The organism is Roseibium sp. HPY-6 (assembly GCF_040530035.1).
Classification (GTDB): domain Bacteria; phylum Pseudomonadota; class Alphaproteobacteria; order Rhizobiales; family Stappiaceae; genus Roseibium.
The window spans coordinates 625,059-712,500 of sequence record NZ_JBEWCD010000003.1 but is presented as its reverse complement, the minus strand read 5'-3'; the positions used below and the strand labels follow the sequence as shown (position 1 = coordinate 712,500).

Below are 87,442 nucleotides of genomic sequence, written 5' to 3'. Positions count from 1 at the left end.
CATGCGATGCAACAGCGAATTCAGCCTGACGCTCGCGTCCGACACCATTCTGACTTGCAAGACGGGCAGCTGCGTCCGTCAGATCCGGATCGGCAAATGGTGGCGGAGCAAAGGGTGGTCTGTCATACGGGACGGGTTCAGCGTTTTTGTCCATCGGACGCGTTAGCCGGATCGGAGCGCGGCTGAAACTTTCCGCCCCACCGGCGAGAATGCAGTCTGCCGCTCCGGCTTCGATCAACCGAGCTGCCAGAATAATGGCATCGAGGCCTGAACAGCATTGGGTATCGACCGTCATGGCCGGAACACCAAGGGGCAAACCCGCTCGTAAGGCTGCCAGACGCGCCGGATTTCCTCCCGCGTAAAGCGCGTTGCCGAGAAAGACCTGATCAACCGACGCAGGCGGCATATCTGCATCCTGCAAAAGAGTGCGAACGACAGGCGCTGCAAGTTGGTCCGCCTGCAGCGCGGCGAGCGCACCGCTGCGTGGTGCAATCTGAGTCCTTCTTGCGGCAATCATGTATGCCGGTGCGCTCACTCCGCTGCCTCCTTGCCCAGAAGTTCGCGTTTAACGCGCTGAATATCGGGTTTGCCGCCCGGCGTAGTCGGCAAAGTTTCATAGTGATGAAACCGGCGCGGCCATTTACCTGGCGCCAAATGCTGCCTGCAATGGCTCAACAGTGCCGCTTCAAGATCAGGCAGTGGTTCACGCATCTCGACCGCGGCCTCCAGCCGCTGTCCTCTGACCGGATCGGCAAGGCCGGTCACGACGGCGCGCGAAACCGCGGGATGTGCAAGCAGAACCTCTTCAATTTCTTCCGGATAGACGTTCAGGCCCGAGGTCACGATCATCCGACCTGTCCGTCCAACCAGAAACAGATAACCGTTTTGATCGAGGTATCCCTCGTCTCCGAAGCTCAGCCAGCCATTCTGCCACCGGGTCAACGGATCATCGCCGCATAAATAGCCGGTGAACAGGAGGGGGCTCCTCACCCAGATCGCACCCGCAGTCTCCGGTGGCACGGGACTGTCCGGATTGCCGATGGCAATGCCGACTTCAGGCGGCGCCCGGCCAACCGATCCGGTGGCCACATCTCCATCCGGTCCGGAAATGGTGATGAAACTCGTTTCGGAAGCGCCGTAGAACTCGAACAATCTCGCATTCGGGAAGACGGCGGTGAGCCGCTGCCGGTCCTTGTGTTGCCACTTTGCACCACTTGCAAGAACATGGCGCACCGCTTCGACCGGGCCCGAACGCTCCGCCGCTTCGGCAAGATAGTGGAGCTGCGTCGGCGTTGCATAAAGCGTGGTCCCGGTCTCTGCGCGTGCCAGCGAGGAGAGGAGTGTGCGCGGATCGAACCGCGGTGCGAGGACGACGCCGTGGCCACCGGCAAGACCGCATACCGCGCCATAAAGATGAAGCGAGTGGGTCAGTTGACCAGCCAGCACAATGCGCTCAGTATCGCGAATACCGAATTCTCTGTCAGAGATTTCGAAGCTCTTCAGCCAGGACCCATGGCTTCTGAGATACCCCTTCGGAGCGCCGGTCGAACCCGAGGTGAAGCCGCAATAGAACGGATCATCCTCACGCGGTGGCGCTTCCGAGCGGTCCGAACTCAGCGCAGTTGCATAAGGTTCTGAGGAAAGGAGTGCAAAGGCGGCACTGTCGACGACAAGGTCCGGCCCGGCAGCTTCACGAACGCTTTTCTTTTGGGCGTCCGGCCATCCCGGATCCAGAACCATCGCAATTCGTGCCGTGCGGGCACAGGCGAAAAAACAAATCAGAAGGGCGTCCTGGTCCTCGAGGAACAGACCGACCTTGCCACCCCGGGGCGTCCTTTCCCGAATGAAGGCTTCTGCTGCTCGCACCTTTTCCAGAAAGCGCCGCCAGGTCCAACTGGCGGCACCTGAAACAATCGCAATGTCATCGGGCCTTTTGACCGAAAAATCTTCCAGTCTGTCTCCGACAAAGGACATGACGCTGCGTTCCCGTTTCTCCGCTCAACCGCGTGACAGAACCGCGCCCGGCAATCCGCGTGCCACGGTCTGGACGACCAAAGCTGTGATGACGACCTTAACGAGATCGCCCGGAACATAAATGGCGCTACCGAGGGCTGCCTTTTCCAGGGACAGGTTCGCCATATAGGCAACGCCTGGAATACCGAAGAGATAAACGACACCGATTCCGCCAACAGCGGCGGACAGTCCGGCCGCGATGAGAATGTTCAAGCGGGATGTTGCCTGCATGATCCAGCCGGCAACGAAAGCACCAACCGGCCAGCCGATCAGAAAGCCGACAGACGGTGACGCAAATACACCCAGGCCGCCGCGGCCGCCTGCGAGGAATGGGGCTCCAAGCGCAACCAGGAACAGAAACAGAAGCACCGCGAGTGCACCGCGGACCGGACCAAGCATGACACCGGCCAGCATGACGCCGAGGGTCTGTGCGGTGATCGGCACGCCGCCCAGAAACGGGATGGCGACCGGCGGCACCAGACCCAGGGCGGCAATCAATGCCGCGTAAAATGCAATGTGAACCAGCGAACGATCTGCCATAGCGTTTTTCACGCCTCCTTGTTTTTGCTGTCCCGTCATTACCGCTTTGCGGCCTCACGGTGAACATGCATTGTTTTTTGCGAACGGATATCGCTCGCGTGTCTCAATCACCGCCGCGACAATCCTTCCGAGCCACCGCGTGCCCGCAAGGCATCGGCCACATTGTCCGACATGCGCAGACACTGAATGGCGAGTGGGGGAAGAAGCCTCCAGGAATTTCTCGAACCGGATCGCGATTGATAGGCTTCTCGAAGCCTTGAAAAGATCTGCATCATATAGGGCGCGAAGCGTAGCACCAGCGCGACCCCCAATGCCGGTTTTCTGGCCGAATAACCGAACCACTCCAGCGGCTTGAACAGGGGCGTCACGGCCTCCAGCATATCGTCCATGCGTGTGGTCACCGAAACAAGATTGGCGGCTAGGACCAAAACGATCAAACGCAGGATTACCGCGAGTCCTTCCCAGAGCGTTCCGGATATCCAATGAAGCAGGAGAAGAATGCCCAAGAAAACGGTCAAGCCGCGCAGCAGCTTCAACTGCGCCAAACCTTCCCTGCCAAGCGAGGCGTAAAGGCCAACGACCAGCGCAAGGCATAGCAGGAACACCCAAAGAGACGTGACCTGAAACAACAGCAGACTGGCCACAGCGACCAGCAGCAGTTTGAAACCCGCGGGGGTCCTGTGCAGCCAGCTGTTTCCTGTCAGATACATGGAGATCATAGCGCCGCAAGCTCCAGCTTGACGCCAGATCTTCTGTCGATATCCGCCTTGAACGCCGACAAAACCTCAAAAGGAGCGCCATCCATGCGAAGGCCGCCGTCTTCAAGCCAAAGCACGCGATCGAAGCTTTCAAGATGGTCCAGATCGTGACTGACCATCACGATCTTCTGCGGCAGGGAGCGGAGCTTGTCACCAATCCTGCGGGACGCCAGCGCATCAAGGCTGGTCATGGGTTCGTCGAGAACAAGCAGGCTCGGTTCCATGACAAGGACGGACAGAATACAGACAAGCTGTTTTTGACCCTCGGACAATTCGGCAATCGGCAAGGACGCAAGCGCATCGCAGCCGTGCTGCGCCAGAAAGTCCAAGGCACGCGTCCGGCTCTCGTCCTTGGAGATACCCAGTTGGGTCAGGCCAAACGCGATCTCTTCTTCAACCGTAGGAAAAATGGCCTGATGGTCGGGGTTTTGAAACACAAAGCCGACGTGGCGAGGCAACTCGGGTGCAGCCGCTGCGGCTGGTGCGCCAAAGAGCTTGAGCGCGCCACGATCCGGCTGCCGCAGGCCGTTCAGCAAACGCACAAAAGTGCTTTTGCCCGAGCCGTTCAGGCCAATCACGCCTATCCTGTCTTCCTGCAGAGACAGCGTCAGGCCGGTAAGAACTTGCCTGCTGCCGATCGAGAGGCCGACATCTTGAAACTCTGCATAGGGAAGGGCCGCCGGATCGCAGACCCGGATCTGGTCGTGATTTTTCTTTTTGGGCCAGAAAGCCATTCCACCTCGCCGAAGGTGCCCGCGCAGTTGTCGACAACAGGAAACCCTTTTCCAGGGCCCGTTCGGGGGCTGCTTATTGACTGGATCTTATCCGATGTCAAAGTCGGCTTATCCTACCGGACGGCTCAGATCGGGCAACTCGGCCAATTGGTCAATGGTGGCGCGCACTCTTTCCAGCGCTTTGCAAAACCGCTCCTCCGACGCTTCGGACCCGAATGTAAGCCGCAAATAGGGCGCTGAGGCGTGGTCTCTGGACTGGAAGTAACGCGAGGACAAAACCGAAATGCGTTGATGGCCAAGCGTCGCCTGAATTGCGTCGGGGTCGACGTGATCGGGCAAACGCAACCACCCAAAGACCTTATCGATGCCACCTTGCAGAAAATAGGGTGACAAAATTTCACGCGCTCTCTGAAACCGGACCCGGTTGGCTTTGCGTTTCAGACGCAGTGTTTTGAAAAGATGTCCTTCCCGCACCCAACCGGCAATCAGTTCCGCCGTAATAGGCGATGCCATCCACGTGCTTTCGCCGATCTTGTTACGTATGGAGTCGCCGAAGAGTTCCGGCACGTGCACGAAACCGATGCGGCTTCCCGGAGAGCAGACCTTGGAGATACTTGCGATGGAGGCCGTGCGCTCCGGAGCAAGTGCGCCGAACGCGGGCAGGGTCTCAGGCAGGAAAGGCGTGTAAGGGTCGTCCTCGACGATCTTCAGATCATGCTCACGCGCAACTTGAACCAGATTTTCCCGCTCCTCGACGGACATGGTATGCGTTGTCGGATTCTGCATGTTCGGCATCAGGAACACACCCTTGATGCCATGGACCCTGGCTGCCTGTGCAAGTGCTTGCGGATCCATAGCGCCAAAGCCCCCATCGGAGCGAATCAGCGCGGGCACGGGAACCAGCTTCAGACCGATGCTGGCGAGCGAGGGAAAGATGGACGGATAGGTGAACCTGTCGACGGCAATCGCATCGCCGCTGCGAAAGAGTGCCTGGCAGGTCACCTGAATGCCGTGCTGTGCGCCGCAAGTGACCGCGACCCGAGACGGATCAGCGTCCAGTCCATAGTCCTTGAACACCAGCACGCCGGTTTCACGGTGCGCCTTCAGGCCTTCTGAGGGCACAAATCCGTTCAACCGGTCGATGCCGGCCGTTCTCGCCATGCGGATCAGACCCTCGGAGAGGTTCGGGTTGAGATGCGGATAGGCAAAATTGCGAGCAAGGTCGCAAATCTCCTGCTCATCCTCTTTCGGGATCAATGGAGAGACCTTGTGGGTTTCGGGGGCGACATAGGTTCCGCGCCCTGTCTCCCCCTTGACCAGCCGGCGGCGTTCCGCTTCACCGTAAGCACGTGTGACCGTACCCAGCGTGACGCCAAGCTGATAGGCCAGCTCACGCTGTGGCGGCAGGCGGTCGCCCTGGCCCAGAATGCCTTCCTTGATGTCTGATTCAAGCGCGTCGGCGATCGCGATGTAAATCGGGCCCTCAGCGTCCTGAATTTCCGGAATCCACATTGTCATGAGAACAATGTTTACATTGACGAATACAATATCTCAAGACAATTAGTATCTCCGCCAATTTTGTATCGATTGTATCGATGCTGCCGCAGGAGACGATTTATGGATTTCGCCACGTTTCTGGCCTTCGCTGTTTTTGTGATCGTTATGACCGGAACGCCCGGTCCCGGAAATCTGACATTTCTCGCGATCGGTGCATCCGCCGGCTACAAAACGGCATTTCCCGTGATTGTCGCATCGCAGATAGGGTCACTGCCATTGAAACTCAGCGTCGCCTATGGGCTCGGCCACGTCATGGCCGGTGGCGGCCCGATTGTCACGGTCTTCAAGGTTCTGAGCATGGCCTACATGACGTATCTGGCCTGGCGCATCATATCTCTCACCGTTAAACCGAAAGGCGAAGTCGCCTTGCCGAGCTTCTGGGAAGGATTGCTCATCCACCCACTGAGCCCGAAAACCTGGGCCATGAACCTGGTCGCCTTTTCGACCTTCCTTGCCGGCAATGGCCTGAGCATTCACGAAAACGCCCTCATCCTGATTGCCGGGTTCACAGTTGGCGGGATGGTATTTCATTCACTCTGGGCGTTGGCGGGTGTCTCGATCCTTGCGCTGATCGGCGAAGGTCCGGTCATGCGGGCCGTCACGGTTTCCATGGCAATCGCCATGCTCGCCGCAACGGTCTGGGCGCTTGTTCTGTAACTCCTGAACACTTTCCGGAAGTGGTCGCAATATGCCCGTTCTCAATTTTTCATACGCCACGATCAAAGACATGGCTGCCTTCAAGATGTATGTTGAAAAAGCATCCGTTCTTATGCAGCGACACGACGTTGAAACTGTCGTTCGCGGAACGTATCGAACCGCATTCAACGGCACTTCGAAACCGCCCCACTTCACCGCGGTCTTTCGATATAAGGACATGGAGAGCGCCATGCGGTTTTATCGGTCCGATGCCTATCAGGACCTCGTTGAACTCCGCGATGCGGCCTGCGACATGGAAATCCAATTCTACGATGAATAGAGAAGCCTGAATCGGCAGGACCTGCTTCATGCGCTGCGCGTAGCAATTATCTTTTCAGGTGTTCAAGTTCAGATGCCCATTTCTGTTCGAGCGAGCTGCCCATCTGCGGTTCCTCGTCATGGCAAATGTCTTTCCTGAGGTCCGGCGGCAGATCGGACAGTCGGATCCGCCGGCGCTTCTTTGCCGCCAAGACGGCGAAAAAACTCCGGATAAGGCTGCCTAGGGGCAATCTCGCCGTATTCTTTTGATCGGCCTTTGTTTGCGGGAAAGGAAATTGCTTTGGCATCGTTGTAACCTCATGGCTCAATGGGCTACATATCGAAAATAGCAACGCGTCTGACCAACGAAAATTTTCCTTTAATGCATAAGGACAAATTATGCATGAGCACCAATCTGCCTCCTCTTTCATCGATACGCGCATTTGAAGCAGCGAGCCGACATCTGAGTTTTACGAAGGCCGGCGACGAACTCGGCATGACCCAGGCAGCGGTCAGTTATCAGATCAAGCTGCTGGAAGAGAGACTCGGCTTTATCGTTTTCGAGCGGAAACCGCGCAAGATCGATCTGACGCCAAAAGGCGCGCTGCTTGCCGAAGGCGTCGTTGATGCCTTTGGCCGATTGCGCCAGGTTTTTCAGGATGTCACGACAGCAGAAGCAACCGAGCTGGTGATTTCCAGCAACACAACCTTCGCAGTGAACTGGCTCGCCTCACGGATGTTGTCGTTCCAGATGCAGAACCCCGACATCGCCGTGCGCCTGGTGTCCTATGGGCCATGGGAAAAACCGCAGTTCGACCAGGCGGATGTTACGATTTCCGCCTGCTACCCGCCGCCAAGAGGCAATCTTTTCATTCCCATCGTGTCTGCAAAGTTCACACCAATGGTATCACCGCGGCTTGCAGAAACCATTGGGGGGATCAAAACGCCATCTGACCTCCTGAAACTGCCGATCGTCGACCCGGACGATCCGTGGTGGCGCATTTGGTTCAGTGCCGCAGGACTTCCGGATGCCGATCTGGCGAAATGGCCAACCTCGCGCATGGGGTCACAGGCCCTTGAGGCGAACAGGGCGATTGCGGGTCAGGGCGTCGCCATTCTGACACCCTATTTCTGCCGGCAAGCCCTTCGGGACGGTCAACTTATCCAGCCTTTTGATCTGATATGCGAAGCGGAAGACGAATTCTGGGCGCTGAGTTACCAGCCGTTGAACAAGAACAGCCGGAAAGTTCGTCTCTTCCGGGACTGGGTGGTTTCAGAATTGAAGAAAGACGGCCTTGAATGCCCGGAGGCAAAGCCGGTCGGTCCTTAGAAATGCAATTAAACTTCACACCTTTCACCGTGCTTCGACCAGGCACGTTGATCAGCAGACCCGGGTTACTTTAATCATTTTCGTGCATGTCCTGAACTTCGGGCAACCCGATAACCCGATGCTTGTACCTTCCTAAAGACAGACAACCACAGATACCCAGGTTGAAACTGGGGGGAAGTGCGACCACCTGTTTAACAACCGATAGGTATTAAACCGGCTTGTGTTATGAGTGAAGGCTTAGGTCACGCCGCGCCGCTACAGAAGCGGCGCTGGAAGCAGCACTGGATGAGCTGAATTGAATAGTCGATCGCATTACGGAGAGGGCAGTTACGGGACCAAGGCGCGCCCGGAAATGCTTCCGCATTTGCGGTTCGCAACGCATTCATTTGAAGAAAATGATCGTCTTGATGCATTGAACACGTTCAGCCGCGGGCTCTATACCTACACCCGCAGCGAAGACAATAAAACACCGTATTTGGCTTTGGACGCCTGGGCCCTGGATGATGTCGCGGCGGCGTCTTTTTCCTATGGTCCGACAGAACTGCAAACCCCGCAGACCATTGATGCCGACTTTAGAGACATGATGTTTCTGCGGTGGATCAAATCCGGTCATTTGCGCGTGGAAAGCGATGACGCACGGCGGGAGTTCGGCCCCGGGTCCCTGTTTTTGATGAATGCCCGGCACAAGTTGCATGCACTCGATGACGGAAATGCCTTGTCTCTTCGGTTGCCCATTGGCCGGGTTGGCTATGATCCGTTAAGTCAGGAGCCCCTCGTCGCGCTGAACAATCAGTCATGGCAAGTGAAAGTTCTCAAATACGCGCTCACCAGCCTCTTTGAAACACTTTCCAACACAGCGTCTCCAGATGCACCAGGGATTGCAAAGCAGCTTTCGGAGCTGGTGCAGGCGGCCGCGCCGCGCGGAAAAAACGAAGAAGACGGCGTTGCGTTGCTAAAATCAAATCGAGCGCTCGCAATGCGCCGGTTCCTGCTCGCGAACTTGGCCCGTTCAGACTTGAGCGTGAGTACTTTGCAGCGCGAATTCAACGCGTCCCGCGCGACGGTTTACCGGGCTTTCGATGAAGTCGGCGGCGTCGCGAATTTCGTGCGCGAACATCGATTGTCCGCAATCCATCGAGATCTGCGTTCGACTGCCCCGGCTCGCGGTGCAATTCGCCGCATTGCGGAACAACATGGCATTTACGATCAAACCACATTTCTGCGGATGTTCCGTTCTCAATACGGTATGCGCCCCAGCGACGTCCTTGGTTCGGCAGTGCAAGAGAATTGCCCAAAATGCGGCCTGAAACACGATTTTGAGGCAAGCCTGCCTAGCCTTGCGGCCTTCTGGCGCCCAAAGTCCTGAAGCGCGGCTTCAAATGTCGAGACGAAAAGCAACGGCTGAAACCGCGGACCATTCCGCACATTCTTCAAAAGATCTCTGGCCCTGCGTGACCTTTTCTCGCTGATGCGAGCCTTGCGCCGTAAACCGACAAAATACGCTCCGGTGAGACACGACACACAGAACATTGCGACGGCTCGCCGATTTTCGGCTGCTCACGGTTTCGTTATTGAAACGTTATCCGGCTCACAAAAGGTACAAGTTCAGCGCCCGGGCCACGAAACGGTGAGCTGAACCCAGATAAAAACGAAATTTGCTTTAGATACGGAAGATAATGATATGAAAAATTTTCTGATCGGCGCTCTGCTGGCTGTCCTGACCACCGGTACGGCGCAAGCAGCAGTCATCGCGACGCTTGAGGAAACAGAGACCGGCGGGGTCATGTTCAGTCTTGACGTCACAAATCCTGACAATTTCGACTATTCAGGATTTAGTGCCAAGCACCTAGAATACATCTTCTTTGATAACCTCGGCGACTACGTCAACGGTCCTCTTCTGGGCAACAATAACAATCCGACGATCTTTCAACCTCAAAGCCACGGGCTGGTTGGTGAAAGTTCAGACGGGTTCACGATCGGTATTCAGGCCATTGCATTGGACAACGACGACCAGAACCCGAACGATGCAGATGACTTTGTCATCCGCTTTATCGGGCAAACGTCCGGACTGACGAACAATGTTACGCCTCTCAATTTTGAAACGTTTCTCGACTACGACCCTGTCCTGATCAGAAACCTGTCCTTCGATGTCTTGAATGAAGGGATCTTCACTTCGAACGATGCCCAAGCCCAGGCTCTCGGAGGGTTCTCTCTGGAAGTCAAATCTTATGCCCCGGTCCCGGTTCCGCTGCCTGCTTCAGCCTTCAGCCTGATTGCAGGGCTTGGAGCTCTCGGCGTCTTTGCACGAAAAAAAGCGAAAGCCAAAACCAAGGCAGAGTGCGCGCAAGCCACCTAAAAAGGCTTGGCGGTGAATAACCGTACCTGACCCATCCGGGTTGGTACCAACTTGCCGATTGAATTCTAGCAGCACAAGCCCACCAGGTGTTGTGATTAGGGTTCGATCGGCACCCTTATTTTACCGTCAGGAATGGCGGCATCTTTCAACAGAGCCGACATTCCAGGACAGAAACAAACCTGGGCTTTCGCGAAAAGCGGATAGGCGCCACAAGACTTCCGCCGCCACAGAACGCTTTAAGTGTCCGCTCAGGCCACCGTGCTGCAACGCGCGCGGAATTCAGTAGTACATATAGTGGAAATGTTCGGCGCCACGGTAACCTCTGGAGCCGTATCTTTCGTCCAGCTCCTGATCCCAATCGTCTTCAAGACCGGCATGGGCAGAGCGTTTTTTGAGTTTTTCCTCAATATCCGCCGTTTCATCTTCATGTATCTTCGGCAGCCGGGGCTTTGCCTGTTCGTACATGTTGTTCATGAGCGAAACAAAACCCGCCGCAAACCGGTTCAGGAAGCCGCTTTCCTTGTTAACAGGCGGTGTATCGACGTGATTATCTTCGGTAATGTAAGCCATCTTACTCTCCTAAGCTTTGTTGACTTAGAAGTGGAGACGATCAAAGAGCTTTCAATTTAAAGGTTTGTAATATTAACCGCGTTTAATATTTCGGTCATTTTACCGTAAATCAGGCAATGAACGGCAAATCAGAATACGGCCTTAAAGGCTCGATCCAGTTTTTCAACGATTTCACCGACATGCGCGTCTTCAAGGATAAACGGCGGGGCAAGCAGGACGTGGTCACCCTGAACGCCATCAACCGTTCCACCCATCGGATAGCAGATCAGGCCGGCTTCGAATGCGGCTTTCTTGATTAATTTGTTGACGGCTCTTGACGGATTGAAAGGTGCTTTGGTCGACCGGTCTTCAACAAGTTCAATGCCCCGGAAAAGACCGCGTCCGCGAAGGTCGCCCACGTGCGGGTGCTGTCCGAACGCTTCGCTCAGCGCATTTTCAAGTTTCTCACCCATCATGGATACGCGTTCGACAAGGCCACCGGTGAGTTTTCTGAAGACGGCGAGTGCCGCCGCGCAGGCAGCCGGATGTCCGATGTATGTGTGTCCATGCTGAAAGAAACCTGACCCGGATTCTATCGCCTCATAGATGTCGCTGGTGCACAGCATCGCACCGATCGGCTGGTAACCGGCACCGAGTCCTTTAGCGATGCACAAAATGTCGGGAGATACACCGTCCTGTTCGTGTGCATAAAGGCTTCCGGTGCGTCCCATGCCGCACATGACCTCGTCCAGGATCAGCAAGATGCCGTGGGTATCGCAGATTTCCCTTACACGCCGGAAATAACCCTCGACCGGCGGTACGGCACCCGCCGTTGCCCCAACGACCGGTTCGGCAACGAAGGCCATCACGCTCTCCGGCCCCAGTCTCAGGATTTCTTCTTCGAGCTCGCCGGCGACCCTCTGACCGTAGTCGTATGCCGTTTCTCCTTCACGGCGGCCACGATATTCGTAACAAGCTGAAATATGGGACGTTTCGATCATCAGCGGGGCAAAAGGCTCGCGCCGCCACTGATTTCCACCCGTCGCAAGAGCTCCAAGAGTGTTGCCGTGATAGCTCTGACGCCGTGCAATCACGCGGTGGCGAGACGGTTCTCCTTTTTCGAGAAAATACTGGCGCGCCAGCTTCAACGCTGCTTCGACGGCTTCAGATCCCCCGGACACGAAATAAACGCGGTCCAGTTGCCCCGGCGCATGCGAAACCAGAAGGTCGGCCAGTTCCTCGGCAGGCTCTGACGTGAAAAACCCGGTATGCGCGAAGGCAATCCTGTCCACTTGATCCTTGATTGCCCTGGTCACATCCGGATCACTGTGTCCGAGGCAGGACACAGCCGCGCCACCTGATCCGTCAAAGTACTTTTTCCCTTTATTGTCAATAATATAACATCCGTCTCCATGATCGGCGACAGGCGGGTTGGCTTTTGTGTGGCGGGGAAAGACGTGAGACATAACGTGTCCTGAAGATGACCAGATCCGGTTCCGATTGCGAGCTTGGAACATTTGTATCAGAGTTTTCGAGTCGCTGAAACAAATGTTTCTTATCAGTGTTAACCACGTTTTTCATCACAATTTTAATCAAATTGCAGGAACCATTGCGTGGGGGACATCGCAAAACAATCGACAAGGCCACCCGTCATGCGTCAGCGCCTCTTTGCCTGGATCTTCTTTATCGGACTTAGCCTGGTTCTCGCAGGTTGCGGAACCGTTGCGGGTATTACCGGCATGGGCTGGGCAACGGCGTCTCACAGCTCGATCGATTATGACGATTCATCCTGGTGCGTTCCGCGCAAGCTGAAAAAGGTTCTCAACCGCGTTGCGAGCCGTTACGGGTCGGTTACCGTGCACTCCACGAAGCGCTGGTGGCTGGAAAACTGGCGGAAAGGCGGTGCGCGGAATTCCTATCACCTGAACTGCCAGGCCGTAGACTTTTCCGTTCGCGGTGATCCTTCATCGGTTGTCGCCTTCCTGAAGGCGCAGCCGGAAGTCGGCGGCTACAAATACTATGCTTCGGGTCACTATCACATCGATACCGGACCGCGCAGGACCTGGTAACATCAAAACCAGGCCAGCCAGCGGGCAAAAAGCAGCGTATCGTGGTGTCCTCAGAGACCCCGGTTATTTCAACTCGCCGAGTTCCAGCGCCATTTCCCAGGAAACGGGATCAAATCCGACAAAGTTCTTTGTCTCTCCCTCCACGATCGGCCGCTTGATGGTCGAGGGGTTTTCGATCATCACGTCGAGTGCGCTTTCAGCGCCGGTGACGGCTTCCTTGGTTGCCTCATCGAGTTTGCGCCATGTCGTGCCGCGTTTGTTCAAGACGGTCTCCCAGCCGAATTCCTTCACAAAGGCTGCCAGTTTGTCACCGTTCACGCCGTCTTTCTTGTAGTCGTGAAAGTCGTAGGCAACGCCCGCCTCTTCCAAAAACTTCCGTGCTTTCTTGACCGTATCGCAGTTCTTGATTCCGTAGACTTTCATTTTCCATCCTCGATGCGCGGATTGCCATGCGAGACTTACGGTTTGGCAATCGGGTTTCAAGGGTGCGTTGCAGACTTTCCACGGTTCAGCTTGACCCGGCAGCAAACTCGCGTCACAGGTTTTTCGTGACAACCTGAAGGACAGGATCGTCAGAGTAGTTGAAGAATGCACGGAGACAGTGAATGACGGCGCCTGCATCACCCGTTGACCGGGTCGCAACAGCACCGTCCCGACGCAAACGCAAATCCGTGTCGTGGGGCAACTGGCGTCAACGCCTGCGTCTTTGGAGCGGGCTGATCCTGTTTGCCTATTGTCTCAGCCATTTTTCGAACCATGCGCTTGGGATTGTCTCCGTCGAAGCCATGGACAAGGCTTCTGTGTGGCATTACCTGATCTGGCGCAACGAAATCGGCGAGAGCGTTCTCTTTTTTGCCTTTCTGACGCATGTTCTCCTTGCACTCTGGCGCACGGCAAGACGGCGCACGTTGAAATTGCCCAGGTGGGAATTCGTTCAGCTTGTTCTTGGCTTCTATATCCCTTGGTCGCTGATCCCGCATGTCGGAACGACTATGGGACTGGCCAATGAATTCGGGTTTTCACCCACGTATGACCAGATGCTGACGATCCTCTGGCCGCAGCACGGTCTTACCCAGTCGCTGCTGCTCCTGGCCGTCTGGGCGCATGCCATGATCGGTCTGCACTTCTGGCTGCGGCTCTACCCCGTCTATCACCGGCTGCGTTATGCAGCGCTGACCTTTGCAGTGGCACTACCGGTTCTGTCCCTGTGGGGCTTCATAGAAGGCGCCCGCCGTCTCGAGCTTGCCAGGGACGTGAAACTCAAGGTGACCGAAGCGCAGTTCGAGTGGCTGACGGTTTTTGTCATCGAAGCCCGAGCCGTTGTCTTCGGGCTGATTGCTGTCAGCCTGCTGGTCATTCTGCTCCGCTATCTGATTGGTCTCAGCGCCCGGCGGCTGACGATCACCTACCCGGGCAGCCTGTCGGTAAAGGCAAAACCCGGCGCCACCTTGCTTGAAATCAGCCGGAGCAACGATGTTCCGATCGCTTCAGTCTGCGGGGGCCGGGCCAGATGCTCAACCTGCCGGGTCAAGGTTCTCGGCGGCGGCGGTACACTCACTGCGCCGGCGGCAGCAGAACAGGCCGTTCTTTCCCGGATTTCAGCCGCAGATGATGTTCGGCTCGCCTGCCAGATCCGGCCATTGCAAGACATCGAGGTGCAGCCGCTCGTACCCGTGAAGGCAAAAGTTGAAACCAGCGAGAACCTGAAGGATGCCTACTATTGGGGCGTCGAACAGGACATCGTCGTGATGTTTGTCGATCTTCGGAACTTCACGCGGATCACCGAGTCCCAGCTGGCCTATGACGTTGTGCACCTTCTGAACAACTACCTGGACCAGGCATCGGCGGCGATCAGAGCCGAAGGAGGCTTCATCGACAAATTTATCGGTGACGGCATCATGGCGATCTTCGGAATGGACACGAGCGTGGAAGCCGGGGCACGCCAGGCCCTTCGCGCCTCAAAACGGATCGAAGCCGTCATGGCCGAGTTGGAGAAGGAAAAGGGGCCACAGTTTCAAGACCCGATCCGTCTCGGGATCGGGCTTCATCTCGGATCTGCAATTCTCGGCAGGATCGGTGCCGCTGGAACCAACGGCGGTCTGACTGCACTTGGCGACGTGGTGAATACAGCGAGCCGGCTTGAAACCGAAAACAAGGCACATGGCAGCTTTCTTGCCGTGTCGAAAGACGTCATAGATGCCGCTCATGCCACCGTATCGGACGCCATTACCGCGGACATTAAGATCCGGGGCAAGGAAATCCCCTTGCAAATCTTCGCACTCAGCAGCTTAGATGCGCTCGATATCCCGGAAGACTGAGCAGCGCTCTTCACATGAATCAAGAATTGGAGTTTTTGTGAGCACCCGATTCACGCCGCGGGAAATGCTGGAAAAGCTGATCTCTTTCAACACCGTTTCGGACCGAAGCAATCTCGACCTGATCTCGTTCGTTGAAACCTATCTCGGCGAATTCGACATTTCCAGCCAGCGCGTCCCCGATGAAACGGGCTCCAAGGCTTCGCTTCATGCATGTATCGGACCCGCCGTGGACGGCGGCGTGGTTTTGTCCGCGCACACTGACGTCGTCCCGGTCGAGGGGCAGAGCTGGTCGCATGATCCCTTTCTCGCCTGGGAAGAGAACGGGCGGCTTTACGGACGGGGTTCCGCCGACATGAAGGGTTTTGCGGCAACCGTGCTTGCCAAGGTGCCCGATTTTGTCGCTGCCGACCTTGCACGTCCGATCCACATCGCACTGTCCTACGATGAGGAAGTCGGCTGTTTTGGCGCTGCACCGCTCGCAAGCGATCTGCTGGCAAGGGGACCGAGGCCGGGCTACGCAATCGTCGGCGAACCAACCAACATGCGGGTGGTCACAGGGCACAAGGGCATTGCGGTTTTCAAAACAAGAATTCAGGGGCACCCGGCCCATTCCAGCCAGCTGCACCGCGGTGTATCCGCCATATCCGCGGCTGCCAAGCTGATTTCCTGGCTGGATGCCCGCACCGCGGAAAACAAAGCCGAAGCAGATCCGGAGTGTCCCTTCGAGCCGCCTTACACAACGTTGCACAGTGGCGTCATCAAGGGCGGCGAGGCGCATAACATTACCGCCCGCCACTGTGAATTCGTGACCGACATACGTCTCTTGCCTGGCGACAGCAAAGAAGCATGGCTTAACGCCTATAAATCCTTCATTGAGGCTGAAGTGCTTCCGGACATGAAAGCCATATCGGCGGATTGCGCCATTGATGTTGAAGAACTGGCTTATGTACCTGGCCTATCGGAAGAAGCCGACGGTCTCGCGGAAACGGAGGTTCGCCGTCTGACGGGAGACAATGCACGGCATGTGGTCGTCTACGCTACCGAAGGAGGAATCTTTCAGGAACACGGGCTATCCACAGTCGTCTGCGGCCCCGGATCGATTGATCAGGCACACCAGGCAGATGAGTATATCGAACTTGCGGAACTGGACCGTTGTGCATCCTTTCTGGACAGGCTGGTCGCAGGAATGACGCAAAAACAATCCTAACCGGGTTTGAACACAGACACTTACAATGTCATAGTTCGGGAGAGACTAATGGTTGCGTCCTTGGACTGACCGCAGCCTGCGTCGCTTGATCCTTCCGGTAAACGGAACTAACGAGGGGAAAATGAACAAGAAAACGCTATTATTGACCGCGCTGCTGGCGGCGGGAACAGGAAGTGCTGCGCATGCAGAGACATTCAAATTCGCTTTCCAGGGCAGCCTGAACTTCCTTGATCCCTACAGCCTGAACGAGACTTTCACCTTGTCTTCGCTCGGGAATGCCTATGAAGGCCTGACACGTCGCGGATCCGACCTGTCGATCGAGCCCGCTCTTGCAGAACGCTGGGAAATCATCGAACCGAACCGTTGGCGCTTTTATTTGCGCAAAGATGTCAAGTTCCACAACGGCAACGATTTCACGGCCGAAGACGTGGCCTTTTCAGTGGAACGCGTGCGCTCGGAAGGCTCTGACCTGACTACGCGCGTGCCCGGAGATGCAAAGGTCGAAATCGTTGACGACCACACCGTCGACTTCGTTCTGACCGGTCCGAACCCGATCCTGCACTACGAGTGGGATACGTTCTATATCATGGACAAGGAGTGGACGACCGAGAACGACGCGGTCAAAGTCACCTCCGCATCCGACACAACTCCGAACTATGCGTCCCTCAACGCGAATGGCACCGGTCCGTTCAAAATCGTCAGCCATGAAGCCGGCGTGAAGACGGTCTATGAGAAACACGACGGCTGGTGGGACGAAACAAAGCACAATATCGACACCGTCGAATTCACACCGATCGCCTCCGACGCTACCCGTGTGGCCGCACTGCTCTCCGGCGAGCTCGACATGGTGTATCCGATCCCGGTTCAGGACATCAAACGCATCAATGACAATGCGGGCACAGTTGCGCTCACGGGTCCGGAGCTTCGCACCATCTTCCTCGGAATGGACCAGATGCGTGACGAGTTGCTCTATTCCGACGTGAAGGGCAAAAACCCGTTCAAGGACGAAAAGGTCCGCAAGGCGTTTTACCAGGCAATCGACGCCGAGGCGATCAAGCAGAAGGTCATGCGTGACCTGGCCACGCCGTCCGCCATCATGATCTCGCCTTTCCTGTTCTCCAAGGCCAGTGAATTCGAGCGGTATCCGTATGATCCGGATAACGCGAAGAAACTGCTTGAGGAAGCCGGCTATGCCGACGGATTTTCCGTTGGTATGGATTGCCCGAACGATCGTTATGTCAACGACGAAGCGATCTGTCAGGCCGTTGCCGCCATGCTGGCGCGTGTTGGCGTCAAAGTCGACCTGAACGCTCAGCCCAAGGCAAAATACTTCGCCAAGGTGCTTGCGTCCGGTGGCTTCGACACATCGTTCTATCTGCTTGGCTGGACCCCCGGCTCTCTCGACAGCTGGAACGTCATGTCCAACCTGATGAACTGCCGCAACGAAGCCGGCGAAGGCTCGCCGTTCAATCTCGGCGGCTTCTGCGACGAGAAGGTCGACGAACTCACCGGCCAGGTTCTGGTTGAAATCGATCCGGAAAAGCGTGACGGCCTGATCGCCGAAGCCTACAAGATCAGCCACGACAACGCCTATTACATCCCGCTGCATCAGCAGGGCCTCGCCTGGGGTGTTGCGGATGACATCGAGCTCGTTCAACGCGCCGACAACCAGTTCAAGTTCCGTTTCATCAACAAGAACTGAGTTCAGTCCACATTCTATGACGCTCCCGGCACTGCCGGGAGCGTATTTTAATGCCAGACCCTAAAGAGCCGAAATGATTGGTTTTGCGACGCGCCGCCTTATTCAGGCGATGATTGTCATGCTGGTGGTGGCCCTTCTCGCCTTCACCATGTTCCGTTTTGTGGGCGATCCCATCAACCAGATGGTTGGTATCGAAACTTCGATCGAAGAACGCGAGGCGCTGCGTGACCGGCTTGGCCTCAACGATCCGATCCCCATTCAGTTCCTGCGTTTCATAACAAACGCTGCCCAATTCGATTTCGGCACCTCGTACCAGTTCCGACAACCGGTCTCCGAGCTGTTCGCCAAACGTATTCCGGCGACGCTCGAGCTCAGTTTCACATCGGCCTTGTTCGCGCTTGTCGTCGGTATTCCCATGGGGATCTATGCGGGCCTCAACCGGGAATCTCCAATTTCCAAACTGTTCCTTTCCGTGTCACTCGTCGGCATTTCGCTGCCGACTTTCTTTATCGGTATTCTGCTGATCTTCCTGTTCTCGGTGACGCTGCAATGGCTGCCGAGCTTTGGACGCGGCGAGACGGTTCAGATCGGCTCCTGGTGGACCACCGGGTTCCTGACGGTGTCCGGCATCAAGGCGCTGATCCTGCCCTCCATCACGCTCGGTCTTTATCAGATGACGCTCATCATGCGGCTCATCCGCGCTGAAATGCTGGAAGTCATCCGGACCGATTACATCAAGTTCGCACGCGCGCGCGGACTGCCGGACAGGCTCGTGAATTTCCGGCATGCGCTGAAAAACACGCTCGTTCCGGTGATCACCATTACCGGCCTGCAACTCGGCGCGATCATCGCATTCGCCACGATTACGGAAACCGTTTTCCAGTGGCCGGGCATGGGACTGATGTTCCTGCAGGCGGTTCAGAACGTCGACATACCGATCATGTCGGCCTACCTGCTTCTGACCGCATTCCTGTTCGTTGCGATCAACTTCATCGTCGATATTCTCTACTTCTACATCGACCCGCGCCTGCGCGTCGGCCGGCCATAAGGAGACAGCCAGACCATGCCATACGTCTCCAACGAAGAAGCCAAAGCCGCGGTCCATGACCGGGGAGGCGCGCAACCGGTGCAGGGCCGCATGTCGAAAATCCTCGACAGCGACCTGTTCCATTCTTTCCTGCGGTCCAGGGTCACGGTTGTTGCCGCGATCGGCACTTTCATCCTGTTCCTGCTCGCCTTTCTGGCGCCCTGGGTCGCCCCGCACAATCCATTCGACCTTGCGTCCATTTCGATCCTGGATGCCCGGGTCCCGCCGGTTTGGATGGAGTATTCCGATCCGCGGTTCATCCTCGGCACGGACGACCAGGGGAGGGATCTCCTGTCCGCCATTTTCTTCGGCATGCGGATTTCGCTGATTGTCGGTTTCTGCTCCGTGATTGCGGCTGCGGTGCTCGGGATCACGCTCGGTCTGGTCGCCGGCTATATCGGCGGGCGTACCGACGCGATCATCATGCGCATCGCCGATGTGCAGCTGACGTTTCCGGCCATTCTGATTGCGCTTTTGATCGATGGCATCGCCGCCGGTATCTTCGGCGGCCTCGATCGGGAAGTCTTTGCCTTCTATATTCTCATCGTTTCGCTTGCACTTTCATTCTGGGTGCAATATGCGCGCACGGTGCGCGGCTCGACAATGGTGGAAAAGAACAAGGAGTACGTGCAGGCGGCGCGCGTGATCGGTATTCCGGCGTTCATCATCATGGCACGCCACATCCTGCCGAACGTAATGGGTCCCGTCATGGTGATCGCGACGATCAATCTCGCGCTGGCCATTGTGACGGAAGCAACCCTTTCCTTCCTGGGTGTCGGCATGCCGCCAACCCAGCCATCACTCGGAACCCTGATCGCCGTTGGAAACGACTTCCTCTATTCGGGTGAGTGGTGGATTGCCATCTTCCCGGGGCTTGCGCTTGCGCTTCTTGTTCTGAATGTCAACCTGCTGGGCGATTGGCTGCGCGACGCCCTCAATCCGAAACTGCGGTGAGGGCCCCATGAACGTTCTGGACATCAAGCACCTCACGGTCGAGTTTCCCGCCCGCAAGTCTGTTTTTGTTGCCGTGAACAACGTCAACATGCAGGTCGAGGCCGGCAAGATACTCGGCGTGGTTGGAGAATCGGGCGCGGGCAAATCGACGGTCGGAAACGCCGTCATTGGTCTGCTTCAGGAGCCCGGACATATTGCTGCCGGTGAAGTCTTTCTGCACGGCAATCGTATCGACGATCTTCCCTATAAGGAAAAACGCCTGCTGCGCGGACGCAAGATCGGCATGATCTTTCAGGATCCGCTTACTTCGCTCGATCCACTGCAGACGGTCGAATCGCAGCTGGTGGAGACTATCCGGACTCACTTGCCGCTATCTGCAAAGGACGCGCAACGCCGGGCCGTGGAATTGATCGACGCCGTCGGCATTCCGAACCCGGGTGAACGTATCAAGCAATACCCCCATCAGTTTTCGGGTGGGATGCGCCAGAGGGTCGTCATTGCGCTTGCGCTTTGCGCCGAGCCGGAACTCGTCATCGCCGACGAACCGACGACTGCGCTGGACGTTTCCATCCAGGCACAGATCCTGGAGCTGATGAAAAAGCTCTGCGAGGAACGCAATGTGGCGATGCTTGTGATCACCCACGACATGGGAGTGATTGCAGACATAACAGACCATGTGGCGGTCATGTATCAGGGCGATCTTGTCGAATACGGAGAAACCACGCAGGTGCTTGGCGCCCCGGAGCATCCCTATACGCAAAGCCTGATATCGGCCGTACCCCGGCCAGACGTCAAGGTCGAACGGTTTCCGGTGGTCAACTACATCGAGAAAGCCGGGACGCCTCAGAAACACATCGACATCTCGACCCACTGGCTCGGCAAATCCCGCGACTATGAACAGGTCACGGGTCCGCTGGTCCAGATCCGTGATCTCGACATGCGATTTGAAGTAAGGGGATCCATCTTCCCGTCACAGCGCAAATATTTTCAGGCGGTCAAGAAGGTCAGCTTCGACATCGAACAAGGCGAAACGTTCGGCCTCGTCGGTGAGAGCGGATCGGGCAAGTCAACAATCGCGAGACTGATTACCGGCTTGTACCATCCCACCGGCGGCTCAATCCTGTTCGGAAAGACGGAACTGACCTCGCTGACGAACCGCAAGGATGTCCTGGCGATGCGCCGCCAGATGCAGATGATCTTTCAAGATCCCTATTCATCGCTCAATGCCAGAATGCGCGTCCGCGATATCATTGCGGAACCCATCAAGTTCCACAAACTGGCCTCGAGCAACTCCGAGGTCAGGCAGATTGTCGACGACCTTCTCGATCATGTCGGCCTCGGAGCGCAGGCCGGTTTGAAGTTTCCGCATGAGTTTTCGGGCGGGCAAAGGCAGCGCATTTCCATCGCCCGGGCGCTGGCAACGCGCCCGCGCTTCCTGATCTGCGACGAGCCGACCTCCGCGCTGGATGTTTCCATCCAGGCTCAGATCCTCAATCTGCTGAAAGACCTGCAGGAAGAGCTCGGCCTGACCATGCTTTTCATCAGTCACGACCTGGCTGTCATCCGGCAGATGTGCAATCGGATTGGCGTGATGCGCAATGGTGAACTATGCGAGGTTTCGGAATGCGATCAGCTTTTCGAAAACCCGCAGCATCCCTACACGCGCGAACTCCTGGACCTGATGCCCTCCATGGAGCTTCTGTCGCGTGCAAATCTCGAAACAGTCTGATCCAGGATTCTGACCGGGTGATGCCCGCTGAAACGAATGTTGACCCTTCCGGCGACCTGGCTCGCCGGAGGACGCCTCACTACTCAACTTCTAACTGGTTGCCGATATTATTTTTGTGATCCGGCGAGTCGCCGTATTGACTCCAATTCCAGCACCGATTCCCGGCTGTCGGCGGGTCGATAACCACAGTCGAGTCCTGTCCGGGAAAAAATTGCCTACCAAATTTCAGCGCTTAGAATAACGAAAAAAGAATTCGGCATGTCTGTCACAGTGTGACGTTCATTCGAAGTCTTCAGATGTGTGTCTAGAGGTCTTGTCGGAAGTGTTCTTTGTTGATGTTAAACAGGGAGGACACAAAGGCCCTCCCCGCGATGCCATTAACGGGTAGAATAATGGCTATTGAAGTATATTTCCGTTTTGAGCTTCAAAAAACGAAATGCTCATTTAAAATATGCATCGAATATTGATCGAACCGTGGTGTAACCGCAAGCGCGCAGCCGCCCATATCATTGGCAAGAGTGACTATTAATTACACAAACTAGGCTTTGCGGCGCCTGCCCGCTGGTCACGCATCGTTGCCACAACCCATGCCGTTGCTCATGCTTTTCCCCGCTATTGGACGAAACCCGTTGCCGCTGGGTCAACGTGTTTTTCCATAGCGACGGATTGAGACCGATGCCGCGAGAGCAACCGATCATGCAAAAAACGCTTATTAATCAGATAACTTGGCTGCTCTTTTCTGCAGTGTCATGTGCATTTCTCGGACTTGCGCTAAGCACAGTCGGCAGTTTCGGTCTGCATAGGTCAGGATCGTTTGACGTCTTCGGATCTTCAAGCGCCCTTTTTTTCAGCATATTTTCTTCGATTTTCTCGTTTCTGGCGCTCTCTTATTCTCTCAATGACCGCACTGGCAGACCGCTCACACTTTTCACCATCGCTGTCAGTACGCTGGCAATGCTTGTCACCGTGTGCCTGCTTCTCGCAGACCTGCCCGTGGACAAGGCCAGCGGACCCGCCATCGCAGGAGCGCTTTTGATGCTGCTTCGATCATGCGCCGTCGTGATACTTCCGCCGCGGGGAGAACAAAGCGGCCTTCGGGAAGCGCTGTGTTCCTGCGGTCTCGCGATCATTTCAGGCCTTGGCTGGTACATTGTTGATCCTGTTGCATGGCCGGCTGTTTTTGCAACCGTGCTGGTGCTTTCGTGGCCACACCTTGCCGACGGCATCAACGCCTTTGCGGATCGGATCTTTTACAGAGCGGCGCTGGAAGCAGGGGCACACAGTCTTGCGCCTGGCGCGTTGACCGCAATTGGACGGGCCAAGGACATTGTCATCGACAAGACCGCTGTCATGTCGGGCCCGGATCTGATGGTCAGCAATGTCATGGCATTCGACAACGAACCCAAGACCCTGCTTGCCGTGGCAGCATCCGCGGAAGCCCATTCAACGGAGCCCGTCGCCATTGCTTTGCGTCAACTGGCTGCGCAGTGGCGCGTTACCATCAAGACACCGGATCGCTTCGAACCTGCGCCGGGTCTCGGTGTTATCGCGCTCTTGGGGGGGCAAACGGTGGTAATCGGGACAACCAGTCTGCTCAAACGGCTCAAGATCGACAGTTTTACGGCGGACGCGATTGCGCGTGCACTTGAGGCGGATGGAAAGACAGTGCTTCGCGTTGCCGTTGCGGGCCGCGTCGTTGGTGTTCTCGGGCTTGAGGGCACATTGCGGCAGGACGCAGGCGTTGCTGGACGGGCCCTCCGCAAGGAAGGTCTGACACCCTGGCTGTTCACCCATGACAGCCAGAACACACGTCAAACGCTTGCGGATATGCTGGGGCTTGAAAACCCGGGTGAGACCGAACCGGGTGAAACTGCACGCGACGCAGCTGCGCGTCGCTTCGGAGAAGCTGCTCCGCTCGTCCTGATGCTTTCGAAGGACCGGACCAGCCTCGAACTGCACGAGCGCTCGAAAACCGACACAATCGGATCCACCGAAGACCCACAACCGATCGCTGTCAGCGCGACCGACGACATTGGGGCGTTTCCGGCCCTGAAGGCACTTGCCACGCGCCGGGACCTGCTCACTGTGGGCGCCAGACGAGTGCTCACCGGCGTCTGGCTGGGTGCCGGGTTATGCGCAGCGGCACAGCTCACCCCGTTGATGGCGGCGCCACTGGTATTTGCCGGGTGTCTTGGCATTCTCCTTGCGTTTGCACGGTTTGCAGTCTCCGGCAATCTTGCAAGCCATTTCGGAAGGGAAGAGTCTCATATGCTGAAACCAGTTTGAGACATCACTGCCTTTACAGTTTCCGGCACGTGGTGTTTATCCTGCCCCCTGTCTTGAAAAGATTGAGGGATGAGGCGCCATGAGCGAGACAAGCAAGCCAAAGTTACGATCTGCGGCCTGGTTCGACAATCCGGACAATCCCGGCATGACGGCGCTTTACATCGAGCGCTATCTGAATTTCGGGATTACACGCGAGGAACTTCAATCCGGTAAACCCATTATCGGAATCGCACAGACCGGCTCGGATCTTTCCCCCTGCAATCGCCATCATCTTGAGCTTGCCAAAAGAGTTCGCGAAGGCATCCGGGATGCCGGCGGAATCGCCTTCGAGTTTCCGGTCCATCCGATCCAGGAAACCGGCAAGCGTCCTACGGCATCGCTCGACCGCAACCTTGCCTATCTCGGCCTTGTCGAACTCCTTTACGGCTATCCGATCGACGGTGTCGTGCTGACGATCGGTTGCGACAAGACCACTCCGGCCTGCCTGATGGCGGCTGCAACCGTGAACATTCCGGCGATTGCACTTTCCGTTGGTCCCATGCTGAACGGCTGGCACAAGGGCGAACGCACCGGTTCAGGCACGATCGTCTGGAAAGCACGTCAGATGCTGGCTGCCGGTGAAATCGATTATCCGGGCTTCATGGATCTTGTCGCCTCCGCAGCACCCTCGGTCGGCTACTGCAATACGATGGGTACGGCGACAACCATGAACTCCCTTGCGGAGGCTCTCGGCATGCAGCTTCCGGGCGCCGCCGCCATTCCGGCGCCTTACCGTGAGCGCGGCGCCATCTCCTTCGAGACCGGCAAGCGCATTGTCGAAATGGTTCACGAAGACCAGAAACCCTCCGATGTCATGACCCGCGAAGCGTTCGAGAACGCCATTGTCATCAACTCGGCGATCGGCGGGTCGACCAATGCCCCGATCCATCTGAACGGCGTGGCGCGTCACGTCGGTGTCGAGCTCGACAATGACGACTGGCAGGCGCTTGGTCACGACGTGCCGCTTTTGGTAAACCTTCAGCCTGCCGGCGAATATCTCGGCGAAGACTATTTCCATGCAGGCGGTGTCCCCGCCGTCGTTGCCGAGCTGCTGCGCCACGGCAAACTGCCGCATCCGAATGCCATCACCGCGAACGGCAAGTCAATTGCCGAAAACTGCGAGGGGATCGTCACCGACCTGCCGGACGTGATCAAATCATTCGATGCACCCATGATGGAGCGTGCCGGTTTCATAAACCTCAAGGGCAACCTCTTTGACAGCGCCATCATGAAGACCAGCGTGATCTCGGACGAGTTCCGTGACCGCTATCTTTCCAACCCGGACGATCCGGACGCATTCGAAGGACGGGCCATCGTATTCGAAGGCCCAGAAGACTATCATCACAGGCTTGACGATCCGGCGCTCAACATTGACGAACACTGCATGTTGTTCATTCGCGGGACCGGGCCGATCGGCTATCCCGGCGGCGCGGAAGTCGTCAACATGCAACCTCCTGCTGCCCTCATCAAACGCGGCGTTACGGCGCTTCCGTGTATCGGAGACGGCCGCCAGTCAGGCACGTCCGGCTCTCCGTCCATCCTGAACGCTTCTCCGGAGGCTGCCGCCATGGGTGGTCTGGCCCTCCTCAAGACAGACGACCGGGTCCGGATCGATCTGAAAAAAGGCACTGCAAACATCCTGATATCGGACGAGGAACTGGCGCAACGCCGCAAGGACCTCGAAGCGGCCGGTGGTTTCAAGATCGCCGAGAGCCAGACACCATGGCAGGAGATCCAGCGTGGCATGGTCGGTCAGTTCGACAAGGGCATGGTGCTGGAGCCGGCGGTGAAATATCAGGATGTCGCGCACAAAAGGGGAATGCCGCGCGACAATCACTAGGTCGGCCATCTTCTGCGATACTTGCGGGATAGGGGGCTGGCGGCTTGCCCTGAAGCTTGGAGCGCTGCGGCGTGCAGGATCCCGGCTCGTGCTGCGTTTGTTGGGGATGACGTCTCAGGTGATTTTGACACGTCGAGATGCGCCGTTCCAGCTGGACCAAATTGCCTCTTGACGATTACGTAAAGGTCATGCTTCAAAAAGGCAACACAAGGCGAAAGCCAAATCAGATGGGAGACAATTTATGTCCTTGGAAACACTCACGGAAGGTGTCCGCGAAAAAGTTGCCAGCGGCGGTATCGCTGAGAGCGTCAAGTTTGATCTCGGCGGTGACGGCGTGATCTTTCTGCAAGGGTCCGACGTCAGCAACGACGATAGCGAAGCCGATTGCACGATCAAGATTTCCGCAGACGATCTTGCCGACCTCCTGTCCGGCGAATTGAATCCGACAAGCGCCTTCATGGGCGGCAAGATGCAGGTTGAAGGTGACATGAGCGTTGCCATGAAACTTGGCAGCATCGTTTAAGTTCGGCCGACAAGGCACGTTCGAAAGCCGGTCCGGTTGGGCCGGCTTTTTCGTTCCAGGTATCTTGAGAATTCCTGGTCGAAGTTACCAGAGATCCAGTTCGCCCTTCTCCTTGAGATTTTCGAACCATTCGTCAGGGCTCATCGCGATCCTGGCATGTTTGACCATGGCTTCGTTCATGTCCGCCATCCCGTCAACGCCCGGCCACTTGTCGGGCTGCCAGACGCTTGAGCGAAAGACCCATTTCGGGCAGTGCATGAAGGCGCTGTGCACATGGACGACGAGCGCAAGCTTGGGTTTCTTTTCATGAACGGCCATTGCGGCCAGGAGGTCAGGGTCGCGGACAATCCTGGCTTCACCGCGAATGCGCAGTGTTTCACCTCTTCCAGGTACCAGGAACAAAAGGCCGATTCTCGGATCCGCCAAAATATTCCGGAACGTGTCGACACGCCGGTTTCCCGGCCTGTCGGGGATCGCAAGCATCGTCTCGCTCAGGACTCTTACAAATCCGGGAGGATCGCCTCTTGGAGACAAGTCGACGTGCCCCTCCGGGTTCGCGGTTGCCAGGAAACAGATCGGTGCATGCGCGATGAAATCGCGGCATATGGAATCAAGTACCGGTATTTCCTTTGCAACGATCTGCGGCAGCGGATCGCCGGCGATATCCGAGAGTTGATCCGAAGACGTCACGATGTTGGAGAATCCGGCAAATGGATCTTTGTCAGTCATCATCAATGGCTCGCTCTGGTCATTGAAAAACTAAAGAATGCCGTCTTTCAGGTGTCAACAAGATCACAGCCAGAACGGAAAAAGGCGGCCGGATGTCTCCGGCCGCCATGAGGGTGATCTTGAACGTCTTTCTTATTGGATGATGATCTCCGGGCCCATGAAGTAGTAGGGCAGGAAGGTCGAAAGCGCCGGCACGTAGGTCACCAGAACAAGGAACAGCAGCAGCACCAGGACGAACGGTGCGGCGGCTTTCACCACCTGGACGAGGCTCATACCGGTGATACCGGACGTCACGAAGAGGTTCAGACCGATCGGCGGTGTGATCATTCCGATTTCCATATTCACAACCATCAGAATGCCAAGGTGGATCGGATCGACGCCCAGTTCCAAGCCAATCGGAAACACCACGGGAGCCACAATCAGCAGCAGGCCTGACGGTTCCATGAACTGACCGCCAATCAGCAAGATGATGTTGACCGCGATCAGGAACGTGAACCAGTTGAACCCGGCCTCGACCATCCAATCGGTTATGAACTGCGGGATCTGTTCGGCCGTCAGCGTATGCGCGAAAAGCAGAGCATTGACGATGATGAACATCAGCATAATCGTCGTCTTCGATGAATCCGTCAGAACCTTCTTGGTGTCCTTGTGGAACAGTGCGGGCAGGAATTTCCAACCGATCATGCCAAGATTCCGGCCCCAGACCTTGCCGCCGACCGCATAGGTCGCCGGCAGTTCCGCAGGCGCAAGCCCGTGCCGCAGTATCGGATAGCCGATTAGCGCCGCAATCAGAACGATGGCGCTGTCGATGCCGAACAGGGCTTCCCGGGTCGTGAACGCATAGGCAAGACCCGACCAGACAAAGACGGCAACGACGGAATAGGTGATGGTCTTGAAGCCTTTCAGACCCAACGCACCGTCGCTGTCCTCGACCCAGCCAATGCCGGCCAGCGGTCCCATGTCACGGTAGACGAACAGCGCAATAAGGCAGGCGTAGACCGCTGCAACGGCCGCTGCTTCCGTCGGCGTGAAAATGCCGCCGTAGATACCACCCAGGATGATGACCATCAGAAACAGGCCAACGGCGGCCTGCGACACCGAACTCCACAATTCCTTCCATCCAGCCCATGGCTGTGCCGGCAGTTTTTTCACCCGCGCCATAATGTAGATTGCGGTCATCAGCATCAGGCCGGCGATGATACCGGGCACGACACCTGCAAAGAACATTCTGCCGACCGAAACGTTGGTTGCGGCCGCATAGACAACCATCACGATAGACGGCGGGATCAGGATGCCAAGCGTTCCCGCGTTTGCGATGACACCGGCTGCGAATTCCTTGGTGTATCCCGCCTGGCGCATGCCTGCGATCGCGATCGTGCCAATGGCCACAACCGTCGCCGGAGAAGATCCGGACAGGGCTGCGAACAACATGCAGGCAAAAACAGCGGCGATGGCGAGACCCCCGCGTATCCAGCCGACAGCGTCGATCGAAAAGCGGATAATGCGCCGGGCAACGCCGCCGGTCGACATGAAGCTGGAGGCCAGAATGAAGAACGGGATCGCCAAAAGCGTGAAGTTCTGGGACGCGTTGAACAATTGAACGGCCACCGAACTCATGGAGTCGTGGCTGAACAGCGCGATATAGAGAACGGCGGAGAGACCGAGCGACACGGCAATCGGAACACCCAGGAACAGAAAGCCGAAAACGAAAATAAACAGAAATGCGGTTTCCATCGGCCTAGTCCTTCAACACGTCTTTGTTTTCGGCCACCAGTTCTTCCGCCTCGTGTGCGGCGATGATGGCTTCTTTCTTTCCAAGAAGGATCAGGACAAAGGCCTGGGCCGCCCGATAGGCGAGCAAGGCCAGACCGATCGGCAGGATGATGTAAGGCATCCAGCGGGGGACACGTTCCTTGACCTCAAACCACTCGACGATAAAGACCGGCCACTTGAGATCTTCCATGCCGATGGGAAGCTTGTAAAATTTCGCGACATAGGCGTAGGCGCCTCCGCTGGAGCCCTTGTTTTCCAAGGCCAGCAGAGCGCCGAACCACGCCGCCTCGAACAGGAGCGCCGCGTAGAGGATGGTCAGAGCGGCTCCGAGAAGGGCTGCAACACGGAAAAGGCGTTGGGGCAGCAGATTGATCACGGCATCGACGCCAAGGTGGGCACCGATCTTGATACCGTAGCTCATGCCGAACAAAATCAGCCAGGCAAACAGGACGCGTGTGAATTCGAGCGCGCCGCCCCAGCCGGAATTGAACCCGTAGCGGGCGACGACCTGGGAGAAAGTCACCAGGGTCATCAGTGCCAGAATGACGGCAATGACTGTCTCATCCAATGAGTCGATGAATTTCGGCCACACATAGTCCAGAACGACATAAAGGCAGAAAAACACGACGATAAGCACGACCGGCCAGTATGTGGCCAACCAGGAGCCCATATTACCCTCCCCCGTTGAGAGTATCTGAATTTTTGAAGAAGTCTGGCAATGGACGAAGAAGGCCGGTCGGCCTTCTTCGAATTATCGCCTGGTCACAGCAACTTAGCTGGCCTGATTGGACGCAACAGCCGCGTCGATCACATCCTGGCCAATATCGTCACGGAACTTGTCCCAGACCGGCTTCATGATCTCGACCCACTGGTCGCGCTCTTCCGGGGTCAGCTGGCGCACAACACCCTTGTTTTCCATGATCTTCTGCTTGTTCTCTTCGTTGATCTGCGCTGCACGCGCATTGTACTCGTCAGAGACTTCGTTGAAGATCGTCAGGAACTGGTCCTTGACGTCCGCGTCCAGGCTGTCCAGCCATTCCTGGGAAGTCACGGCAAGGTAGGTCAGCAGCTGGTGGTTGGTTTCGGTCGTGCCGTCCTGCACTTCGAAGAACTTCTGTGTGTAGATGTTGGACCAGGTGTTTTCCTGGCCATCCACAACACCTGTCTGCAGTGCGCCGTAGACTTCCTTGAACGCCAGCTTCTGCGCGTTTGCACCAAGTGCTTCGATCATGGCAACCGCCACGTCAGATGTCTGCACGCGGAACTTCAGGCCCTTGGCATCGGTCGGCTGCACGAGAGGCTTGTCAGCGGAAAACTGCTTCAGGCCGTTGAAGACATAGCCAAGACCGACGAAACCGTAGTCGGACATCGCGCCGAGAAGTTCCTGACCCTTGTCACCCTTGGTGAACGTGGTCACGGCATCCATGTTGGAGAACAGGAACGGCAGATCGAAGACACGGTACTTCAGCGTGTAGGATTCGAATTTGGACAGAGACGGTGCCGCAAGCTGGACATCGCCGAGCAACAGGGCTTCCATCACCTTGTTGTCGTCGAAAAGCTGCGAAGACGGGAACACCTGCATGCAGGCCTTACCGTCCATCTCGGTGTTGATACGGTCGGCAAGCGCAGCTGCCATTTCGCCTTTCGGGTGACCTTGAGCGGCAACCACATGGCTGAACTTGATGACGACTTCGCCGTCGCCGCACTCATCGGCCGCATGGGCGGATGATGTCATGGCAAAGGAAGCTGCTGCCGCAGCGGCGATTACAAACTTTTTCATTGGATGTCCTCCCAGACATTTCAGTATGACGGCCGTTCAGGCCGGACAGCGCAGCGGCTGGTCGCTTAGTCGTTGGCAAAACATGTGCCAGTTCACGTCGACAGGCCAAAAATGCAGGTTTTTCAACCCAGCGCCTTTGGCGTCATCCGGTCACCGGGAAGAAATTACGCAGAAAATGGGTACTCATTGACACATCAATTTTGCACGATGTGTCGAAATCGACACATAATTCAGTTCCAGAGCGCACCGCTTTTGGCGTCATGATGCATGAGCTTCTCAAGGCGAGCGAGTTTTTCGGGATTGCGGATCATGAACACCTGGCCTACCCGTCCCGTTTCCGTGAACCCCAGTGTCATTGCGGTAACGATGGTTGTCCCTTCGTATTCCACCAGACCCCGCTGACCGTTGATTTCAATTTCGAAGGTCTGGCCCTTGTCCCACAAGCGCCCAAGGATTTTGGCAATGTACTTCGAAACGGCCTCTGATCCCTGAAGTGTGCGGGTGATCGCAGTTGCCTTGCCGCCACCGTCGGTGCGCAGCTCAACACTGTCCGCCAAAAGGCCGGCGAGCCTGTCTGTTGACCCTGTCGCAAGTGCGGACATGAACTCCTTGAGAAGGGCGCTTTGCTGAGCGGCGCTTGGGACCGACCTGATGGACTGCGACCGGACGAACCGGGCTGCGCGTGAAACGAGCTGGCGGCATCCGGCTTCGCTCAGCTGAAGCGTCTCGGCGACTTCCGCATAGGGCTTGCCGAAGACTTCGCGCAGCAGGTAGGCCGCCCGCTCTTTCGGGGTCAGCCTTTCAAGCAGCATGAGAAACGCGGTCGTCAGCGACTGAGCGCGGTCCAGATCGGTCTCAGGATCCGAACCGGCATCGGTCTGCAACGGTTCCGGGATCCACGGGCCGACATAGTCGACCCGTTTCCTGTGTGCGGCCTTGAGATAGTCCAGGCAACGGTTTGTGCAGATCGTGGTTAGCAGAGCGTCGGGATTTGAGACCTCGTCTCCTTCCACGCTTTGCCATTTGACAAAGGTATCCTGAACCGCGTCTTCCGCGTCGGCCATCGATCCGAGCATGCGGTACGCAAGGCCGAGCAGACGCGGCCTTGTCTTTTCAAAAAGATCGCTGCTGGACATTATTGCCACGTCAATGGTTTGACACCTGGATCCGGTTCCAGAGATTGATCATCGCCACACAAGACGTAATGGCACTGATTTCTGCGTCTGAAAAATGTACCCGAAGATCGGTTCTCAAAGCTGAATAGTCTGTCTTCTGATCAAGCGAGGTCAAGGCTTCGGTCCAGGCCAACGCGGCTTTTTCCGCTGGCGTAAAGTCGCCGACATGCCGCCAAACGGTGAGACGCTGCAGCCGTTCCTGACTTTCACCGTCATCCAATGCTTCCTTGGTGTGCATTTTCACACAAAAGGCGCATTGGTTGATCTGCGATGCACGCAGATCCAGGAGGTGATGCAGTTTCGGGTCAAGCTCGGTCTTGCTGATTTCGCCGTTGGCAGCCACGAACTGCTGCAAGACTGAGGGAATGAAGTCCTGATAGTTGATGGAATTTGAAGTCGTCATAAGTGTCTTCCGAATGAAGTTTGAGGGAGTGACACTCCTTTGACGAGCCAGCACTTCGCTTTGTGACGAAAAGTCCTGAATTATTTTGGTGCTGGATTTCTTGCGTAGCCGCCTGGAGACAGGATCGAGTTGCAACTGGTGCCCCCCGCTGAGATCAAACCGGCTCGGCCTCGTCTCTTCCCAGTCCGTATTTGCGCATTTTTTCGTAAAGGGCCTTTCTCGAAAGCCCCAGGTTTTCATATGTCGGTTTGATCACACCGTCGTTGCGCTTGAGCTCAGCCGCGATCAGCGTGCGCTCGTAGGAAGCAACCTGCTCGAAGAGGCTGGCGCCGTTTTGCGATTGCGGTTCAGGTTGCTGTTCAAGCCCAAGAACGAACCGGTCTGCGACGTTTCTGAGTTCGCGCACATTCCCCGGCCAGTCGCGCGCCATGAGTTCGGCAAGATAAGCTTCGCCGATATCGGGAATTTCGCGCCGGTAGCGCGCTCGTGCTTCAACGGCGAGGTGCTGAAACAAAAGCGGTATGTCTTCCAGCCGGTCCCGCAGGGGCGGAATGGCGACGTGCACAACGTTCAGGCGGTAGAAGAGATCGAGGCGGAAACGACCGTCCTTGCCGGCAGCCTCGAGATCCTCCTTGGTCGCCGCGATGAAACGGACATCGAGCTCGATCGGCCTGTTTGACCCGAGCCTTTCGATCGTGCGCGTCTCGATCACTCTCAGCAGCTTGACCTGCAACTCAAGCGGCATGGATTCGATTTCATCGAGAAAGACAGTGCCGCCATGGGCATGTTCCAGCTTGCCGATCCGTTGTCCGCTCGCCCCGGTAAACGCTCCCTTTTCATGGCCGAACAGCTCGGATTCGATAATCTCGGCGGGCAGCGCGCCGCAATTGAGCGCCACGAAGGGCTTTGCCTTGCGCGGGCCCTCATCGTGAAGCGCCCGGGCGACGACCTCCTTGCCGGATCCTGTTTCGCCGAGGATCAGAATATCGGCGTCGGTCGCAGCAAGCGCCGTCACGTTTTTTCGCAGCAGATCCATGGCAGCGGTCCGCCCCACCAGGCGGCTCTCCAGTCCGGTTCTGTCCGCCAGTTCCTCGCGCAGTTTCCGGTTTTCAAGCACCAGTCTGCGCTTTTCGAGCGCCCGTTCAACTACCGACGCCAGATAGGCAACGGTGAAGGGTTTTTCCAGAAAATCGTAGGCACCTGCACGCATCGCTTCAACAGCCAGCGGGACATCACCATGACCGGTGATCAGGACGACAGGCAGCGCCGGATCTATTTCGAACGCGTTTTTCATCACCTGGAAGCCATCTGTCCCAGGCATGCGAATGTCAGTGACGAGAACGCCGTAAAAGTCGCGCTTCACGCGTTCGAGGGCTTCTTCGGGTTTGCCTGTCGCAAAAACATCCTGGCCGGTCAGCTCAAGTCCCTGGCTCAACGAGCCCCGCAAAGCCTCTTCATCATCAACCAACAGGACTGTCGCCTGATCCATAGTCTTATTCCGCTGCCAAAATATGTTCGTCCGCCACCGGCAAGCGCATCGTAAAGACGGCTCCGCCACCGTCGCGATTCGACGCTTTCAGTGATCCGGAGAAGTCATGAACGATTTTATAGGCGATCGACAAGCCCAGACCGAGCCCGGCGCCAACGTCCTTTGTGGTGAAGAAAGGATCGAAAATCTGTGGCAGAACCTCTTCCTCAATGCCGGGGCCATTGTCCGCAACTTCAAGGACGGCCTCATTTCCCTCGCGCGTCAAAGACAGGCTGATAAAAGGTGCCGGCTGCGACTGGACCGCGTCGAGCGCGTTGGAAAGAAGATTGATAACTACCTGTTCCAGACGGATGCGCCCCCCCTTGACGATGATATCCTCCGGCGGCAGGTCCATGGACAGTGCGAAGCCCGATTGCTTGATCTGTGGCTGCAGCAAGAGCATCGCCTCGTCGATGACCTGGCGGAGTGAAACAGGCTTGATATCTGTCCCGGACTTTCTGGTGAAGCCTTTCAGCGTCTTGGCAATCTCACCCATGCGCTGAACCATGCCGCCGATGCGTGTCAGATTGCCCTTGGCTTCTTCCGCACGCCCACGGTCAATCAGCATTTCGGCGATTTCGGCATCTGAACGTATGGCGGCCAGGGGCTGGTTGTACTCGTGACTGAGTGCTGCCGACATGCGCCCGAGCGTAGCCAGTTTTGCTGCCTGCACCAGTTCTGCCTGCGTTTGACGCAAGTTGGCCTCGGCCTGCTGACGTTCTCCAACCTCTCGCTCCAGATGTGTATTGGCCCGGCGCAGTTCCGCTGTGCGGCTCTGAACCCGCCGTTCCAGGCGTAGCGCGGCGGCCCTGTTGCGCCGTTCTTCACGCACAAAGTCCTCCCGCCGCGCAATCAGGAACCAGATGCCACCTGCGGCTATGACGCAGACAAGAAGTGCCACCACCATCGCCCAGCCGGACTGTTGCCGCGCATCTTCAATATCGACCAGCGTCCTGACTTTCCATTCCAGAACCGGCAAACTGGCCGTCAATTGCATATAAGGCTTGGCGGCACCCGCCGCCGGAAGCAGCAGCTGCATGCGCCCGGCAAGGGAGAGGTCCGCGACATTCCAGCTTGGATCAAGATTGTCTGCCGTCATGCCGCGTAACGCGGGTACATTGGAAACCACGACCCGGTTTCTGCCATCAAGCGCGAGGATCGGATCCTTGCTCAATGCCCAGGCCTGTTCGACATCGTCCAGGTTCACACGAACGGCCAGAACACCGAGGAAGTTTTCGCCGCGCCGCAAAGGTGATGCAAAGACATAGTTCGAAGGCGTGCCCGGTGTGCCCGGGATCAGCTCCCGGCCCAGTTGGCCCTGTCTTGCCTGCATGAAAGCGTTCGGGATCATCTGCGACCCGCCGATCGCGTTGACCGGCACGCTGTCCTGACTGGAAACGATCACACGGCCGGAAGCATCCATCAGCCAGATTTCCTCCGCACCGGACATCCCCGCAGCGATCGCGGCAATTCCAGGCTCGGCATCGGTCCTTTCCTCGTGAACAAGCCGCGCGATTTCAGGGCCCCGCGCCAGCAAGGGCGAGAGCAGACGGAATTTGTCGAGGAGGCGCTCCAGAACCGCCGTCTGAACCGCGAGATTGGCTGCAGCGCGGGTTTCTGCTTCGGCAAGTGTGATGCGCAGGCTGGCCAGCCCTGTGAGCCACACAATCATCAGTGAGGCTAAAACCAGACCGGCTCCAATCGCAATTTTCAGCTTGCGCCAGGTCAGGCGCTTGGGTCTGCGTATCATCACACCAGTATACTGCACGAAATTCTGCCGTGAAGTTGACCAAAACAGCCTAACATCCGGCGCGCGAAAAATAGCCTAAACAAGACTTCTCTGCCGCCGGTCTATCGCAACGCTCTTGATCAGGACGGTGACGTCCTTGCCGATGAAAAGCTTGAGGTCTGCAACAGACGCCCGCGTGATACGTGCCCGTATAATCTGGTCCTCAAGCGCGCACAGGATCTCCGCATAGGGTCCTGACTCCTCGGAAATACTGGTAATCCTTGCTTCAAAGGCATTACGGATCGAAAGGCCCCGGGGCGGCTCGACGGCGAGCGCGACGTCTCTTGCTCTCACACGAAGCCTGACCGTATCGCCGGATTTCGCGGGCAGATCGGGTATCTGAAGAACCGCGCCGCCAATATCGACGAAGGTCAGCCCCCAGTTGGTATCCAGGCCGGTCACGGTCCCATGGATGAGTGCACCAGCCTCGTGGCGGCCGGTCGCACGGCCAAGGTCCGTCCGTGTCAGCATATCCGCGACAGGGCCGTAAGCGGGTGTATGGCCATCGGAAAGGATGACGAGCGTGTTGGAGAGCCGAGCCACCTCCTCAATGGAATGGCTGACATAAAGGATCGGCAGGCCTGCCTCGACGCAGAGACGATCGAGATAAGGCAATATGTCGTTCCGCCTCGCCTGATCGAGGCTTGCCAATGGTTCGTCCATGATCAGCAGCTGGGGGTCGGATAACAGTGCCCGCCCAATCGCCACACGCTGTTTCTCACCACCGGACAGTGTCTCAGGCTTGCGCCCGAGCAAAGATGACAGGCCGAGCAGTTCGACAACCTCGGTAAAATCCCGGGTGCCGCTGCGCCTGCCGGCCCAGCGCGCATAGGTCAGGTTTGATTTCACACTCAGATGCGGGAAAAGGCGCGCGTCCTGAAAAACATGGCCGATCCTGCGCGCCTGGACGGACAGATCAATACCCCTGGACGCATCGAACAGGACCCTGTCCCCCAAGGCAATCCGCCCCGACGCAGGTTTGACGAGCCCGGCAATCATGTTTGTCAGCGTTGTCTTGCCGGAACCCGACTGTCCGAACAGTGAAGTTACCCCGCCGTCGCTGGCAAACTGTGCCTGAAACTCAAGCGTACCGACCTTGCCGGAGATGTCGACGTCAAGCACGGTCACCTCCCAGCTGCGCCTTCAAGCGGCGCGCGAGCAACTCCGATGCGATCAGGGCCGCAAAGGCAACGAAAGTTGCGATCAGTGTCAACCTGAAAGCCGCGAGGTCGCCGCTCGGTGTCTGTGTTGCCGTGTAGAGCGCGAGCGCAAGCGTTCGGGTCTCGCCTGGAATGTTCGAGACAAAGGTGATTGTAGCGCCAAACTCTCCCATTGCCTTGGCAAATCCGAGAATTGCGCCGCCTAGGATGCCGGGCAGTGCCAGCGGTAGCGTTACGGTCAGAAAGCTGACGACCTTGCGTGCGCCCAGAGATTTTGCAGCTTCTTCGAGTTTCGGATCGACAGCCTCGAAAGACAGGCGGATCGGGCGCACCATCAGTGGGAACGCCATCACGCCGGCCGCGAGTGCCGCGCCCGTCCAGTTGAAAGCGAAACTGATGCCGAAGACGTTTTCCAGAAACGATCCGACCGGTCCTTTGCGCCCGAACGCCAGCAGCAGAACATACCCGGTGACAACGGGTGGCAGAACGAGCGGCAGGTGAACGAGCGCATTGACAATGCCATGGCCCGGAAAGCGGTACCGGGCAAGCAGGTAGGCGACAAGCACGGCCAGAGGCAGGGAAACTGCGAGCGCCACTGCGGCGACCCTCAAGGTCAGCAAGAGAGCTTGCCACTCGTCTGGTTGAAGATCGAATACGTTCACGTGCGCCCGGTCTGTAGATCAAACTGACCGCGCAAGGTCAGCGGTCTAATCCACCTTATCGGTCACAAACCCCAGAGATTGCAAGATTTCTTGTGACTGTTCGCTGGTCAGAAACTCCAGGAACGCGTCCGCCGCCTCGCTTGATCCCGACGACGTGCGTGCGGCGAGGTACTGAATCTCCGGATGGCTGGAAAGCGGCAACTCGGCCAGAATGGATACGGCGGGCTCGATAACGGCGTCTGTCCGATACACCAGCCCAAGCGGTGTGTCACCACGCGCGACCGATGCCAGCGCAACACGCACGTTTTCCATGGGCGCTAGACGCCCGGAAACACTTTGCCAGATGCCCAAGTCTTCAAGGGCGGCGCGGCCGTAGCGACCTGCCGGCACCGTGTCCGGATCGGCAATCGCCAATCGCTCCCCATCAAGACGGCCATCAAGCACCGCTGCCGTCAGCGAAAGGGGTTCATCGTCTTTTTGCCCGATCAAAACGAGCGCGTTGGACGCAATCTGCCGGACCGACCCGGGATCCACGGCGTCCCTTTCAACTGCATAATCCATCCAGTCAGCGTCAGCGGACACGAAGATGTCCGCCGGTGCACCGGCTTCCACCTGTCGTGCGAGTATTCCCGTTCCCGCAAACGAAAACACCACGCTTTTGCCGGTGTCGGCTTCGTATGCAGAGCCAATGCGTTCAAGGGCTTCACGCATGCTCGCGGCCGCAAAAACCGTCAAATCCGACCCGGCGGCCGCAATCGGAATTGGCCCGGTCAGAAGGGTAACAAAGAGGATCAGGCGTAAAAGCATCCGTGCTCCGGGTTTGGCGTCGATCCGATTGCTAGTTGATCCGCTTCAAGTCTTCAACGGCACTCTTATGCGTTTGCCCGCCGGTCTTCCCGGATCATGTCAGACCCTTTTTCGGCGATCATGACCGTGGGCGCATTGGTGTTGCCGGATGTGATGGACGGCATGACCGATGCGTCCACCACACGAATGTTCTCAAACCCCCGCAGTTTCAGACGGCCATCAACGACCGACGCCTCGTCGGTACCCATCCGGCAGGTGCTGACCGGATGAAAAATTGTCGTTCCGATGTCCCCTGCCGCTTTCACCAGCTCATCCTCGCTGGTGTAATCGGGCCCCGGTAGAAACTCCTCCGGTTCGTAAGGCTGCATGGCGGGGGACGCCATGATCCTGCGGGTCAGGCGAATGGCGTCAGCGGCTACCCGCTTGTCGGCTTCTGCCGAAAGGTAATTGGGTTTTATGTCCGGCTGGTCTGATGTGTTCGTCGAGGCAATGTGAACGCTGCCCCGGCTTTCCGGGCGAAGGTTGCAGACACTTGCCGTCATCGCCGGGAAAGCATGCAACGGCTCACCGAACTTGGGCAGTGACAGCGGTTGCACGTGATACTGCACATTGGGCGTCTCAAACGACGGATCCGTGCGGGCAAAAACACCCAGCTGGCTGGGCGCCATAGACATCGGACCGGAGCGTTTGAAGAGGTATTCAAGCCCGATCTTCGCCTTGCCGACCCAGCTGCCGGCAAGTTCGTTCATGGTGAGGGCGTTCTTCACCTTGAAAACCGGTCTCAGTTGCAGGTGGTCCTGCAGGTTTTCGCCGACATTGCGACTTTCCGAAAGCGGTTCGATGCCTGCTGCCTTGAGAACATCCGGCCGACCGATTCCTGACAGTTCAAGAAGTTGCGGCGAGCCGATGGCGCCGGACGCAACAATCAGTTCACCGTCAACCTGCACTTTGGCCTCAGATCCGGCGACCTTCAGCTTGAGCCCTGTTGCCATGCCGTTTTCGAACAGGATCCGCTCAACATGGGCTTCAGTCTGTACACGAAGGTTGGGCCGGTCGGCGGCCGGCTTTAAAAAAGCCTTTGCCCCGTTCCACCGCAGGCCCGATTTCTGGGTGACCTGAAAATAGGCTGATCCGAAATTGTCGCCGCCGTTGAAATCCCGGGTCTTAGGTATACCGTTTTGCTCGCACGCATCGCGAAACGCATCAAGCAGCTCCCATGACATCCGCTGCTCTTCAACACGCAGATTTCCGCCTTGCGCATGATGGTCATCGTCCCAGCTGTAGTGGTCTTCCGATTTTCTGAAGTATGGGAGAACGTCGTCCCATCCCCATCCGGCTAGCCCGAGCTGGCGCCAATGATCATAGTCCCAGGCCTGTCCGCGCATGTAGATCATGCCGTTGATCGACGAACAGCCGCCCAGAACCTTGCCGCGCGGATATAGCAACGAGCGCCCGTTCAACCCGGGATCGGAGGCGGTCTTGAAGCCCCAATCAACGCGAGGATTGCCGATGCAATGAAGGTAACCAACCGGGATATGGATCCAGATATAGTTGTCGCGTTTGCCGGCTTCGAGCAAAAGCACCTTAACATCCGGGTCTTCGGACAACCTGTTGGCAAGAACACACCCTGCAGTTCCCGCGCCGACAATTACATAGTCCCATGAACCGAGATCCTGCATCTATCCTCCCACACCTTGTTTGCCCGATGGAGGCACGAGAGAACGCAGTGGTCAAGCTAGCCACCAGTAGAAACAGGCCTCGTTCGCGAACGGAGTTCGCCATGGCAGCTGCAAACTGGCCGCATACAGGCAATGATACGCTCACTTACTTCAGAGGCAGACAAGCCGACATGACAATCAGATTGTCAGAGCAGATATCCGATACAGACACCTATTTAAGTCTTCGCGCTGCCGGAGGATTGAGCTCTTACGACAGGGATGCGGCCGACATCGGGCTCAAAAACAGCCTCTATTCAGTGATGCTGCTTGACCAGGATCGGACCATCGGCATGGGACGTCTCGTGGGTGACGGCGGGTGCTTTGTTCAAGTCGCCGACATTATCGTCCATCCGGATTTCCAGGGCCGGGGCCTTGGCAAGAAAATCATGGAAGCTTTGACTTCCTTCATCGAGACAAGGCTGCCACCTTCCATTTATGTGAGCCTGATCGCAGACGTTCCGGCAAATCACCTCTACGAGCAGTTCGGTTTTCGCGAAACCGCTCCGAGTTCCCTTGGCATGGCAAGACGCGGGCGGTGATCGCGTTTACATAATTCTTACGAGACTTTGCGACAACTGATCTCGTTATGTCAGCGAGGCTTCGGGGATGTCCAACTCAGTACAGCGCAGCCTGGAAGGCACTTTTCTGACGGTGTATCACGTCATTTGCCGTATCTACCGACCGTTGCGCAGCTGGCTCGGTGCCGGGATCCTTGCCCTCTTCGTTCTTATGACAGCTGCCGTGATACACATCTTCCCGGTCTCCAACTGGGATATGCTGGCCTACACGGCAGCAATCATTGAGCCTGAGACTGACAACATTGGCACCCTGCACGCTCAAACCTACGCGCTTGTTCGAGAGAATATCTCAGACGGCGAGTACACAACGCTGACCGAAGACCGGCCCTACCGTATCCATCAGGCGAAGGACGCGGATGCCTTCCACACGATGCTCGGCTTCTACCGGCTCAAGGTTCTCTATGTGGAAACGGCGCGCCTGCTCGCACCGTTTACCGGACCGGTCGAGGCACTGCGACTGATCTCGATACTGTCGGTTGTTGCGGTCGGCGGCGTATTGTTGGCCTGGATGGGGAGAACGGGAACGCTGGTGTATGGGCCCGTCGTGGTTGCGATGCTGATGCTGTCGTCCTTCGGATACGCAGCCCAGCTCATTTCACCGGATCTCTATGCGACGTTTTTCCTGCTCTTGGCCGCTCTTTTTTACGTGGAACGCCTGGATATCCCGGCGGCCCTCTGTCTTATCGGAGCGTTTCTCGTCCGTCCCGATCATCTGGCATTTATCGGAGTGTTTTTTGTTTTCGCGGCGATCTACGGGCCGGGCCGCTGGTCGATCACGGGGTGCTTTGCCGCTTGCCTTGCAATTTATCTCTGGCTGACCCGCGGCTCGGATCACCCGGGCTGGTGGATCCATATGTGGTTCACACATATTGAATACGTGCCGACGCTCGAAGGCTTCGATCCTCCGTTTTCCGTCGGAACCTATGTCGAAATGCTGTTGCGTTCGACAGTCAGGGCCCTGATGGGCTTTACATGGATTGCCGTCCTGTTCGCGCTTGCGATGTTTTTTGCCCGCTGTATTTCCCCGGGAAAGATGGATCAAAGGTCACTGGTACTGCTCTATGCGGTGTTCACATCGATCTGCGCCAAGTATCTGGTTTTTCCGCATTATGAAACCCGGTTCTATCTGCCCTACCTCCTCATCATGGGCATGATCTTGCTGGTCAGCTGGCATCGCCAGCAGACATCCGACGCGTGACGGCTCGCAAATCGGGTCGCGTTCAAAAGGACCGGATCCTAGGCTTTCCTCAGAATGAATGAGGAGTTCACCCATGTTTCAGATCCACCCGCTTCCAGCAGAGCAATTTTCGCAATTCTACGGTCTTTCGGATGAAGAACTGGCACGCCGCAACATTCAGGTTCACATCTCGAATGGTGCATCTCCCTGCCGGGTCTCACTATCCGACGCTGCCCAAGGTGAAAGAGTTCTGCTGTTAAACTTTGAGCATCAGCCGGCGGAAACACCCTACCGGTCGCGTCACGCAATTTTTGTCGCCGACGGCGCGAAGGAGCACCGCCCCGATACGGATTGCGTGCCGCCGTCCATAGCGAGCAGGTTGCTTTCGGTCCGGGCGTTCGATTCCAATCACGAAATGATCGATGCGGAGGTTGTCGATGGTGAGGAGGTCACGGATCTGATCTCCACATTCTTCGCCAATTCAAAGGTGGCGTATCTACATTTGCATTTCGCCCGGCGCGGGTGTTTCGCAGCAAAAGTAACGCGTGCGGACAACTAGTTTAGAGGCTATCGAACGGCGTTCGAACAGGAATGGCACCTCTTACCGGGTGCCATTTTTCGTTTCGGAACCCAAAGGCGACAGGGTCTTGAAGCCTCGCCCAACAGGTACCTGTTTTTTAGGCGAACTGGTTCTGGTGTCCGGAGTGCGGATTTGAAAGCGTTGGCGGACCAGGCTGATTCCCGCTATAAACTCTGAATAAAAGAATTCTCGCAATACAACCAATGGGAGAAATTCAAAATGCAGACCGCTGCAGACCGTCGCGCCACTTTCAAGGCTCTACACGAAAAGGGACGGGCTTTCCTGATGCCCAACCCGTTCGATATCGGTTCCGCCCGCATTCTTGATGGCATGCGCTTCGATGCCCTGGCGACATCCAGCGCTGGCTACGCCTGGACGCAGGGGGTCCGGGATGCCGAAGGCCTTATCACTCGCGATGCGGCGCTCAGCCATGCGGCGGATATCATCAGCGCAACCAGTCTGCCGGTGAATGGAGATCTTGAAAACGGCTTTGGCGACAGTCCAGAAGATGTCGTCGCAACCGTCGAGGGAGCCATCGAAGTCGGCCTGGCCGGGTGCTCCATTGAGGACTACACGACAAAACCGGCCAACCCTTATTATCCGCTTGAAGAAGCCGTCGAACGCATCAAGGCGGCTGTTGACGCCAAGAACCGCATCGCGCCGGATTTTGTCCTGACGGCACGCAGCGAAGGTCCGGTAAAGACCCAGCATGAGCTTGATGAGACGATCAAAAGACTGAATGCCTTTGTCGACGTCGGAGCGGACTGTGTCTACGCACCGCAATTAAAGGACAAGGAACAGATCATGGCCGTGCTGTCTGCCGTCAAAACACCCATGAACGTGCTGGCAGGCCGCAAGAATTTCCATCTTACGCGAAAAGAACTCGCCGATATGGGAGTTGCGCGGGTTTCCATCGGCGCCGGACTTGCGCGCATTGCCCTGGGTGCTTTCGTCGCCGCGGCGGAAGACATGAAGGACGGCGGTTCTTTCGGCTGTTTCGATCGCGCACAGGGAATGAGCGACTTTGAATCCTTCATGAAAGCCCGGCCCTGACGCGAATGGAACCGGCAGAACCTGCAATCGACCCGAAACGGGCTTTGCCGCAAGATGAGGCGGCCATTCGCGATCTCGCACGGCGTGCCTATGAGAGATTCATTCCGGTGATGAACGCAGTCCCGCTGCCAATGACGGCCGACTATGGCGCTCTGATCCGTAGTGCAGAAGTTTGGGTTTTGCGCGCCGGTCCGGACATCGCGGCAAGCCTCGTACTGGTTCCACAGGACGATCACCTGATGATCGAGAGCATCGCCGTTGACCCTGATTGCCAGGGTGGGGGTTTTGGGCGCCGGATGCTCGAATGGGCACATCACAGGGCACAGCAGTTGGGGTTTTCCGAGCTACGGCTTTATACGAATGTGCTGATGCAGGAAAATCGTGCCTGGTACCAGCGCGCCGGCTATGTCGAGACCCACGAGGAACAGCGCGGCGATAAGCGCATCGTTCACATGCGCTTTCAATTCGAACCGGACAGCTAGCCCGTTGCCCAGTAGGTCAACACGATCGGAAGCGTGACCAGCGTCAGGCAGGTGGACACGAATATGAACGCGGCAACGCCGTGCGCTTCCTCCGGCTGGTGCTGGGAGATGGCAAGATAAGTCGCTACTGACGGCGGCATGAAGCAGAGCAGGATGATCACGCTTTCGATCGTCGCATCGAGTGTCAGGACGTGTGTGATCGCGAAGGCGGCAATCGCCGAGATCCCGATATGGGCTAGCGACAGTATGACCGCGCGGGAGACCCCGCTCAGTTTCAGCGTTTCCAGGCTGTGGCCAAGGGTGAGCAGCATGATCGGTATTGCCAGTCCGCCGAGGATCTCAAGGCTTTCATCGACCGGATCTGGGATTTTCCATCCGGTTGCCAGAAGAATGAGAGCAATAAATACGGCATAGACTACAGGTTGCCGGGCCAAGGCTTTGAAGTCGGGCTTGCCCATGGGGATCGCAATGCCGATCGTGAAGATTGCCGTGAGAACCACAACGATAAACCCGATCGCAACGGCCGCCCCCTCGGCTCCAAAGGCAAGGGTCGCCACCGGCAGACCAATATTGCCAACATTGGAAAGCATCATCGGCGCGAGATAGGCCCTGATCGAAATGCGCATCAATTTCAGGATCGCAAAACCAAGCAAGCCAAAGATTGCGACCATCGCAGCAGCAGCAGCGAGGACCGTCAGAAAGGTTTGCAGCGCAACGTGTTCTTTTGCCAGATGAGACAGGATCAGCGTCGGATAGCCGACATTGGATACAAGCGATCCGAAGAGTTTCCGGTCGAATGGCGCTTTGAAATAAGCCAGCGCATACCCAAGCAGCACACACAGAAGAACAGGCACCATGACATTGGCGACATGTTCGATGATACCCGTCACGCTGCTCCTCCCAACCCTGCCGTTGTTCCAAAATAGAATTTAGGTGTGAGGCGAATCAACTCTCCCGGGCACTATTCAGGCCGTTCCCCGACATAAGCTGCGCGCGGGCGAATTTTCTCATGAGAAGCATATTGCTCCAGAGCGTGCGCGATCCATCCCGTCATGCGACCGGCACAGAAAATGATCTTCCCTGCGTCCCTGGGCAGTTCATAGGTTTTCTGGATCACGGCGAGAGCCAGATCGATGTTCGGCGGTAATCCGAACAGATCGTCAGCAGATGAAATCAACCCGGGCAAGCGCTCCACAAAGGGGTGGCCGCTTTCCGTCCGGAACAAGATGTCGAGCAGGCAGTCGGCTCGCGGATCGCGTCCCTGATAGACGGAATGTCCAAAGCCGGGCAACGTTTCGCCGCGTGCGAGCCGATCCGCCAGCAAGGCTTCGATATCCGTATCCGGCTGGATCTCCGCAAGCCAGGCCGTTGCGCGGTCCGGCGCTGCGCCGTGCCTGGGCCCTGCAAAGGCACCCAGACCCGACAAGAGGGCCGCATGAAGTGGCGCGCGTGTCGACGCCGCGCATCTGGCCGTAAACGAACTGGTATTGAGTTCGTGGTCAGCGCATAGCACCAGCGCCGCCCGGATCAGGTTTTTGGCAGAGGCTGAAACGCCGAATGCAGACGCAATCTGTGTGTGGATCGGGACCGCGACAGGCTCTTTACCCAGGAGAGCCGCTACGGAATAGCGCAGCAACGCGGCTCCTTTTGCCTGTAGCAGTTTGGGCGCGAGTGTATAAGCGGCCTTGTCCTGAAGCGGCCAGGCGGCCAGCGCCATCATCAGCCGGTCCAGGGCACCAAGACCTGCGGGCAACACGGGTGGCGGCTTGGGTATGTTGTTGGCAAACGGATCGTCACCCGAGGCCCAAAGCAATGTTGCAACAGTCTCGAGTGTCGACGTTTCGGCCAGCTCTCTTGCCAGTCTGCCGCGGTAGACCGGCCCCTCCTCGGAGATCAGTGTCAGCTCGGTTTCCAGAACAGGGTCCCCTGTCAGGGGTTTGGCTCCGGTGTGGTCCTCGACCTGCCGGCGTCCTTTCAAACGCCGCACATCCGCCGCGTCGTACCGCCGCTTTTTTCCGGGTCCGGCGACCGACGCAATAAGGCCCCGGCTGACATAGGCATATAGCGTTGCAGGCTGGACGCCGAGTTCGGCAGCGGCCTCCCGCGCGGAAAGATAGATGGGCGTGCTCATATATTGATTTTAATTGTCAACATTGATCAATGCAATCTCAATCCATTATCAGGCACGGATTAAAAAAGGAGCTGACCATGACAGAAGTGCCAAATCCGGCTCACATGACCCAGGATCCGATTGCCGGCCTGGAAGGGATCGTTGCCGCTACCACCAGTCTGAGCGATGTCGACGGTGAAGAAGGCCTGCTGATCCTGCGCGGATGCAAGATAGAAGACCTTGCAGGCGAGGTGCCGTTCGAACAGGCGGTCGCCCATCTCTGGCAGGGCCTCGTTGACACGGATCCGCATGCTCTCAGGCTTGCGTTTGGAGAAGCACGCATTGCCGCCTTCGCGCTGGTTCCGCTTCTGGAAAGCGCGCCGGAGAAACTGTCCATCTATGAACGCATGCAGCTCGGGCTCAGTGCACTTCCGCAAAATACCGAGCGGGACGCTGCAATCGCAATCACAGGGGCGCTGCCGGTGCTGCTGGCGGCGTCCTATCGGCTCGCAAGCGGGCAGCGTGCCCTGGCACCTGACAGTTCCCTGCCGGCCGCAGCCGATCTTCTGCGCATGCTGACAGGCGAAACACCACCCGCTTCCCGGGTGGATGCGCTCGATCGGTATCTCGTCACGATCCTCGATCACGGCCTCAACGCCTCCACGTTCACGGCGCGCGTCATTGCATCGACACAAGCGGACATGAAGCATGCGCTTCTCGGTGCGATGGGTGCTCTAAGTGGTCCGCTTCACGGCGGGGCCCCCGGGCCAGTTCTTGACATGATCGACGCAATCGGCGCACCCGAAAATGCCGAGACCTGGATCAGTGGCGCGCTCGCGCGAAAGGAACGTCTCATGGGCTTCGGACATCGGATCTATCGCACCCGGGATCCACGCGCGGATGTTCTCAAGGCCGGGCTCAGGCTGCTGGGAAACGACAATCCGAAAGTCGGGCTGGCTGAGGACATTGAACGCGCGGCACTTGCAGCGCTGAAAAAAGCAAAGCCGGATCGCCCGCTCGACACCAATGTGGAGTTTTACACCGCTGTGCTCCTGGATGCGATCGGCATAGACCGCTCCCTGTTCACGCCGCTCTTTGCCACCGGGCGCACACCAGGCTGGTGTGCTCATGTTCTGGAGCAGCAGCGAAATGGCAAACTCATTCGCCCGGCATCACACTATGTAGGGCCAATGCCGGAGTAGAGTTCAATAGGAGAAGAAACCCCAATATAGCTGCCCCGGCCTTAAGCCGGGGCCTCGGTCCCTCAAGCTGAGGGTTCCGGATCAGGCCCGGGACAGCATCCAATAACGCTCAGATGCGCTGGATGGCCTAGCCGGCCATCTCCGCTTCGCGGACGGCCAGCTCGATCTCATTGATCAGGCCTTCTTCAAGGCCAAGCCGCGCCGCCAGCATCTGCAGGTAGGCCCGTTCCGCCGGGTGATCGGGATCAATGGCCAAGCGCGAAGCAGCATAGATTTCAGCTGCTGTTTCCGGGCAACTTGCACTGGCAACGACCTTGTCGAGATCAAGCGGCGATCTCAACTCGTCCATCAGGAAAGCCTTGGCTTCGCTGTCGAGACCAGCTTCGTCGATCTTTTCGAAGATCCTGTCCTGTTCCTCCCGATCGATATGACCATCGGCCTTTGCCGCCGAGATCATCGCCGTCAGAAGCGCAACGGCAAACTGGTTTTCGCCGCCAGGCTGCTGTGCGGGATCGAATGCGGTGCCGCGCGGGGCTTCCAGCGGGATCGGTTCATCCTGCGGATACTGCGGGCGCGGGGCGTTCTGCTGGTTTGCCTTGTGGCCCTGATAGGCCTTGTAGGCAAGTCCGGCCACCAGGGCGAGGCCACCGTATGTTACCGCTTTCTTGCCGATTTTCCGGCCGGATTTCGAGCCGAGCATCAAACCGGCCAAGCCGCCAAGCGCAAGACCGCCGCCCTGCGAAGAAAGAAAATCCTTGCCCTGCGATAGGAGATCTCCCGATCCACCGCGCTGGGCAGCCGCGCCGCCGCGGCGATCATACTGGCCGCCGGACTGACCCCCGGACTGGCCGCCCATGAACTGGTCCAGCAAGGATTTTGCGTCAAACATCAATAGCTCCCTTCAACGGCCCCTCGCGGGGCAAATCACAGTCGCCCTAACAAATGGGATTTTCTGTCGATCCCGCAAGATTGCGTTACATTCGCGTACAGTTTTAAGCTCATCGTGGCCGACCGGAAATCGAAATCTATGGCAAGCAGAAAGATGCAAACAGCACTGCCGATCGCTCAATTGGCCTTGGCTGCCTTTGTCTGCGCAAGCACTTCGGCACCTGCGTTTTCCAGCGAAAAGGCAGATCCCTATACTGCAGTTCAAGACGGCGATTTGAAGGACTCTTTTGTCGAGATGCTGGCTTCTGAGGGCGTAAGCTCAACGGGAAAACTCGTGTCGTTCCATGGACCCGCAGTGCGTTCCGAACGACCGGACGAACAGGTTTATGTTCACGTCGTTCAGGATCGCGGCCTTCCCACAGGCGCCAAGTATCCGACCTTTGTCTTCAAAACCGTTGGCGGTCTAGATCGACCTCTTCTTCTTTACAAGACGAGCGCCGGCACGCGGCTCTACACACACCCCGAGGGTCTTCCAGTAAGCGGATGCCTGATCTCTGCAGAAAAAGGCTATTCGGACGTTTGCCTGGCCGATGTTGAGGGAAATCCGGCACAGGAACTGCCCGGCCTTCGCAAGGACTTCTGGTCGGACCTGATCAAGCTGTTCGGTCTGTAAGGCCCATAGGGCACAGGTCAACTCCAGCGATGCGGGATCCGAGACCCGAGTCGCTTCTATTTCAAAGGCAGCAAGTTGTCGTCCTTCAGTGTTTCCATCGCGATGGAGGACCGCACATGCTGGACCGCCTCCTGCGGCAACAGATCATCGTTGATGATGCGGCTCAGGCTCTTGAGATCCGGGACAATGATCTTCAGCATGTAATCGACGTCGCCTGTCAGCGTGTGCGCTTCCTGCACCTCCGGCATGGCTATCACCACATTCCGGAATTTTCGCGCATTTTCCTTGCTATGCGCGCCCAGCGTAACGCCGATATAGGCAGTCACCGTCAGCCCGAGCGCGTCCGGACTGAGAGCTGCCCGATAACGGCGAATGACCCCGTTCTCTTCCAGTTTCTGCCGCCGCCTGGAGACCTGACTTGGCGAGAGGTTGATGACTTCGCCCAGTTCGGCATTGGTCAGTGCGGCATTTTCCTGAAGAGCAGCAAGCAGCTTCACGTCGTAACCGTCTAGCGCATCGTTCATGCGTTTTCTTTCTTATTGGCACACGCTCTGTGCATAAGTTTACGCGAAATCACGTGGATTGCACACACCCTGCGCGTTCTTCGCGGCATTCTTTTTTCAATGACCGCTCTTCAAAGGAGGACACCCGATGGGACCGTTTCCGCACGATGCGCCGCCGGCGCAGATAACGCCTCAAAATCCTGCCGGAACAGACGGCTTCGAATTCGTGGAATTTGCACATCCGGAACCGGAGAAACTGGACGCATTGTTCCGCCGGATGGGATATCAGCCGGTTGCGAGGCACAAGACCAAGAACATCACTCTGTACCGGCAGGGCGACATCACCTACGTGCTGAACGCGGAAGCCGGCAGCCATGGCATGAAGTTCGTCGATGAGCACGGCCCTTGCGCACCCGCAATGGCCTGGCGTGTTGTGGACGCTGAACATGCCTACAAGCATGCGGTGGCAAACGGTGCGACGCCCTATGAAGGCGATGACAAGACGCTGGACGTACCGGCTATTGTCGGCATCGGCGGATCATTGCTCTATTTCGTCGACACCTATGGCGAAAAGGGGTCAACCTATTCTGCCGACTTTAACTGGCTGGATGACGTCGATCCTAAACCTGAAGGCGTCGGCTTCTATTATCTCGACCATCTCACCCACAATGTCTTTCGCGGCAATATGGACAAGTGGTGGAACTTCTACCGCGACCTCTTCAATTTCAAGCAGATCCACTTCTTCGACATTGATGGCCGCATCACCGGCCTTGTCAGCCGCGCAATCACAAGCCCCTGCGGAAAGATCCGTATTCCGCTCAACGAGTCCAAGGACGACACGAGCCAGATCGAAGAGTTCCTCAAGAAATATCGCGGCGAGGGTATCCAACACATCGCGGTCGGCACAGACAACATCTATGACAGCACCGACAAGCTGGCTGCCAACGAACTGAAGTTCATGCCGGGACCCCCGGAAACCTACTACGAGATGTCGCACGACCGGGTTCAGGGTCATGACGAACCGATCGACCGCATGAAACAGCACGGTATCCTGATTGACGGCGAAGGCGTCATCGACGGCGGCATGACAAAAATCCTGCTGCAGATTTTTTCCAAGACCGTTATCGGACCGATCTTCTTCGAGTTCATCCAGAGAAAAGGCGATGAAGGCTTCGGCGAGGGCAATTTCCGAGCCCTGTTCGAGTCGATCGAGGAAGACCAGATCCGCCGAGGCGTTCTGAACACCGAGGCTGCCGAATAGGCCGGGATCCGACAATCAACTGCATTTCACATCGACCGCCTTTCATCTTGAGAGGCGGTTCCGTTTTTTATTTTCCGGTTGCTCGTTAGTGATTTGGAGCTTTTGAGAAGAAACGTTTCATTTTGGGACGGATTTTGGCCATCGACGCACAACCCTCTGTTGCCTAAGTAATTGTATTTTTTATATTTTCAAAAAATTTTTTCACAGCCAATTTTGTAACTATCTGATTTAATTGAACTTTCACGAATACCCGCTAAGCCTCTGAAATTTTTTCGAATTTTTTTTGATTTTCCGTGGAAGAACAACGGCCTCGGTGGGTTTTGTTTTACAGAGGCTGCCGTGTAGGCCCTCTGTTGCATTGTCTAAGCACACTAACTTTCACCTCCGCGTTCGCGCGGAGGTTTTTTTGTGTCTGTGCGCCTATCAGTCTTTCTCAACGCCGCACTTTCTTTTCCAGAACATCCCAGACCATGGCTGCAACGTCCGGGCCACCGAGATTCTGGATGGCGCGGATGCCGGTCGGTGCGGTGACGTTGATTTCCGTCAGACGCCCATCGATCACGTCGATGCCAACCAGTATCAGCCCCTTTTCCTTTAAGCTGGGTCCAAGGCGGGCGCAGATGCCGCGCTCGGTTTCTGTCAGATCGCTGTCGGTCGGAGCACCACCGCGCACCATGTTCGAGCGCAGGTCGCCTTCGGCAGGTACACGATTGACCGCGCCGGCAAATTCGCCGTCAACGAGCAGGATGCGCTTGTCGCCATGCTTCACATTGGGCAGGAACTGCTGAATCACCCAGGGCTCGCGGAACGTGGCATCGAAGAAGTCATAGAGTGAGCCGTAGTTGAGATCATCCCGCGTGATGCGGAAGACGGCGGCTCCACCATGCCCGAACAACGGCTTCATGACGATGTCGCCATATTCTTCGCGAAAGAGATCAATCTCCGCCCGATCCTTCGTGATCAGCGTCGGCGGCATCAGGTCGGCGAAGTCGGTGACAAAGAGTTTTTCTGGCGCGTTGCGAACTTCTCTCGGATCGTTCACAACCAGCGTGTCCGGGTGGATTTTTTCAAGAATATGGGTTGCGGCAATGTAGGACAGATCGAAAGGCGGGTCCTGACGCATCAGCACGACATCCATCTCGCGCATGTCCATCCGGGTCTTGTCACCGAGCGTGAAGTGATTGCCCTTCTCGTCACGCACTTGCACCGGTTCCAAGGCGCAGAAAACCTCATCTCCACGCAGTGACAGCCTCTCGGGCGTATAGTGAAAGAGTTCATGTCCTCGCGCCTGCGCCTCCAACATCATGGCAAAGGCGCTGTCGCCCGCGATGTTGATCGACGAGATATGATCCATCTGGACCGCTACTTTCAAAGCCATGAAGCAACTCCCGGCAGGGGCGCTGACAAGCGCAGGGGGATTTCAGAACGATTGGTCCAGATATGCGTTGGCGATCGCGCTTTGTCCAGTGGCCGGAGGTCGCAACTTTGTTACGCGAACCTTGAAACGCTGTCCCCGGACGCCCCCTTTATCGAAGTTTGAAATATTCAGCCTATTCCCAAGCCTCGAAAGCACTTTCGATGCGCTCCGGCAACGCCCAGGGACGGATAACGACAATGTCGAAGCGGAGCGTGAAAAACCCGGCCTTCGGGTGTTCGGCGACGAAGATCCTTGCCGCGCGTGAAATGCGCTTCTGGCTCGCCGGCGTGACGGCCTCCAGCGCAGCCTCTCGCGTCTTGCGCGCTTTCACTTCAACAAAGGCGACCGTTTTTCGTTTCTTGGCAATCAGGTCGATTTCGCCGGCTTTCGTCTTATACCTGTGCTTTAGGATCCGCCATCCGGTCAGACGCAGATACCAGGCCGCCCAGGTCTCCGCGTTCAGACCCAGCGCATACGCCTTGCGGCGTCTGTCCGGCCTGTTGCCGCCCTGCAAGCTCAGGTTCCTCCCGATTTCAGATCGAGTGCCCGCTTATAGACATCGTTCCGGTCAAGGCCGGTCGCCCTGGCGACTTTCTTTGCCGCCGCGCTGACCGGCATGTCACTCAGAGCTTCGATCAGAAGGGCGTCAAGATCGGAGACCTCGGCTTCGGGCTTGTCTTCCGGCGGTCCGACGAGGATGACGATTTCGCCCTTGACCTGCGTTTCCTCGAACCGCCCGGCCAGTTCTGCAAGCGAACCGCGCTCAAAGGTCTCAAAGCGCTTGGTGAGCTCACGCGCAACAACCGCGTCCCGACCTTCACCAAGCACCTTTGCCATCAGCTCCAGTGTTGCCCCGGTCCGATGAGGCGACTCGAAGAAGACCAGCGTCGCACGAATTGCCGAAAGTTCCTCAAGCCGCTTGGATTTGGGGCCGCCTTTTTGCGGCAGGAACCCGGCAAAGAGCACCGTGTCGCTTGGCAAGCCTGACGCGACAAGCCCGGCAAGGGGCGCAGATGCGCCGGGGATCGGAATCACTTCGTATCCGGCTTCAAGAACCGCGCGGACAAGCCGGTAGCCAGGATCGGAGACCAGTGGCGTTCCGGCGTCGGAGACCAGGGCAACGGCCTGACCGGCATCGAGTTCCGCAAGGATCCTGGGGCGTTGCTTTTCGGCATTGTGCTCGTGATAGGCCAGGAGGGGGGTCTTCAGGCTAAATTTCTGGGTCAGGGTTGCCGTGACACGCGTGTCCTCGCAGGCAATCAGCGCACTCGCGGCCAGCGTTTCCAACGCGCGGACCGTTATGTCCCCAAGGTTACCGATCGGGGTGGACACAATATAGAGCGCCGGCTCCAGATTTGGCGCGGAAAAGGCGTGTTCGGAGAGACTGTAGCGATTCTTGTCCGCAGCGATGACGGTTCCCATGAAGTCTCCCTTCTGTTCCTGCCGGAATATGGGTCTCCTGCCTGCGCTAACCGCAGTGGGTGCCTGATGCAAGGTAAATCCACTGTTCTTAAAGCAGATATGCCACTGAAAAGCCGCTAAAACTGGACATTCTTCCGGTGAAACCGTAAGTCTTCCCTTCGGTGGAAAAATAAAAATGGCAAGTGCAATGCGGTGCAAAACCGGACAGCAACAGAGACGGCAGTTCCTGAAAGTGGCGCTCGCCTGCAGCAGCGCGCTCGCCCTTTCCGGATGCCTTGGTTCCTCGCTCGGGTCGCTCCCGGGCGATCAGGTTCAGCCGACCGGCCAACCGGAGACGACAGGCGAAGTCATCGGAACCGGCAGCGTACGCGTCGGTCTGCTCCTGCCTCTGGGCAGCAGCGGCGGTAACGCCTCCATCGGAACGGTATTCAAGAACTCTGCTGCGCTCGCGCTCCAAAATTTTCCAAACGCCGACGTCCAGTTGCTGGTAAAGGACACCGGCGGCACGGCTGAAGGCGGGCGTAGCGCGGCACAGTCCGCCATTTCAGAAGGTGCGGAGCTGATCCTGGGCCCCGTCTTTGCACCGGCAGTTTCAGGTGCGGCAGCTGCAGCGCGTGCAACCGGCGTGCCTGTCATCGCATTTTCAACGGACACGTCCGTCGCTGCGCGCGGCGTCTATCTGCTGAGTTTCCTGCCAGAGACCGACATCAAGCGCATCATCGGATATGCCAACAGTCAGCAGAAAAGGTCCTACGCGGCGCTTATTCCGGAAGGCTCTTACGGCGCAGTCGCCGAAGCCGCTTTCCGTCAGGAAGTCGGACGCGGCGGCGGCAGGATCGCGACCATACAACGTTACCGGATGACCGTATCGGATACTTCCGACCTCGTTGCCAAGGCCTCTTCGCTCAACTCCGTCATAAACAGTATCGACGCCCTGTTCGTACCGGCTGGAGGAACTGTTCCGTCACTGGTTATGCAAACGCTGGTGAGCCAGGGCGCAAGCATCGGCAACGTCAAGCTGCTTGGTTCCGGCCAATGGGATTCGGCGCAGGTCAAGAACAACCAGATACTTACAGGCGCCTGGTTTGCCGGTCCAGAAGACAAGGGCTTTCAGGGCTTCGCACAGCGATACCAGAGCACGTACGGTTCACCACCGCCACGCAACGCCAGCCTGGTCTATGACGGCGTGACCCTCGCCGCCGGGCTGATCCGCTCTGCGGGCCCTCAGCGTTTTCAGCAGAGCATCCTGACCAATCGGGACGGATTCATAGGCATAGACGGGCTGTTTCGCTTCAAATCGAACGGGCTCAACGAACGCGGCCTTGCCGTCTATCAGATCACCGGCCGGGGTACTGAAGTGATTTCCCCGGCGCCGAGAGATTTCCGCACCGGTTTCTGATACATCTTCGGCATCGGGAGTAAAGCGTCCATGCTCAACGGCAAAGAGATCGTCTTGGTGATCAGCGGCGGCATTGCCGCCTACAAGTCGCTGGATCTGATCCGCCGGCTCAAGGAGCGTGGCGCGCGCGTTGTCCCCGTCATGACATCCGGTGCGCAGGAATTCGTGACACCCCTTGCGGTTGGCGCTCTCAGCGCGGAGAAGGTTTTCACGAACCTGTTCGACCGCGAGGCTGAGCACGATGTCGGCCATATTCGCCTTGCGCGCGATCACGACCTCATCCTGATTGCGCCGGCAACCGCCAATCTGATGGCAAAGATGGCGCACGGGATCGCCGACGACCTCGCAACCGCAGTTCTGCTGGCAACTGACAAGCCCGTTCTTGTTGCTCCGGCGATGAACCCGAAGATGTGGCAGGACCCGGCAACACTTCGTAATGTCGCCGCACTTGAAGAGAGCGGTGTCCGCTTTGTTGGTCCGGCCAGCGGCGAAATGGCGGAAAAGGGCGAAGCCGGTGTCGGCCGCATGAGCGAACCGCTGGAAATAGTTGCCGCAGCCGCGGACCTGTTGCGCGAAGACGCAATCAAACAGGATCAGCTGCCCCTTGCGGGCAAACATGTCCTGATAACGTCCGGTCCGACGCATGAACCCATTGACCCTGTCCGCTATATCGCCAATCGATCGTCGGGCAAACAAGGTCATGCCCTGGCGGTTGCCGCCTATGAAGCGGGCGCACGGGTGACGCTTGTGTCCGGTCCGGTCGACCTGCCTGATCCGGACAATGTTGAAACGATCCACGTTGAATCGGCTGCGGAGATGCTCAACGCGGCCAAAGCGGCATTGCCAGCCGATATCGCAATTATGGCGGCCGCCGTTGCCGACTGGCGCGTCGCAACGGAAGGATCACAAAAAATCAAGAAGGACGGCAGCGGCAAGCCGCCGGCGCTCGAACTGGCCGAAAACCCGGATATCCTGTCGACCATCGGCCATCACGCGAGCCTGCGCCCAAAACTGCTGATCGGTTTTGCCGCCGAGACCCAGAACCTGATCGACAACGCACGCTCGAAACTTGAGCGCAAAAACGCAGACTGGATTATCGCTAATGATGTCAGCCCCGAAACAGGCATCATGGGCGGCGACGCCAATACTGTTCGCCTCGTCAGCCGAACCGGTGTTGAAGATTGGCCGAGAATGGCGAAGGGCAATGTCGCACGAAAGATCATTGCCAGGGCTGCGGCAGCTTTGAACGGGCAATAACGCCGGGTTGTCCGACAGGGCCGAATTTCAAGCAGCAAAGCGGAAATAGCTCATGCTGATTGAGCCGTATTCGTAGCTTCTGTGCAGCAGTTCGGGCGGCGCTCCGCTTCCTGCGGCGCCAAGCGCAAAGAACAGAGGCAGCAAATGTTCTTCCGTCGGATGATTGCGGCGGAACCCAGGCGCTGATTCAAGGTCGGTGAAATAGTCGATCGAACCTTTCTCGAGACCCACGTCGAGCCAATTGTCGAAATCAACGGCCCACTGTTGCGCGCTTGAACCCTGCGGATGAATTTCGCGAAGATTATGTGTCGTGCTGCCGGACCCGATGATCAGGACGCCCTGTTCCTTCAGCGGCGCGACTGCCCGGCCGAGGTTGAAGACGGTTTCCGGTGTACTGCCATTGGGCAGCGAAAGCGCGGTTACCGGCACGCCGGCACCGGGAAACGCAAGTGACAACGGTACCCATGCGCCGTGATCCAGGCCCCATTCGCTATCAAGTTCGACATCGTAGCCTGCCGCTTCCAGGCGTTTTGCAGTCTCGTCGACCTGATCCTCGACCGCATTCGCCGGGTAGGAAATGTCATAGAGTTCGGCGGGAAAACCACGGAAATCGTGATAGGTGCGCAGTGGGCCTGGTGCTGAAAGCCTCAGGCCCTCGGTTTCCCAATGAGCAGACAGGATCAAGATGCCTTTTGGCCGTTTTCCTTCACTCCCGAAGGATTTCAGGAAACGGCTTGCCTCCGTGTCCGCCAGCGCCAGTGTCGGCGCACCATGGGCAAAAAAGACGGGTTGGATAGGCTCCGGGGCTGTTTTCATCGGCTCACTTCTTCACTCAACAGGCGTACTGATCTCAAGATAAGCCAGGCTTGCTGAACGAGAAGGTCACTTTTAGAAGAAGGGCTGTTCCAGATTCAGGAACAATCACGACATAAAAAAACCGCTCCCGAACCTGCGGAAGCGGTATTGCATTTTTGAATGTTCATCAGGCTCAACGATAGCCGACATTAATAAGCTGAACGCGCCGATTGATCCCCGAATCCGGCTTGGCTGGATCCCTGAGCTGTTCCTCACCGAGGCCAACCGCCTGAAGATATTCACCGGGAACCTGAAAAGTGGTCACCAAAGCTTCACGCACCGACTGGGCCCGCTTGATTGAAAGCTCGAGATTGTAATCGCGCGGACCTGTCGCATCGGTATGGCCGACAATGAAAAAAGTCTGCCCCTGCAGGTAGGGCGTGTGCAGGGCATCAGCGATCAGACCCACGGTTTCGTAGGATTCCGGCCTGATGCGCGCGGAGTTCAGATCAAACGTGATTTCAACGTTGAACTGTCGCAGAGACGCGAGCTTGTCCCAGAGCGGAAGGTTGGCAGGCGCATTTGCTCCGGGATATTTCTGGATGTTTTCAAAAGCTGCTTTTTGCAGTTCATCCGCACTGACATCGACTTCCTGTTGGGCGCCTTGAAGCGAATTGATGATTTCGTTGCGGCTAAGTTTGGTCTGTGCGGCTACGCCAGACACGCTAACGGCAACAAATGCAGCCGACAGACCGGCGAGCAGATACTTTTTCATGATAGTCCCCCAGGAAACGTTAGCGGTATCCGGCCAGATCAATGGCGGTGTTGCATTTCTTGCTGACGGAAGGCTGTGCCTTCAGGAGGCAGCGCAGAACATGACCGGCACCCGGTTTCACGCCCTTGCAATATTGTGCAGCATCGCGCTGGCAGATCTTGGGGGCGGCAGCCTGCGCCGCAAGACGCTCCTGAATGAGCGTGACCACAACCGCCCGGTCCGCATTGCATTTCTGGGAAACCTTGGCCTGATTCTGGTCCAGACACTTGCCGATACCATTGTTCGCCAGGGTCGCAGACTTGCAGTAGGTTTCAATGTCCTTGCCACAACTTGCCGACAGGATCTTGATTGCCTCGGCAAAGCCCACTGTCTGCGCAAAGGCGGCAGGCGCAGTCACCAGCAACATGCTCGTTGCGAATGCGAAAATCATGCGTCTCATGTTGCAAATCTCCCAACCAAGGCAACATTACGATGGGTCAGAGTGTTTCAGGAGATTGCCTAAACTTCAAGGCGTTAGCGGAAAAATATGCGAAGGAAAACAAACCCTTGCCAATCTTGACAAGTGTTGTCGAATATCGTCCTTCGTCTCGATGCAAACAGGGGATGAACAGATGCGCGTAACTCTGGAACTGAAACGCCTTGATCATGGCAAAGACCTGCCCTTGCCCGCCTATCAGTCGGATCTTGCAGCGGGCATGGACCTCATTGCCGCCGTTGATGCGCCCGTTACACTCGCGCCAGGCAGCCGTGCCCTTGTTCCAACGGGATTGTCGATGGCCCTGCCGGCAGGTTTTGAAGCACAGGTCCGGCCCCGGTCGGGTCTGGCAGCCAAGCACGGCATCACCGTTTTGAATACACCCGGAACAGTGGATGCGGACTACCGTGGTGAAGTGAAGGTCATCCTGATCAACCTTGGTGACGCGCCGTTTGAGATCGTCCGCGGCGAACGGATCGCACAGATGGTCATCGCCCCGGTGTTGCAGGCAACGATCGAGGAAGTCGATGAACTGTCGGACACGGCGCGCGGCAGCGGCGGGTTCGGTTCAACGGGGCGCGGTTAAGGGAAACAGGGATGGACCCAAGTCTTATCATTTTCGATTGCGACGGTGTTCTCGTCGATACGGAACGGTTGACGAACCAAACCATGGCATCGCTCATCACAGACCTTGGCTTTCCAATGACCGGCCCGGAATGCCAGCAGCGCTTTATGGGCAGGCCTCTCGAAACCATCCAGAACATGATCGAGAAACTGGTCGGTAAAGAGCTGCCCGGCGACTGGCCGGATCAGGTGCGAAAGCGCGATCTGGACAGCTTCAAGGCCGGGGTGTCGCAGATACCCGGCATTACCGGTGTACTGGATTATCTTGACACAAGGGGAACGCCCTATTGCGTCGGCTCGTCCGGCAAATACGAAAAAATGCATGCAACGCTCGGCAGCTCCGGTCTGTTGCCGAGACTGAAAAACAAACTCTTTTCCTCGCAAGACTGCGACAACGGCAAACCGGCACCGGATGTCTTTCTGCTTGCTGCGCGCACGATGGGTCATGCCCCGGAAGACTGCGCAGTCATCGAAGACAGCCTTCCAGGTGTTCTGGCCGGAAAGGCGGCCGGAATGCGAGTTTTCGCATTTGTCCACGATCCGGCATGCGACCGGGACGCCTTGCGAAAAGCCGGTGGTGTGCTCTTCGAGCACATGGAAGACCTGCCCGGCTTGCTCTTTTCCAATCCGTGAAGACTTTCTGCGAGCCGGTTTTGCCCTTAGAGTTTTGCGGGACGAAAGCGCCAGAGACATCTCAACAGATGGTTCGAGGCGCATCGCAAGATATGACGCCGCTGAACCGGCGTCCGACAAATCAGGGAGAGATGTCATGACAATGAAGACGAGCGGCCGGGGAAAAATCTATTCTTCCATTACCGAAACGATTGGCGACACGCCGATTGTGCGGCTGGACAGGCTCGCCCAGACCCATGGTGTCAAAGGCACTCTTCTGGCCAAACTCGAATTCTTCAATCCGATCGCAAGCGTCAAGGACCGCATCGGCGTCGCCATGATCGAGGCCATGGAACGGGACGGCAAAATCGCGCCAGGCAAATCGACGCTTGTGGAACCGACATCCGGCAATACCGGTATCGCGCTAGCCTTCGTTGCCGCCGCCAAAGGCTATCGGCTCATCCTTGTCATGCCGGAAACCATGTCGGTCGAGCGCAGAAAAATGCTGCTGATCCTTGGCGCAGAACTGGAGCTGACCGATGGAGCCAAGGGCATGAAAGGCGCTATCGCGCGCGCCGAGGAACTCGTGAGCGAGATCGATGGTGCTTTGATACCGCAACAATTCGAGAATCCGGCCAACCCGGAAATTCACCGCAACACGACGGCGGAGGAAATCTGGAATGACACCGACGGCTCAATCGACGTATTCGTCTCCGGTATAGGCACCGGGGGTACGATTACAGGTGTTTCCCAGGTGCTCAAGCAGCGTAAACCGGATTTGCATGTGGTCGCCGTCGAACCGACCGATAGTCCGATCCTGTCGGGCGGCGAGCCCGGACCTCACAAGATCCAGGGCATCGGTGCGGGCTTTGTGCCCGGCGTTCTGGATACCGAGGTCTACGATGAAGTCGCAACGGTCTCCAACGACGAGGCCTTTGCCATGGCCCGGGAAGTCGCAAAGTTGGAGGGCTTGCCCGTCGGTATCTCATCCGGCGCTGCCCTGACCGCTGCGATCAGGGTCGGCCAGCGCGACGGCATGGACGGCAAGAACATCGTCGTCATCATCCCCTCGTTTGCAGAACGCTACCTGTCGACGGCCCTCTTCGAAGGGCTTTGAGGCGTGGTCATTGCAATTGACGAAGAAAAACGGAGTTTCTCCTACAAGTGCGACTGTTGCGGTATCGCGCATGAAGAGGCTGTCGTTCGCAAACGATGAGCCGCTCCCAGCGACAGGATTCCTGAAACGAAAGCCCCTTCCAACGACCGTTAGAGATTGCGCAATGAAAGCTTGAGCAGGTTTTCTACCAACGCCTCAACATCAGTGGGCCAATATTCCTGCGGTCGCGGGTGGACAGCACCGGCATCGATAGTCGGCTGGCAAGACAATATCGGCTCACGCCATCGATCGGGAATGGCGGTACGCCCTTGCGTAGCGCCCAGCAACGCGCCGCAAATCGCAGCATTCGTGTCAGTGTCACCGCCGCTCCCAACCGTCCAAATTATCGCGCTTTCTAGCGTATTGCCTGTAAGAAGATGAAAAAAAGCATTTTGAAATGCTGTGAGAACCCAACCCATTTGATCGTAGAATTCATATGGTGGTTCAGATTCCGCGCTCCTCAGTCGCTCACGGACAACTTTTGAACCCAGTGCTGTACCGGGACAACAGTCAGCATGTTCGAACGCCGTCTCCCACATGATCCTCGGGCTATTTCCAGCTATTCCGCTGGCAAGTGCGGCAGCAAAGGCTGCATTTGCGGACCGACATACAGGATGAGGATGGGTCAGAGCAGCATCGAGAACGGCAACTTTGGCCGCAAGCGACGGGTTACCAGCGGCAAATACTCCCACTGGACTTATTCGCATCAACGCGCCATTCGCCTGACTTTCCGAGTTCGTCCGTTGTCCATTGGACAGTGCCGAAATACCGTGGGAAGTGGTCAATCCGATGTCGAAGGGACCAGACTTCCACCAGCGAATATAGGCTTCTGCCACGCTGGTTTCTTCGAATGTGCCTTTTGCCACAATGGTCCGAGCGAGCGCCAAAGCCATTTCACTGTCGTCGGTTGGCTGACCTGATATCAGATTCCAGGTACCGCCATCCTTCAGATCCCGTACGCCTTCGGGATAGAGGTCCGCTATTTCCAATGCATCTTTGAATTCAACGAGAGATCCGAGCGAGTCGCCGGCAAGCTGCCCCAATAAACAGCCGCAGGCACGATCCATTATTTCTTCGGAGATGATTTGCAATCATCGCTCCTTAAGCTTCGAGATGCGTTTCAAAAAATAGGATTTGGAAGCTGGCTGTTTTTGAAGCGACGTTCAACGAAAAATACAATTGAATGAATCTTGCAATTTATTCTGCGGGCAAGTCTTTCTTTGTTTTGGAATTCTCCTCTCTTGCTGCCGTTTGTCAGGCGACCCGGCCGAAGAGCCGGGTCGCCTTGTCATCACGACAGGTGATGGACCTCCTGAAGGCCATAGACCGGCGTTTCCAGTCCTTCCATCCGTGCTTTCAATTGCAGGGACAGGAATTGCGAATAGTGGCGCGATTGGTGAAGATTGCCACCATGGAACCACAGGGCGTCCTGCTGTGTCGGTTTCCACATATTGCGCTGCTCGCCTTCCCAGGGGCCGGGGTCTTTGGTGGTGTCTGAACCCAGACCCCAGACCTTGCCGACCCGGTCAGCCATTTCCTGTCCCATGAGATCGGCGACCCAGCCGTTCATCGAGCCATACCCCGTCGCATAGACGATCACATCAGCTTCCAGTTTGGACCCGTCGTCGAGAACCACGCCGTCTTCGACCACTTCGGTCACCTGACCCCTTTTCAGCTTGATTTCGCCGTCAATGATAAGCTGGCTTGCACCGATATCGATGTAATAGCCAGACCCACGGCGCAGATACTTCATGAAGAGGCCGCTGTCATCATCGCCCCAGTCGAGCCAGAAACCGGCCTTTTCAAGTCCGTCATAAAAGTCCGCGTCGCGTTTCTTCATTTCCGCATAAGCCGGTATCTGGAACTCGTGCAGAATGTGGTAGGGCAGCGAGGCGAAGATCAGATCGGCTTTTTCGGTTGTCATTCCGGCGCGCACCGCTTCTTCGGAGTAAAGCGCTCCCAGCCCGACATCCATCAGCGTGTCGGAACGGACAATATGTGTCGACGACCGCTGAACCATCGTCACGTCGACATCATTTTCCCAAAGCGCTGCACAAATGTCGTGTGCCGAGTTGTTCGAACCAACGACGACGGCCTTCTTGCCGCGATAGGCGTCGGGCCCCGGATGCTTCGATGAATGATGCTGATCGCCGCGGAAGGTTTCCATGCCCGGGAATTGCGGGACATTCGCCTTGCCCGACATACCGGTCGCCATCACAAGCTGCTTTGGCCGAAGCGTGATTTCCTCACCGTTGCGTTCAACGACGATGGTCCATTCCTTGGTCGCCTCGTCATAGCTTGCCGATTTGGCGACGGTTCCGGTCCAATAATTCAGCTCCATGACCTTGGTGTACATTTCCAGCCAGTCGCCGATCTTGTCCTTCGGGCTGAAGATCGGCCAGTTCTCCGGAAACTTGATGTAGGGCAGGTGGTCGTACCAGACCGGGTCATGCAGGCAGAGCGACTTGTAACGGTTGCGCCAGCTGTCTCCGGGGCGGTCGTTCTTTTCGACAATGATTGTCGGAACTCCGAGTTGGCGCAGGCGGGCTCCAAGGGCAATGCCACCCTGGCCGCCACCAATGATCACGCAATAGGGCTGAACCGTATGCCCGAGTTCGGCGTCTTCGCGCTCGCGCTCTTCCTTCCAGGTCGGCCTGTGTTTGCCGGCACCGTGCTTGGCACCCAGCGGCCTCTGAAACCCTCTGGGTTCCTCGTGACCCTTCAGTTCGACCATTGTCGTCAGGAGGGTCCAGATCTTGTCATCCTTCAGGCGGATCAGACCAAAGCAGCGCGCAAGCTTCGTTTCGAACTGGATCCAGGCCGTGACAATGCCGCCTTCCTCGGTCGGAACCTCGCCTTCCGCCAAAGTCCAGTTGCTGGGCGCAATCGTGCTCAGCTGCCGGGTAAGCATATCCCGGACCTGTTCCTTTCCCTCTACGGTCTTGATGTTCCATGTGAAGGCGACAAGGTCGCGCCAGTAACAGTCGTCCTGAAAGAGATTGACGGCTTCTTCGATGTTACCGGCTGCCAGAGCATCGCCGAAGGTCTTCAAAAAAGTCTCGGTCTGGTGAACCAAAGGTGTGTCGAGCATTCTTTTCCTCCCGTTTTCATATCCGGAAGGATTGCAGAGGAAGCGGTCGGTTCGCCATCTCGAGCAGGCTGAATGAATAAGTAAAGCTGAAGAATCGTCGGCCTTTGTTGCGCACGCAACAAGGCGCAACTCCGCTTTACAGGTTAAAACGCGCGCAAGAGTGGCCGTCAGCGCTTGTTCGAAAGCCCCGCCTTTCGCATCCGACGCAGGATGGTGGACCGATTGACCCCAAGCCGCCGAGCCACCAGAGACATGTTCCAGTCACAGGCATCGAGCAGCGCTTCCAGATCCTGTTCAGGTGGACTTTCTGCCGGCCCCGACAGGGCCGGTGGGGGCAGATCAGGTAAATCGATCACATTACCGTCGACCAGTGCCATTGCGATCTCCAGCGCCGTCGACAATTCGCGGATGTTGCCTGGCCAATGCCGGCCATTCAATTCGGCGCGGGCTGCCGGTGACAGGCGATAGTCCTTCGGAGACCGTCTGAGCAGGCGTTCAACGAGCCAATCAAAATCCTTGCGGTGCCGCAGCGGCGGAATGGAAATCACCGAACCCGCCAGCCTGAAATAAAGCTCCGGTCTGATGCCCTCCAGGCCGCCCCCTCCGGAGGGGTCCTGACGCATCGACGCGACAACACGCAAATCGCTGCGCGCCTCGAGCAGCGCAAGGAGAAGCGACTGACTTTTTTCGTCCAGATCCTCGATACCGCGCAAAAACACGGTCCCTGCACCCGCCTCGGCGATCGCGTCTACCTTTTCCTTTTTCAGCGCGGCACAAAACAGCGTGTGAAAAGCCCGGTTGGGCGGTCCGAGCACATGAATCGCTCTGGCGAGATACTCCTTGCCGGTTCCGGTTTCGCCAACCAGCAGGATCGGCACTTGTGTCGCAGCCAGCCGATCCACCTTTGCGGCCAGTTGCGCCAGGACTGGATCCGAGCCGCAGAAACCGCGCAACGGGCCGGACAAAGCGCCCGTGGCCTGCGGGCGCGGCCCTCTCGGGGACTGTGGAGCGATTGCGTGTCCGAAGAGACCGCGCCCATCCCGCAGGCGCAGCACACGTTCTTCCGGTGGGCGTCCACGCATGAGTTCAGGCATATCGTCAATGCTCATGTCCACATGCTGGTCGATACGCGTTCCAATGAGGTCGGCGGCATCCATTGCCCCGAAGCAATTCAGGGCCCCCCGTGTCATGCCCGTGATGTGCCCACTTTCATCCAGCGCGACGGCGGCCTCCGGGTCGACTTCCAGAAACTCTGCCGACGTGGAAAAGCGCAGAACCCATTCGCGGCGTTTCATGGCCATGAGGTTTGCCATTTCGACGCGCCGTGCCGACGATTTCACCAGGTTCATTGCCAGATTCTGGCTGGACTTGGGACTCGGCGAGCGCAGCAGGGAGACGTCCAGAACGGCTGCGAGATTCCCACTCGTGTCGAAAATCGGTGCAGAGGTACAGGACAGCGGCGTGTGCGACAGCCCGAAGTGATCGCCCTGATGAATGGTGACCGCTTCACCGGTCACGATGCAGGACCCGACGCCGCAGGTGCCCGCCAGGTCTTCCGACCAGTCGGACCCCAGATAGAGCCCCGCCTGGCGCAACTCCTCTTCAAATCTCGGGTCACCGAAAAAATCGACGCTGATGCCTTTCGCATCTGCCAGGATCAGAACGTAGTTTTGCCCCGCAACCTGCTTGAAGAGCGTTTGAAGGCCCGAGCGGGCGGTTGCGATCAACCGTTCGGATTGTTCCTGATGCTCGCGGAGCCGTTGCTCCGTCACGATATGGGGCGGTTCGGGCCGCGTCGGGTCCATGCCATAGGTCTGGACGCAGCGCCGCCAGCTTTCAGAGACAAGTTCGTCCCTGCCGGTTTCGTGTCCTTTCAGGACCCGGTCGATTTCGCTTACGTGTTCTGTGTCGCGCATGCCATCCTCCCAGGCAAAGCGCCGTAACGATAGCCCGAGTGCGCCGGGATTCACAATGCGTGGGTGGATTCGGCGGGTTTCTGCGACAAAACCAACAGTCAGTTTCCCGTTCACCGAAACGGTCAATCTCAGTTCGGGATGAGGTTTTTGTCGTGCCGCGCGATCAAGAAGCGCTTTGGATGACCTTTTCCATCCGTGTCGCCGACGAGAAATTGAACACATGCTGGAACAGCCCGGTCTCTTCTACTGAGATCGGTTCAAAACCCACGCGCTCGTAGAGCGCTTTTGCTCTTGTGTTCTTGTCAATGACATCGAGCCGGACACGCTTCAAATCGCGCTCCGCGGCCAGCTCAAAAATGCGTTCCAGAAGCGCTTTGCCGATGCCTTGTCCCCGCGCCGCTTCGCTTACGAAAATGCCGTCCATCAGCAAGCAACCGGCTTCGGTCTTCCGCTCGAGCATCTCAAGCAAAAGGCCACGCCAAAACCCGCCAAAGAGGCCATAGACGGCGCGAAGATCTGAAAGCGAGCCACCGGCAAGCGCGCCCTCATCGGTCTTGTATCCCGCGAGCCCCAACAATTTCCCGTCGGGCGCGGTCGCGGAAACCGCGTAGTCCGGATCAAGAACGGCTTCCAGAAAGAGGAGTGCCTTTTCCTCCGGCCCCAGAACCATTTCAAGTTTGTCGCGAAAGGCGAACCAGAACAACCTGGCGGCAGTCGCTCTTTGATCCTCTGGAAAGCCTGCTTGCAAGCTGAAACCGGACATGTGCTCAGCAACTAGCGAAGCACAACCGCCGTGCCCGTTGCGCTGACCATAAGCATCGAGCCGTTCTGGCCTACGGTTTCGTAATCCAGATCAACGCCGATGACGGCGTTTCCGCCCAATGCCTGGGCTTGCTGGCACATTTCTTCAATTGCGATCTTTCGGGCCTTGGCCAATTCTTCCTCATACGCCCCCGAACGACCGCCGACGATATCACGGATCCCGGCAAAGAGGTCCTTGAACAGATTGGCACCCAGAATAGCCTCGCCTGTCACCAGGCCCCGATAGTCGATATCCTTGCCCTGGACCGTGTTCGTTGTCGTCACCAGCATGCCGGGTTCCTTCAATTCGTTGCAAATCAGATGAAGTCCCCAATTTTTGCCTGATCCGACCGGCACTTTAAAGTGCGGTGCGACGATTTGGGACGTCTTTCCAACGCCGCGTGATGGGCGAGCTATTCCCGTTTCCCTGTCACCCATTCGATCACGGAGAGGAACGGTTGCGCGATGGCAACCACACTTGCTACGGAGGCGTAGCCGAGCGTGGATTTCAGCCCGTAAATATCGACAAGTCCGGACAGACCGACGCCCTGTTTCTGCAGGGATCCGCCATCGAACACCAGGGTGCCGAGTGCGAGCAGGAACAGCACGATCGGCAGCACCCGGGCGAGCACTTCAAGACCGTTTATGGTTCCGCTTCCGGTGGTCGCCCAATAAAGAAGATGCGCGCCCGTGATGACAAAACAGAAGGCGAGCGCCTTTACAAACCCGTCGCTGCCACGGATCCGGTGGAATGTGTAACCGAACAGGAATCCGGCAACCGCCCAGAGCGTGAACGCATTCAGGAACCGCGACGCAAAGGACAGGAACGGAGATGTTTCGCTGTTGGTGGCCAGAATATTGTATCCTGGATCGGTCAGAACCCACTTCAGGAACGCAAGAACGCCTTGCGGATTGTCAATTGTGCTGATCGAGGGCGCCAACGGCAGGGCGAGTTGCATGACGAAGGCGACAACAAGCCCATACAGCGCACCCAGATAGGCGTTTGCGAGCGGTGTGTCGCGCGGACCGAAATCAAGCACCCATGCTTTTGCTTCTTCCGGAGGCATGCCGAGCGCCTCGCCGGCCTCGCGTTTGCGCCAGGCCACCCGATTGTTGCGAACCCGGTAGTCGAAATCGGAGATCTTGCCTGAGGTAAGCTCCTTGCGTGCGGTTTCGGAAAGCTGCGTGCAAAGCCGCATTTCTTTCCGGTAATCGAGTAGCTTTTTCGCAATTCCGGTCGGCCGCGCTTCGATCCGTTTGTCGAATTGCGTCGGGCTCAGCAAAAGCAGATTGAACGCAAACCATCCAAGGACCATCAGCGGCACGATGCTGATCGGGTTGAGCTGCCACACGGCGACATAGCCGGAAAATGCGGCCGCACAGACCAGAAAGGCGACTTCCGGCGGGGTGAACGGATTGTCCGTCGGAGCTCTCGTGCGATTAACGGACCAAAGCACCGAATATCCTGCCAATAGCGCAATGACCGGCCCATACTTCTGGAATGTGCCCATGAGCTGGTTGATTGCGCTGTTGAGTTGATACTGATCCAGCGATCCGCGTGTGGCGAGCGGTGCAACGATGAAAACCGCTAGCAAAATGAGGGCTGGCCAGCGGAACGAATGCTTGAACCAGCTTTCGCATTTCCCTGGCAGGAGCACTTCGGCAATGCTCGCGAACCCGTCGAGGATAAGAACGGCCAGCACGAAGAGCATTATGTAAGGGGAAGAGAGATCCCCAGCCGCAACCAGCCAGCTGAACCAGGCAAAAAGCAGATTGTGGGTGTTCGAACTCCAGATTTCGACCAACGCAACGCCCTGATTGAGAAGATCGAACATGGGCGGCAGCAGGATCAGGAAAAAGATCAGCAAGGCCGTCCAGAACACGCCCTTGCTGCTGCGGCGGGTGATGCTCCTTTGCACCAGCCACACTGTAACCCAGGACAACGCAAGGACGCAGAGCGACCAGTCCAGAACGGCTGCAATGAGCTTAAGCATATAGGCAGGAGGGCTGGACAAGATCTCGTCAAACTGAGGAAATTGCATCAGCCAGTTGAAGACCTGATGGCTTACTCCGAGGTCCCGCAAACCACTCTGATCACTCAGCAGGTAGACGCCCACGGCGATCAGCACCAGGGTCAGCAACCCGGCGGCAATCTTGCGAACCACCGCCGGGCCGAGCGGGTTGCCGTCCACGCCCATAAGCGCGGGGCGCATAAGAACCACGACCATCAGAGCAACCGGCGCGGCAAGGTTTTGTCCGAGGGCACGATAAAAGGCGAGGTCTGTCAGCACGACATTCAGTCCGGAAAAATCCAACAGCCAACGTGCGGTTTCCGTCATCACCGGCTGGACTGCATAGGCGATACCGAAAATCATGAGCGCGTTCAGCCCGGCTTTGGCGCGCAGGGAGAGCGCTTGATCGATCGAGGCTGTTTCCGGCTGCGATACGACATAGCGCATCAGGGCAACCGGCAACACCGCTGCAAGCGCCCACATCAGCCACAATACACTGCCTGGCATCAGCTGAAACAGCGTGGATGCATCTGCAAAGACCGAAATTGAGGCAGCGGACGCATCGTTGCGCAGGGTATTTTCCGTCTCCCCGGTCCGGAACGGACCGAAAACGTGCAAAGACGTGAAGCCTCCGCCCAATGCGCCTGCCCAGCTCCGGCTTTGCGACGCGATTGCCGCTTCGGTCTTGCCGTAAATATCCATGTTCGCACCGAAGCCGTTCAGCTCGAGACGGTCGCCGGGCAAATGGGGAAAGCTCGCGCTGCCACGTCCACGGAGACTGAACAGGGCGTCATCAACGCTGTAGCGCGTCGACAGGACGCTGCAGCCGGACACCCGCTCGTCCTGCCCGGCACCACCCTCTTCTACGACGGCAGTCTTGTGTGAGCTCAGATAACCGACTTGATCATGCCGGCCGACCTGGGTCTGAAAAAGGCGTGCGACCCATATCTCGCCGGAGAGAAAGCGGCCCCGGGCACGCATCGACGGAGCACTGAGATAGTGTTCCGCCGGCAGGCAGGCCGAGGCTTCGACGCTGATCGTTCCCGTATCGGGGTCATGGGTTGCAACAAGCCGGCGGAAGAACGCCGGTTGCCGCGTTCCGTGGGCTGCGATCTGGAGCGAGTCTGTCTCGCGCGGGATGTCATAGAGCACAAGCCCGGCGAGGTCGTCCCGATTATAAACATACGTGTCAGCCGCCGCCGAGATTTCGTTCGGGTCGAACGCTGCAAAGGGCGGAATGGCAGCGAGTCCGAGCTCGCGCCCATCCGGTAGCGTCCAGGACCCAAGCGGATGTGTCCCTTGCTCATTCGCCGGACCCGGAACGGCCATGGTGCTGAGTTCGACGCGGCGCGGAGCAGCGCCAAAGAGTGGGTTACCGGCCCGCCGCTGGTCCTGGCGAAGATCGAATGTCGCATGGGAGCTCGGTGACCCGAACGGCAGCCAGAGGCGGCTTTCGTTCGTGGACACATGAACGACGTTGTGAAGCGGCTGCATCGGAACGTTATGGAACCGAACCAGGCGCGTATGGCTTTTGCGAACGGCAACTCTTTGATTGTTGACGAAGAGATGGACCGTTTTTCCCGGTGTGACCGCGACAATGAATGTCATTCGCTCAAAACACTGCGTTGCCCTTTCGGGCTGAAGATAGGCCGATGTTACAAACAGGGGTCCGACATCGCTGCCGACGCTTCGTGCCACACGGCCACGGCACCGGTCCTCCGTGGCAACGATAATCGGCGCTTCCGCGCGCAGGCCGATCAGGGTTTGCGCGCGCCGGAAAATTGCAGTGTGAACTTCAAACAGAACCAGAAGAAGGACCGACGCCATAACAGGCATGAGCAATGGGGCAATATTCCGGCGCAATGCATTCAACATGTTTCGGCCTTTCGGCGATCATGTTTAAAAACTGAATTAGCTAACGTTCAGTAAGGTTGCAGTAGAACGACAAGAAAATCAACGTTGAGAACTTGTTTGTCTCAAGTGCTATTTTTGATTGTATATTGGGTTGTACCTGTTTCACTAGGCTGCTTTGCGGGAAATATCCTGCCCCCGGTAACTCAGTGCTTCGGCCAGATGAATACGACCGACCCGTTCTTCCGCGTCAAGATCCGCCAGTGTGCGTGCCAGCTTCAGGACACGGTGATAGCCGCGCGCACTCAAATGCAGCTTCTCGGCCGCATCACGCAAAAAGGCCAGTCCCAGCTCATCCGGCTGCGCCATCGTTTCCACAATCGATGCCGGAGCCTGCGCATTCGTCCGGCAGGCGACACCGAGATCAAAGAACCGCTTCTCCTGAATATGTCGCGCATCGGCAACCCGCGCGGCGACCGTCTCCGATGGTTCGGACTCGGCAGGGCCGATCAAATCGGCCGCGGTGACGGCCTGTACATCAATCCGAAGGTCAATGCGGTCCAGAAACGGGCCGGAAACACGGGCCTGATATTCGCTTACGCAGCGCTCTCCACGGCGGCAAACGTGACCGGGCTCACCGGCATGACCGCAACGGCAAGGATTCATCGCGGCAATCAGCTGGATGCGCGCGGGATAGGTGACGCGGTGATTTGCGCGCGCAATTACTGCCTCACCCGTTTCCAGCGGCTGCCGCAGGCTGTCGAGAACCTGCGGATTAAACTCCGGCAACTCGTCGAGAAACAGAACGCCGTTATGCGCAAGCGAGACCTCACCCGGCCTGGCACGAAGCCCGCCACCCACAAGAGCAGCCATGGAGGCCGAATGATGCGGTGCCCGGAACGGGCGGCTGTCTGTCAGCTTGCCCTCCGCAAGCTCCCCGGCAAGCGACGCAATCATGGAGACTTCAAGCAGTTCGCGTGGCGTGAGCGGCGGCAATATGGACGGCAATCGGCTGGCCAGCATCGATTTTCCAGAGCCGGGTGGCCCGGTCATCAACAGATTGTGGCCACCTGCCGCCGCGATTTCGAGCGCACGCCGCGCGGTCTCCTGACCTTTCACCTCGGAAAGGTTGGGCATCGGCGCGCCTTTTCCCTGCAGCTTGGCGACCGGGCGTGACAGCACCTGCGTTCCCTTGAAATGGTTGGCGAGCTGGATGAGCGAGCGAGGCGCCAGGATATCCATGTCGCGATCCGCCCAGGCCGCTTCACTGCCGCTTGCCTCAGGGCAGATCAGCCCCTTCCCGAGGGCGTTCGCACCCATTGCCGCCGGAAGCACGCCGGCTACCGGCGCGAGCGTTCCGTCCAGACCGAGCTCCCCCAGCACAACATAGCCATCCAGAAACTCACCGGGAATGGCACCGATCGCAGCCATGACGCCGAGCGCGATCGGCAAATCGTAGTGCGATCCTTCCTTGGGCAAGTCTGCCGGCGCGAGATTAACGGTGACACGTTTGGCCGGAAGGGCGAGGCCAGACGCGGACAATGCTGCCCGGACACGCTCGCGGCTTTCCGCGACCGCCTTGTCAGGAAGGCCCACGATCGTGAAAGCGACCATGCCCGGTCCGACGTGGACCTGCACATCAACCGGAACGGCTTCAATTCCCTGAAAGGCGACAGTCGTAACCCGGCTGACCATATCCCAATCCTCTACCCTGAGCTGTATTTCGACCGAAACATAGGCAGACGGGAGAATCAAGAACAAAAATGGAACAACCGGCTTCTCGGCGGTTGAGTGTCTTCATTTACGGCCAAGTCTCAAGGGCCATGCTGCTCAATATCCCGTTCGAACAACCCTGATACCGAAAACGACGTATCCGCCAGAACGAAGCGTGCGATTGCACCGGTTCCAGTGTGACACAGCGCACAAGTGTGCGCGAAAATCCACTTCTCAAACTGTGCGGGTGACATCCGTCACAGAAAACGCCGCAGCGTGTAGCCATGTCTATTGCACGACATTGACGACAACAGGAGTAATTGAAATGCCACACTTTAAGAAATGGAATGACGGAGCCTACTACGCGAACGCTGCGGAAGAGACCATCCAACAGACTGGCCGTTTCGGCGAACTCGACGCGATCATGGACAACCTGAACGACGATCTCCGTGACGTTCTGGATGAATATGTCGGTGAAGACAATGACGACCCGTCCTGGGACCTCAGCGACGATGATACGTTCGACTTGGAAGATATCGACGCAGCTTTCGACGTCGACATCGACGCCATTGCCGGCCTGGAAATGGGCGAGTTTCAGGACGATTTCGCTTTTTGATCAGCCGCACATGAAAACGATGGGCACACCGTTGAGTTGGCAACGGTTGTTTGCCCGTGCGGTGCAGATTTTCAAGAAGCGTAGATGCGCACCGTTCTGCCGGTTCCCGAATAACCGGTCGCACCTGCAAGAACCTGATCCAGATAGAGCGGCATCTGAAAGTTTTCGCTTGTGGTCAGGCCGTTTGCCTCCAACCACTCCGACACAAGCTCGATCATCTTGTCCGGGTCTTTTTCGAACATGGCCCGGCAGAGTTCAGTGTCGAGCTGCAGTTCATCATTTGTCATTTTATTGGTAACGATCATAAGCACATCACATCGCAGAATACAATCATAGCGTGCTATTATGATGCCTGCTATCTCAGCGAAAGGCCAGCACATTGCGGTTATGTGCACCAGCGCCACCATAATTCGGTGTTATGGCTGCGCAGCTGGAAAACCACGCTTCTTAGGACCGAGCAAGACGAGCCCGCAGCACAAGAGACCCGAGACCACGAACAGCATCGGATGGCCCATCACGGGGATCGTGAATCCGCCCAGCACGGGACCGACCCCCTGACCGAGCGAGATCAGAAAGAAGGTGAGACCGAACCCGATTGACGGCGCTTCTCTGAAAATGCGCATGCTCCACATGCCAAACAGCGCGGTCATCACAATGAATCCGGACCCGAAAAACGCCGAGGAAATGTAAATCCCGTGCGGAATTTCGATGAGGTAGGGCAGTGTCGCCACAGCGGCACCGACAACAAGTGCCAGGACCCAGTAAGTCCGCCGTAAGCCCCATCTGTTTACGAGACCGCCGGCAAAGCAGCCCGTGACACCGGCAACGCCAAGCACAATCCAGAACAGAATGGCATCGTTCGACTGACCGGTGAGCATCCACAGCAGTTCGACTGCGTAAGTCCAATAAACCGCTGAGAAAATTCCGAACAAAAATGCGGCAACAAACAGAGGTCTCGCCGCCCGCTGCAGAAGAAATCTCGGTGAAATCGCGGCCTTGGCATTTTCGGGACGCGGGCTGTGTCTCGGCAGTGTCCAGTAGTTCCAGAAAGTAATGGTCAGAGCTAGGCTTGCAAACAAAAGCCAGGCGAGGCGCCAGTCCTCGCCCGCAAAAAGCGCCAGCGGACCGGCGAAGGCAACACCAAAACCGGTGCCGGAGTTGATCCATGCGTAAATTGTGTTCTGGCGACTGGGTTCGGTGTGTCTGACAATTACGTCAGAGAATGGCGGATAGGCGAGGCCGGGGCTGGTTCCGGCCAGAAAGACACCGAAAGCCAGGGTCCAGGCATCCGGCGCAATCGCAATCGTCGCCATACCAGATGCGGCGGCAAGACCACCCAGCAGGATAGGAAGGCGTGGTCCGAACCAAGTCGACAATCCGGATCCGAGAAACGTCGCCATCAGGTAGCCTGCATAGGACAAGCCCGCGATCAGGCCGATCGTTTCGGTGGACAGGCCGAATTCCTGCCGGAACTCCGGGAGGAACAGACCAAAACAGTATCTGGCCAGTCCATATGTCGCGGCGACGATTGCCAGTCCCGCCGCCGTCAGGCCACGGGCTCGCATCACATTTTCATACCCGGCGGGAGAGCTGGAAGTGAAGTGTCTCGTCATCGGTAAAGGTCTCGCCGGTAATCTCGAAATATCCGCCATGCTCTCTGTAATGACGATATTGTGAATGCGTGAGTTTCAGGCAGAAGTTGGAAACGTGCAAGTTTCTTCCATTGATTGTGCTTGAAAACTCCTCTCCCAGGACGGCGACATGCGTCGTTTCGTTCTCGCGGAACGGCACCGGCAGCAGAAAAAAGCGATTGAGCGTCGGAACGGTACTGTCGACTGATTGCTCAAAGGCGATCCTGGAAAATCGGCGCATGGCAGGATGGGCATAAAAATATGGAATACGTCCCAAGTGCCTCGGCGTATACAGCTGACTTTCGGACAGGAGCAGATCTCCGGGCCTTGCGATATCGCGCAGCCATTCATTGACGACGAACGGGTCGTCGTTTCCTTCCTGGAAGCCCAGCATCGTGATGACGGCCGCTGGCGCTCCATCCTCAAGCACGTTGCTCAGCCGGAATTCCTCGAAGGAACACGTCACGAAGTGAAGCGGAAGATCCGGGAAACCGGCTTGCAGCGACTGGCGCATATGAGCGACCGACATCGGGTTGATGTCGACAGCGACATAGCGGTCGATCACAACGCCCAGACTGCGCAGTGTTTTCAAGATGAAACGGGTCTTGGTCGGTTCCGGCCCAAGTTCGACGTAAATGAGGGGTTTTCCGCCGAATTCCGATGCGATCTGGGCGCAACTGCGGCACAGCGCATCCTTGAAGGACGTGCCGTCTTCGCTTAAGCGTCCGAGCGTATCCGATTCGACCCCGGCCTCGTTCAGCTGGCGCATCAGCTGGAACACCTCGTCCAGATGTCCCGTTGTCTGCGTCTCTTTCCCGGTATTCGTATATTTGACGCGATTATCCTGCGTAACGATCCGATCAAGGCTGAACTCGGTATGGGAGGCAATGGCCCAATGCACCCTGGATTGCAGCGACGAGGCGGGCGATGTCGCCACATCGAGATCAGGCTTGTCGACTTTGAACGCGAGAGTCATGACGGATACCCGTTTTGATGAGAGGAGTTCCCGAATTACGGGATTTTTACCCATACATAAAATTTATAATTGAAGAACTTCATAATAGAACGTTATGCTCCGGCCCAAGAGGAGATGCCGGCCGGGACGCAGCCCGGACCAGGACACAGGCGGGATGACGCACTATGACCATCGGCCGTTTCAATATCGAGTTACTCGAAGCCTTCGTTGCCGTTGCTGAAGCCGGTAATGTTACGCATGCAGGCGGCAAGCTTAACCGCACGCAACCCTGCGTCAGCACGCAGCTTCGCCGCCTTGAAGAGCGGGTTGGCAAACCGCTGATAGAACGCACCGCGCGCACCATGAACCTGACGCCTGCCGGACGCATCCTCTATCAGCATGCGACGGAAATCCTGAAATCGCATGAAGAAGCCCGGTTGCGGCTGTCCGCACCGGAATTGACCGGCACGGTTCATGTCGGTCTGCCCGAGTGGTTCGCAACAGGCCAGCTGCAATCCATCTTCTGCAACTTCGTGCGCATTCACCCGAACGTCAAACTTGAAATGACGGTCGCGGACAGCGCCACATTGCATGACATGCTGTCGGCCAACGAGATCAATCTCGCGATCGCCCTCGTCACCCCGGCGAAGCCCGAACCGGCAGGCGTTGTCGAGGAACAATTGCATTGGGCAGTCAGCGATGCCTGCACGCTGAGCGATCCCCTGCCACTGATCCTGTTTCCCGAACCCTGCCCCTTCCGCGAACTGGCGTTCCGCGCGCTCGCAAGTGCTGGTCGCCAGTGGTACGAGCGGATCACGACGACAAGCGTCGCTGCGGCCCAGGTGGCCGTTACGTCTGGCGCAGGTATCTGCTGCCTGCCGTCCGGCGCCATACTGGAAGGCTTCAAGCTCCTGAAGGACCAGGACGGGTTTCCAACGCTTCCGGCAACGCAACTCGCCATTTACACGCCTTCCAAAGCGCAGTCGCCGATCGTCGATTATCTGGAAGAGCATTTGAGCGAGCTTTTGCGCAACGCCATTGCGCCGCGCTCGGCACTGGCGGGCAAAAACCAGCCGGATTTGCGGGTCGTCTGAGGCCGAAAGCAGCGCAGTTCAGTGCAGCGCGTCCCTTGCCGGCACAACAATGAAAGAATTGTTGACTGGCAAAATTACCTAGAAGCATGCAGCATTCCCCCGGTTAACTGTCGGAAGGATCTGTCATGTGTGATTTGTGCGTCATCAATTCCGTGAAAAACCGCATGTTGTCGCGGCGGGACTTTTTCAGGGCATCCGCTGTGAGCGCCGGCGTTGCGGCGGCGGCCGTGGCCACGACCGGTGCAATGCCCGCCATGGCGCAAGCGCCAGCGCAGGTCACGGACATGACTCATGAGCTTTACGAGACCTTTCCGACCTATGGCGGTGAACAGCAATTCTTCAAGGAAAAGATCTTCGATTTCGCCAAGGACGGATTCAATCTCTACAACCTGACCATCAACGAGCACACCGGCACGCACATGGACGCGCCGCTGCACTTTTCCGAAGACGGGCAGTCCGTCGCGGAAATCCCGGTCGAAAACCTCGTCGCGCCGCTTTGCATCGTGGACATCAAGTCAAAAGCGACCGAGAACGACGACGCTCAGGTCACGCCGGACGACCTCAAGGCTTGGATTTCCGCCAATGGCGAGATTCCAGACGGCGCTTGCGTGGCCATGAATTCCGGCTGGGACATTCAGGTTCCAACCGACAAGTTCCGCAATGCCGATGAAAACGGGGTGATGCATTTCCCGGGCTTCCATCTGGAAGCCGCGCAAATGCTGATGGAAGAGGCCAATGTTGTCGGTCTTGCCGTCGACACGCTGTCCCTCGATTTCGGCCCGTCGCCTGATTTCGCGGTCCATTACGCATGGTTGCCGAGCAACCGCTGGGGCATCGAATGCATCGCCAATCTCGATGCGCTTCCGGCAAAGGGGGCAACTCTGATCGTCGGGGCACCGAAATTCCAGGGCGGCACCGGCGGGCCGTCCCGGGTGATGGCAATGGTTTGACCTTTGACCCTGCGCTGTCCCGGGCCTGACCCGGAACCTGGACGCGTTGGAGTTTAAGGCTTGGGTGATCTCCGATCGCGCCGCTCCGAGAGTTCGCAACAGTCTTTTTCTTGTCATTCCTGCGCAGCCAGGAATCCAGTAAACGCATGTCCTTTAGCCTAGTGCACACAGAGGTACTGGATCCCGGTCTTGACGCTACGCGCCAAACCGGGATGACACCTTTCCAAGCCCTTAGCTTGCAAGGATGGCCTTGGCCCCGGATCAGGTCCGGGGCGGCGCGTGCATGTGAGAGCTGGCGCTTTCTCTAGTGCGCCTCGTCCCAGTTGTCAGCGGCCCGGGCATCCACTTTCAGCGGAACGGACAGTTTCAGCACAGGATCGCAGGCGTTTTCCATCACGTCACGGATCACCGGCAGAGTGTCATCCACCTGGGCATCGGGCACTTCGAAGATCAGTTCGTCGTGCACCTGAAGCAGCATCTGAGCATCGAGTTTTGCGTCTGCCAGCCTGTCTTCCATGCGCACCATGGCGCGGCGCAGGATATCGGCCGCCGATCCCTGGATCGGCGCATTGATGGCCGCACGCTCATAGAAGGAGCGCATGTTCGGGTTCTTGGTGTTCACGTCCGGATAATGCGCCTTTCGGCCGAAGATCGTGTTGACGTAGCCGTCCGCATGGACCTGCTTCTTTGTCGCTTCCATATAGTCACGAATGCCCGGGAAGCGCTCGAAATAAGTCTTGATGTAATCGCCGGCTTCGCCGCGCGAAATCCCGAGCTGATTGGCAAGGCCGAAGGCTGAAATGCCGTAGATGATGCCGAAATTGATGGCCTTGGCCTGGCGGCGGACCATCGGATCCATGCCTTCTATCGGCGTTCCGAACATTTCGCTTGCCGTCATGGCATGAATGTCGAGCCCGTCTTCGAATGCCTTTTTCAGCTGCGGGATATCGGCCATGTGCGCAAGCACCCGCAATTCGATCTGGCTGTAGTCGGCGGAAACAAGCTTGTGGCCCTTGGTAGACACGAATGCCTGGCGGATCTTGCGGCCTTCCTCGGTCCTGACCGGAATGTTCTGAAGGTTCGGTTCGGAAGACGACAAGCGCCCTGTCGTTGTCGCCGCGAGCGCATAAGACGTGTGAACACGGCCCGTTTCCGGATTGACGTAACCGGGCAGCGCGTCCGAGTAGGTGGATTTCAGCTTGGAGAGCTGGCGCCAGGCAACGATCTTCGACGGCAATTCATGACCTTCCGCTGCCAGATCCTCCAAAACCTGAGCTGACGTCGACCAGGCGCCTGTCTTGGTTTTCTTGCCGCCGGGCAATCCCATCTTGCCGAAGAGGATGTCGCCAAGCTGCTTGGGCGAGCCGATATTGAAGTTTTCGCCGGCCAGCTCGTAAATTTCCGATTCCAGCCCCGCCATGCCTTGCGCGAAGTCGCCCGAGAGCCGCGATAGCATCTGCCGGTCGACCGAAATGCCGCGTTTTTCCATGCGCGCCAATACAGGCACCATCGGCCGTTCCAGCGTCTCATAAACGGTCGCCATCCGGTCGCTGGCAAGCCGTGGCTTCAGAATCAGCCAAAGGCGCAATGTGACGTCCGCATCCTCGGCCGCATATGCGGTTGCCTTGTCGATCGGAACCTTGTCGAAGGTGATCATCGACTTGCCGGATCCGCAGACTTCCTTGAACGGAATCGGCTTGTGACCGAGCCAGCGTTCGGACAGCTCGTCCATGCCGTTGCCACCCTTGCCCGCATCAACGGTATAGGAAAGCTGCATGGTGTCGTCGTAGGGGCCGATGTCGATGCCGTAGCGTGTCATCACCAGCCAGTCGTATTTGAGGTTTTGTGCGATCTTCAGGACGGCCCTGTCCTCCAGCATCGACTTCAGGACCTCCAGAGCCTCTTTCAGCGGGATCTGGTCCGGCAGCAAACCGCCGCCGCCAAGAAGATCACCTTCGCCATCCACATGCGCGAGCGGTACATAGCAGGCCTTGCCCGGCTCGCACGAAAGTGACAGGCCGACGAGATCGGCCTGCATGGCATCAAGCGATGTGGTTTCGGTGTCGAAGGCGACATAACCCTTCTCGAAGGCCGCATCGCACCATTCCTTCAGGCGTTCGACGGTCGTCACCGTCTCATAGGCGTCTGAATCAATCGGGATTGCCTTGACGCTTTCGACGCGCGCATCGGCAACGGTCTGCGGCACCATCATGCCCTCAGCGCCAGCGATGTCCCCCGCCGCAGATGTCGAACCGGTCGACGCTTCTGCACGCTCAACCATGCGGCCCTTCTGATCGGGAACGTCCCAACCCGGCACCTGGAACTCGGTAGGTTCGACAGCAGTGAGTTCTGCCCCGGTCTCTTCCGCAACACGCTTGGTCAGCGTGCTGAAACCCATCGCCTTCAGGAACCCGACCGCCTTAGGACCGTCAACCTCGGTCACTGTCAGATGCGCGACCGGGACTTCAACCGGCACGTCCTGCTTGAGCGTAACCAGCTCTTTCGACACGCGTGCCTGATCGGCAAATTCAATGAGGTTTTCGCGGCGCTTCTTCTGCTTGATGGTTTCGGCCTGAGCAAGGAGCGCTTCAAGGTCTCCAAACTCATTGATCAGAAGCGCTGCGGTTTTCAATCCGATCCCCGGAACGCCCGGGACATTGTCGACGCTGTCCCCGGCGAGCGACTGCACCTCGATCACCTTGTCCGGGCCGACACCGAATTTTTCAAAGACTTCCGGCTCGCCGAAAACCTTGTTTTTCATCGTATCGATCATGCCGACCCTGGGCCCGATCAGCTGCATCAGGTCCTTGTCGCCGGAGACGATCGTAACCTGGGCACCCATGTCGGCAGCCTGGCGGGCATAGGTGGCAATCAGGTCGTCGGCCTCAAAGCCTTCCTGCTCGATACACGGCACGGAAAACGCACGCGTCGCCTCGCGGATCAGACCGAATTGCGGAACAAGGTCTTCCGGCGGTTCGGGCCGGTTCGCCTTGTAATCGGAGTAGATGCTGTTCCGGAATGTCTTCGACGAGTGATCAAAGATCACCGCGAAATGCGTCGGTTCGTCACCCTCTTCCGGCGTAAGTCCTTCCTGCAGCAGCTTCCAGAGCATGTTGCAGAAACCGGAAACGGCGCCCACGGGGAGACCGTCAGGTTTGCGCGTCAGCGGTGGCAATGCGTGATAAGCGCGGAAAATGAAGGTGGAACCGTCGACCAGAATGAGGTGGTCGTCAGCGGTGAGGGCGGAGGAGGAATCTTGCGTCGACATGGCGCGGATCATGCCCCGAGTAGGTCAGTGAGGGAAGATTTAAATTATACCCGTTGCAGGACAACAACCCGGATCGGGCTTTGACTGCTATTCACGAAAACGGAAGACGGCTTCGACTTCCACGCTGGCATTGGACGGCAGGCTGCTGCTGCCGACCGCAAAGCGAACGTGATTTGCCTTTTTCCGTCCCAAGACCTCGGTCATCAGATCCGAAGCACCGTTGACCACCTTGGGATGTTGGGCAAAGTCAGGTGTCGCATTCACAAATGCGCCAAGCTTGATAAGCCTTTCTATGCGCTCGAGATCCCCAAGCGCCGCCTTTGCACGTGCAAGCAGGTTGATAGCGCAATAGCGTGCCGCTTCGTACCCATGCTCGAGGGTTTGCTCACTTCCAACTTTCCCGGTGATTGGCTTACCTTGCAAGTCTGCCGAGATCTGACCCGAAATATACAGCAAAGACCCATCGACAAGATAAGGTGCAAAGTTTCCAAGGGCAGGAGGGGCTGGTGGCAGCTCGATTCCCAAGCGTGCTAGGCTGGCTTCAATTTCGCTCATTTTTCTGAATGTCCGACAAGAGGCAGGGACCGGAGGACCGAACTCCCCCGATGTCACGCACCCTACCCCTCGGCGCGTTTCCAGAAAAGCCCCCAGACGCCTTCAGACGCCTTCAGACACCTCCTGGCCGACTTGTCACTCAGCCGCCTGCGGTTGGTTTTTCCTGCCAAACGTGCCGCCGAGATAAGCCCATTCCGGCCGCTTGAACAGGAACCAGCCCAGATTGGTCATGCGGATCATCCAGAAGAGGATCATCGGGCTGACACAGGCAACGATGGTCACGATCAGGGAAGCCGTGCCTGTATCGAAAATACCGAGCTTCAAGAGGACGACGCGCGTGACACCCATCGGGAAGAAAAACGCGAGATAGATGACGATGGAATTCTCGCCGAAATGGCGCAGGAAATTCATCTGGCCGGCTTTGACGATCAGCGCGCTGGTCAGGATGATCGCCGCTGCACCGGCCGCCCCGAGCGCCAGGGCGATCCCCGGCAGGTGCGCCCAGCCGAGATAGACAAGGCCGCCGTTCACGATCCCCCAGCCGATGAGGTAGGCGAGACTGACATTGATACGCTCGCGTGCCCAGTCGGCGAGCTTGAAAATCTGCGGGGCAAAAATGTAGCCGGCGTAGAAATAGACGAACCGCGACGCGAACTCGTCGACAAGCAGCCATCCGGTATGGATCGGAGCGATCTGAAGAAGTGCACCGGCGGCCAGCATCAGCTGCCAGGGGACGCGACAATCATGTGCCAGTTTGCAGACGAGGAAGAAGACCGGCAGCATGTAGATGAACCACAATGTGCCAAAAGGCTGAACGAAGCTGAGGAAATAGAATTCCAGCGTGCCCGCAGCCCCGAGATCCCCCATGAAAACAGGTGCCTTCACTGCAAACTGGATCGTCATCCACAAAACGTAAAAATAGGCGAAATGAACGACCTTCCGGTCGAGATAGAGCTTCCAGTCGCGTGTGATGACGTTGGCGAGGAACAGGCCGGAGATCAGGAAGAAATCCGGCATCCGGAACGGTGCGGCGAACGCGACGATGGTATGCATCCAGCCCGTTCCGCCGGCGGCGGCCTCGACACCCAGCACCGAGTGCATCATCACAACGAAAATGATGCAGATGCCCTTGGCCGTATCGACCCAGTCAACGCGCCCAGCCTTCATGGTTCGCACCTTCCGCTCCAGGCGGCTTTCGCCGCAGAATAAGCGTCAGGCCTAACCTCAACTGGTAAATATTACGCATACAGCCCCTGTCACGTTTTAGTGACCCGGCAAATTCCAGATCGGCGCTTCTGCCGTCATGAAGGATAGAAATGGAAAGTTCCGAGATGGTCTGTCGTCCAAGAGCTTGTCGCCGTATCCGGATCGCAAAGGTGCAGCTGAAAGAGCTTGATCAGGGCTTTGCGTCGTTGGGGCCATCCTGCCACGGACTGATCCTCGGCTGACCACTGCCGCCTGTTCCCTCAGACGGATGCTCTTCCTTTTCCGACCAGTCGCCCTGATCAAGGTCGACAACACCCTCATCAGACCGGTTGCGGGCCGCCCCGCCCTGCACGATCACAACGTTCGAGCGGGCGATGATAAAGTTCGCGAGCGCTGCGCGGACCGGCGGAACAAAGAGCAGCAGGCCGACGGCGTCGGTCACAAATCCCGGTATGAGCAGAAAAATGCTTGCCAGAACAATCATTGCGCCTTGCATCACCTCGTTGCCCGGCGCACGCCCCGCGTCCAGCTCGCTCTGCATGCGCATGAGCAAGGACAGGCCCTGCTGGCGAAGCATGATCGTGCCGGCCATCGCCGTGATCACAGTCAGGAGAATCGTCGGCAGAACACCGATCAGCCCGCCGACCCAGATGAAAACCGCGATTTCAATCAGGGGCAGCAAAATGATGGCAGCAATGATATAAAGTCCCACGGGACCTCCATCGTCTGATAAGCTGTTTCGTCATAACTAGCGTATTGACCTATAACCTAGACATTCGCTCACAAAAATGCGAGCAGGCGCATGCAGGAAAGATAATCATTGCAAAAATTTCACTCTTGCCCTCGGGTCTGGATGCTGGTTCAAGAACCCCCTAAATAAGTAGGTGAAAGATATCGAGTGCGGACAGTACGCAGCTGAACATGCAAAAGGCGGCTTCAATTGCCTCCAAAGGGTAGCCGGAACGTAAGATGAATGAAATTTTCGACCCACTAAACCTCGTCCTGATGGGGCTCGCAGTGTTTATTCTGTTCAGACTGAGATCCGTCCTCGGCAAACGAACCGGCAATGAGCGACCGCCGTTCGATCCCTATTCCAAGCCTGAACAGCCAAATGAGCAGTCCAATGGACAGGACAATGTGATCCCGCTTCCAAACCAGACAGACCAGCCGACGGATTCCGTTGCGGAGCAGCCCCATGGCGGCGACGTGGTGATCGACAAAGTTGCGCCGGAAGGGTCCGCGCTCAACAGCGCACTGAAGCAGATCCTCTCTGTCGACCGCAGTTTCGAACCCGAGGAATTCCTCGGCGGCGCCAGGGCCGCCTACGAAATGATCGTGATGGCATTTGCTGACGGCGACAAGAAAGCGCTTAGCAACCTTCTGTCTCCGGAAGTCTACGAAGGCTTCGTGTCTGCCATTGAAGACCGTGAGAAGAGGGGCGAAACGATTGAGTCGACGTTTGTCGGCATCGACAAGTCGGAAATCGTCGAAGCGGCGTTGAAAGGCTCGATCGCCCAGGTCACCGTCAAAATCCACAGCCAGCTTATTTCTGCCACGCGTGACAAGGCCGGCGAGGTTGTCGATGGCGACCCCGCGAAGGTTTCGGAAGTGGTCGATATCTGGACCTTCGCGCGCGACACCAACACGCGTGACCCGAACTGGAAACTGGTTGCAACCGAATCCGCCGAGTGACAATGCATCGGACGGATCGGAGAACGGCATGCCCGTTCCTTCGTCAGTTTACCACCCGATTGAGTGGCGCGGTTCTGGCCGCGCCGCTTTTCTTTGCAGGAGCCGCAATGGCCATGCCGCAAAGCCCGGTCGTCCCGGAGCACTTCCAAAAAACCGATTATGCTGAACTCTCCGGCTGGCCCGAAGACGATCAGCTCGGCGCCCTGAATGCATTCCTTCGGTTTTGCGGTCTTTCCAGCTCAGACGTTCTGTCCGGCGCGCTCGGCTACGGACCATCCGGTGTAGCGAAGCTCTGTAAAACCGCGCAGGAAGCACCCATCCGGACAGCCGAAGACGCGAGGCGTTTCCTGGAAAGCAGGTTCACACCCTACCGTGTCAGGTCTTCCGGCTTCGTCACCGGTTACTTCGAACCGGAAGTTTCGGCGTCGCGCATACGTACGGAACATTTCGCGACACCTTTGCACGGGAAGCCGGCCGGACTTGAAGCCGTCAACGCTGAAACAAGGCCCAAAGACTGGCCGGCTGATCTCACTCACGGCAGGCGACAGGGCGATAGACTTACAGAAATGCCGGATCGGGCCGCGATCATGGACGGGGCGCTCGACCACGAACAGCTGGAGCTTGTCTGGCTCGCGGATCCGATCGATGCCTATTTCATTCATGTACAGGGTTCGGCGCGGTTACGGTTGACCGACGGCTCCGTGATGCGCGTCGGATATGCCGGCAAGTCCGGGCATCCCTACACAGGTATCGGACGGCTTCTGGTCAAACGGGGCGAGGGCGCACCCGAAGACTTCACAATGTCGGGCCTTCGGACTTGGCTATCGGCAAATCCTCATCAGCGGAACAGTCTCTTTAGGGAAAACCGATCCTATATCTTTTTCCGCGAAGTCCACGAAACCACCCCCGATCAGGGGCCCATCGGTGCAGCGGGACTGCCGCTGGTTCCGGGCCGGAGCCTTGCTGTCGATGCCGGCCAGTTGCCTTACGGCGCACTCGTTTTTGTAAATGCGGATTTCGAAACACCTGAAACCGGAGCAAATGCATACGCCAGGCTCATGGTCGCAGACGACACGGGCTCCGCTATCAAGGGTCCTGCGCGCGGGGATATCTTTGTCGGATCCGGAGCACATGCCGGTGAAATCGCAGGCGACATCCGCCACAGGGCGGACTTCACCATTCTGGTTCCCAACGAGCCTGACCCGGGGCGACAGACGGTGACAGACTGATTGATGACGAAGAGGGGCAAAAAGGGCAACCTGTCACCTGAAGACAGGGAATTGTGGGGCAAGGTCGCGAAAACACTGACGCCGCTGCATCCGGACAGGCTTGCGAGCCTTGAAGCGGATCAGCCCGCGCCGGCAGAACCCAAAACGGCAAAACCGGCAAAGCCGCCACATACGGCAACAGCCATCAAGGCGCCGGTCGCGGTGAAGAAAACACCTTCCCTGCCACCGCTTCACCAGCTTGAAACGAAATACCGCCGAAAGATCGTCAAAGGCGTGAGGGCGATTGACGCCCGCATCGATCTGCACGGACTGACACAGCATCAGGCCCATGACCGGCTGCGTGGTTTTCTCTATCAGGCACAGGCGCGCAGTCACAAAGTCGTGCTTGTGATTACGGGAAAAGGCAGCGCCATGGAACGCGCCTATATGGACGAACGCGGTATTTTGCGCAGAATGGTTCCCCAGTGGCTGACGATGCCGGACCTGCGTCCGGTCGTCCTGGGGTATGAGGAGGCACATGCCAGCCACGGTGGGGTAGGGGCGCTCTACGTCCGGATACGAAAAAGAAGGTAGAACCGTGACACCGCTTGGGGCAAAAATTCGGGAATTAAGGGCAAAAAGGGGGGTTTCGCTGAAGGAAATGGCAGCCGCTCTTTCGGTTTCGAGCGCTTATCTGTCAGCGCTGGAACATGGCAAGAGGGGGAAGCCAACCTGGTTCCTCGTCCAGCGGATCATCACCTATTTCAATGTGATCTGGGACGAAGCGGAAGAAATCCAACGGCTGGCGGAGCTGTCGGATCCCCGGATCACGATCGATACAGCCGGCATGCACCCAAAGGCAACGGAACTCGCCAACCAGCTGTCGCTGAAGATCAACGTGCTGTCCGAGGACTCCCTTCACGCACTGTTACACCAACTTCGGGTGGCAGCAGCCAAGGACGATGTGTGACGGTCAGGGACCGGACGGATGCAGATTCGCCTTCTCAGCAGCCAAAAGCATCCTGCGCCAGCCGGGTTCCAATGCTCGACAAATCCCGGGACACTAGAATGTAGGTCACGCGGTTGCGAATTTTCTCGCGCGGCACCACATCGAACGCCCAGTCATTGCCACGCATATTGCGGCCGAATTCCGAGTTGATGATCAGATAGTGGTCTTCAGGAACGATGATCGACGCCGTGTCGCCGAATTTCTCTTTGGCCGCGTCGAGCCAGTTTTCATCTGCCGAAATTGTGCTCCCGCTGATCGCGTATCCGCGTGGCGTCAGCGAAAAACTCTCGCCGGCCGCAGCATTCACCCTGCGAATGTGGTTCCGGCGCTGGCCCGTTCCGCGGAACGTCACCATGTCACCGACACAGACCGTGCCACCGGATTGCCGGGCATAAATGGTCTTGGTTTCCAGACCCTCGATCGTCCTGTCAAAACTCGTATAAAGCGGATTGAGCAAGCCCTTTAGGGCAGCAAAGCCGGCAAGGAGAAGAAGCCAAGGTGCGACACCGGTCCGGGTCCGCCGGTCAATCTGTGGCCATGTGGACGGGAAAAGATTCATGTCAGTATCTCTTTAGCCTTACTTCTCTTTTGCGCTCATAGATAAACTTGAAGTATTTTGGATGCTGAACGAGGAAATATGACAGCAAAAACCCATAGAAAACATAAGATCCGTGAAAAACATCTGAATTCAATGCGATGCTGGTTACTCTTTCAAAAAAGTCAGAGGCTCTAAACGCGTAAATACCTGCCAAAAAGCCAAAGACGAGCCCAATGACAACTCCGAAATAGCAAATGCAAAGGTTGATAAGCATAAGTCCCGCGTTCAAAAGATAGAACTGGGGTAGATAGTAGGCATAGCTTACTGCGATCAGTGCGCGCATATGCCTGTCGCCGGGAGACAGTCGCAGTGCGATCCTTGCGTATTTCCGCGCGGCTGCGAGCTTTCCAAGTTGCAGACAGTTCTGGGCGAGAGTTTTGTTCAGAGCAAGATCATCCGGAAAATCCGCGTGCGCATCTGTCATATACTCTTGTGCGCGAAAGACATTGCAGGTCTTGTGATAGTAGATTCCTATATTTTTCTTTTCAGTGGGACCGAGGTCATCGCCATCGAACTTCCCCAGGTACTTGTTTAGTTGCTGCGTCTTTCCGTGCACCGCATCGAGAGAAAACTGCATGTTGCGGATACGAATGTATTGTTCCGGAAAATCGGTCTTGAATTTCTCAAAAACCCGGCGGGCTTCCCGCTTTCGCCGCAGATGTGTGAGCGCATCAAACTCCAGTTCCCGCAAAACCACGTTTTCGGGGTGCTCCTTCAGAACGTTGCGACAAATGCGGAGCGCCTCCTTGTGGTTTTCCGCCTCCGTCT

Annotated in this window: 82 protein-coding genes (2 of these 82 only partly in view); 35 read left to right on the top strand and 47 right to left on the bottom strand. The window is 57.4% G+C overall.

What is annotated here, in order from left to right:
- The 6 genes from ABVF61_RS29350 to ABVF61_RS29325 form a co-directional block, all read right to left on the bottom strand.
- A protein-coding gene (locus ABVF61_RS29350; protein WP_353997155.1) for a thiolase family protein crosses the window boundary here: on the bottom strand, positions 1-535 show its start. 635 nt of this gene lie to the left of the window's left edge; 535 of the gene's 1,170 nt are visible here — the first part of the coding sequence; the start codon lies at positions 533-535; its stop codon lies beyond the left edge, outside the window.
- Positions 532-1,974, bottom strand: coding sequence for an AMP-binding protein (locus ABVF61_RS29345; RefSeq protein WP_353997154.1), 1,443 nt, complete (start codon positions 1,972-1,974; stop codon positions 532-534). Before ABVF61_RS29345 ends, ABVF61_RS29350 begins: the two co-directional genes overlap by 4 nt.
- A gap of 24 nt (positions 1,975-1,998) precedes the next feature.
- Positions 1,999-2,553 (bottom strand): biotin transporter BioY, encoded by a 555-nt coding sequence (locus ABVF61_RS29340; RefSeq protein WP_353997153.1) that lies wholly within the window; start codon positions 2,551-2,553, stop codon positions 1,999-2,001.
- A 107-nt stretch (positions 2,554-2,660) separates the two neighbouring features.
- Positions 2,661-3,272 carry an energy-coupling factor transporter transmembrane component T family protein gene (locus ABVF61_RS29335; RefSeq protein ID WP_353997152.1) on the bottom strand — a complete coding sequence of 204 codons (612 nt, stop codon included), beginning with the start codon at positions 3,270-3,272 and terminating at the stop codon, positions 2,661-2,663.
- Positions 3,269-4,045 (bottom strand): energy-coupling factor ABC transporter ATP-binding protein, encoded by a 777-nt coding sequence (locus ABVF61_RS29330; RefSeq protein WP_353997151.1) that lies wholly within the window; start codon positions 4,043-4,045, stop codon positions 3,269-3,271. Before ABVF61_RS29330 ends, ABVF61_RS29335 begins: the two co-directional genes overlap by 4 nt.
- A 108-nt stretch (positions 4,046-4,153) precedes the next feature.
- Entirely contained in the window at positions 4,154-5,563 is a 1,410-nt protein-coding gene (locus tag ABVF61_RS29325; RefSeq protein WP_353997150.1) for an aminotransferase-like domain-containing protein, read from the bottom strand.
- A 99-nt stretch (positions 5,564-5,662) separates the two neighbouring features.
- Between ABVF61_RS29325 and ABVF61_RS29320 the strand changes: the two genes are divergently transcribed.
- The 5 genes from ABVF61_RS29320 to ABVF61_RS29300 all read left to right on the top strand — a co-directional run bounded on the left by ABVF61_RS29320 (position 5,663) and on the right by ABVF61_RS29300 (position 10,242).
- Positions 5,663-6,259 (top strand): LysE family translocator, encoded by a 597-nt coding sequence (locus ABVF61_RS29320; RefSeq protein WP_353997149.1) that lies wholly within the window; start codon positions 5,663-5,665, stop codon positions 6,257-6,259.
- A gap of 31 nt (positions 6,260-6,290) precedes the next feature.
- Positions 6,291-6,578: a DUF1330 domain-containing protein gene (locus tag ABVF61_RS29315; RefSeq protein WP_353997148.1), complete on the top strand. Its 288-nt coding sequence runs from the start codon at positions 6,291-6,293 to the stop codon at positions 6,576-6,578.
- Positions 6,579-6,959: 381 nt separating this feature from the next.
- Positions 6,960-7,886, top strand: coding sequence for a LysR family transcriptional regulator (locus ABVF61_RS29310; RefSeq protein ID WP_353997147.1), 927 nt, complete (start codon positions 6,960-6,962; stop codon positions 7,884-7,886).
- Between the two features lie 295 nt (positions 7,887-8,181).
- Positions 8,182-9,252, top strand: a complete 1,071-nt coding sequence (locus tag ABVF61_RS29305; RefSeq protein WP_353997146.1) for a helix-turn-helix transcriptional regulator — start codon at positions 8,182-8,184, stop codon at positions 9,250-9,252.
- A 315-nt stretch (positions 9,253-9,567) separates the two neighbouring features.
- Positions 9,568-10,242: a VPLPA-CTERM sorting domain-containing protein gene (locus ABVF61_RS29300; protein WP_353997145.1), complete on the top strand. Its 675-nt coding sequence runs from the start codon at positions 9,568-9,570 to the stop codon at positions 10,240-10,242.
- A gap of 279 nt (positions 10,243-10,521) precedes the next feature.
- On the opposite strand, the gene ABVF61_RS29295 is transcribed toward ABVF61_RS29300, so the two are convergent.
- The gene (locus ABVF61_RS29295) at positions 10,522-10,812 is read right to left on the bottom strand and encodes a hypothetical protein (protein ID WP_353997144.1); all 291 of its coding nucleotides are present in this window, start codon (positions 10,810-10,812) and stop codon (positions 10,522-10,524) included.
- A 128-nt stretch (positions 10,813-10,940) separates the two neighbouring features.
- Positions 10,941-12,257, bottom strand: coding sequence for an aspartate aminotransferase family protein (locus ABVF61_RS29290; protein ID WP_353997143.1), 1,317 nt, complete (start codon positions 12,255-12,257; stop codon positions 10,941-10,943).
- A 147-nt stretch (positions 12,258-12,404) separates the two neighbouring features.
- Between ABVF61_RS29290 and ABVF61_RS29285 the strand changes: the two genes are divergently transcribed.
- Positions 12,405-12,860, top strand: a complete 456-nt coding sequence (locus ABVF61_RS29285) for a YcbK family protein (RefSeq protein WP_353997142.1) — start codon at positions 12,405-12,407, stop codon at positions 12,858-12,860.
- Positions 12,861-12,923: 63 nt separating this feature from the next.
- Here ABVF61_RS29285 and ABVF61_RS29280 read toward each other — a convergent pair whose 3' ends face one another.
- Positions 12,924-13,283, bottom strand: coding sequence for an ArsC family reductase (locus ABVF61_RS29280; protein ID WP_353997141.1), 360 nt, complete (start codon positions 13,281-13,283; stop codon positions 12,924-12,926).
- A gap of 182 nt (positions 13,284-13,465) precedes the next feature.
- On the opposite strand from ABVF61_RS29280, the gene ABVF61_RS29275 reads away from it, so the two are divergent.
- The 9 genes from ABVF61_RS29275 to ABVF61_RS29235 all read left to right on the top strand — a co-directional run bounded on the left by ABVF61_RS29275 (position 13,466) and on the right by ABVF61_RS29235 (position 26,545).
- A complete protein-coding gene (locus ABVF61_RS29275) occupies positions 13,466-15,178 on the top strand; it encodes an adenylate/guanylate cyclase domain-containing protein (RefSeq protein WP_353997140.1) in 1,713 nt (570 codons plus the stop codon).
- A 37-nt stretch (positions 15,179-15,215) separates the two neighbouring features.
- The gene (gene argE / locus ABVF61_RS29270; RefSeq protein ID WP_353997139.1) at positions 15,216-16,385 is read left to right on the top strand and encodes an acetylornithine deacetylase; all 1,170 of its coding nucleotides are present in this window, start codon (positions 15,216-15,218) and stop codon (positions 16,383-16,385) included.
- A gap of 121 nt (positions 16,386-16,506) precedes the next feature.
- Positions 16,507-18,087, top strand: coding sequence for an ABC transporter substrate-binding protein (locus ABVF61_RS29265; RefSeq protein ID WP_353997138.1), 1,581 nt, complete (start codon positions 16,507-16,509; stop codon positions 18,085-18,087).
- Between the two features lie 73 nt (positions 18,088-18,160).
- Entirely contained in the window at positions 18,161-19,135 is a 975-nt protein-coding gene (locus ABVF61_RS29260; RefSeq protein ID WP_353997137.1) for an ABC transporter permease, read from the top strand.
- Positions 19,136-19,150: 15 nt separating this feature from the next.
- Positions 19,151-20,128, top strand: coding sequence for an ABC transporter permease (locus ABVF61_RS29255; protein ID WP_353997136.1), 978 nt, complete (start codon positions 19,151-19,153; stop codon positions 20,126-20,128).
- A 7-nt stretch (positions 20,129-20,135) separates the two neighbouring features.
- Positions 20,136-21,857, top strand: a complete 1,722-nt coding sequence (locus tag ABVF61_RS29250) for a dipeptide ABC transporter ATP-binding protein (RefSeq protein ID WP_353997135.1) — start codon at positions 20,136-20,138, stop codon at positions 21,855-21,857.
- Positions 21,858-22,892: 1,035 nt separating this feature from the next.
- Positions 22,893-24,143: an HAD family hydrolase gene (locus tag ABVF61_RS29245; protein ID WP_353997134.1), complete on the top strand. Its 1,251-nt coding sequence runs from the start codon at positions 22,893-22,895 to the stop codon at positions 24,141-24,143.
- Between the two features lie 79 nt (positions 24,144-24,222).
- Positions 24,223-26,022 carry an IlvD/Edd family dehydratase gene (locus ABVF61_RS29240; protein ID WP_353997133.1) on the top strand — a complete coding sequence of 600 codons (1,800 nt, stop codon included), beginning with the start codon at positions 24,223-24,225 and terminating at the stop codon, positions 26,020-26,022.
- Positions 26,023-26,263: 241 nt separating this feature from the next.
- The gene (locus ABVF61_RS29235) at positions 26,264-26,545 is read left to right on the top strand and encodes an SCP2 sterol-binding domain-containing protein (protein WP_353997132.1); all 282 of its coding nucleotides are present in this window, start codon (positions 26,264-26,266) and stop codon (positions 26,543-26,545) included.
- Between the two features lie 84 nt (positions 26,546-26,629).
- Here the strand turns inward: ABVF61_RS29235 and ABVF61_RS29230 are convergent, their stop codons facing one another.
- From ABVF61_RS29230 to ABVF61_RS29175, 12 genes are all read right to left on the bottom strand, one after another.
- Entirely contained in the window at positions 26,630-27,277 is a 648-nt protein-coding gene (locus ABVF61_RS29230; RefSeq protein WP_353997131.1) for an MSMEG_1061 family FMN-dependent PPOX-type flavoprotein, read from the bottom strand.
- 129 nt (positions 27,278-27,406) lie between these two features.
- Positions 27,407-29,008, bottom strand: coding sequence for a TRAP transporter large permease (locus tag ABVF61_RS29225; protein WP_353997130.1), 1,602 nt, complete (start codon positions 29,006-29,008; stop codon positions 27,407-27,409).
- 4 nt (positions 29,009-29,012) lie between these two features.
- The gene (locus tag ABVF61_RS29220; protein WP_353997129.1) at positions 29,013-29,717 is read right to left on the bottom strand and encodes a TRAP transporter small permease; all 705 of its coding nucleotides are present in this window, start codon (positions 29,715-29,717) and stop codon (positions 29,013-29,015) included.
- Between the two features lie 102 nt (positions 29,718-29,819).
- Entirely contained in the window at positions 29,820-30,827 is a 1,008-nt protein-coding gene (locus tag ABVF61_RS29215; RefSeq protein WP_353997128.1) for a DctP family TRAP transporter solute-binding subunit, read from the bottom strand.
- 230 nt (positions 30,828-31,057) lie between these two features.
- The gene (gene sigJ, locus ABVF61_RS29210; protein WP_353997127.1) at positions 31,058-31,963 is read right to left on the bottom strand and encodes an RNA polymerase sigma factor SigJ; all 906 of its coding nucleotides are present in this window, start codon (positions 31,961-31,963) and stop codon (positions 31,058-31,060) included.
- Between the two features lie 10 nt (positions 31,964-31,973).
- Positions 31,974-32,405, bottom strand: a complete 432-nt coding sequence (locus tag ABVF61_RS29205) for a carboxymuconolactone decarboxylase family protein (RefSeq protein WP_353997126.1) — start codon at positions 32,403-32,405, stop codon at positions 31,974-31,976.
- A 154-nt stretch (positions 32,406-32,559) separates the two neighbouring features.
- Positions 32,560-33,894 carry a sigma-54-dependent transcriptional regulator gene (locus ABVF61_RS29200; protein WP_353997125.1) on the bottom strand — a complete coding sequence of 445 codons (1,335 nt, stop codon included), beginning with the start codon at positions 33,892-33,894 and terminating at the stop codon, positions 32,560-32,562.
- Between the two features lie 4 nt (positions 33,895-33,898).
- Positions 33,899-35,701, bottom strand: coding sequence for a sensor histidine kinase (locus ABVF61_RS29195; protein WP_353997124.1), 1,803 nt, complete (start codon positions 35,699-35,701; stop codon positions 33,899-33,901).
- A gap of 57 nt (positions 35,702-35,758) precedes the next feature.
- A complete protein-coding gene (modC, locus tag ABVF61_RS29190; RefSeq protein WP_502950028.1) occupies positions 35,759-36,850 on the bottom strand; it encodes a molybdenum ABC transporter ATP-binding protein in 1,092 nt (363 codons plus the stop codon).
- Positions 36,837-37,544, bottom strand: a complete 708-nt coding sequence (gene modB / locus ABVF61_RS29185; protein ID WP_353997122.1) for a molybdate ABC transporter permease subunit — start codon at positions 37,542-37,544, stop codon at positions 36,837-36,839. The genes modC and modB overlap by 14 nt, the downstream gene beginning before the upstream one ends.
- A 45-nt stretch (positions 37,545-37,589) precedes the next feature.
- Positions 37,590-38,351, bottom strand: coding sequence for a molybdate ABC transporter substrate-binding protein (modA, locus tag ABVF61_RS29180; RefSeq protein WP_353997121.1), 762 nt, complete (start codon positions 38,349-38,351; stop codon positions 37,590-37,592).
- Positions 38,352-38,416: 65 nt separating this feature from the next.
- Complete coding sequence (locus ABVF61_RS29175) at positions 38,417-40,030, bottom strand: GMC family oxidoreductase (RefSeq protein ID WP_353997120.1); 1,614 nt, start codon at positions 40,028-40,030, stop codon at positions 38,417-38,419.
- A gap of 101 nt (positions 40,031-40,131) precedes the next feature.
- Here ABVF61_RS29175 and ABVF61_RS29170 point away from each other — a divergent pair, with 101 nt between their 5' ends.
- From ABVF61_RS29170 to ABVF61_RS29150, 5 genes are all read left to right on the top strand, one after another.
- The gene (locus ABVF61_RS29170; RefSeq protein WP_353997119.1) at positions 40,132-40,608 is read left to right on the top strand and encodes a GNAT family N-acetyltransferase; all 477 of its coding nucleotides are present in this window, start codon (positions 40,132-40,134) and stop codon (positions 40,606-40,608) included.
- A gap of 67 nt (positions 40,609-40,675) precedes the next feature.
- Complete coding sequence (locus ABVF61_RS29165; RefSeq protein ID WP_353997118.1) at positions 40,676-41,845, top strand: hypothetical protein; 1,170 nt, start codon at positions 40,676-40,678, stop codon at positions 41,843-41,845.
- A gap of 73 nt (positions 41,846-41,918) precedes the next feature.
- Positions 41,919-42,383 carry a DUF1203 domain-containing protein gene (locus ABVF61_RS29160; protein WP_353997117.1) on the top strand — a complete coding sequence of 155 codons (465 nt, stop codon included), beginning with the start codon at positions 41,919-41,921 and terminating at the stop codon, positions 42,381-42,383.
- A 240-nt stretch (positions 42,384-42,623) separates the two neighbouring features.
- Positions 42,624-43,457: an isocitrate lyase/PEP mutase family protein gene (locus ABVF61_RS29155; RefSeq protein ID WP_353997116.1), complete on the top strand. Its 834-nt coding sequence runs from the start codon at positions 42,624-42,626 to the stop codon at positions 43,455-43,457.
- A 5-nt stretch (positions 43,458-43,462) separates the two neighbouring features.
- Positions 43,463-43,939: a GNAT family N-acetyltransferase gene (locus tag ABVF61_RS29150; protein ID WP_353997115.1), complete on the top strand. Its 477-nt coding sequence runs from the start codon at positions 43,463-43,465 to the stop codon at positions 43,937-43,939.
- On the opposite strand, the gene ABVF61_RS29145 is transcribed toward ABVF61_RS29150, so the two are convergent.
- Together ABVF61_RS29145 and ABVF61_RS29140 are read right to left on the bottom strand one after the other, a co-directional pair.
- Complete coding sequence (locus ABVF61_RS29145; protein WP_353997114.1) at positions 43,936-44,829, bottom strand: AEC family transporter; 894 nt, start codon at positions 44,827-44,829, stop codon at positions 43,936-43,938. The two genes, ABVF61_RS29150 and ABVF61_RS29145, sit on opposite strands and share 4 nt — an antisense overlap.
- Before the next feature lie 71 nt (positions 44,830-44,900).
- Positions 44,901-46,070 (bottom strand): citrate/2-methylcitrate synthase, encoded by a 1,170-nt coding sequence (locus ABVF61_RS29140; RefSeq protein WP_353997113.1) that lies wholly within the window; start codon positions 46,068-46,070, stop codon positions 44,901-44,903.
- A 77-nt stretch (positions 46,071-46,147) separates the two neighbouring features.
- On the opposite strand from ABVF61_RS29140, the gene ABVF61_RS29135 reads away from it, so the two are divergent.
- Positions 46,148-47,251, top strand: a complete 1,104-nt coding sequence (locus ABVF61_RS29135) for a citrate synthase/methylcitrate synthase (protein ID WP_353997112.1) — start codon at positions 46,148-46,150, stop codon at positions 47,249-47,251.
- Positions 47,252-47,378: 127 nt separating this feature from the next.
- Here the strand turns inward: ABVF61_RS29135 and ABVF61_RS29130 are convergent, their stop codons facing one another.
- The gene (locus ABVF61_RS29130) at positions 47,379-48,140 is read right to left on the bottom strand and encodes a tellurite resistance TerB family protein (RefSeq protein ID WP_353997111.1); all 762 of its coding nucleotides are present in this window, start codon (positions 48,138-48,140) and stop codon (positions 47,379-47,381) included.
- Positions 48,141-48,278: 138 nt separating this feature from the next.
- Between ABVF61_RS29130 and ABVF61_RS29125 the strand changes: the two genes are divergently transcribed.
- Complete coding sequence (locus ABVF61_RS29125; protein ID WP_353997110.1) at positions 48,279-48,812, top strand: hypothetical protein; 534 nt, start codon at positions 48,279-48,281, stop codon at positions 48,810-48,812.
- A 56-nt stretch (positions 48,813-48,868) separates the two neighbouring features.
- On the opposite strand, the gene ABVF61_RS29120 is transcribed toward ABVF61_RS29125, so the two are convergent.
- Positions 48,869-49,336: an Lrp/AsnC family transcriptional regulator gene (locus tag ABVF61_RS29120; RefSeq protein ID WP_353997109.1), complete on the bottom strand. Its 468-nt coding sequence runs from the start codon at positions 49,334-49,336 to the stop codon at positions 48,869-48,871.
- Between the two features lie 127 nt (positions 49,337-49,463).
- Here ABVF61_RS29120 and hppD point away from each other — a divergent pair, with 127 nt between their 5' ends.
- Positions 49,464-50,576, top strand: a complete 1,113-nt coding sequence (gene hppD, locus ABVF61_RS29115) for a 4-hydroxyphenylpyruvate dioxygenase (RefSeq protein ID WP_353997108.1) — start codon at positions 49,464-49,466, stop codon at positions 50,574-50,576.
- 433 nt (positions 50,577-51,009) lie between these two features.
- On the opposite strand, the gene gshB is transcribed toward hppD, so the two are convergent.
- From gshB to rsmI, 3 genes are all read right to left on the bottom strand, one after another.
- Positions 51,010-51,954 carry a glutathione synthase gene (gene gshB / locus ABVF61_RS29110; protein ID WP_353997107.1) on the bottom strand — a complete coding sequence of 315 codons (945 nt, stop codon included), beginning with the start codon at positions 51,952-51,954 and terminating at the stop codon, positions 51,010-51,012.
- A gap of 172 nt (positions 51,955-52,126) precedes the next feature.
- Positions 52,127-52,507 carry a YraN family protein gene (locus ABVF61_RS29105; RefSeq protein WP_353997106.1) on the bottom strand — a complete coding sequence of 127 codons (381 nt, stop codon included), beginning with the start codon at positions 52,505-52,507 and terminating at the stop codon, positions 52,127-52,129.
- Positions 52,508-52,509: 2 nt separating this feature from the next.
- Positions 52,510-53,415 (bottom strand): 16S rRNA (cytidine(1402)-2'-O)-methyltransferase, encoded by a 906-nt coding sequence (rsmI, locus tag ABVF61_RS29100; RefSeq protein ID WP_353997105.1) that lies wholly within the window; start codon positions 53,413-53,415, stop codon positions 52,510-52,512.
- A gap of 175 nt (positions 53,416-53,590) precedes the next feature.
- Between rsmI and ABVF61_RS29095 the strand changes: the two genes are divergently transcribed.
- Both ABVF61_RS29095 and coaBC read left to right on the top strand, forming a co-directional pair.
- Complete coding sequence (locus ABVF61_RS29095; protein WP_353997104.1) at positions 53,591-54,814, top strand: penicillin-binding protein activator; 1,224 nt, start codon at positions 53,591-53,593, stop codon at positions 54,812-54,814.
- A gap of 30 nt (positions 54,815-54,844) precedes the next feature.
- Positions 54,845-56,071 (top strand): bifunctional phosphopantothenoylcysteine decarboxylase/phosphopantothenate--cysteine ligase CoaBC, encoded by a 1,227-nt coding sequence (coaBC, locus tag ABVF61_RS29090; protein WP_353997103.1) that lies wholly within the window; start codon positions 54,845-54,847, stop codon positions 56,069-56,071.
- Positions 56,072-56,098: 27 nt separating this feature from the next.
- On the opposite strand, the gene ABVF61_RS29085 is transcribed toward coaBC, so the two are convergent.
- The 3 genes from ABVF61_RS29085 to ABVF61_RS29075 form a co-directional block, all read right to left on the bottom strand.
- Positions 56,099-56,887: a DODA-type extradiol aromatic ring-opening family dioxygenase gene (locus tag ABVF61_RS29085; RefSeq protein WP_353997102.1), complete on the bottom strand. Its 789-nt coding sequence runs from the start codon at positions 56,885-56,887 to the stop codon at positions 56,099-56,101.
- Between the two features lie 172 nt (positions 56,888-57,059).
- Positions 57,060-57,641 (bottom strand): OmpA family protein, encoded by a 582-nt coding sequence (locus ABVF61_RS29080; protein ID WP_353997101.1) that lies wholly within the window; start codon positions 57,639-57,641, stop codon positions 57,060-57,062.
- A gap of 19 nt (positions 57,642-57,660) precedes the next feature.
- Positions 57,661-58,080, bottom strand: coding sequence for a hypothetical protein (locus ABVF61_RS29075; protein WP_353997100.1), 420 nt, complete (start codon positions 58,078-58,080; stop codon positions 57,661-57,663).
- 172 nt (positions 58,081-58,252) lie between these two features.
- Here ABVF61_RS29075 and dut point away from each other — a divergent pair, with 172 nt between their 5' ends.
- The 3 genes from dut to cysK all read left to right on the top strand — a co-directional run bounded on the left by dut (position 58,253) and on the right by cysK (position 60,469).
- The gene (gene dut, locus ABVF61_RS29070; RefSeq protein WP_353997099.1) at positions 58,253-58,702 is read left to right on the top strand and encodes a dUTP diphosphatase; all 450 of its coding nucleotides are present in this window, start codon (positions 58,253-58,255) and stop codon (positions 58,700-58,702) included.
- 11 nt (positions 58,703-58,713) lie between these two features.
- Positions 58,714-59,373: an HAD family hydrolase gene (locus ABVF61_RS29065; protein WP_353997098.1), complete on the top strand. Its 660-nt coding sequence runs from the start codon at positions 58,714-58,716 to the stop codon at positions 59,371-59,373.
- A gap of 136 nt (positions 59,374-59,509) precedes the next feature.
- Positions 59,510-60,469, top strand: coding sequence for a cysteine synthase A (gene cysK, locus ABVF61_RS29060; protein ID WP_353997097.1), 960 nt, complete (start codon positions 59,510-59,512; stop codon positions 60,467-60,469).
- 149 nt (positions 60,470-60,618) lie between these two features.
- Here the strand turns inward: cysK and ABVF61_RS29055 are convergent, their stop codons facing one another.
- The 7 genes from ABVF61_RS29055 to ABVF61_RS29025 all read right to left on the bottom strand — a co-directional run bounded on the left by ABVF61_RS29055 (position 60,619) and on the right by ABVF61_RS29025 (position 71,874).
- Positions 60,619-61,599: an ADP-ribosylglycohydrolase family protein gene (locus ABVF61_RS29055; protein WP_353997096.1), complete on the bottom strand. Its 981-nt coding sequence runs from the start codon at positions 61,597-61,599 to the stop codon at positions 60,619-60,621.
- Positions 61,600-61,799: 200 nt separating this feature from the next.
- Positions 61,800-63,599, bottom strand: a complete 1,800-nt coding sequence (locus ABVF61_RS29050) for an NAD(P)-binding domain-containing protein (protein WP_353997095.1) — start codon at positions 63,597-63,599, stop codon at positions 61,800-61,802.
- A 167-nt stretch (positions 63,600-63,766) separates the two neighbouring features.
- The gene (locus ABVF61_RS29045; RefSeq protein ID WP_353997094.1) at positions 63,767-65,515 is read right to left on the bottom strand and encodes a sigma-54-dependent Fis family transcriptional regulator; all 1,749 of its coding nucleotides are present in this window, start codon (positions 65,513-65,515) and stop codon (positions 63,767-63,769) included.
- Between the two features lie 163 nt (positions 65,516-65,678).
- Positions 65,679-66,278, bottom strand: a complete 600-nt coding sequence (locus ABVF61_RS29040; protein WP_353997093.1) for a GNAT family N-acetyltransferase — start codon at positions 66,276-66,278, stop codon at positions 65,679-65,681.
- Positions 66,279-66,289: 11 nt separating this feature from the next.
- On the bottom strand, positions 66,290-66,607 hold the full coding sequence (locus ABVF61_RS29035) for a heavy metal-binding domain-containing protein (protein ID WP_299477329.1): 318 nt from the start codon (positions 66,605-66,607) through the stop codon (positions 66,290-66,292).
- A gap of 122 nt (positions 66,608-66,729) precedes the next feature.
- The gene (locus ABVF61_RS29030; protein ID WP_353997092.1) at positions 66,730-70,203 is read right to left on the bottom strand and encodes a hypothetical protein; all 3,474 of its coding nucleotides are present in this window, start codon (positions 70,201-70,203) and stop codon (positions 66,730-66,732) included.
- Between the two features lie 144 nt (positions 70,204-70,347).
- Positions 70,348-71,874 carry a YifB family Mg chelatase-like AAA ATPase gene (locus ABVF61_RS29025; protein WP_353997091.1) on the bottom strand — a complete coding sequence of 509 codons (1,527 nt, stop codon included), beginning with the start codon at positions 71,872-71,874 and terminating at the stop codon, positions 70,348-70,350.
- A 343-nt stretch (positions 71,875-72,217) separates the two neighbouring features.
- Between ABVF61_RS29025 and ABVF61_RS29020 the strand changes: the two genes are divergently transcribed.
- Positions 72,218-72,508: a hypothetical protein gene (locus ABVF61_RS29020; RefSeq protein WP_353997090.1), complete on the top strand. Its 291-nt coding sequence runs from the start codon at positions 72,218-72,220 to the stop codon at positions 72,506-72,508.
- A 71-nt stretch (positions 72,509-72,579) separates the two neighbouring features.
- Here ABVF61_RS29020 and ABVF61_RS29015 read toward each other — a convergent pair whose 3' ends face one another.
- The 3 genes from ABVF61_RS29015 to ABVF61_RS29005 form a co-directional block, all read right to left on the bottom strand.
- Positions 72,580-72,813: a hypothetical protein gene (locus ABVF61_RS29015; RefSeq protein WP_353997089.1), complete on the bottom strand. Its 234-nt coding sequence runs from the start codon at positions 72,811-72,813 to the stop codon at positions 72,580-72,582.
- A gap of 111 nt (positions 72,814-72,924) precedes the next feature.
- A complete protein-coding gene (locus ABVF61_RS29010) occupies positions 72,925-74,121 on the bottom strand; it encodes an MFS transporter (protein WP_353997088.1) in 1,197 nt (398 codons plus the stop codon).
- Positions 74,081-75,115, bottom strand: coding sequence for an L-histidine N(alpha)-methyltransferase (locus ABVF61_RS29005; RefSeq protein WP_353997087.1), 1,035 nt, complete (start codon positions 75,113-75,115; stop codon positions 74,081-74,083). The genes ABVF61_RS29010 and ABVF61_RS29005 overlap by 41 nt, the downstream gene beginning before the upstream one ends.
- Before the next feature lie 164 nt (positions 75,116-75,279).
- Between ABVF61_RS29005 and ABVF61_RS29000 the strand changes: the two genes are divergently transcribed.
- Both ABVF61_RS29000 and ABVF61_RS28995 read left to right on the top strand, forming a co-directional pair.
- Positions 75,280-76,188: a LysR family transcriptional regulator gene (locus ABVF61_RS29000; RefSeq protein ID WP_353997086.1), complete on the top strand. Its 909-nt coding sequence runs from the start codon at positions 75,280-75,282 to the stop codon at positions 76,186-76,188.
- A 125-nt stretch (positions 76,189-76,313) separates the two neighbouring features.
- On the top strand, positions 76,314-77,138 hold the full coding sequence (locus tag ABVF61_RS28995) for a cyclase family protein (RefSeq protein ID WP_353997085.1): 825 nt from the start codon (positions 76,314-76,316) through the stop codon (positions 77,136-77,138).
- Between the two features lie 304 nt (positions 77,139-77,442).
- Here ABVF61_RS28995 and polA read toward each other — a convergent pair whose 3' ends face one another.
- From polA to ABVF61_RS28975, 4 genes are all read right to left on the bottom strand, one after another.
- Positions 77,443-80,418 (bottom strand): DNA polymerase I, encoded by a 2,976-nt coding sequence (gene polA / locus ABVF61_RS28990; protein ID WP_353997084.1) that lies wholly within the window; start codon positions 80,416-80,418, stop codon positions 77,443-77,445.
- A 75-nt stretch (positions 80,419-80,493) separates the two neighbouring features.
- Complete coding sequence (locus tag ABVF61_RS28985) at positions 80,494-80,961, bottom strand: RidA family protein (protein WP_353997083.1); 468 nt, start codon at positions 80,959-80,961, stop codon at positions 80,494-80,496.
- Positions 80,962-81,096: 135 nt separating this feature from the next.
- Positions 81,097-82,128: an acyltransferase family protein gene (locus tag ABVF61_RS28980; protein WP_353997082.1), complete on the bottom strand. Its 1,032-nt coding sequence runs from the start codon at positions 82,126-82,128 to the stop codon at positions 81,097-81,099.
- Between the two features lie 229 nt (positions 82,129-82,357).
- Positions 82,358-82,879, bottom strand: coding sequence for an FxsA family protein (locus ABVF61_RS28975; RefSeq protein WP_353997081.1), 522 nt, complete (start codon positions 82,877-82,879; stop codon positions 82,358-82,360).
- A 257-nt stretch (positions 82,880-83,136) separates the two neighbouring features.
- On the opposite strand from ABVF61_RS28975, the gene ABVF61_RS28970 reads away from it, so the two are divergent.
- The 4 genes from ABVF61_RS28970 (at position 83,137) to ABVF61_RS28955 (ending at position 86,037) form a co-directional block, all read left to right on the top strand.
- Positions 83,137-83,859: a Tim44/TimA family putative adaptor protein gene (locus ABVF61_RS28970; protein WP_353997080.1), complete on the top strand. Its 723-nt coding sequence runs from the start codon at positions 83,137-83,139 to the stop codon at positions 83,857-83,859.
- Between the two features lie 107 nt (positions 83,860-83,966).
- Complete coding sequence (mltA, locus tag ABVF61_RS28965; RefSeq protein WP_353997079.1) at positions 83,967-85,088, top strand: murein transglycosylase A; 1,122 nt, start codon at positions 83,967-83,969, stop codon at positions 85,086-85,088.
- A gap of 3 nt (positions 85,089-85,091) precedes the next feature.
- Positions 85,092-85,661, top strand: a complete 570-nt coding sequence (locus ABVF61_RS28960) for a Smr/MutS family protein (protein WP_353997078.1) — start codon at positions 85,092-85,094, stop codon at positions 85,659-85,661.
- A 4-nt stretch (positions 85,662-85,665) separates the two neighbouring features.
- Positions 85,666-86,037, top strand: a complete 372-nt coding sequence (locus tag ABVF61_RS28955) for a helix-turn-helix domain-containing protein (RefSeq protein WP_353997077.1) — start codon at positions 85,666-85,668, stop codon at positions 86,035-86,037.
- Positions 86,038-86,071: 34 nt separating this feature from the next.
- Here the strand turns inward: ABVF61_RS28955 and ABVF61_RS28950 are convergent, their stop codons facing one another.
- Positions 86,072-86,635 carry a S26 family signal peptidase gene (locus ABVF61_RS28950; RefSeq protein ID WP_353997076.1) on the bottom strand — a complete coding sequence of 188 codons (564 nt, stop codon included), beginning with the start codon at positions 86,633-86,635 and terminating at the stop codon, positions 86,072-86,074.
- Between the two features lies 1 nt (position 86,636).
- Positions 86,637-87,442: the 3' portion of a tetratricopeptide repeat protein gene (locus ABVF61_RS28945; protein ID WP_353997075.1), read on the bottom strand. 133 nt of this gene lie beyond the right edge of the window; only the last 806 of its 939 coding nucleotides appear in the window; its start codon lies beyond the right edge, outside the window; its stop codon occupies positions 86,637-86,639.

Bases quoted from the DNA above. Each gene is read 5' to 3' on its own strand.
- ABVF61_RS29205 (WP_353997126.1), bottom strand. From the start codon at position 32,405: ATGACGACTTCAAATTCCATCAACTATCAGGACTTCATTCCCTCAGTC.
- ABVF61_RS29095 (WP_353997104.1), top strand. From the start codon at position 53,591: ATGGCAAGTGCAATGCGGTGCAAAACCGGACAGCAACAGAGACGGCAG.
- ABVF61_RS29170 (WP_353997119.1), top strand. From the start codon at position 40,132: ATGGCAGCTGCAAACTGGCCGCATACAGGCAATGATACGCTCACTTAC.
- ABVF61_RS29325 (WP_353997150.1), bottom strand. From the start codon at position 5,563: ATGACAATGTGGATTCCGGAAATTCAGGACGCTGAGGGCCCGATTTAC.
- ABVF61_RS29120 (WP_353997109.1), bottom strand. From the start codon at position 49,336: ATGAACGATGCGCTAGACGGTTACGACGTGAAGCTGCTTGCTGCTCTT.
- ABVF61_RS28960 (WP_353997078.1), top strand. From the start codon at position 85,092: ATGACGAAGAGGGGCAAAAAGGGCAACCTGTCACCTGAAGACAGGGAA.
- ABVF61_RS29000 (WP_353997086.1), top strand. From the start codon at position 75,280: ATGACCATCGGCCGTTTCAATATCGAGTTACTCGAAGCCTTCGTTGCC.
- ABVF61_RS29255 (WP_353997136.1), top strand. From the start codon at position 19,151: ATGCCATACGTCTCCAACGAAGAAGCCAAAGCCGCGGTCCATGACCGG.
- ABVF61_RS29125 (WP_353997110.1), top strand. From the start codon at position 48,279: ATGGCAAGCAGAAAGATGCAAACAGCACTGCCGATCGCTCAATTGGCC.
- ABVF61_RS29080 (WP_353997101.1), bottom strand. From the start codon at position 57,641: ATGAAAAAGTATCTGCTCGCCGGTCTGTCGGCTGCATTTGTTGCCGTT.
- ABVF61_RS29175 (WP_353997120.1), bottom strand. From the start codon at position 40,030: ATGCAGGATCTCGGTTCATGGGACTATGTAATTGTCGGCGCGGGAACT.
- mltA (WP_353997079.1), top strand. From the start codon at position 83,967: ATGGCCATGCCGCAAAGCCCGGTCGTCCCGGAGCACTTCCAAAAAACC.
- cysK (WP_353997097.1), top strand. From the start codon at position 59,510: ATGACAATGAAGACGAGCGGCCGGGGAAAAATCTATTCTTCCATTACC.
- ABVF61_RS29235 (WP_353997132.1), top strand. From the start codon at position 26,264: ATGTCCTTGGAAACACTCACGGAAGGTGTCCGCGAAAAAGTTGCCAGC.
- ABVF61_RS29315 (WP_353997148.1), top strand. From the start codon at position 6,291: ATGCCCGTTCTCAATTTTTCATACGCCACGATCAAAGACATGGCTGCC.
- ABVF61_RS29215 (WP_353997128.1), bottom strand. From the start codon at position 30,827: ATGAAAAAGTTTGTAATCGCCGCTGCGGCAGCAGCTTCCTTTGCCATG.
- ABVF61_RS29045 (WP_353997094.1), bottom strand. From the start codon at position 65,515: ATGCGCGACACAGAACACGTAAGCGAAATCGACCGGGTCCTGAAAGGA.
- ABVF61_RS29140 (WP_353997113.1), bottom strand. From the start codon at position 46,070: ATGAGCACGCCCATCTATCTTTCCGCGCGGGAGGCCGCTGCCGAACTC.
- ABVF61_RS28985 (WP_353997083.1), bottom strand. From the start codon at position 80,961: ATGAGCGAAATTGAAGCCAGCCTAGCACGCTTGGGAATCGAGCTGCCA.
- coaBC (WP_353997103.1), top strand. From the start codon at position 54,845: ATGCTCAACGGCAAAGAGATCGTCTTGGTGATCAGCGGCGGCATTGCC.
- ABVF61_RS29225 (WP_353997130.1), bottom strand. From the start codon at position 29,008: ATGGAAACCGCATTTCTGTTTATTTTCGTTTTCGGCTTTCTGTTCCTG.
- ABVF61_RS29245 (WP_353997134.1), top strand. From the start codon at position 22,893: ATGCTGCTTCGATCATGCGCCGTCGTGATACTTCCGCCGCGGGGAGAA.
- ABVF61_RS29280 (WP_353997141.1), bottom strand. From the start codon at position 13,283: ATGAAAGTCTACGGAATCAAGAACTGCGATACGGTCAAGAAAGCACGG.
- ABVF61_RS29295 (WP_353997144.1), bottom strand. From the start codon at position 10,812: ATGGCTTACATTACCGAAGATAATCACGTCGATACACCGCCTGTTAAC.
- ABVF61_RS29005 (WP_353997087.1), bottom strand. From the start codon at position 75,115: ATGACTCTCGCGTTCAAAGTCGACAAGCCTGATCTCGATGTGGCGACA.
- sigJ (WP_353997127.1), bottom strand. From the start codon at position 31,963: ATGTCCAGCAGCGATCTTTTTGAAAAGACAAGGCCGCGTCTGCTCGGC.
- ABVF61_RS29020 (WP_353997090.1), top strand. From the start codon at position 72,218: ATGCCACACTTTAAGAAATGGAATGACGGAGCCTACTACGCGAACGCT.
- ABVF61_RS29135 (WP_353997112.1), top strand. From the start codon at position 46,148: ATGACAGAAGTGCCAAATCCGGCTCACATGACCCAGGATCCGATTGCC.
- ABVF61_RS29150 (WP_353997115.1), top strand. From the start codon at position 43,463: ATGGAACCGGCAGAACCTGCAATCGACCCGAAACGGGCTTTGCCGCAA.
- ABVF61_RS28970 (WP_353997080.1), top strand. From the start codon at position 83,137: ATGAATGAAATTTTCGACCCACTAAACCTCGTCCTGATGGGGCTCGCA.
- ABVF61_RS29025 (WP_353997091.1), bottom strand. From the start codon at position 71,874: ATGGTCAGCCGGGTTACGACTGTCGCCTTTCAGGGAATTGAAGCCGTT.
- rsmI (WP_353997105.1), bottom strand. From the start codon at position 53,415: ATGGGAACCGTCATCGCTGCGGACAAGAATCGCTACAGTCTCTCCGAA.
- ABVF61_RS29300 (WP_353997145.1), top strand. From the start codon at position 9,568: ATGAAAAATTTTCTGATCGGCGCTCTGCTGGCTGTCCTGACCACCGGT.
- polA (WP_353997084.1), bottom strand. From the start codon at position 80,418: ATGATCCGCGCCATGTCGACGCAAGATTCCTCCTCCGCCCTCACCGCT.
- ABVF61_RS29050 (WP_353997095.1), bottom strand. From the start codon at position 63,599: ATGCTCGACACACCTTTGGTTCACCAGACCGAGACTTTTTTGAAGACC.
- ABVF61_RS29310 (WP_353997147.1), top strand. From the start codon at position 6,960: ATGAGCACCAATCTGCCTCCTCTTTCATCGATACGCGCATTTGAAGCA.
- ABVF61_RS29320 (WP_353997149.1), top strand. From the start codon at position 5,663: ATGGATTTCGCCACGTTTCTGGCCTTCGCTGTTTTTGTGATCGTTATG.
- ABVF61_RS29260 (WP_353997137.1), top strand. From the start codon at position 18,161: ATGATTGGTTTTGCGACGCGCCGCCTTATTCAGGCGATGATTGTCATG.
- gshB (WP_353997107.1), bottom strand. From the start codon at position 51,954: ATGGCTTTGAAAGTAGCGGTCCAGATGGATCATATCTCGTCGATCAAC.
- ABVF61_RS29200 (WP_353997125.1), bottom strand. From the start codon at position 33,894: ATGGATCAGGCGACAGTCCTGTTGGTTGATGATGAAGAGGCTTTGCGG.
- dut (WP_353997099.1), top strand. From the start codon at position 58,253: ATGCGCGTAACTCTGGAACTGAAACGCCTTGATCATGGCAAAGACCTG.
- ABVF61_RS29065 (WP_353997098.1), top strand. From the start codon at position 58,714: ATGGACCCAAGTCTTATCATTTTCGATTGCGACGGTGTTCTCGTCGAT.
- hppD (WP_353997108.1), top strand. From the start codon at position 49,464: ATGGGACCGTTTCCGCACGATGCGCCGCCGGCGCAGATAACGCCTCAA.
- ABVF61_RS29340 (WP_353997153.1), bottom strand. From the start codon at position 2,553: ATGGCAGATCGTTCGCTGGTTCACATTGCATTTTACGCGGCATTGATT.
- ABVF61_RS29240 (WP_353997133.1), top strand. From the start codon at position 24,223: ATGAGCGAGACAAGCAAGCCAAAGTTACGATCTGCGGCCTGGTTCGAC.
- ABVF61_RS29130 (WP_353997111.1), bottom strand. From the start codon at position 48,140: ATGTTTGACGCAAAATCCTTGCTGGACCAGTTCATGGGCGGCCAGTCC.
- ABVF61_RS29275 (WP_353997140.1), top strand. From the start codon at position 13,466: ATGACGGCGCCTGCATCACCCGTTGACCGGGTCGCAACAGCACCGTCC.
- ABVF61_RS29220 (WP_353997129.1), bottom strand. From the start codon at position 29,717: ATGGGCTCCTGGTTGGCCACATACTGGCCGGTCGTGCTTATCGTCGTG.
- ABVF61_RS29265 (WP_353997138.1), top strand. From the start codon at position 16,507: ATGAACAAGAAAACGCTATTATTGACCGCGCTGCTGGCGGCGGGAACA.
- ABVF61_RS29010 (WP_353997088.1), bottom strand. From the start codon at position 74,121: ATGACGAGACACTTCACTTCCAGCTCTCCCGCCGGGTATGAAAATGTG.
- ABVF61_RS29030 (WP_353997092.1), bottom strand. From the start codon at position 70,203: ATGTTGAATGCATTGCGCCGGAATATTGCCCCATTGCTCATGCCTGTT.
- ABVF61_RS29155 (WP_353997116.1), top strand. From the start codon at position 42,624: ATGCAGACCGCTGCAGACCGTCGCGCCACTTTCAAGGCTCTACACGAA.
- ABVF61_RS29330 (WP_353997151.1), bottom strand. From the start codon at position 4,045: ATGGCTTTCTGGCCCAAAAAGAAAAATCACGACCAGATCCGGGTCTGC.
- ABVF61_RS29335 (WP_353997152.1), bottom strand. From the start codon at position 3,272: ATGATCTCCATGTATCTGACAGGAAACAGCTGGCTGCACAGGACCCCC.
- modA (WP_353997121.1), bottom strand. From the start codon at position 38,351: ATGCTTTTACGCCTGATCCTCTTTGTTACCCTTCTGACCGGGCCAATT.
- ABVF61_RS29035 (WP_299477329.1), bottom strand. From the start codon at position 66,607: ATGCTGGTGACGACAACGAACACGGTCCAGGGCAAGGATATCGACTAT.
- ABVF61_RS29250 (WP_353997135.1), top strand. From the start codon at position 20,136: ATGAACGTTCTGGACATCAAGCACCTCACGGTCGAGTTTCCCGCCCGC.
- ABVF61_RS29345 (WP_353997154.1), bottom strand. From the start codon at position 1,974: ATGTCCTTTGTCGGAGACAGACTGGAAGATTTTTCGGTCAAAAGGCCC.
- ABVF61_RS28950 (WP_353997076.1), bottom strand. From the start codon at position 86,635: ATGAATCTTTTCCCGTCCACATGGCCACAGATTGACCGGCGGACCCGG.
- ABVF61_RS29165 (WP_353997118.1), top strand. From the start codon at position 40,676: ATGTCCAACTCAGTACAGCGCAGCCTGGAAGGCACTTTTCTGACGGTG.
- ABVF61_RS29160 (WP_353997117.1), top strand. From the start codon at position 41,919: ATGTTTCAGATCCACCCGCTTCCAGCAGAGCAATTTTCGCAATTCTAC.
- ABVF61_RS28995 (WP_353997085.1), top strand. From the start codon at position 76,314: ATGTGTGATTTGTGCGTCATCAATTCCGTGAAAAACCGCATGTTGTCG.
- ABVF61_RS29230 (WP_353997131.1), bottom strand. From the start codon at position 27,277: ATGATGACTGACAAAGATCCATTTGCCGGATTCTCCAACATCGTGACG.
- ABVF61_RS29075 (WP_353997100.1), bottom strand. From the start codon at position 58,080: ATGAGACGCATGATTTTCGCATTCGCAACGAGCATGTTGCTGGTGACT.
- ABVF61_RS29085 (WP_353997102.1), bottom strand. From the start codon at position 56,887: ATGAAAACAGCCCCGGAGCCTATCCAACCCGTCTTTTTTGCCCATGGT.
- ABVF61_RS29040 (WP_353997093.1), bottom strand. From the start codon at position 66,278: ATGTCCGGTTTCAGCTTGCAAGCAGGCTTTCCAGAGGATCAAAGAGCG.
- ABVF61_RS29015 (WP_353997089.1), bottom strand. From the start codon at position 72,813: ATGATCGTTACCAATAAAATGACAAATGATGAACTGCAGCTCGACACT.
- ABVF61_RS28980 (WP_353997082.1), bottom strand. From the start codon at position 82,128: ATGAAGGCTGGGCGCGTTGACTGGGTCGATACGGCCAAGGGCATCTGC.
- ABVF61_RS29290 (WP_353997143.1), bottom strand. From the start codon at position 12,257: ATGTCTCACGTCTTTCCCCGCCACACAAAAGCCAACCCGCCTGTCGCC.